This window comes from Brachybacterium halotolerans subsp. kimchii, from assembly GCF_020792675.1.
Taxonomy (GTDB): domain Bacteria; phylum Actinomycetota; class Actinomycetes; order Actinomycetales; family Dermabacteraceae; genus Brachybacterium; species Brachybacterium halotolerans.
Window position 1 is genome coordinate 2888601 of the sequence record NZ_CP086254.1, and the last position, 113270, is coordinate 3001870.

Sequence of the window (113270 nt, forward strand, 5' to 3'; positions counted from 1 at the left end):
GGCGGCGGCGGGGCCGACGAGGACCGCCCCCTCGTCCTCGCCGTGATGACCGGCGGATGGGACGAGGCGGAGGCCGACGAGCGGATCCTCGCGCTCACCCGGGAGCTGCTGCCCGCGGATCTGGTGCGCTGAGCTCAGCCCTTCGCGAGCTCCACGCGCCGCGCCCCGGCGTACTCGCCGTCGGTGTCGTACTCGGTCAGCGAGACGACCTCGACGCTGCGGGCCGCGTTCGGCGCCTGCATGATCTGGTCGTCGCCCACGTAGAGGGCGACGTGGCGGATCGACTCGGCGCCCGGCTCGGTCGCGAAGAACACGAGGTCGCCGCGCTGGAGGTCCTCGCGCTCGACGCTCTGCAGTCCCGACTCGTGCATCTGGTCGCCGGCGTCGCGCTCGAGGGTGATGCCGTGGTGGTGGAACAGGGTGTACGTGTACCCGGAGCAGTCGTAGCCGTATGCGCTCACGCCGGCCCAGAGGTAGCGCAGGCCCAGGAAGCGCTCGCCGGTCGCGATGATGTCCTCGACCGTGGGACGCGGCGGCTTCTCGCCGTGCGCGCGGACCGCGGCGTCCTCGATGCTCAGCTGCATGGTGCCCGCGTCCGGGACGGCGACCTCGATGCTGTCCTCGTTCTGGCCGGTGACCGGGAGGATCGTGTCGAAGGAGACCGGCAGGCGCGCGCCCTCGCCGCGGCTCGGCGAGGTGAGGGTGCTGGTGAGCGCCGTGACGGTCGCGGTCGAGGCGCAGCGCGCGAGGCGCGCGAAGCGCTCGTCGACGGTGAGGTGGTCGACCGGGACCCAGCCCGGGTAGCCGCGATCGTCGCGCGGGGTACCCTGGGCGGTGACGACGATGTGCGCCCACTCGCCGTCGATCTCGTCGACGATGACCTCGCTGCCCAGCACGGCCTGCGACTCGAGCTTCCCGGTGAGCCACTTGCGGGTCTCCTCGTCGGGCATCTTCGCGTTCCACGCGTCGAGGTCCACGGGCGTGGAGACGGCCCCGTCGTCGATGCCGTCGCGGTTCGTGCGCGGATCCACCCAGAGCGTGGTCGCGGTGACCTTCACGTGCGCGGTCTCGCCGGCCTTCGGTGCCCTGCCCCCGCTTCCGCTGCTGCCATGGCTGTGCCCGTGGCCGCCGTGGCCTCCGTGCCCGCCTCGATGCGCGGGAGCGGCGGAGGCGGAGGCTGCGCCGGCGAGGCCTGCGAGGCCGGCGGCTCCGGTGGCGGCGAGCCTCAGCCCGGCGCGCCGGGTGACCTGCGGGGACTGCGGTGCGTCCTGACCGTCGGCGGGATCGTGCGGTGAGGTGCTGCGATGGGCGGACATGGTGTCCTCCTTCGAGGGGACGGGATCGGGCATGCCGGGGACCTGCGGGGCGCGCGACGCGGCGTGCGGTCGCTGCGGGGTCGACGTCACCTACCACCTCCTGCGTCATCAGCGTCCTGCATCGGGTCGAGCATCGCAAGGCCGAGCCCGGGGCCGCCGATCAGCTCGAGCTCTGCGCCGCGCTGGCGGTAGCCGCCCGACGGCGCCCCGGAGGTGAACCAGGCCGGGGGATCGAGGTCGATGAGGGCGATCGCCGGATGCGCGAAGGCCAGGTGGGCCGCGGCGGTGATCGAGATCCGCGGCTCCATCATCGAGCCCACCATGCAGGCGATGCCCGCCTCGAGGGCCACGTCGGCCACGGCGAGCGCCTCGCGCAGGCCTCCCGTCTTGGCGAGCTTGATGTTCAGCAGGTCGGCAGCTCCCGCCTCGACGATGCGCCGGGCGTCCTGGGCGTTCCACACGGCCTCGTCGGCCATCACCGGGGTCGCCACCTCGGCGCGCACCCGGGCGAGGCCCTCGAGGTCCGCCGCCGGCACGGGCTGCTCGACCAGCTCGATCGGCAGACCGTCCCGCTCGAAGCCATTGATGATGCTGATGGCCTCGCGGGCCTCCCAGCCCTGGTTCGCGTCCAGGCGCAGGCTCGCCCCGGGGGCGGCCTCGAGCACCGCGGCGAGCCGCCAGCGGTCCTCGTCGATGTCCCGTCCCAGTTTGATCTTCAGGATCTGCTCGCCCGAGGCGACCGCGTCGCGCGCATGGCCGGCCATCACCTCGGGGTCCTCGAGGGAGATCGTCATGTCGTTGGTCAGCGTCCCGCAGCGGGTGCCTCCCAGCAGCTCGACCAGCGGCACCCGCGCGGCCCGCGCGGCGGCGTCGTGCAGGGCCACGTCCAGGGCGGCCTTCGCGCTCGTGCTCCCCGGGACCGCCTCGCCGATCCGCCGCCCGAGGTCGCCCAGCGGTCCCCGGGCGCCCTCGAGCGCGCCGCGCAGCGGAACCGCCAGGCAGGCGGCGATCGACTCGGCCGATTCGCCCGTGACGGCGACGGTCTCGGCCGAGGACCCCTGGCCCACGGTGCCGTCTGCCAGCTCGACCTCCGCGACCACGTAGTGCACGGCCTCGGTGCGCCGCGCCGCGGTCACGAAGGGCCGCTTGAGCGGCGCGACGTGGCGGTGGTGGCGCACCGCGACGACGTGCACGTCCGGATCCAGCAGGCTCTGCGGGGTCATCGATCCCCCTCCTCTCGCGGTGACGGTCACAGCGCGTGCATGACCTGGGCGCCGATCAGGCCCACGAACGTGCCCATGAACGAGCCGATCAGGGCGAACAGCACGCCCACGGGGACCAGCTGACGGTTGAAGGCGCTCGCGACCACGGGCGCGGAGGCGATGCCGCCGATGTTCGCGGTCGAGGCGACGGCCAGGGAGAACAGCTCGACCTTCGCGACCTTCGCGTAGAGCACCATGATCGCGGCGTGGATCGCGACCACGAGGATGCCCATCACGATGTAGATCGGCGCCTGCGTGATGGCGGAGAAGTCCGAGCCCGAGGCGATCTGGCCGATCACCACGAACAGCATCAGCGTGGCGACCTCGCTCGAACCGGCCGTCGACCCCAGCGGGGTCAGCGCGACGGCGAGCCCCAGCAGGGACACGATGAGGATCGACCAGGTGGTGCCGTTGACGACCGCGCCCCACTCGGGCAGCAGGCCGCCGATCCAGATCGAGAGGGTCGAGACGAGGATCGAGCCGAACACGACGATCGCGAGCGAGGACACCGTCACCGGCTTCTCCTCCTCCTCGAAGGCGCCCTCATGGGCGTCGAGGTAGGAGGTGTCGGCCTTGGTCCAGCGGTTGAAGCGGGGCGAGACCGCGACCGAGGCGAACATCAGCATCAGCCACAGCGAGTACATGAGCGTGTCGGTGATCAGGGCGTAGCCGAAGATGTTCTCGGGCGCCTTGAGGATGTCCTGGACGGCCACCATGTTCGCGCTGCCGCCGGTCCAGCTGGCCAGGAGCGCGCCGAACACCTTCCACGCCTCGGGGTGCACCGCGGCCTGGAAGACGACGTACACCAGCACCATGCCGAAGCACAGCGAGGCCGAGGCGACGAACATCGTCAGCAGCAGCTTCGGGCCCAGGCGGATGATCTTGCGCAGGTCGCAGCCGAACAGGAACAGGAAGATCATCGCCGGCAGCAGGACGTCCTTGACCTGGGCGATGGGAGCGCGGGTCGCGTCGTCCTGGCCGAAGACGCCGAGCGTGTTCAGCAGCGCGCACAGCAGGTACATCAGCACCATGCCGGGCACGTACTTGAACAGCTTCCAGCCGGTGGTCTTCTCCAGGACGATCAGCACGCACGACAGTCCCAAGAGGACGCCGAGCATCAGCAGGCCGTCGGTGATCATGGGGTGCTCCTCGGGGAAGGTGTGGGGGTCGGGAAACAAAAAAGTCGGAAGCACCATCGCGCCGCGCCTGGTGACAGGTGCGAGCGAGGTGCTTCCGACGGGGTCCGGTTCGGTGAGGTCCCGGGCGGACGGAGACGGTATGGAGTTATCCGGCGGTGCCCGCCGCGAGGTCGCGGTACTTCGCTGCGGCGTTGCGCACGGAGGCGGCGATCGCCTTCTGCGAAGACCCGTGGTACCTCTCGGAGATGGACTCCACCAGGGCGTCCTCGTCGAGGATCGAGCGTCCCACCAGCAGTTCTCTCACGAACTCGACCGTGAGGGTGAGGGTGGCGGTGCAGTCCGCCTCTCGGATGACGTGCGTCTCAGTATCGACGACGAGGCCGATGAAGAAAAGTCCCCACTGCGTCGTGATCGGATTGTTGCTCGGCGACTTCGCCTCACCGGTCAGGAAGATCGTCGTCATGGTGCGAGGGTAGCGGGGCCGCTCACAGCGGCAGCCGCACGTACGTGGTCTCGAGGTACTCCGCGATGCCCTCGTGGGAGCCCTCGCGGCCCAGGCCCGACTCCTTGACGCCGCCGAAGGGGGCGGCGGCGTCGGAGGCGACGCCCAGGTTCACCGCGACCATGCCCGACTCGATGCGGCCCGCGACGTCGGTGACCTCGGCGAGGTCCGCGCCGACGGCGTAGCTCATGAGACCGAACTCCGTGTCGTTCGCGGCGCGCACCATGTCCTCGACGTCGTCCATGACGATCACGGGCGCGACCGGGCCGAAGATCTCCTCGCGGTTCACGCGGGCATCGGCCGGGACGTCGCCGAGCACGGTGGGCAGGTAGAAGAAGCCCTCTTCGCAGCCCTCGGGCAGTTCGTCGGCGCGCGGCCGACGCCCGCCCGTGAGGACCTTCGCGCCGCGCTCGACGGCGTCGGCCACGAGCTCCTCGATCTTGTCCAGGGCCTTGGGCTCGATCATCGGGCCCATCGTGGTGCCCTCGTCGATCCCAGCGCCGACCTGCAGCTCCTCGGTCTTCTCCACGAGGCGCCGCGTGAACTCCTCGGCGACGGACGAGTGCACGTAGAAGCGGTTCGCGGCCGTGCACGCCTCGCCGTTGTTGCGGAACTTCGCGGGCATCGCGGCGTCGATCGCCGTGTCCATGTCGGCCGAGGGGAGCACCAGGAACGGGGCATTGCCGCCGAGCTCCATCGAGGTGCGCAGCACGTGCTCGGAGGCCTGCGCGAGCAGGGAGCGGCCCACCGAGGTGGAGCCCGTGAACGAGACCTTGCGCAGGCGCCCGTCGGCCATCAGCGTCGAGGACAGTCCGGAGGAGTCCGAGGTGACGACGACGTTCACGACGCCCGCGGGGACGCCCGCGTCGGCGAGGATCTGCGCGAAGGCGAGAGAGGTCAGGGGCGTCATCTGTGCGGGCTTGAGCACGACCGTGCAGCCGGCGGCGAGGGCCGGCGCGATCTTGCGTGTGCCCATCGACAGCGGGAAGTTCCACGGGGTGATCGCGAGAACGGGCCCGACGGGCCGCGAGGTGGTGAGGATCGCCTGCTCGGCGGCGGGCGCCTGCCGGAAGCGACCGGGCAGGCGCACGGCCTCCTCGCTGAACCAGCGCAGGAACTCGGCGCCGTAGGTGACCTCGCCGTACGACTCGTCCAGGGGCTTGCCCATCTCGAGGGTCATCAGCGCCGCGAGGTCGTCGGCCCGCTCGTGGCACAGCTCGTAGGCGCGGCGCAGGATCTCCGAGCGCTCGCGGGGGAGCGTCGCGGCCCAGTCGGCCTGGGCGGCGACGGCGGCGTCGAGGGCCTTCTCGCCGATGCTCGCGGCGTCGGCGTCGACGACCTGGGTGAGGACGCGCCCGGTCGCCGGGTCCTGGACGTCGAGGTCGGGGGTGCCGCCCAGGAATCGGCCGCCGATGAAGGAGCTGCGGGGGGTGCGCTCCAGCAGGTCGGCGACCTGGGAGGGGGAGAGACGGGGCTTCGTGGTCATGGTGCGCTCCTTCGGGTCGGGGTCACGGGCGGGGCCGACGGCGCGGCCGGTCCCTCCATCCTGCGCCTTCCGGGGCGGGACGGGGGAACCGGCCGCGAGGGATCAGAACAGGATGACCTGGCGGACGGCCTCGCCGTCGGCCAGCTGGTCCATCGCCTCGTTGATCTCCTCGAGGCGGATGGTGCGGCTGATCAGCTCCTCGACCGGCAGCTTCCCCTCGAGGTAGAGCCGGGCGTACTCGGGCACGTCGCGCCGGGGCACGGCCGAGCCCAGGTAGGAGCCGATGATCGACTGGGCCTGCGCGGTGAGCGGCAGCGGGGCGATCGTGACCTGCGCTGTCGGCGCGGGGAGGCCCACGGTGACCATGGTGCCGCCGAAGCCGATCGCGCTCACCGCGGTCTCGAAGGCCTTCGGATGGCCGGCCGCCTCGACCACGCGGTCGGCGGTGATCTTCTGCTCGGCGACCTCCTGCGGGGTGAACGTGCGGTGGGCGCCGAGCTCCTTCGCCCGCTCGAGCTTCGCGGGCAGGGTGTCCACGGCGATCACCTCCTTCACGTCCTGCGCGAGGGCGGTGATCAGGGCCGCCATGCCCACGCCGCCCAGGCCCACGATCATGATCGAGTCCTCGGGGCCCGGCTGCGCGGCGTTCAGGACGGCCCCGCCGCCCGTGAGCACGGCGCAGCCCAGCACGGCGGCGACCTCGGGCGGGACCTCGTCGGGGACGACGACGGCGCTCGCCTGGTCCACGACGGCGCGGGTCGCGAAGCCGCTCACCCCCAGGTGGTGGTGCACGTGCTCGCCGTCGCGGGTGAGATGGGTCGAGCCGTGCAGCAGCACGCCGTCGTTGTTGGTCCTCGACCCGACCGAGCAGGGGAGGCGGCCGTCGGTGCGGCATTCGCGGCACTCCCCGCAGCGGGGGAGGAAGCTCATCACCACGCGGTCGCCCACGCGGATGTCCTCCACCTCGGCGCCCACGGCCTCGACGCGGCCGGCGGCCTCGTGCCCCAGCAGCATGGGGACCGGTCGCGGCCGGTTGCCGTCGACCACGGAGAGGTCGCTGTGGCACACGCCCGCGGCCTCCATGCGCACGAGGATCTCGGTCGAGCCGGGCTCGGTGAGCTCGAGCTCGCTGATGGTGATCGGCCGCGAGTCGGCATAGGGGCGCTCGCGCCCCATCTCCTCGAGGACTGCTCCGCGGATCTTCATGCGGTCGCCTCCTTCGTCGTCCCGAACGTCGCCTGCGCGACCTTCCTGGCGAGCGGGTCGCCTGCCCGGAGTGGTCGGCCCTCGAAGGCGCCCTCGTGGGCGAGGATCGGCCGACGGTCGCCGGCGAGCTCGGGGTGCTTCTCCTCGAGCTTCTCGCGGCGGCTCATCTCCCTGTGCCAGCCGCGCACCACGTCGGGGTGGCCCTGCTGGATGCCGCGCCAGGTGGTCGGCATCTCCTCGCGCGAGCGGCCCGTGTCGGCCGTGCCGAGCTGGCGCACGGAGGCCGGGACGCGGGCGGTCTCCGCCCCGCACCGGCATCGCGGGTTGTCGTCGAACATCGAGGCCAGGCCCGCTTCGAAGCGGTGTCCCTCGGAGCACTTGAGGTCGTAGAGGATCATCGTCGGCCCCCTCAGCTGTAGAAGCCGTCGGGCGCGAGGGTGAGGCCCTTGCGCTGCTCGGCGTCGTGCCCGAAGATCATCTCCGCGCCGGTCTGCTCCTGGATCTTCCGCAGCTTCTCGACGGACTCGAGCCAGCCCACGCTGTCCCAGACGATGCCGGCGCCGATCGCGGGCGGGCCCCAGCTCGCGCCGAGGTACACCGCGTCGGACGTGAAGATCTTCGTGCCGTCCTCCGGCAGGTCCACGCGCAGGCTCATGGTGCCCCAGGTGTGTCCGGGGGTGGAGATGACGCTGACGCCCGGGACGATCTCGGAGTCGCCGTGGACGGCCTCGAGCGGCAGGCCCGAGAAGTCGGAGACCAGGTGGGCGCCGGCGAACTCGCCGTTGATCGTCTTCACGCCCTCGATCTCGTCGGCCTGGGCGAGGATGCGGGTCTTCCCGTTCTCGAACATCTTCGCGTTCGCGGCGTGGTCGAAGTGCAGGTGGGAGAGGACCAGGATGTCGATGTCCTCCGGGGTCAGCTCGAGGTCCGCGAGCGCGGTGTCGAGGTAGCCGGGGCCGGCGGGGTCCTCCTGGACGGGGAAGAAGTCCTGGAACCCGGTGGGCTCCCAGCGCTTCTCCCAATCGCGCGGCACGCCCGCGTCCCACAGGATCCGCCCCTCTGGCGTCTCGATGAGGACGGCGTGCGTGGGGCACTCGCCCCAGGCGGCGGGCTTGTCCTTGTGGTGGCGGTCGGTGATCGTGTTCCCGGCCTGCAGCAGCAGCCAGGTGTGGTCGCACTCCATCACCCCGGTCGACAGGATGTGCAACTTCATTGGCGAATCGGTCGCAGTCATCGATGACTCCTCACGGTCGGTGCCTCTCCGGGCGACGATGCCCGGCGGCGGCGCGTTCGCCGTCCACGTTATGGCCCGTGCCACACCGCGCCTATGGTGTGCGGTGACACGGATCGGACCGATCGATGGAGGATCGCCCATGGGGACGCTGGAGTCTCTGCTGCGCGCGGTGATGGCCGAGGAGGACCCGGCCCGGCTCGAGGGCGCGATCGCGGCGGCGCGCGACTCGCTGGATGAGGCCGACGCCCGAACCCTGCGCGCCCTCCGGCAGCGCCTCGCCCAGGGCGCGCGGCGCGAGGAGCTTCTGCGCACCGTCTCCTCGATCGCCGTGGACGTCACCACGCGGCGCGACGTGGTGGGCGTGCTCCACGAGATCGTGCGCCGCACCCGCCTGCTCACCGGCGCCGACATGGCCTACATCGCCCTGAACACGGCGGACACGACCTTCATCCGCGAGTCCGACGGCGTGCGCACCGAGGAGTACCGCACCCTGCGCATGCCCATCGGCTACGGGGTGCTCGGGCGCGCCGCGACCGGCCGCGCGATCGTCACCACCGCCGACTACCTCGAGGACGCGGCGCTGACCCACATCGAGGAGATCGACGACATCGTGCGCGGCGAGGGCGTGCGCTCGATCCTCGCGGTGCCCATGACCCTGCGCGAGCAGGTGCACGGCGCCCTGCTGATCGCCGACCGCACGAGCCGCGAGTACCCGCCCGAGACCGTCGACATCGTGGACACGCTGTCCCGCCATGCGAGCGTCGCCCTCGACAACGCGCTGCGCTTCGAGGAGGTCACCGGGGCGCTCGCGAGCCTCAGTGCCCGCCAGGGTGAGGACGAGGAGCGCATGGTCGAGCTCCACGAGATCCTCGACCTCGACGCGGGGCTGCTCGAGGCGCTGCTGGAGGGCGGCGACCTCGACCTGTTCGCCCGCCGCGCGGGCGAGCTGCTCGGCGCCGACCTCGCGCTGCTCGATGCGGGCGGCGTGCCGATGGTCGAGACCGATCCGGCCGCGCACCTCGCCGTGGGCCTCGACGCGGAGGCGCTGCGCGCAGCCCGCGGGACCGGGGTGCCGGCGGTCTCCGGCGGTGCCACGCTGGCCTGCGCGAGCAGCGGGAGCGAGCACCTGGGTACGCTCGTCGTCGGCCGGGCCCTCGCCCCGCGGCTGCTCCCGCGCGTGCAGAGGGTCGCGGTGTTCTTCGGGATCCTGCTCCTGCTGGGCCGCGCGCAGCGGGACGACCGGCGCCGCCGCGACCGGGCCGTGATCGACGCCCTGGTGCGCGGCGGACGCGAGGTCGACACCGTGCGCGGGGATGCGCGGGTGCGGGCGGTGCGCCCCGGCGCGGGCGTGCGGATGGTCGCGATCGACGCCTTCGACGCCGACGTCGGGCACCTCGCCGATCGTCTGCGCGAGGGCGTGGGGCGCGACGGCGCGGTGGTCGCGCTGCACGGGGACCACCTGTGCGTGCTCGTGCCCGATGCCGCCTCGGCCGCGCTGGCCGCCCTGCTCGACGTGGGCGCGAGCGGCGTGAACGCCGGCTGGTCGAGCCCCGTGGAGTCTGCGGACCGGATCCCCACGGCGCACCGCTCGGCGGAGCTCGCCCTGCGCTCCCTCGCGGTGCTCGGGGTGCGCGGCAGATCGGCCGACGGTGAGAGGATCGGCATGGTCGGGCTGATGGCCGAGGCGATCCACCGGGACCCCACGCTGCCCTCGCCTCTCGCGGTGATCCGGCCGCTCGAGGACTACGACCGCGAGCACGGCACCGAGCTCACCCGCAGTGCCTGGGCCTTCGCCGAGGCCGGGAGCCATGTCCCGCGCACCGCGCAGATGCTGCACGTGCACCCCAACACGGTCCGCCAGCGCCTCGAGCGGATCGCAGCGCTGCTCGGGGAGGACTGGCGGGCGCCCGCGCGGTTCCTCGATCTCCACTTCGCGCTGCGCATGTGGTCGCTGGGGCGTGAGGAGGGGTGAGCCTCCAGGGTGTGTGCCTTAAGTTCTAAGAGCCGTGAGAACTTCAAAGGCTCGTTGGGTTAGTTCAATCGGACACGTGATCGCGCAGCGGTCCAGTACCTTGTTCAGGGAACCCGTCCGCAGTGTCTTCTTCGACGGGAACGAATTCAAGGAGTGGGAATCCGGTCTCTTTGCCTCGGCCGCCTGCGTCCTGGCTCGCAAGTTGTTCGTCAAGCGTCCGAGGACCGGGGTTGCGGACCCAACGAAATTGGACGAGATGGTGCTCAACGCTTCAGTGTTCAAGGGCAGCGAGGTGAGGATCCGGGCCCCTTTGGGTCCCTCACCTGCGCACAGGCCGTCGGCCAACGCGAAGCTCACGCAAGCGGCATACTCGCAACGTCACCTTGTGTCCAGGGGTGCCGGCTAGACCCGTAATTTGATAGACTGGCATTAGACGAGCGCTTGAATTCAACGAGGAGTCCTAATGGGTGAGACCCTTTTTCCGCGGTACCGTGCGCAGAAGGAATCGCGTGTCGCAGCGAACAACGCGATGATGGCACTCCTTGCTGGATCACGACTGGCGTCCCATACCCTTCAGCTGACAGAGGGGTCGAAAGTGGAGCTCGGCCAGATATTTCCTGCAGTGGAGCATATTGGCCGTTTTAATTTAAAGACGGACTCTGCGCGAACTATTCTTCAGTCGGCGGATGCGCACATTGCTTCAGTGGCTGTACCCTATGCGCTTGCAGTGCACGAAGCGTTCGTTCTGGACCTGATAGAGTTCGTGAACTCAGAGACGGGGAGTGCAACCCGGCCTCCGAAGGCCTGGGAAATGCACGAAGTCTTTTTTCATAGGTGTAACTCGGAACTCCCCGAGAAGGAGCTTCAGGTGTTCCATGTTGTTCGAGAACTTCGGAACACCATCATCCATTCGCAGGGCGTAGATAAGCGAGGGGCTCTCAGGAGAGCGGTAGCGGCCGCCGAGCAAGAGGCGAGGGCTGAGTGGGAGCGCCTGAATGGCGGGGTTAATTTGGAAAATTTGGTAGATTCGAGAGGGGTCGCCCAACTGGAGGCGACCCACATCTTTACTGCGTTTGCGGTATCTAAGGCTCTCGCGCGTAGCATGAATGAGGCGATAACGCAAGCAATACCAAGAGAAAATTGGGCAAGAATTGCCGTACTGGACTTCTCTGAGGCTACCACCAAAATCAAGAACTCGGCTGGCTGGAGACGTGCCGCCGTCGGGTATTCAAAGAAATTCTATGAGCCTGTCCGTCTCTCCGAGAATAATGTAGAGCAAGCCGCGCGCCAATGCGGGCTATGGTCTATTCACGAGTGGCGGTGAGTTGAAAAAAAGGGGCTCTGTCCTGTTGAGCTACACCGGCGATGCCGGGCCGGGACTCGAACCCGGGTCTCCAACTTTTCCGCGAAGGCGCTGGTCGTGATCCAGCTGCGCCCGAGGCGACCTCCCTGAAGCGAGTTCATCGTAGCATAAGGCGGCATGTCTGGGGCTTACCGTCCCGGCGGGCGAGGCCACGCTGCCCTGCTGGCCCTGCGTCTTCACGCCGTAGTCGGATTTGAGCGCCAGATGATACTCGCATCCGTCGATGCAGTGTCTTCCCGGCATGCTTGCGCGATTAGACCCCCACCCGCTCCAGGTCGGCACCCCGCGCTGCGAAGTAGGCGTCGGCCTGTTCGCGGTCCCAGCCGTGGGACTGGCGCAGGCCCTCGGCGAGCATGTCGAGGTAGGCGGGGGCGGGCTGGGTCGCGGGCAGGTCGCCGATCGACTCCGGCGCGGTGAAGGTGAGCATCGGGACGCCCTCGCGCTCGCCGAGCACCACGAGGGTCTCGTAGCGTCCGGGGCCGACGGCCACGCGCGTGCCCGCGCTCGCGGCGGCGCCCGGGCCGCCGCCGATGCCCAGGTCCTCGCGCACGAGGCGCTCGACGGGGTCGTCCTCCTGCACCGGGCGGTGCATCTCCTGGGCGGCGACGTCCGCGAACTGGGGGATCGTCAGCAGGAAGGCGCGAGCCGGCGTCGGCCCCTCGGCGTCGTGGTCGTAGAAGCCCATCCCGCCGCTCCACACGCGCGACTCCCCGGCGAAGTGCAGGCGGCCCGGCAGCATCACGCCCGCGTCCTCGCGCGGCGGCGTGCGATCGCGGGCCCCGGTGTATCCGATCAGCGCGCCCGGCGGGCGTCCGCCCTGGATGTAGCAGGCGAGGCGCTCGGCGTTCATGTTCGAGCCGTAGCTGACGTACCAGACGAGATCGGATTCCATGGTGCGTCCATCCTGCGCACGGGTCGCCCGTCGATGCCAGGGCGCCGCGCCGGATCCGAGACGGCCCTCACGCGCCGCGCGCGGCGCTCGCCGCGTCCCTGGCGGGCCGCCCTGCGTCCGCTCAGCTGCTGCGGCGCAGGCTCCGGTTCCCCGTCGACGGGGCCAGGAAGATCGCGACGGCGACCACCGCGGCGGGCAGCAGCAGCGCCCCACGCAGACCCACGTGGTCGCCCACGAAGCCCAGCACGGGCGGGCCGACGAGGAACGCCATGTAGCCGACGATCGAGGCCAGTGCGACGCGCTGGGCGGGCTGCGGTCCGGAGTCGCCCGCCGCCGAGAGCGCGACGGGGAAGCCGAGCGAGGCGCCGAGGCCCCAGAGGATCACGGCTGCGCCCGCCACGATCTGGTTGTCCACCAGCGAGACCAGGACCAGACCGGCCGTCGCGCAGGCGGCGCTCGCCGCGAGCACGGGCGCGCGGCCCAGGCGGTCGATGATCGGTCCGCCGGCGAAGCGGCCCGCCGTCATCGAGGCCGCGAAGACCGCGTAGACGGCGCTGCCGAGCGCCGCGTCGAAGCCGTGCCCGTCGACCATGACCAGCGGCAGCCAGTCGTTCGCGGTGCCCTCGGCCAGGGCCATCGCGAGCACGATCGCGCCGATCAGCAGCAGACGCGAGTCCTTCCAGACCGGCGGACCGGTGCGGTGGCCGCGCGCGGCGCGCTCCGCGGCGCTCACCTGGCCCGTGGCGGCGGGCAGCAGGCGGATCGCCCAGATCAGCAGGGCGGCGCCGACCACCCCGATCGCGAGCAGATGGGGGACCACCGGCAGGTGCACGGCGTTGGCGAGGATCCCCGCGCACGCCCCCACCACGGTGCCCAGGCTGAAGCAGCCGTGCAGAGTGGGCAGGAAGGTGCGGCCGGACTCGCGCTCGACCTCGGCGCCCTCGATGTTCATCCCCACCTCGCCGCCGCCCGTCCCGGCGCCGAACAGGGCGAGACCGAAGGTCACCACGAACGCCTGCTGCGTGGCCGCGCCCAGAGCGATCGTGGGCATCGCGAGCACCAGCAGCGCGGAGGCGACGAGCACGACCCGTCGGGCCCCGAAGCGCATCACCGCAGGCCCCGAGGTGAGGATCCCGAGCATCGAGCCGACGGACAGCCCGAACAGGACCAGGCCCATCTGTGCCGTGGAGGCGCCCAGCAGGTCGCGGATCGCGGGGGTGCGCGTCACCCACGCGGAGATGCTGATGCCGGGCAGGAAGAACAGGGCGCAGAGCGCGAGGCGGCGCAGGGCCAGGGAAGCGGGTGCGCCGGGCACGGGCGTCTCCAGATCACGTAGACGTACGGTCGTACGCAAGTGTAGGGGCGGCGCGGGGGCGGGTGCGCAGGTGGTCCGCGCAGCAGGACGCCGCCAGCCCGCACGCAGCAGGACGCCCCCGTCACCCGCGCTGTGCGCGGGCGGCGGGGGCGTCCCGTCGGCCGATGGAACGGCGATGGTAAGGGGTCAGTCGACGCCTGCGATGTCGCGCGGCTCCTCGGCTCCGGGCTCGTTCTCGCTGACGATCATGCGGATCGGCTCGAGCTTCGCCCAGACGGCGAAGAGGAGGCCGACGACCACCATGACCAGGCCGGCCCACAGGTTGGCGTTGACGCCGCCGGTCTTGGCGGCCTCGGTGTCGGTGTAGTCGAAGAGCCCCACCAGCAGCAGGATCACGCCGAACAGTGCGACCAGCAGACCGATGAAGTTGCGGATGTCGAAGGCACCGGCGGTCTCGACCTTGGCGCCCGCGGAATCGGGGACAGCGACGGGGCCGCCCTCGAGGTTCTCGTTGTCGTTCATGACTTCTCTCCTCCGTCCCGGCTCACGCGAAGACGATGTTCAGGATGATGACCAGCGCCAGGCCGATCCCGGCCATCGGGACCGGACGACGGAAGAAGGGCAGGCCCTTCTCATCGGGGTCCACGAGATCGGTCTTGGGGGTCTCGGAGTAGACGAGGCCCTTGAGCTCGTGCACGGGCTTGGGGCGCGTGAACTGCGTGACGACCACCGAGACGATGATGTCCACGACGAACGCGGTGGCCGCGCTCAGGAACGCAAGTCCCTGGCCCGGCAGGACGAACACCTCGCCGAAGGTCGACAGGCTCCACAGGATGACGGCGGCGACCGTGCCCGAGGCCAGGCCCGACCAACCGGCGGCCGGCGTCATCCGCTTCCAGAACATGCCCAGGATGAACGTCGCGAACAGCGGCGCGTTGAAGAACCCGAACAGGGTCTGCAGGTAGTCCATGAGGTTCGAGAACTGCCCGGCGATGAGCGCCGTGAAGATCGCGATCACGCAGGCCACGGCGGTGGCGATGCGGCCCACGAGGATGTAGTGCTTGTCCGGGGCGTCCTTCTTGACGTACTGCTGGTAGAGGTCGTAGCTGACCACCGTGTTGAAGGCCGAGATGTTCGCGGCCATGCCGGCCATGAACGCGGCCAGCAGGCCCGCGATCGCCACTCCCAGCAGGCCGTTGGGCATCACGTCGCGCATCAGCAGCAGAAGGGCGTCGTTGTAGGAGACGCCCGTGGCGGCCGCCCCGGCGGCATCGCCCCCGAAGTCGAGCTTCTTGAACTCGGTCATGTCCGAGACCAGCACTCCGGCGATCATGCCGGGGATGATCACGATGAAGGGGATGAACATCTTGGGGAAGGCGCCGATGATCGGCGTCATCCGGGCGGCGGTGATGGACTTGCTGGCCATCGCGCGCTGGACCTCGACGAAGTTCGTCGTCCAGTAGCCGAAGGAGAGCACGAAGCCCAGGCCGAACACGATGCCGACCACCGAGAGGATCGGGCTGTTGAAGCCCGAGAGCTGCTCGCCCGGCCAGGAGTGGAGCTGCTCGGCGCCGAGCATGCCGTCGCCGGCGACCTTCTCCTTCAGGCCGCTCCAGCCGCCCACGCGGTGCAGGCCGATCAGCGTCAGCGGCAGCAGCGCCGCGACGATCACGAAGAACTGCAGCACCTCGTTGTAGATGGCCGCGGAGAGCCCGCCCACCGAGATGTAGAAGAGCACGAAGGCGGCCGCGACGATGAGGCCCACCCACTGGGGCCAGCCCAGCAGGCGGTTCACGATCGTGGCCAGCAGGTACAGGTTCACGCCCGCGATCAGCAGCTGCGCGGCGGCGAAGCTGATGGAGTTCACCAGGTGCGCGGCGGTGCCGAAGCGCATGCGCATGAACTCGGGGACGCTGCGCACCTTCGAGCCGTAGTAGAAGGGCATCATCACGACGCCCAGGAACAGCATCGCGGGGATCGCGCCCACCCAGAAGTAGTGCATCGTGGGCATGCCGTACTGGGCGCCCGTGGCGGACATGCCCATGATCTCGACGGCGCCGAGGTTCGCCGAGATGAACGCGAGGCCGGTCACCCAGGCGGGCAGGGAGCGGCCGGACAGGAAGAACTCGATGGAGTTGGAGACGCCGCGTTTGGCGAACCAGCCCACACCGAGCACGAAGACGAAGTAGAGCGCGATGATCGCGTAATCGATCCACTGCGCATCCAACCGGATGTCGACCATGACAGGGCCTCGGAGTCCAGGGGAAGGGGCGCCGTCGCGAGCGCGCTCGAGGCGCCCGGAGGAGCAGCGGGGGATTGGCCGCCGGGCGGTCACGCTACCACCGCGGGAGGAGCCTCCGGCGGCGACATCCTGCAATCACCGGACGACCAGCGGGTCCGCGTGGTATGTGAGTCGCGCGCCACATCACCAGTCGCATCTCCCGCCGCATCTCCCGCCCCGTCGTGGGCACGCGCGGCGGGGCCCGGCGGGGACGCGGCGACGGTGCGGCGGGGCCGACGGCGGTAGCCTGTCGTCGGCCGTTCTCCCCGGCGGCCGGTCGACGACGACCCAGGAGGTCTTCCCCATGTCCCCCTCGTCCCCTGAACCCTCCTCGGGCGCGGCCGCTGCGACGGCCGACGCCCCTCCCGCAGCCCTTCCCGAGCAGACCGTGCGCGCCGAGCAGCGCTGGACCCCCGCGAAGATCGTGCTGTGGGTCGCCATCTCGCTCGTGGGCGCCCTCGGCTGGGTGATGCTCGCCCTCGCGCGCGGCGAGACCATCAACGCGATCTGGTTCGTGTTCGCCGCCGTCGCGACCTACCTCGTCGCCTACCGCTTCTACGCGAAGTTCATCCAGAACCGCCTGGTGAAGCCCGACGACACCCGCGCCACTCCGGCGGAGGCCGAGTACGACGGCAAGGACTACGTCCCCACCGACCGCCGCATCCTCTTCGGCCACCACTTCGCCGCGATCGCCGGCGCCGGCCCGCTCGTCGGCCCCGTCCTCGCCGCGCAGATGGGCTACCTGCCTGGCACCATCTGGATCATCGTGGGCGTGGTCCTCGCGGGCGCCGTCCAGGACTTCCTGGTGCTCGTGATCTCGACCCGCCGCCACGGCCGCTCGCTCGGCCAGATGGCCCGCGACGAGCTCGGCGTCGTCGGCGGCGTGGCCGCGTTCATCGCGACCCTGACCATCATGCTGATCATCGTCGCGATCCTCGCGATGGTCGTCGTGAACTCCCTCGGGGAGAGCGCCTGGGGCGTCTACAGCGTGGGCCTCACCATCCCGATCGCGATCTTCATGGGGCTCTACCTGCGCTTCCTGCGCCCCGGCAAGGTCTTCGAGGTCTCCGTGATCGGCGTGGCCCTGCTGCTGTTCGCGATCATCTCCGGGCGCTGGGTCGCCGAGACCGGCTGGGGCGACGCCCTCTTCCACCTGGACCGTCCCGTGCTCGCGGCGCTCATCATCGTCTACGGCTTCATCGCCGCCGTGCTGCCCGTGTGGGTGCTGCTCGCCCCGCGCGACTACCTCTCGACCTTCATGAAGATCGGCACGATCGTCATGCTGGCCGTCGCGATCATCGTGGTGCGCCCCAGCATCTCGACCCCCGCGGTCTCCGAGTTCGCCTCCCGCACCGACGGGCCCGTGTTCACCGGCGGCCTGTTCCCGTTCCTCTTCGTCACCATCGCCTGCGGCGCCCTCTCCGGGTTCCACGCGATGATCTCCTCGGGCACCACTCCGAAGCTCGTGGAGAAGGAGCGCCAGATGCGCATGATCGGCTACGGCGGCATGCTCATGGAGTCCTTCGTGGCGATCATGGCGCTGGTCGCGGCCGTCTCCATCGACCGCGGCATCTACTTCGCGATGAACTCCTCGGCCGCCGCGACCGGCGGCACCATCGAGGGCGCCGCGCAGTTCGTGAACTCCCTCGGGCTCACGGGCGTGGACCTCGACCCGGCGACGCTCGCGCGGACCGCCAAGGACGTCGGCGAGGAGTCGATCGTCTCGCGCACCGGCGGCGCGCCCACGCTCGCCGTGGGCCTGGCCGGGATCATGCACAAGCTCGTGGGCGGCCCCGCGATGATGGCGTTCTGGTACCACTTCGCGATCATGTTCGAGGCGCTGTTCATCCTCACCAGCGTCGACGCCGGCACCCGCGTCGCCCGCTTCATGCTGGCCGACGCCCTGGGCGGCTGGAAGCCCCGCTTCCGCGACCACTCGTGGCGCGTGGGCGCGTGGATCACCACCGCGGTGATGGTCGCCGGCTGGGGATCGATCCTCATGATGGGCGTGCTCGACCCGCTGGGCGGCATCAACACCCTGTTCCCGCTCTTCGGCATCGCCAACCAGCTGCTGGCCGCGGTCGCCCTCGCGATCTGCCTGGTCGTGTTCGCCCGCAAGGGCCGCACCTGGTCGCTGCTGATCATCTTCGTGCCGCTCGCCTTCACCGCGGTCGTCACCATCACCGGCTCGTTCCAGAAGATCTTCTCCTCCGACCCCGGCGTGGGCTACTGGGCGAACCACTTCGCCTACCGCGACGCCCTCGCCGCGGGCAAGACCGAGCTGGGCCTCGCGAAGACCCCCGAGGACATGCACGCGGTCGTCTTCAACACCGCCGTGCAGGGCTCGCTCTCGATCCTTTTCGTGGTCTGCACGATCATCGTCATCGTGGTCTCGCTCTGGCGCACCTGGCAGGCGCTCCACGGGAGGAACCTCCTGGACACCGAGGCGCCGCGCGTCGAGTCCGCCTACTTCGCGCCGGCGGGCATGGTGCCCACGCCCGGCGAGAAGGAGCTCGAGGGCCGCTGGCAGGACTACCTGCGCGAGCACCCCGAGAAGGACCTCGCCGGGACGGTCGGGCACTGATGAGCACGCGCTCGAATCCGGCGGGCAGTCTCGTCGGCGCCCTGCGGGGGGTGCGGCGCTTCGCGCGCGGCGTGCTGGGGTCCGATGCCTACGACCGCTACCTGCACCACCACCGGATCACCGGCTGCGCGCATGCGCCGCTGAGCGAGAACGAGTTCTGGCGGCGGAAGTACCGGGAGCAGGGCGAGAACCCTTCGGCCGGCTGCTGCTGAAGCGCCGGTCCGACAGCTCGAGTCCGCGCCGGTCTGCGGACCGTTCGCGCGTGTGAATGGTCCGCAGACCCGCGCAGATCCCCGCCCCGCCGGGGTCGCTCCCGGCTCACTCCCCGCGCACGAACCCCCCGAGGTGGTCAGCGAGGGCCACGCGGCTGGGCTCGTGGACGTACATCATGTGGCCGGCCTCGTAGTACTCGATGCGGATCCGCTCGCGGTAGTCGTCGGTGGGGATCGGCAGGTGCGCGAGCACGTGCTCGCTCGCGTGGAACGGGGTCGCCGCGTCGTGGTAGCCGTGGGCGACGAACACCCTCGTGGACGGCACCTTCCGCAGGACCCTGGCGAGGTCGGAGGCGACCTCCACGCTGCGGTTCTCGAACTCCTTGAAGCTCCAGGGATGCACCTTGGGGGAGAAGATCTCGTAGACCACGTCGGAGGTGAAACCGAGCTCGGCGGTCAGGTACTGGTTGATCGCCGCGGTGTACGCGGGGCCCAGCTGGTCGGTCGAGGGGTCGGTCTCCATGGTTCCCGCGTTGAGGTTGCCGGCGGGGGCGCTGAAGCGTCCGTCGATGCGGCCGACGATCCGGCCCTCCTCCCGCAGCACCTCCGCGAGGTACGCCATGTGCTCCACGCGCAGATCCGCCCGCTCCACCCAGTCGGGGCCGACGCCGATGAGCGCCGCGATCTGCTCGGCGGCCTCGCGCTTCTCCTCGGGGTCCAGGCGGTGGCCCTGGGCGAGGAGCTGCGGGTACTCGGTCTCGGCGAAGGCCTCCGCCTCGTCCACGACCTCGAGCAGCGAGCGGCCTGGATGCTTGCCGTGCGCGTGGGCGATCGCCGCGTAGGTGGGGAGGTAGTGCAGGTACGGGGCGTCGTTGCCGGCGGGGAAGTCCTCGGCGAACACGATCGTGGAGAAGTCCAGGACCGGGGAGAGCAGGGCGATGCCTGCGGGGGCGACGTTGAAGCGATCCACGAGGCGGCCCGCGACCGCGCTCGCCCGGGTGGTGCCGTAGGACTCGCCGGCGAGGTGCACCGGGGAGAGCCAGCGCTCGTTGCGCGTCAGCCAGTCCATGATGAAGTCCGCCACGAGGTCGCGGTCGGCCGTGATCCCGTGGTGGCGGTCGGGCTTCGCGCCGGGCGCGGGCCGCGAGTAGCCGGTCGACATCGCATCGACGACCACCAGGTCGGCGTCCTTCAGGATCGTCTCGTGGTTGTCGAGGAGGCCGAACGGCGGAGGGGTGAGGGCGCCGGCGTCACCGGAGTCGACGCGCCGCGGGCCCAGCAGGCCCAGGTGCAGCCACACGGTCGAGGAGCCGGGGCCGCCGTTGAAGGCGAACACCACCGGACGCTGGTCGCCGCGGCCGGTGGCGACGTAGCTGACGGCGAACAGCTCCGCGTAGGCGGTGCCGCGCGCGTAGGCCTCGCCCTCGGGCTCCTCGGTGAGCACGTGGGTGCCGGCGGTCGCCGTATAGGTGAGGGAGGAGCCGTCGGGCAGCTCGAGCAGATGGGCGGTGGTCTCCAGGCGGTCCTCGGGCTTCGGGGCGCTGCCGCCGCCCTCGCCGAGCGCGCCGGCCGCGGCCCCTGCGGCAGCGGCCTCGGTCGCGGTGGTGTTCGAGGGGCTGTGGGACTCGGTCATGGAGATCCTCCGCTGCGTCGTGGGTGGCCTCCGTCGATCGTACGGAGGGCAGCGGCCCCTGTGCACGGCCGTTCCCCGAGCTGTGTCGACCTGAGGCGGGCGCAGGGATGTGGTGACCACCGGAGGCCGGGAGGGCGTCCGGACTCGTCGCTCCGCGCGCTCAGCGCCCGTAGCGTCCGGCGAAGCGCTCGATCGCCTCTGCGGTGATGGGGCTGAACACGCCCACGAGGTTCTGGTCAGGGTCACGGAGGAAGAACACCCTGTTGCCCCACGGCATCAGTGCCGGCGCGGCGACGAACTCCATGCCCAGTGCGGCCAGACGGGCGTACTCGGCGTCGACGTCGTCGACGAGGAACTCGAGGATCGTCGACCTGTTGGCGCCCGCCTCGGCAGACCCCGGTGCGAAGAGCGGCACCGTGGCGGTGCTGCCGAGCGCGACGGTCGCGGTCGGGGTGAGGATCTCCGCGAAGACCGGCGCGGGACGCACCGCGGTCGCGCCGGTGAGCTGCTCGTAGAAGTCGACCATCGCGTCGAGGTCGTCGGTGATGATGCGGATCGAGACCAAGGAGGTGGCGTGGGAAGTCGTCATGGTCGCGACCCTAGAACGGATAGAGGGCGGAATCTGTCCGGTAATCGTGAGTACGTGTGCGCGTCCGGCCCGACTGCTCGTGTGCTGGCCCTCGTGGAGGGGGGATCCAGCCGGTCAGGTCCTCGCCATCCGGCTGGGCATGGTTGAGCAGACGGTGCGTCGCTGCGTTGCGCAGCCCATCCTCGACGCGCTGTTCCACTACCGTGCGATCGAGCCCAGCACTTGTGCGCTGCGCGTGGTCGGATGGGTGTGGGCCCGAGCGGATAGTAGGGCGGTGCGCTCGCGGACCTGTCGCTCGACTCTCCGTTCAGAGCACGTCAAGCGCGCCCGCCACGGGCACGGCGCTCGCCGCGGCCCACGCCTGCGGGCGGCACGAGGCCGGATAGGGGAGAGGCGCGGAGACCTCGTCGGCGCTCTGCCCGCCGAACAGCTCGGGGAGGCGCTGGTCGAAGGAATCCGCGGCCCGCAGCAGGCCGCGAGCGAGGACGCGCGCTTCGTCCTCGAAGCCGGCGCGGAGCATGCCGCGCAGGATGTATCCGGTGTCGTGCGTCCACACGCTGCCGCCGTGGTAGCGCAGCGGTCCGTACCCGCCGTTGTCGGTGGAGAGGGTGCGGATGCCGAAGCCCGAGAACAGGGGCGGGTCCATGAGGCGGTCCACGACCAGGCGCTCCTGGTCCGCGTCCAGCAGGCCGGTCGCCAGCAGGTGCCCCATGTTCGAGGCGACGCCGTCGACCGGGCGCTCGGCGCCGTCGAGGGCGAGCGCGGGGTACCGGCCGCGCGCGTCCTCGCACCAGAAGCGCGCGTGGAACGCCTCGCGCAGGCGGGTCGCGAAGGTGCGCAGGCAATCGGGGAGATGCGCGGACGACGGTCCCGTCGAGCCGCCGCGCTCGAGCAGGTCGGCGGCGTGCCGAGCGGCGGCATAGGCGTAGCCCTGGACCTCGGCGAGGGCGATCGCGCCGCTCGCGAGGGAGCCGTCCGCGCGGCGGATCGAGTCGTCGGAGTCCTTCCAGCCCTGGTTCGCCAGACCGTGCCCGCTCTCGTAGATGTACTCCAGCAGACCGTCGCCGTCGGCATCGGCGTGCTCGAGGAGCCAGCGGGCGGCGGCCTCGAGGTGCGGGAGCAGATCGGTGAGCACCGTGGCGTCGAGGCCCGCGTCGAGCGCGTCGTGCAGGAGCTCGATCCACAGGGGCGTCGCGTCGATCGTGCCGAAGTAGACCGGCGGCAGATGGCTCTCAGCCATCTCCATGCCCTGCGCGCGGACCTCGTGGAGGATCTTGCCGGGCTGCTCGGCCGTGTCGGTGACGATGCGGGTGCCCTGCATGCTCGCGAGCGTGCGCAGGGTGCCCTCCGCGAGCGTGGTGTCGACGGGCAGGGCGAGCGAGGCGGCGATCAGCGAGTCGCGGCCGAAGAGCGTGAAGAACCACGGGGCGCCGGCTGCGGCGAAGCTGCGCGCCGGATCTCCCGGCACCTGCAGGCGCAGCGCGTCGAGGTCCGCGAGGGAGCGGGCCAGGAGGTCGCGGGCGGCCCGACGCTCGGGGTCCGCGTCCGGCGCGGCGGTGAGCGCGACGCTTCGGGGCTCGGCGGCCTCGAACGGGACGTCCGGGTCGGTGAGCGCGAGCTCCCAGTCCGCCTCGGCGGTGCCGCGCGCCGGTGCTTCGAGGACACATCGCCAGGTGACGACGGGTCCGTCGACGTCCGGGACGAGCGTGCCAGTGCCGGTGCTCGCGTGGAGCACCGCCTCGCCCCGCTCACCGATCCGCCACCGCGCCGCACCGTCCCGGATGCGGGCCACGGGGCGGGCGGGGGCCTGCGCGAGCATCAGGCGCGGGTCCTTGACCTGCGACATCGTCGCGCTGTCGGTGACGAGCCCGAGGCGCAGGGACAGGGTGCGCGGGCGGTCGTCGTCGTTGCGCAGGCGCAGCGTCTCGCGGATGCCGCGGCCGGACGCTGTGCGCGTGCGCTCGAGGACCACGAGCGGGTCGCCCGGCAGATCGGGTGCGGTGACGACCCAGCGGAACACGACCTCGTGTGCGCTGCGCATCTCGGCGGGAAGGGGCGAGAGAGTGGGGTGCCCCTCGTCCTCGTCCTCGTTCTCGGCCCGTTCCTCGACCTCGCAGGTCAGGTCGGAGACGACGCGGGCATCGCCGAGATATATGCCCTGCGCACCGGCGCCCGTGATCGTGCCGTCGGGCGCCGACCAGGCCTGCAGCGGAGCGCGCAGCACCACGGCGAGGTCGTGGAGGAAGGGCTGGTGGTTCTCGACCTGCCGCGGCGCGGACGGGCTCGGGGAGGACGCGTGCGTGCTCACCGCCTCATGCTTGCACGCACGGTCTTCGTGCGCTCGGCGAATGCACGCCCGCGGTCAGCCCAGCGCCTGCTGCCAGAACGCGGCCTCCATGCGGGTGGCCGTGCGGAAGATCCGCTCGAGCCGCGCCCGCCGGCGGGCGGGAAGGTCGCCGCCGGCGAGCTCGTCGAGCCGCTCGGCGGCCGCGGCGGCGCTCGCCTGGAACTCCTGCCCCGCGTACTCGGCGATCCACTCGCCGTAGGGATGCTCGGCGTCCTCGGCGAGGCGCGGCGCGAGCGCGGTCCCGATCTCCGCATAGCCGATCGCGCAGGGGGCGAGGGCGACCTGCAGGTCCAGGGCGTCCCCGGCCATGCCGGTGTCCAGGACGAAGCGCGTGTAGGCGACGGTGCCGGGCTTCTCGTCGGCCGTCTCGAGCACCTCGCGGTCGATGCCCCACGACGCCGTGAGCCGCACGTGCAGAGCGGTCTCGGTGACGATCGCGGTCAGGGAGTCCGCGGCGGAGCGGATGCCCTGGAGGCTGTCGGCCTTGTACGCGGCCAGGGCGTTGGCCCGCGCGAATTGGAGGAGGAACAGGTAGTCCTGGACCAGGTAGTCCTGGAAGGCGGCCAGGGGGAGCGTGCCCTCGCCCAGCCGCTGCACGAAGGAGTGATGGACATAGGCGTCCCAGTCCTCGACGGCGGCGGCCTTGAGCTGGTCGAACAGGACGGAGGTGCTCATGCCGTCGCCTCCTCGCCGTCGGACTCGAAGGCCGAGTCGAAGAAGTCGTTCTCGAGCTCGACGGTGCGCGCGAAGAAGGCGCGCACGCGCTCGGGGTCCTCGATCTCGGCGGCGTCGAGCTCGGCGCGCAGGAAGTCCACGAGGTCGCGGAAACCGGGACCGTCGTGCAGGGAGATCCACTCGGCGTGGACGAAGCTCTCGGGCAGAGGAGCGGGCGCCCGGCTCGCCCAGTCCAGGTAGAGCCATTCGGTGACCAGCAGGACCGCGAGGATCGCGGCGTGGTCGCGGGTCTCCGCTGCCTCGCGGAACACGTCGAGGAAGCCGTCGGTGGCCGCGGTGTTCGGGATCCGTGCGCGCTCCTCCTCGCTCACCCCGAGCGCGTCGAGCGCCCGCAGGAAGTACGTGTTCTCGTCGCCGGCGACCTCCCCGGCGAAGCGCGCGAAGCGCAGGCGGGCGGCGGGGGTGCGGGCGGTCGCCAGTGCGGCACCGATCAGCTGCAGGAAGGCATCGAGGAAGCGATGGTCCTGCACGAGGTAGCGGGCCATCACCTCGTCCGGGACGGACCCTGCGCGCAGCTCGCGCACGAAGCGGTGGCCGACGGCGCGCTCCCACGCCTGGGCGTGCTGGCGGCGCAGGGACGCCGTGAAGGCGGCGCCCTCGGTGGACGGACGTGGGGCAGGTGTCATGGCGGCAATCCCTCCGCGAGTACGAGCTCGATCAGGTTCAGCGGGTGTGTTCTCAGCCCTGGTCAGGGCACCCCGTGCACTGGCGAGCGTAGCGCCGCCGCGTGCATCGGACGAGGTCGTCCCGCGCCGTGGGAGCGGCGGGCCCTGTGGACGGGCCCCGCGGTCTACGCTTCGCAGCATGCTCGGACTCCTGCGCAGGCGCGCCGGTGCGCTCGCGATCGGGGCGCTGGTCCTGGCCGCCGTGCTGTGCGTCCTCGGCGGCGGGCTGCCTTCGCAGGATCTCGCGGCGCTGATGGCGCGGGTAGCGCCCGTGCTCGGATTCGTCCTCGCGATCGCGGTGCTCGCCGAGCTCGCGCGCGAGGCGGGACTTCTGGACGTGATCGCCCACGGCCTCACCGTCCTCGCGCGTGGGCGCACCGCCGTGCTGTGGTGCGCCGTGTGCGCGCTCGCCGTGGTGTGCACGGCCTTCTTCTCCCTGGACACGACGGCACTGATCATGACCCCGGTGGTCGTGCTCACGGCCCGGCGCGTCGACGTGCCCGCGGTGCCCTTCGCCCTGGCCACGGTATGGCTCGCGAACACGGCGTCACTGCTGCTGCCGGTCTCGAACCTCACGAATCTGCTGGCCAGGGATGCCCTGGGCGGAGGCACCGCGGCGTTCCTCGCCCGCAGCGCCGTGCCCACCCTGGTCGCGATCGTGGGGTCGGTGGCCCTGCTGGCGATCCTCCATCGCCGGGACCTGCGGGGGCGCTTCCGGACCTCGCCCGCCCCGCAGATCCGTGACCGCGTGCTGCTGAGGGTGAGCGGGTGCGTGGTCGTGGTGCTACTGCCCCTTCTCGTGGTGGTCCCGGCGGTGTGGATCCCGGCGGGCGCCGCCGCGCTCGTGCTGCTGCTCGCCTTCCTCGTGCGGCGCCGCGAGGCGATCGGAGTGCACCTGGTGCCCTGGCGTCCGCTCGCGATCGCCCTCGCCCTCTTCGTGCTGGTTGAGACCACGCACGTGCAGGGTGCGACGTCGTTCGTACTGCGTGCGGCCGACGGCGGCGCGGGGCCGATGGGGCTCCTGCGCACGGCCGGCGCCTCGGCGCTCGCGGCGAACGAGCTCGACAACCTCCCCGCGTTCCTCCTCCTCGAGCGCGCGGCGGCGGACGACCCCGCCTCCACCATGGCCCTGCTGATCGGTGTGGACGTGGGGCCCCTGATCACCCCGTGGGCGTCGTTGGCCACGCTCCTGTGGCATCAGCGGATGCGGGCGATGGGCGTGCGGATCCCCTGGGTGCGCTTCATGGCGCTGGGCGCGGTCGCGGTGGTGATCACGGTGCCCCTGGCGACGCTCGCGCTGGCCGTCCTGGAGTGAGCGGGCGGGACGTCAGACGGTCCCGGGGGCCGACAGCAGGCGCTCGGGGATCCGGTCGCGACCGACGACCTGGGACACGAGGTCGCGGTCGATCCGGCTGCCGCGACGGACGATGGTGAGCGTGCCCCGGACCTCGAGGATCACCAGCTCCACCTCGTCGAGGGCGAGCACGCCGCTCACGCGCAGACGATCCAGCAGCATGCCGCGCGTCAGCCTGCTGCGACGCAGGCCGGCCGCGATCGGCTCCCCGTCGACCATGACGACGACGGGACGCGTGCGCCGCAGGAGCAGGGGGACGCGGCGGAACCTGCCCGTGACGTACTCGAGGACCACCAGGGTGCTCAGCACGACGACCGCGCCGAGCATCGTCGGGGATTCGCCGAGGGTCGCGCGCGCGGTGATGCCGCCGACGACGGCGAGGACCACGAAGCTGCCGGCGCTGGGCCGGGCCATCAGGCGCGGGCCGATCACCTGCATGAGCAGGGAGAAGAAGCCGTACAGCACGATGGTCGAGGCGACGACGCCGAGGACTGCGCTGCCGCTGATCCCGACGTAGTCGCGCCAGATGAGGTCCCAGTCGATCATGGGGCCATTGTCGTTCCTCGGGACCCGCGCCTCACGACTCGGGACTCACGCCTCGCGCGCGGCGAGCGGGATCCGTCCGCCCGCGAGCACCATCTCCACCTGCCGCGGCGAGAGCCGATGGTGCACGGGGACCTCCCGGTCCCCGATCCGTGCGGTGAGGTCCGTGCCGGCCTCGAGCGCCGCGTGGATGCCGTCGATCTCGACGAGATCGCCCGTGGAGATCCTGTCGTGGTCCTCCGGGTCGTCGAACTCGAGGGCGAGGATCCCGAAGTTCGCGAGGTTCTGCCAGTGGATGCGGGCGAAGGACACCGCGATGACCGCCTTCAGCCCCAGGTAGCGGGGAGCGATCACGGCGTGCTCGCGCGAGGAGCCCTGCCCGTAGTTCTTCCCGGCGACCACCACGTGGCCTCCCGCGTCCTTCGTCTCCGCCGCGTGCGCGGGGTAGTCCGGGTCGATGCGGGTGAAGGTGAACTCGGAGATCTTCGGGATGTTCGAGCGGAAGGGCAGCACGCGCGAGCCGGCGGGCATGATCTCGTCGGTCGAGACGTCGTCCCCCATCACCAGCACCACCGGCGCCCGCAGATCGTCGTCGATCGGCGAGAACTCGGGGAGGGAGGAGATGTTCGGCCCCTTCACGAGCTCGACCTCGCGGGCCTCCTCGAGCGGCAGCGGCGGCTGCAGCATGTCCTCGATGCGCGTGAAGACCTCGGGGAGCTGCGGATGCGGGGCCGGGATCCCGAGTGCGTCCGTGAGCGTGCGCGGATCGGTGATCCGTCCGGTCAGCGCCGCCGCGGCCGCGGTCTCGGGCGAGCACAGCCACACCGAGTCCTCCTCGGTGCCCGAGCGGCCCGGGAAGTTGCGGGGCATGGTGCGCAGGGAGTTGCGTCCGCTCGCGGGGGCCTGGCCCATCCCGATGCAGCCCAGGCACCCGGACTGATGGATGCGCGCCCCGGAGTCCACCAGATCGGTGAGCCAGCCGCCGGCGATCAGGTCCGCGAGGACCTCCCGGGAGGTCGGGTTCACGTCGACCGAGACGGCCTCGTGGGCCTGGCGGCCGCGCAGGGTCTCGGCGAACGCGGCGAAGTCCCGCAGTCCGGGGTTCGCCGAGGAGCCGACGACCACCTGGAACACGTCCTCGTCCTCGACCTCGGCGACGGGGCGCACGTTGCCGGGGGAGGAGGGCGCGGCGATCAGCGGCTCGAGGGCGCTCAGGTCGATGTGCTCGGTGACGTCGTACTCCGCGCCCTCGTCGGCCTCGAGGCGCGTGAACTCGTCACTGCGGCCGACGGCCCGCAGATAGTCGCGGACCGCGTCGTCGGCGGGGAAGACGGTCGCGGTCGCGCCGAGCTCGGCGCCCATGTTCGCGATCACGTGCCGGTCCATCGCGGTCAGCTGCGCGAGACCCTCGCCGTGGTACTCGATGATGCGGCCGACGCCGCCGCTGACGCCGTGGCGGCGCAGCATCTCGAGCACCACGTCCTTGGCGCTCACCCAGTCCGGCAGCTCGCCGGTGAGCTCGACGCCCCAGACCTCGGGCATGGCGACGTAGAGCGGCTGGCCGGCCATCGCCATCGCGATCTCCAGGCCGCCCACGCCGATCGCGAGCATGCCGAGCGCGCCCGCGGCGCAGGTGTGCGAGTCCGAGCCGATCAGCGTCGCGCCCGGGCGGCCGAAGTGGGCCTGGTGCACGGGGTGGGAGACCCCGTTGCCCGCCTTGGAGAACCAGAGGCCGAAGCGCCGCGCGGCCGAGAGCAGGAACAGGTGGTCGTCGGGGTTCTTCTCGTCCGTCTGCAGCAGGTTGTGGTCCACGTACTGCACGGAGAGCTCGGTGCGGATCCGGTCCAGATCCATGGCCTCGAGCTCGAGCATGACCATGGTGCCGGTCGCGTCCTGGGTGAGCGTCTGGTCGACCCGCAGGCCGATCTCGCTGCCGGGGACCATGTCGCCCTCGACGAGATGGGACGCGATGAGCTGGTGTGCGACGGTCTGCGCTCGGGTGATGTCCACGATGCTGTCCTCCAGAGATCGTGGTCCGCCGTCGGCCCGACGGCGGACCTCTTTCGAGAGTAGGCCACGTGGCGCGCGGGCAGGGGCGGGCGACGAGCACGAGGTGGCGATCGGGTGAACTCGGCGTGCACTTATGTGCGAGCCACGCGCACAACAGAGCGCCGTTGCTACGGTGACGACGGTCACTGCGAGACTGCTGATGTCGCGGCGCGCAGTCGTGCACGAACGATGGAGCTCCACGGAGAGGAACCACTCTGAGATGAGCCTCGAAGCCCCCGCCCTCCCCGCTGATCGCGCCCCAGGATCGGCGGCATCCGGGCTCGGCCCGCTCCCGCCGCAGCGACTGGCCGCCCGCCGCCGGCGCAGACGCCGCGGCTACGCGCTGTTCGCGCTGTTCGCCTTCCCGAACCTCGCGCTGATCGCGGTCTTCGCCTACTGGCCGATCATCGCGAACCTCTATCTCAGCCTCACCGACTGGGACTTCATCTCGCCCCAGCCGCTGTTCATCGGGCTGACGAACTACACGTCGATGCTCGCCTCGCCCTCGTTCCACAAGGTGCTGTGGGTCTCCGTGGTGTGGGTCGTGGTGGTCGTGGGGATCAGCCTGCTGCTCGGTGTGCTGCTGGCCGCGCTGTTCTCCAAGAAGCTGCGCGGCACCCCGGTCGTCACCGGTGTGGTGTTCGCGCCGCACGTGGTCTCCGGAGCGGCGATCGCGGTGGTGTGGCTGTTCATCTTCGACCCCAACTACGGGCTCGCCCGGGTCGTCTTCGACCTCTTCGGCGCCCAGTCGCCCAGTTGGACCACCGATGCCCACTGGGCGCTGCCCGCCCTGCTCATCGTCTCGATCTGGAAGGGCGTCGGCTTCGTCTCGATCGTGTACCTGGCAGGGATCCAAGGGCTCCCCTCGGACGTGCTCGAGGCCGCGAAGCTCGACGGCGCGAGCGCCTTCCAGACCTTCACGCGGGTGATCCTGCCGCTGCTCTCGCCCACGACGTTCTTCCTGGTCATCACCCAGACCATCGGGGCATTCCAGGCCTTCGACCTGATCGCGGTGATGACCAGCGGCGGGCCGGCGTCCTCGACCACCACCCTGAGCTGGTTCATCTACGAGCAGGCGTTCCTGCGCTCGAACGTCGGCCTCTCCGCGGCTGCGGGGACCGTCATGTTCGTGCTGCTGATGATCATCACGGCCTTCCAGTTCCGGTTCGTCGAGAGGAAGGTGCACTACTGATGGCGACCTCCATGTCCTCCCGGACATCGTCCGGGGATCTCGACCCGTCCGCCGCGCAGGATCCGTCGGCCCCGGGCCCCGTCGACCGGAAGGGGGCACTGCGCCGAGGCCGTGGGTCCCTCCGTCGCAACTGGTGGGGCTACCTGCTGCTGATCGCCGTCGGCCTGGTCTTCCTGATCCCGCTGTACATGCTGCTGACCACGTCCTTCAAGGCGAACAGCGACATCTACACCTGGCCGATGAAATGGCTGCCCCGCAGCCTCACGTTCGACAACCTGCGCGAGGCCTGGCGCATCGCCCCCTTCGGGGCCTTCATCAAGAACTCGCTGATCGTGACGGTGGTCGGGGCCGTGCTGAAGGTGGTGCTCGCGGTCTTCGCGGCCTACGCCTTCGCCTTCCTCCCGTTCCCCGGCAAGAAGTGGCTGTTCGTGGTGATGCTCGGCGCCCTCATGGTCCCCGGGCACGTGACCCTGCTGGTCAACTACCTGACCATGGGCAACCTGCACCTGATCAACACCTACGCGGGTCTGATCCTCCCCGGGGTGGCCTCGGCCTTCGGCACCTTCCTGCTGCGCCAGCACTTCATGTCGCTGCCGGACGAGGTGTTCGAGGCGGCGGAGGTCGACGGCTGCGGCCATCTGCGCCGGCTGATCTCCTTCGTGCTGCCGATGTCCGTGCCCGCCGTCGCCACCGTCGCGCTGGTCGCCGTGATCGACGAGTGGAACAACTTCGTGTGGCCGCTGATCATCACGAACTCGGTGAACATGCGCACCCTGCCGATCGGCCTGATGTACCTGAAGTCGAACGACGGCGTGACCAACTGGGGCGTGCTCATGTCCGGGACCCTCATCGTCGTCCTGCCGATGCTCCTGGTGTTCCTGTGCGCGCAGCGCTACATCGTCACCGGCCTCACCGGTGCCGCCGCCGGCAACGGGCGCTGAGCCGGAACCGATCGTCGAAGGAGAGACATGCCGATCCATCCTGCGGGCCGCGCCCCTCGCCGCGCCCCTCGCCTATGCGCCCCGTCCCGTCGGACCCTGCTGGGCGCCGGCCTGCTGGGCGGGGCGATCCCGCTCCTCTCGGGCTGCTTCGGCCTCGGGGACACCGACGGCCTCGTGCTCGAGCAGCCGGCGGGCGACGTCCCCGCGAAGTACCGCGACCGCCAGCGCGTCGTCATCTGGAGCGCCTACACGGCGCACAACGCCGAGGTGATCCAGGCGAACCTCGATGCCTTCCACGAAGCACAGGACGACATCTTCGCGGAGGTCCAGATCTTCGACAGCTACGACGGCGTCGAGTCGAAGCTCGCTGCGAGCATGCAGGCGCGCCAGGTCCCCGACATCGCCGTGTTCAGCGACGTGGTCTGGAACCGCTTCTACCTGGCCGAGGCGCTCGAGCCCCTGGGCGGCTACTTCGACGAGGGCTTCGGCACCGACAGCTTCGACGAGCGCTTCCTGAAGGAGGGCACGGTCAAGGACGAGATCTGGTGGCTGCCCTTCGGCCGCTCGACCCCGCTGTTCTACTACAACCGGGAGATCTTCGAGGCCGCCGGCCTGCCCGATCGCGCCCCCGAGACCTTCAGCGAGTACCGCGACTGGGGGAAGGAGGTCGGCGAGGTCGAGTACAAGGGCAAGAAGGTCCCGATGCGCGCCTACGTCGGCGGGGACGACTGGTACTTCCAGGGATCCATCTGGGCCTTCGGCGGCGCCTACTCCGACGGGCTCGACATGCGCCTGACCACCGACGCCTCGATCGCCGCGCTCGAGTACGACCGCGCCTTCATCCATGACGACGGCTCCGGGTACCTGGCAGCGGACGCGACGGGCGACTTCTCCTCCGGAGCCTGTGCCACCGCGATGCAGTCCACCGGATCCCTGTCCGGCATCAAGGAGGCGGCGACGTTCGACTTCGGGTGCGGATTCCTCCCCCGTGAGAAGGACGCGGGAGTGCCGACGGGCGGCGGAGGTCTGTCGATCCTCCGCTACGCCTCGGCCGAGCGGAAGCAGGCCGCCTGGGAGGTCATCAAGTTCCTCAGCACCGGGCAGCGCACGATCGACTGGACCCTGGGCAGCGGGTACGTGCCCTGCACGAAGGATGCGATCGAGTCCGACGAGGTCGCGAAGCTCGCCGCGCAGGATCCGCGGTACAAGGTGGCCCTCGACCAGCTGGAGATCTCCCGCGAGCCCGACATCGTGCGCCGCTACGTGCCCGAGGCCCTGGTCGAGGCCAAGAACGCCATCCAGTCGGTCTACTCGGCCGGCGAGAGCGCCGAGAAGGTGCTGACGCGGATGGAGGAGGAGCTCGAGCCCGCGATCGACAGGGTTCGGGAGAAGTTCGAACGGAGAGTAGGGACGGATACATGACCGGCATGCTGATCGTGGGCCATCGCGGCGCGATGGCCCACGCCCCCGAGAACAGCCTGGAGTCCTACGCGCTCGCGGAGAAGGCGGGGGTCGACGAGATCGAGCTCGACGTCCGCCTGAGCGCGGACGAGCAGCTGTTCCTGCTGCACGACGCGACGCTCGATCGGACGGCGGGCGCGGACTCCGCGCGGGGGCTGGGGCCCGCCGGCGAGCTGACCATGGCGCAGCTGCAGGCGGCGGTGCTCGACTCCGGGCGCGGGGTCGTCTCCCTCGCGGAGATGTACGACGCCACGAGCACCGGCATCCAGCTGGAGATCAAGGCGCCGGAGACAGTGCCCCACCTCGCGCAGTTCTTCGCCGAGCATCGGGCCGACGCCGAGCGCACCGTGCTCATGAGCTTCCAGGAGGATGCCCTGCGCGAGGCGGCACGGCTGATGCCGCAGGTGCGCCGAGGGGTGATCCGCAAGGACCTCGCGACGGCGGACGGCTTCCCCGGCGGCTGGCAGGGACTGGTCGAGCACACCCGCGCCCAGCGGCTCGCCGTCGGCCTCGAGGGGCTCACCGAGGAGGCCGTCGCGCAGATCCGCGACCAGGGGCTCGAGCTGCACGTGTGGCCGATGCGCTCGCTGGAGAACATGCGGGATGCGGTGCGGCTGCAGGCCGACGGCACCACCTCGGACGATCCCGCGCTGGCGGTGCAGTGGCTGCGCGAGGTGCAGGACGAGCAGGCGTCGGCGGACGGCCCGGCGACGGCGGACCGGGATCAGACGGCAGGCGGGCAGGAGCCGGCGACACGGGCACCAGGCGCGTGAGCGGCTCTCCGCCGGAGCGCCCGGCCGCGTCGGCCTCCACGATGCCGCTGGACCAGCAGATCCTGCACGTGTACGTCGCCCTGCAGAACCTCGCGCAGGGCCGGACGGTCAACGAGATCGCCGAGGAGATCGGGAAGTCGCGGTTCGTGACCGCCCGCATGGTCCGGCGCGCACGGGACCTGGGCCTGGTCGAGGTCCGCGCGGCGGTCGCCGACCCGATCGACGTCGCCCTCTCGGCGCGGCTCGCCCAGCGCTACGGCCTCCGCTCCGCGCTGGTCGTCGCCACGCACTCGGACCGGGACCCCGAGGCGCGGGAGGCGATCGCCGCGGTCGCCGCGCGCTTCATCCGGGAGACGGTCCAGGAGGACGACGTGCTGGGGTTCGCCCCCGGGCGCACGCTCGTGCACGCCTCGCAGCAGGTGGAGGAGCTCCCCAGCGCCGACGTGGTCCAGCTGACGGGCGTCGGCTGGCCGCGGCTCGGGGACGGCGTCGAGGTGATCTCCAACATCGGCCGCGCGACCGGCGGGGCGACCTACCCCCTGTACGTCCCGATCCTCATCGAGCCCGAGGAGGTCGCGATCCTGCGGCACCCGATGATCCAGCAGGTGCAGCGGCGCTTCGCCCACGTGCAGAAGGCGTTCCTGACCATCGGCGGCTGGCCCGATTCCTCGCTGCTGGCGAGGATCCTCGAGGAGAAGGGGGAGCGGGCGCGGTTCGAGGAGCGCGGGGTCGTCGCCGAGATCGGCACCAGCCTGCTCGACATCGACGGAGCCAGCGTGGACGGCCTCGGGGAGCGGTTCACCGGCATCCCCGAGGACCAGCTGCGGCAGGTGCCGCTGCGCGTCGCCGTCGGCGGGGGAGAGGGCAAGCACCGTGCGGTGCTCGCGACCCTCCGATCGGGCCTCGCCCATGTCGTGATCACCGACGTGCGCGCCGCCGAGCTCGCCCTGGAGGCCGCGGAGCGCTGAGCCGCCTGAAGCCGATCCCGCCGGGAGGCGCTCCACCGGCATCTCCACCCTGTTCTCCACCCGCGGGCGGTTCGCCCGGGACGCGCCGTGGCGAAGGATCGACTCATCGGCCCGCAGAGGCCGGCCACCCGACCCTCGGAGGAGATCATGAACGCCACCGCCATCCCCTGGAACGCCCTGCTCGAGGCCCTGATCGTGCTCGCCGCGCTGGGCCTCATCCTGTACCGGCAGCTGCAGTGGCGGGAGGTCGCCAGGATGCAGCGCATCGGCGGGATCCTGAGCGCGGTCGGCGCGCTGCTGGTGCTCCAGCAGCTGCGGCAGGCCCCGATCGACCCGATCACTCTCGGGTACCTCGTGCTGACGGCCGCCTTCGCCGTCGGCGCCGGGCTCGTGATGGGCCTGGTCAGCACCGTGCGCCCCGGCGCTGACGGAGCGCTCGAGATGCGCGGCGGCTGGTGGGGGCTCGCCCTCTGGGTCGCCTACATCGCGGTGCGCGTGGGGATGTCCTTCGCCGTGGTCGCCCTCTCCGGGGCCCAGAACTCCCGGACCACGGGCATGATCCTGCTGTCGGTCGGACTCGCCCGGCTGGTCAGTGCGGCCGTGGCGACCCGGCGTCCCCGCGCCGCCGGTGACCTCCCGGCCCTGCATGCAGCGACCAGGTCATAGGATCGCGCGAGTGATCTCGACGCCGCACGGAGACCGGCCGACGGGCGCTGCTGCGCCGTCGGCCGGTCCTGCGGTGCCGGGCCGGGAGCCTCGCATCGACGGGCTCACGCTCGTGCTCGCTCTCGCGCTCGCCGTCTTCTTCCTGCTCACCGCATGGGACGTCGAGACCCCGGTGCTGCGCATCGCAGCATTCGGGGTGGTCGTGCTGTGGACAGTCGAGATGGTGCTGGGCGCCCTCACCGACCAGTACCGGCAGGCGGGGCCGCGCGCGCTGCGCGCCGGTACTGTCGCCCTCTCGATCTCGCAGATCGCGGCGTGCGCGCTCACCTTCACGACAGGCAGCGCCCTGCTGCCCGTCGCGATCGCGGGGATCGTGCGCCTGGTGCGCCGGCCCGAACGGTCCACGGCGGTGATGGCCGCGGTCCTCGCGGCCGACGCGCTCGCCCTCGTCGGCTCCGCGCTGATGACCGGCGCCAAGCCCGAGCTGCTGATCATCTTCCTGCTGGTGTGCGGGGGAGCGGCGCTCATCGGCCGCTTCCGCGCGCAGCGCCTCCGCGCGGCGGACAGGGAGCGCGCCCTGCTCCAGGAGCAGCTCGCCGTCCAGCGCGAGCGCGCCGAGAACTCGGCCCTCGTGGAGCGGGCCCGCATCGCCCGCGACCTGCACGACGTGCTCGCGCACTCCCTCGGCGCCCTCACCCTCCAGCTCGACGCCGCCGTGGCCCTCGCCGAGGCCGGCCGCTTCGATGAGCTCGAGGCGCGGCTGCGCAGGGCGCGCGGACTCGCGGCCGACGGCCTCGCCGAGTCCCGCGACGCCGTCTCCGCGCTCCGTGAGACGCCGCGCGAGGTGATCGCAGGGATCGAGGACGCCGCCGCCGCGCACCGCGAGAGCGGGGGAGAGGTGCAGCTGGGCGGGCTGCTCGCGCCCGAGCCCACCGACGCCGGAACGGCCGTCGGCGCGGGAACACCGGACGACGCGGGAACACCGGTCGGCGGCGGGACAGCGAGAGGTGCTGGGACCGCGGTGGCCTCGGAGCGTCGAGCGGGCCTCGATGCCCTGCGCTCGCTCGAACCGTCCCGCGCCGATGCGCTCGTGCGGGCTGCGCAGGAGATGCTCACGAACGCGCGGCGTCACGCCCCCGGTCGGTCGGCCGCCCTCGATCTCTCGACCGAGGGCGGCGAGGCGGTGCTGCGCTGCAGGGTGCAGGCAGCAGAGGGAGACGTCGGCGAGGGAGCGGGCTCGGCCGACCTGATCGGCCGGGGGCCGCGACCGGGCAGCCCGGGCGGCGGCTATGGGCTGGTGGGCATGCGCGAGCGCTGCGAGGCCGTGGGCGGTGCGGCCAGCGCCCGTCTGCGGGCCGGCGGCGTTTTCGAGACCGTCGCGAGCGTCCCGCTCGCCGCGGTGGTGCCGGACGACGAGGAGAAGAGCCCATGAGCATCAGCATCCTGGTGGCCGACGACCAGGCCCTCGTGCGCGACGGCATCGTCACCGTGCTCTCGCTCGCGGACGACATCGACGTGATCGGCGAGGCGGAGGACGGCGAGCGTGCGGTCGCGCTCGCCGAGGAGCTCGCGCCCGACGTGGTCCTCATGGACCTGCGCATGCCCGGGATGGGCGGCGCGGAGGCCACCGCCGCGCTCGCACGCAGCGCCCCCGGCGTGCGCGTCCTGGTGCTCACCACCTTCGCGGACGACGCGAGCATCGACGCCGCGCTGCGCGCCGGAGCCGCCGGCTATCTGACCAAGGACGCCGGCCGCGAGGAGATGGTCGCCGCGATCCGTGCGGCAGCCGGAGGCGGCACCCCGCTGGACGCCCGGATCGCCGGCCGCGTGGTCGCGGGGCTCCCCGAGGCGCGGCCGTCGAGCGTGCGCGAGCGCTTCCCCGATCTGACCGCACGCGAGGCGGAGGTGCTCGAGCTGATGGCCGACGGAGCCACGAACCCCGAGATCGCCGAACGCCTGTTCCTCGGCGTCTCGACCGTGAAGTCCCACATCAACGCGATCTTCGCGAAGCTCGGGGTGTCCGAGAGGCGGGAGGCCGTGGCGGTGGTGAAGGGGAGGGGCTGAAGCCCTCACATCGACGATGCGAGGCGGCGCAGCGTCGCCTCGTCGACCGCCGTGTTCGCGCTCTCGAGCGCGAGGATCGCGGATCCGCGCAGCGGATCCAGTCGTGCCGGGACGAGTGCTGGAACCTGCGCCCCGGGCAGCCGGGTCAGGGAGCATCGCAGGAGCTCGAGGAACGAGGGGTCCGTCGCCAGCGAGCCCGCGCAGGTGAGCGGGACCGTGTCCCCATCGATGCTCGGCATCAGCAGGCCGACGCCCAGCGCTGTGCGGTCGCACAGCCGGGTTGCGGCGCTGCGCGCGAGGGGCGAGGAGCCGATCATCCCGGTGATGACGGGGGCGAGGTCCCCGAAGCGCCGCTTCGCCTCGTTGGGTGCGGTGGAGCTGAGGGCGAGCACCGTGTCCCGGAGCTCGGAGCGATCGGCGACGCCGAAGTGCTCGTGGACGCGGGCCGGGAGCGGATCGGCGTCGTCGGCGTCCCCGATGAGGATCCTCTGGACGACGTCATGGACCAGATGGCGGGCGGCTCCCGCGTAGTGCTGGAACTGCCCGCTCTCCGTCTCCGTGCCGTCGTGCGCGATGGTCCTGGCCCTGGTTCGAGGACTCCCTGTTGATGCCCGCGATGCCGGCGACGAGCGCGCGGGGTGCTCGGGGGTCCCTACCGGCGTCGGCCGCCGCGGCGTGGATCGTGGCGTGGATGTTCTCCTGCGCGTCGTCGTTGTGGTGGGGTCCTCCGCCGCGCCCCACGGCCAGTCCCAGCAGATCCCCGGAGACGTCGAACAGCCCCACGCGCGTGTGGGTCCCGCCGGCGTCGATGCCGATCACGAACGGTGTCTCCCGGGGGTGCATCCTCGGGAACGTAGCACGATGCCGCACCGGGATCGACGGAGAACACCTGGTGCGGCATCGGAGGACCTGCCGGGCCCCGGGTGAGGCCCGCGGTCTTCTGCGAACGGGCAGCCTGCGAGGAGGTGCCGGTGGCGATCACGCGGGGTGCGCGTCGGCGGGACGGGTTGCCCTGACGATGGCTTCGGCCGCTGCGACCAGGTTCGCGGAGCCGCGCCCGAAGCTGCACAGCCGTGCCCCCGGGTCGGGGAGGCCGGTGGAGACGAGCGTCAGATCGGGCCTCCGACGGCGGATCTCCTCGGCGAGGGGCTGCTGCCAGGGGTTCACGAGGGGGTCCTGGACGGCGAGCACGAGGCTGCGGTTTGCGGCGAGCTCGAGAGCGCTCCCGATGTCCAGATCCTCGGTCGTGGTGCTGAGGCCGTCGGCCCCGTCGCAGCGCTCGCGCACCAGGGTCGCGAGGTCCCAGCCGTCCCACTCGAGCGCCGGCTTCGGACGCCGGTAGAGGTCGATGACCACGGGCCGGGTGAGGGCCGGCAGCGCGTCGGTCGCGACCACCGCTCGGCGCGCAGCATCCGCTCCTGCGTCCTTCCACCTCGCATCGGCCGGCGGGAGAGAGGTGTCGTCGCGACGCTCGCGCACCTGCCGTGCCGCCCGGTGCATCCCCCGGATGCGGGCCGACGACGCCTCGAGCCGGCGGACATCCAGTTCGCCGTCGGCGACGGCCCGCTCGAGCCGATCGAGCACCTGCTCGTGGAGATCGGGATCGGGTTCTGCGATGCACAGCTGATCCACGCCCGCGGCGAGGGCCAGTGCCGCGCCGTCGACCACCCCGACCCGCTTCGCGATCGCCGCCATCTCCAGGGCGTCGCTGATGATCACTCCCGTGAAGCCGAGCTCGGTGCGGGCGATGTCGGTGACCAGGCGCCGGCTGAGCGTGGTCGGCGTGTCATCGAGGGCGGGGAACCGGACGTGGCTGGTCATGGTCTGGGCGACGCCCGCGTCGACCGCGGCGCGGAACGGCGCGAGATCCACCCGCTCGATCTGCGCCCAGCCCCGCCGGTCGACGGCGTCGCCGAGGTGGGAGTCGACCGCGGTCGCGCCGTGGCCCGGGAAGTGCTTCGCGCAGGCCGCGACGCCGAGGGCCTGGGTCCCCTCTATCCAGGCGACGGCGTGGCGGGAGACCAGCGCCGGGTCCTCCCCGAAGGACCGCGTGCGGATGATGGGGTTGTCCGGATCGCTCTGGACGTCGACCACCGGCGAGTAGCTGGCGTCGATGCCGAGTCCCGCCAGGTGCGCGGCGAGCTCCTGGGCGCACGCCCGCGTGACGTGCACGTCGTCCACGACCCCGAGCGCCGCGGCACCCGGGGACTCCGGGCAGTCGGCACGGGTGAGGTGGCTGATGCGCCCTCCCTCCTGGTCCACGCCGACCACGAGATCGCCCTGGTGGTCGCGCAGTGTGGCCAGGGTGCGGCGGAGCTGCGCCGCCGTGCGCACGTTGCGACTGTGGAGGATGACGCCGCCCAGGCCCTGGTCGAGCAGCCGCGCGAGCTCGGGAGTGGGTTCGGGGGAGTCCCATCCGATGACGAGCAGAGAGGCGAGGAGCGCGCGGAGGGAAGGATCGCGGGTCATCCGGTGAAGTCTCCCTCGCGCTCGTTGAGCCGCGCATAGTGCGCGAGCTTGTCCTCGTCGACGTCCACTCCCAGACCGGGGCCGTCGGGCACGCGCAGGCACCCGTCCTCGAAGGGCAGCGGGTCGATGATGTCGTCGTCGTGCAGGTAGTACATCGAGTCGATCGCGCCCGCGAGCACCGGGGTGCTTGCGGCGATGGCGAGGTGGGCGGCTGTCGCGATGCCCATCTCCCCGCCGCTGTGCAGGTTCATGCCCAGGCCGAAGGCCTCGCAGTGGGCGGCGAGATGCTTGGTGATCGCCATGCCGCCCCACTTGTAGACGTCCCCGTGGATCACCTGCACCGCATCCAGCCGCACGGCGGGGGCGAGATCCTCCCATCGCACCACGCACATGTTCGTGCACAGCGGGATCCGCACGGCGCGCGCCACCTGCGCCATCTGCTCGAGCCCTTGGCAGGGGTCCTCGAGGTACTCGAGCCCGAGCGGCTCCAGCGCGCGACCGGCGCGGACGGACTCGGGGACGCTCCAGGCGGCGTTCGGATCCACGCGAAGCTCCACGTCGGGGAGCCGCTCACGCAGGGCCTCCATGATCGCGACGTCGGCCCGGGCATCGGTGCTCCCCTTGAGCTTCACAGCCGTGAAGCTGTTCTCCGCGACGATCTGCTCGGTCGCGTCCGCCAGCGAGCAGGGATAATCGCGGGCGTCGCCGTCGGACCGGGTGATCAGGGCCGTGAGCGGGACCTGCTCGCGGACCCGGCCGCCGAGCAGATCCACCACGCACATCCCGGCGGCCTTGCCGATGGCGTCCCAGCAGGCGACGTCGATCGCGGCCAGGGCCGCGTAGCCGAGGTACCCGTGGAAGAACGGCAGCATGCGGTGGCGCGCGTGGAAGGCCTCGAGCTCCCGCGGGTCGGTGCCGATCACGTCGTCGGCCAGCTGGCGGACGAGGCGCGCGACGGGCGCGCCCCACATGGTCTCGCCCCATCCGACGACCCCGTCGTCGGTGCGCAGGCGCACGATGGTGCGGGTCTCGCCGCGCTTGGTCTCGAACGACGAGGTGAATCCCTGCTTCATCGGGAGGTTCACGACGTGGACTTCGAGGTCGACGATCTTCATCGGGCTGCTCCTTCGGGAGTGGAGGGGGTCGGGGCATCGGAGGGGAGGTCCAGGTCCAGGAGGGCGTCCACGCACTCGGTGAGCCGTGCTGCGGCCTCCGCGAGGGCCGCCGCACCCTCGGCGGCGTCCGCGAGGCCGGGGTCGTCCGTGATGCCTCCCGTGCGCGGCCACTCGCCGTGCCTCTCGACGTGGAGGCCGCGGACCATGCGGCGATCGAAGAGCGGAAGCTCCCGGGGACCGTCCATGGGCGGGCGGACGAGCGAGGGATGCGCGGTCTCCATGAGGGAGGTCTCGAAGGAGCCCGCGTGGCCCGGCGCCCCGGGGCGGGGCTCGAGCAGCTCCCAGTAGCTGCAGCAGGCCGCGAGGATCTCGTGCTCCAGAGCTGCGATCTTGACGGCCTGGCTCATCATCTCGATGTTCCCGCCGTGCCCGTTGACCACGAGGATCCGCCGGAACCCGGCGGCCACCAGGGAGTCGAGGAGAGCCCCGAGCACGTCCAGGAGGGTCCTCGGAGGGAGGCTGAGCGCGACCGCGAACTGGTGGTGGCCGCTGAAGCCGTAGGGGAGGGGCGGGCACAGCGCCGTGTCCGCCCGATCTGCCAGCGCCCTCTCGACGACCTCCGCGACCAGGAGGGAGTCGGTGCCCAGGGGGAGGTGGTCCCCGTGCTGCTCGAGGGAGCCGATGGGGAGCACCGCGACGCCGTGCGCAGCGAGATCTGCGACCTGCTTCCTCGTCATCTCGGCCAGATGCGGCATGGGATCTCCTTCTGTGGGGTGGTGGTCGCGCTCGCGGACGTGCGTCCGCGGGCTCGGGGCGTGCGTCCGCCGGCTCGCGGGCGCGCATCGGGTGCTGCCGGCCTCGCTACTGTGGCGGGATGACCGCTCGCGTGCTGCCCTTCGAACCCCCTGCATCGCGCGAGGGTGCCTTCCTGGCTCTCGAGCTGCTGCCCGGGCGCGTGCAGGGCGCTCTCATCGATGCCACGGGCAGGTTCCGCACTCGCCGGGAACTCGCCTTCGACCCCTCGGCCGGGCGCGAGCAGATCCTCGCGCACGTGGACCGGGTGGCGCTGGGGCTCGCCCGCGGCGGCGCGCTGAGCGGCTGCGTCATCTCGGCCGGGGGAGTCCTGGACACCGTGGGCGGGCGGATGCTGCAGGTCGTGGACATGCCGTCCCTCGAGGGATGCGAGATCGGTTCGCGGCTGCGGGAGCTCGTCGGGGCGCCCACGCTGCTCGAGCATCGCGCGCGCCTCCAGGTGCACGGCGATCACTACTTCGGCGCCGGTCAGGGGGAGGAGACCTTCGCCTCCGTCGCCACCGGCTCCACCCTGGGCGTCGGCATCCTCTATCGAGGCACGATCCTCGCGCCCGACGGCGGACGCAGCGGGGCCCACATGACCGTCGCCCGCGGGCAGCTGACCTGCAGCTGCGGGAAGCAGGGCTGCTGGCGCACCATCGCCACGACGGCCTGGCTCGAGGCGCGCGGCCAGGAGCTGGGCATCCTGGCGACCGGTCTCGCCGACTGGGAGCGGTGCGCGGCGGAGGACCCGCGCGCGGCGGCGGTCGTCGGCGAGTACGCGGACAACATCGCGGTGGGCCTCGCCAACATCCAGCAGCTGTGCACGCCGGGCCTGTTCGTGCTCCATGGCGAGGCGGCGCAGGCGTCCGAGGGATTCCGCGCCCGCATCCTCGCGACTCTGCGCGATCTCTCCCGCACGGGCGGGGAGACCCAGCCCCGCCTGCGGACGAACGTGACCCCGGAGGATGATGCGACTCTGCTGGGCGGCGTCGCGTACCTGCTGCACCGCGGGATCGTGCCCGCGCCCTGACCGGGGCGGATCGGTGCGCGCGCACGTCATGCCGAGTCCCCGTCCGCGGCCCCGTCCCCGTCCGCGGGCCCGGGCACGGGCGCCGCTGCGCGGCCGGCATCGTCCGCCGGACCCGACGCCGCGCCCGAGCGGGCGAGGAGCTTCGGGTTCGCCCGACGCGGGTCCGGGTGTGCGACCGAGTCCAGGAGCCGCCGGGTGACCTCGGACGAGGGCGAGGCCAGCACCTCGCGGCAGGGGCCGACCTCCTCCAGGCGTCCTGCCGCCATCACGGCGATCCGGTCGGCGATCCCGGAGACCACAGCCAGGTCATGGGTGACGAAGAGCAGGGCCACGCCGGTGCGCTCCTGCAGCTCGGCCAGCAGGTTCAGGATCTTCGCCTGCACGGAGACGTCGAGGGCGCTCGTCGGCTCGTCCAGCACCAGCAGGCGCGGCTCGAGGGCGAGGGCGCGGGCGATCGCGATCCGCTGCCGCTGGCCGCCGGAGCACTCGTGCGGGTACCTCTCGCCGATCGCCGGCTCGAGGTCCACACTCTCCAGGAGCTCGCCGACCCGGCGTCGGATCCCTGCCGGCCCGAGGGCGGCGCGCCGATGCGTGTGCAGCGGCTCGGCGATCACGTCACGGATGCGCAGGCGCGGGTTCATGCTCGCGTACGGGTCCTGGAACACCATCTGCACCAGCAGCGCGCGCTCGGCGGATGCCTGCCGACGATGGCGGGTCAGGTCCCTGCCGTCGGTGAGGATGCGTCCGGCGTCGGGATCGGTGAGGCCCACGACGATGCGGGACAGCGTGGTCTTGCCCGAGCCGGACTCACCGACCAGGGCGAGCGTCTCGCCCGGGAGGATGTCGAGGTCCACGTCCCGCAGCACGGTGTTCTCCCGGCGCCGCTGGCGGTAGGTCTTCGAGATGCCGCGCATGCTCACGACGGGCGCGTCCTCTGGTGCGCGGGCGGTGCTCTGCCGGTTCATGCGGACGCTCCTGTCTGCAGGCGGGGTGTGGCCTCGAGCAGGGAGCGCGTGTAGTCATCGCGGGGCTGCTCGAAGACCTGCAGGGCGTCGCCCTGCTCGACCAGCCGTCCCTCGTGCATCACCGCGACCCGGTCGGCGATGGAGGCGACGACGCCCAGGTCGTGCGTGATCAGCAGGATCCCCATCCCGGTCTCCTCCTGGACGGTGCGGAACAGCGACAGGATCTCCGCCTGGGTGGTGACGTCCAGCGCCGTCGTGGGCTCATCGGCGATCAGGAGCCGCGGACGGCTCATCAGCGCCATCGCGAGCATCGCGCGCTGCCGCAGCCCGCCGGAGAGCTGGTGGGGGAACTGCCGTGCGCGCAGCTCCGGGTCCGGCACCCGTGCCTGCTCGAGGGCCTCGAGCGCGCGATGTCGGCGCTGCGCGCGGGATCCCGTGCGGTGGATCGCCATGACCTCCATGAGCTGGCTGCCGATCGTGCGCATCGGGTTGAGCGTGGTCATCGGGTCCTGGAAGACCATCGAGATGTCGCGCCCGCGCACCGCGCGCAGCTCCTGCGGCGTCAGACGCAGCAGGTCGCGGTCGTCGAGCAGGATGCGCCCGCGCGGGTAGACGGCGGGCGGCTCCGGGTTCAGCCGCAGCACCGACAGCGCGGTGCTGGACTTCCCCGAGCCCGACTCGCCGACGAGCGCGAGGGTGCGACCCTCGTGGACGGTGAGGTCGATGCCCCGGACCGCGGCGACGTGCTCGCGGCGGGAGGCGAAGGAGATGTGGAGGTCCTCGATCGTGAGCAGTGCGTTCATGAGGTGTACGTCCTCGGATCCCACCGGTCGCGCACGGCGTCCCCGGCGACGTTGATGGACAGCACGGTCAGGAGCAGGGCGGTGCCGGGCAGGACGGCGAGCCACCAGGCGGTGCCCATGTAGAGCTGGCCGTCCGAGAGCATCGATCCCCAGGTCGCGATGCTGGAGGGGACGCCGAGGCCCAGGAAGCTCAGGGCGGCCTCGGCGAGGATGACCGTCCCCACCTGCAGCGTCAGGATCGTCATCAGGGGTCCGGTGACATTGGGCAGCATGTGGCGCGCCATGATCCTGTGCCCCGGCACGCCCATGACCTTCGCGGCCTCGACGAACTCGCGGGTGCGCAGGGAGATCACCTCGGAGCGCAGCACCCGGGCGTAGGAGACCCAGCCGGTGATGCCGAGCACCATGATCACGTTCCACAGGCCGGGGCCCACGAAGCCGATCACCGCGAGCGCGAGAAGCAGCGTGGGGAAGGCGAGCTGGACGTCCGTGAGGCGCATGAGCACCCGGTCCGTCCACCCGCCCGTGTAGCCGGCGACGATGCCGATCACGGATCCGATCACGCCGGACAGGAGCGCCGCAGTGATGCCGACGAGGACGGACACGCGGCTGCCGACGACGAGCCGGGCGAGGACGTCCCGTCCGAGCTGGTCGGTGCCCAGCAGGTGCCCCGCCGTTCCGGGCGGGGCCAGGCGCTGCAGCAGGTTCTGCTCGTCGGGGTCGCCCACCAGGAGCGGGCCGATGAGCGCGAGGAGGACGACGAGGGCGAGGAACCCGGTGGACAGCACAAGGGTGATGTCCGCGCGCCCGCGCCGGGCGACACCTTTCGCGCCGGAGGCGGGCCCGGTGGGCCCCGCGGGGTCCGTCGCGGTCAGGGGGATCTGCGTGGAGCTCATGCGTCACTCCGGACTCGGGGGTCGATGATGGCGTAGGACAGGTCGACCAGCAGGTTCACGAGGATGAAGGTCGCGGCGAACAGCACGACGGTGCCCTGGACGAGAGGGAAGTCCCGGGCGCTGATGGCGTCGATCGTGAGCCGGCCGATGCCGGGCCAGTTGAAGATCTGCTCGGTGAGGATCGCCCCGCCTAGCAGGGAGCCGAGCTCGAGCCCGAGCACGGTGATGACGGGCATGGACGCGTTGCGGAGCGAATGGCCCATCAGCACCCGGGCCTCGCTCGCGCCCTTGGCGCGCGCGGTTCGCACATGGTCCTGCCCCATCACCTCGATCAGCGAGGAGCGCAGCAGGCGCGAGACCACGGCGACGGAGAAGATCGCGAGGGTCGTGGCGGGGAGGATCAGGTGGGCGGGCGTCCCGTAGCCGGCGGCGGGAAGCACCCGCAGGGTGACGCCGAACAGCAGGACCAGCAGGATCCCCACCCAGAACGCGGGGGTGGACTGTCCGACCAGCACCCCGCTCATGACGACCCTGTCCAGCGCGGTGCCGCGGCGCATGGCGCCGATGCTGCCGGCGAGGAACGAGACGACCACGGTGATCAGCAGAGCGGTGGCGGCGAGCAGGGCCGTGGCCGGGATCCGCTCGATGATCAACGAGGTCACGGGCTCCTTGTAGACCAGCGAGTCGCCGAGGTCGAGATGGACGAGACCACCCAGGAAGTCCAGGTACTGCAGGGGCAGCGGGCGATCGAGCCCGAGGGTCTGCTTCATCTGCGCGACCTGATCGGCGCTCGCATCGTCGGGCAGGAGCAGCGCCACCGGATCGCCGGAGGCGCGCGAGAGCACGAACACGACCGTGACGGCCGCCCAGAGCACCAGGAGGGAGGAGAGCAGGCGGGTGACGGCGGCGCGCAGGAGCCGGGTCCGGCCGCGGCTCATCGGGCGGTCTCCATCGCGAGCGTCCCGTTCACATTGGGAGTCCACTCGATGCGCTTGTTCGAGGCGAAGTTCTGATCCGCCTGGTACAGGAACAGGAAGGGCGCTTCGTCGTGCAGCCATTCCTGCATGCGGCGGAACGTCTTCAGGCGTGCATCCGGGTCGATGGTCTGCTCGAGCGCGTCGATCATCTCGTCGGCCTCCGGCGACCGGATCCTGCTGCGTTTGCGATCCGAGCGGATGTACGACTGCATGGTGGCCTCTCCGTCGAGCGTCCAGCCCGTGCTTCCGGTGAGATACATGGATCCGAGCGAGGAGGGATCGTCCGAGGCGAGCCGTTCGGCGAAGGTGCCGGGCTCGAGGATCTCGAGCTCGAGCGTCACGCCGACGTCCTCGAGCATTCCGGCGAGTGCCTGACTGACGAGCTGGTCCTTGTTCGAGGCGGTGAAGCTCAGTGTGAGGCCGTCGGCATGGCCGGCGTCCGCGAGCAGCCTCCTGGCCTCGTCGGGGTCCCTCTTCGGTGGCTTCACGTCCGGGTCGTAGCCGAACGCCTCCCGCGGCACGATCGTGGCGGCCTCTCGCCCTGAGTCGTTGAGCACCGCGCTGATGAGCAGCGGAACGTCCACGGCGTGGTTCAGGGCGCGTCGAACGCGGGCGTCCTTCAGGACCTCGTGCTCGGTGTCGAGCACGACGAAGTACATGCGGATCCCCGGGTGCGTGGTGAGGGAGACGTCCTTGTAGCCCTCGAGCTGGAGGGCCGCCTCGGGATCGAGGGCGGAGACCAGGTCGACGGCGTCGCTCTGGATGCCCGCGAGCGCGGAGGCCGGGTTGGGCATCGCGGTGAAGTGGAGCTCGCCGAACGCGGGCCTGCCGTTCCAGTGGTCCGCGTAGGCGGCGAGGCGGAGCAGCTGGGCCTTGCGCCAGGAGACGAAGCGGAACGGGCCCGTGCCGATCGGGTGCGCGGCGAATCCCTTCGCACCCACGTCGGCGAAGTGGTCCGCGGGCAGCATCACGCCCCCGAAGAGCGAGACCTTCTCGGGAATGACGGGGTCCGGCTCGGCCATCACGATGTCGACGGTGTGGTCGTCGATGATCTCGACGTGGTCCACGGAGCGCAGCTCGACGATCGTGGAGCCGGTGTCCGGGTCGATGAGCCGCTCGATCGAGAACTTCACGCTGCGGGCGTCGAAGGGCTCGCCGTTGTGGAAGGTGACGCCCTTGCGGAGGCGGAACCTCCAGTGGTGCTCGTCCGTGGCCTCCCAGTGGGTGGCCAGCCGAGGGACCAGCTCGTTCTTCGTGTCGCGCATGGTGAGCGTGTCGAAGATGTTGATGAGCACGTTCATGCCGTCCAGGCCGCTCTCCAGGTGGGGGTCGAGTCCCGTGGGCTCGCTCGGCTGGGCGATCCGCAGGGCGCCGGTTCCCTCCGAATCCGCTGCGGAACCGCATCCTGCCGTGAGCCCGACGGCGCCCAGCAGCGAACCGGCCGCACCGAGGCGCAGCGCGGTGCGCCGGGTGGTCATGGGTGGGGCGGTCATGCTCATGGCTCGCAGATCCCTCCTCGATGAGGAATGCCATTCAACGGTGCAGTTGTTCCACTCAGTGGTACGAATGTCGATTACCATAGTTGTCATGGGTCAAGAGGTCAACGAAGCGGCGCGGTCCGTCGCGGACAAGGTGACGGCGCTCCTGCGCGCCGTGGGCGCCGCCGAAGAACCGATGAGTCTCGCTGCGCTGACGGCCGCGAGCGGCACGAGCAAGTCGACGTGCCGACGGCTGCTGCTGGACCTGAGCACCCAGGGATACGTGCGTTCTCCGCGGCGCGGCATGTACGCGGCGGGCCCGCGACTGCAGGGCCTCGCGGCCGCCGTGGTGCGCGGCGACCGGATGGGAGGCGTGATCCGGGAATCGCTCGGCGCTCTCGCCCGCGCCACTGGACACGTCGCGCTGCGCGTCAGCGTCATCGACGAACGGGCCGTGGTCCTGGATCTCGAGAATCCCCAGAACATCCCGCTCGGCGTCCAGGTGGGGGAGGAGCTCCCTGCACATCGGATCTGGGCCGACGGTGGCGGAGGGCGGCAGCAGGCCGATCCGGTGGACGAGTACCCTTCCCGCTCCCTGTGGATGCTCAGCGCCCCCATCGACGACCAGGGACAGGAGCGGCTCGCGCTCGTGGGGCTCGCCTTCATGCGCCCGCAGAGCACGAGCGCCTCCGACCTCCTGACCGCGCACGCGAGGACACTGCGGGACATCGGATCGCGGGCTCGCGATGCCGGCTGACACCGCCGAGGAGCTGGAGTCCCTCCTCGACAGCGCTCGCTCCGAGGGGCAGTTCAGCGCCGCCTCATGGGCGGTCGGATCGTCGACGAGGACGCTCGGCAGCGGCGTGCTCGGCACGCCGAGTGAGAGCGACGAGGTCGGGATCGGCCCGCGCACCCTCTTCGACCTCGCGTCGGTGACCAAGCCGATCGTGGGACTCACCCTGCTGCGGCTCGTGGGCCGCGGTCTCGTCGCCCTGGATACGACCGTGGGCGAGGTGCTCCTGGACTGGCCGGACGGGCCGATGGCGCACGCCGATCTCCGATCGCTTCTCACGCATGCTTCAGGAGCACCGGGACCGACCCCTCTGTTCCGCGAGCACGGTGACCGGGAGTCCCTGCTGCACGCCCTCGCGCGTCTGGAGTTCACGGCCCCGGGACAGTGGTGCTATTCCTCGATGGGTTTCATCGCCCTGGGACTCGTGGCGGAGCGAGTGGGCGGAGCGGGACTGGACGATCTGGTGCATCGCGAGATCACGGGGCCGCTCGGAATGCGTGACACCCGCTACGGCCCGGTGGATCGGGGCGACGCCGTCGCCACCGAAGCCTGCCCATGGCGCGGACGGCTCGTGCGCGGGACGGTGCACGACGAGAATGCAGAGGTGCTGGGCGGCGTCGCCGGCCACGCCGGCCTGTTCGGCACGGCCGAGGACCTGGGGAGACTCGGCGCGGCCCTGCTGCGGGGGAGTCTGCTCGAGCCCGCGCTGCAGGACGCGATGACCGGGCGGAGGGACGGTCGCCCTCTGGGGTGGTGGCCGCGCGAGCGCTGCAGCTTCCTCGATGGCACGTTCGACGAGAGCGCGTACGGCCACACCGGCTTCACGGGCACCAGCCTGGTGATCGACCCGAGCCGGGACCGCTGGTTCTGTCTGCTGACCAATCGCGTGCACCCGACGCGCGAGCCCCGTGGCTTCGAGCGTGTGCGCGCCGACTTCCACGCGGTGGCCTCGCGCGGGGCCTGGGGGATCGAGGGTTCGCCCGCTTCAGATCGGTGAATCGCCGCGCGCCATCGCTGCCCTCCAGTCATGCGAGACAGTGCCACGACGCGTATCAGGCCACTTGCCACCAGGGCGTCCTGTCGGCCACTTCGTACGATCCCCACCTGAGACCACCGCCGCGCGTCGGAGACCGGAGAATGGCACGGACCCGAACGCGCCCGGACGGGCCGACGGGACCCTGTCGGCCGAGGGGTCGACGACGGACCATCGACGACGGACCGACGACGACGAAGCGGAGCGCACCATGACCCATCGGACCGACCACCCCCGCAGTATCATTCTGGACTGCGACCCCGGCCACGACGACGCCGTCGCGATCATGCTCGCGCTCGGCTCCCCGGCGATCGAACTGCTGGGCGTCACGACCGTCGGCGGCAACCAGACGGTCGACAAGATCACGCGCAACGCCCAGAGCGTGCTCGAGGTGTGCCGGCGCCAGGACGTGCCCGTGCACCGGGGGAGCGCCCGGCCCCTGCTGCGCGAGGTGCACGTCGCCGGGGACATCCACGGCGAGAGCGGCCTGGACGGCGTGGAGCTGCCCGAGCCCACGGTGCCCGTCGCCGCGCAGCGCGCTGTCGAGTTCATCGTGCAGACCGTGATGGAGTCCGAGCCCGGGGAGATCACCCTCGTCTGCACCGGTCCGCTCACCAACCTCGCGCTCGCCGTGCGCCTCGAGCCCGCGATCATCGACCGCGTCCGCGAGGTCGTGATCATGGGCGGCGGCTATCACGAAGGCAACGTGACGCCGGTGGCCGAGTTCAACATCTGGGCCGATCCGGAGGCCGCGGCGATCGTGGTCGACGCCGGCTGGGAGCTCACCATGGTGGGGCTCGACCTCACGCATCAGGCCCTCGCCACCGCCGACGTCGAGCAGCGGATCGCGGAGATCGGCACCGACCTCGCCGCGTTCTTCCTGGGGCTGATGGCGTTCTTCCGCCGCGCCTACCAGGAGAACCAGGGCTTCGACGACCCGCCCGTGCACGACGCCTGCACGATCGCGTACCTCATCGACCCCGCCGTGGTGCAGACGCGCCGCGCTCCGCTGCACGTCGAGACCCGCGGGGACCTCACCCGCGGCATGACCGTCGCCGACCTGCGGCCCGGCGCGGACCTCGCGGGATGCCGCACACAGGTCGCGACCGCGCTCGACGCGGACGGATTCTGGCGGCTCGTGGTCGACGCCGTGCGCTCGCTGGGGTGAGGTGCTGGGGACGTCGGCGCTCGTCGGGGGAGTCTGCGCAGGCACAGCCGACGCACAGCGCGGCCATGCGGGAGGGCTAAGGGGGCTCCGTAGCGTCGCCGCCATGTCTTCACACCGCTCCAGCACCTCGACGTCTCCTCTCACCACGTCCCTCACCCGGCCCACCCGGCGCGGCCTGCTCGCCGCCGGCGGGATCGGCGGCATCGCGCTCCTCGCCGCCGGCTGCAAGGGCTCGTCGTCCTCCACCGCGGCCGCGACGCTCGACGGCGACTCCGTCAGCGGCGCCGTGGACGGCGACTTCTGGGACGAGAAGAGCATCCACACGCTGTCCGTCGTCTTCGACGAGGACGACTACGACGGGATGATCGAGGCCTACGTCTCGAGCCAGGAGAAGAACTGGATCGAGGCAGACGTCGAGATCGACGGCAAGGTCTTCACGAAGGCCGGCATGAAGCTCAAGGGCAACTCCAGCCTGCGCAGCCTCGCGGGCGGGCAGGGGCAGGGCGGCGGGCCCGGCGGAGCCGCCGCGTCCGACGGAGGCGGCGACACCGCCACCTCCGATACCGACACCGACACGTCTGCCGAGGCCTCCGACGGAGGCGGGGACGCCGCCGGAGGCGCGCCCGGCGGCGACGAGGGCGACGGCAGCATCTCGAAGGACGATCCCACCGGGCTGCCCTGGATGATCCGTCTGGACAAGTACACGGACGGCCAGAGCTACAGCGGCCGCAGCCGCTTCGTGGTGCGCGGCAACAACACGGAGACCTCGATGAACGAGGCGGTCGCACTGGACGTGCTCGCGCTCGCCGAGGTCCCCGCCGAGAAGTACGCCTTCACGCGGTTCAGCGCCAACGGGGCCGACGCGCAGCTGCGCCTCGTGCTCGACGTCCCGGAAGACGACCAGTGGAACGTCGACGCCTTCGACGGCACCGGCGCGACCCTCAAGGCCGACTCCGAGGGCGATTACTCCTACCGCGGGGACACGGCCGACGACTACGAGGACGCCTTCGACGCGAAGTTCGTGGCCGACGACCTCGACGAGGACGACGTGTTCGCCGCGCTCGGCAGCTTCCTCACGTTCGTCAACGACTCCGAGGACGATGAGTTTGCCTCCGGCCTGGACGACAGGTTGGACGTCGACGGCTTCGCGACCTACCTCGCGGTCCAGGAGCTCGTGCAGAACACCGACGACATCGACGGCCCGGGCAACAACTCGTACCTCCACTACGACCCCTCGTCGAAGAAGTGGTCGGTGGTCGCTTGGGACCAGAACCTCTCCTTCGGCGGCATGGGCATGGGCGGCGGAGGCGGCGCCCCCGGCGGGGCCGATGCGACCGGGGACAGCGCCGCGGCCAGCGACGGAGGCGGGGACGACGCCAGCGACAGCGACGACGCGGCCGGCGGCCAGAAGCCCGACCAGGGCGAGATGCCTCAGGGCGGGGGCCAGGGCAGCGGCGCAGGAGGCGGTGGCATGGGCGGGAACATCCTCTCCGAGCGATTCATGGACGACGACACCTTCTCCGACCTCTACGAGTCGACGCTCGCGTCGGTGCGCAAGGCCGTCTATACCTCCGGCGACGCGACCGCGCGGGTGAAGACGCTGTCCTCCTTGCTGAAGAAGGACGCGAGCGACCTGGTCAGCAGCGACGACATCACGTCGGACGCGAAGACGATCACCGACGTGATCGACGGCTGAGAGGTCGCTACGCTCGAGTCTCCACCCACGGAAGGACGCGAAGATGCTCACCGGAATCGACCCCCTGCTCAGCGGCGACCTGCTGCGCCTGCTCGACCACATGGGCCACGACGACACCCTGCTGGTCGCCGACGCGCACTACCCCTCGTACCGCTCGGGGGCGCCGGTCATCGACCTGCCCGTGACCTCGCCCGAGGCCGTGCGCGCGATCCGCACCGTGCTGCCCCTGGACCTCTACGCGGGTCCGTCGGCCACGCTCATGAACCCCGAGCCGGGCACCGGCGAGGAGGTCCAGAGGCAGCTCAAGGAGGCGATCGCCTCGCCGAGCGAGGATCGCTTCGAGTGGATCGACCGCTTCGCCTTCTACGAGCGCGCCCAGTCGATGTTCGCGGTGATCCGCACGGCCGAGGTCCGCAAGTACGGCTGCATCATGATCCGCAAGGGCGTCGTCGGCGACGAGGAGTCGCGCGGGGCGTAAGGGACGGGAAGCGGTCACGTCGTGGCCGGGCTTGTCCACAGCCAAGCAGTACTAGAACTAGTAGACGCGCGTACTATGCTGGCATGAGCGATGTGACCCGCACCGAACTGAATCAGCAGACCGCCCGGGTGCTCGCACGTGTCCAGGCCGGTGAGTCCGTGACCGTGACGGACCGGGGGCGGCCGATCGCCCACATCACGCCTGCGCCGGCGGACCGCCGCGCACGCCGGATCGCCAGCGGTGCTCTGCGCCCTGCGAAGACTGGTGGGGTGCCGACCATCAGCACCCCGATCACGCAGTGGAGCACGGAGCAGATGGTCGAGGACATGAGGGGCGACCGGTCGTGATCTACCTCGACACATCCGCCGCCTTCAAGCTGCTGAGCCGCGAACCAGGAGTCGCGGACGTCGAGCAGCTCTTCGCCTCGGGAGAGCTGCTCGTGGCGTCGCGCCTGCTGGAGCTCGAACTGCATGCGACCGTCGACCGCCGCGGCGGGGCTCACGCGGATGTCGATGCGATCGTCGATCGAGTGGAGATCGACGCCGTCGACGACGAGGTGATGGAGCATGCGCTGTCGCTGCGGTCAGGTCTGCGGGCCATGGATGCTCTGCATCTGTCGACCGCGCTCCTCTACGGGGACAAGCTGGAGGGGTTCGCGACCTTCGATCGCGAGCTGGCCAGCGCCGCGCAGGGATTCGGGCTGGAGATCCTGCCTGCGCGAGCGTGAACCGGGGCCCGTCCCACACATGGGCGAGCCGGCTGCCCCTCACTCTCCCCAGGCCCTCACCGCCACCACATGCGCTGCGGGCGCGCCGTTCGTCTCCTCGACGACCATGCGCAGCGACCTGGTCGTGACAGGACTCCGGAGGGGAAGCACCCGGTGGCGACGGCGGTTGTCGTCGAGTCGCGCGATCTCCTCCCAGACGCCCTCGCGGAGCACCTCCAGTCGAGCCGCGCGCACCAGGGTGGGCATGATCTCGGCCTCGGTGCGGTGGTGGTGAAGGTTGATGAGGTCCTCGTTGACATCGTCGTCGAGCAGCAGGTCGACGGACGCGATGGTCTGCGGCTCCTCCCATGCGAGCGTCAGCACAGGCTGCGGGTCCTCGGCGAGCGGCGCCGAGACCCACATGTTCGGACCGCCGTAGGGCCGCGAGAAACCGCCGACGGCACGGCATGGGGCGAAGGCCTGCGTGGGTGCGGTCGACCGGAAGCAGATGCCGGTTCCGTGGAGGGTCTCCTTCCACTCGCGCCACTGCGCCGAGTACCTCTCCTCGGGCGGCACCTCGCGGTGCAGCATCGTGACGGTCCCGGGCTCGGCGTGATCGCCGCGGTGCACGCTGAGCGACGGGTCGGCGCGGAGGACGACGAAGGCGTTGCCGGGGGAATCCGGCGTCCAGTCGACCTGCGCCCGTACCCAGCTGCGCCCGGGACGGACGGGGACGCGCACGCTGCGCCGGCACTCGCGGGGGAGATAGTTCTGCGGCTTGCTCGTGCTGTGCACCTCGAGGACCAGCTCGGTGTCCTGCTCGGCGTCGACGAGGATCTCCAGCTCGCCCAGACCAGGGTCGGCCGGGAGGACGAGCCCCAGGTCATGGTCCAGGGGCAGGCGGCCCGTGCTCCGTGTCGAGCCGAGCGTCCGCTTGCTCGAACTGGCGGAGGCACGGGCTCGCAGGGCGAGGTTCGACGGGTCCTCGTCCTGGACGCCGAGGACCGACGCGTCGGCCCGCACCAGTGCGCGTCGCAGCTCGGTGAGGTGGTCGGCGGCCAGATCGCGGGGAGCGACGCCGAGCCGTCCGGCGAGGGAGGCGGCGATCCCCGCCGCCTCACCGAGGATGGCGCACGTGGCCATCACGCGCGTCGTGCCGAAGGCGACATGGCTCGCGCTGATGTCGCGCCCCGCCATCCACAGGTTCGTGACGTTGCGGGAGAACAGCGAGCGAAGGGGGATGTGGTAGTTCCCGTCGGGATGCCAATGCCGTGATCCGCGTTCGCCGGCGTAGACGCCGCCCACGGGATGCAGGTCGATCGACCAGCCGCCGAAGGCCACCCGATCCTCGAACTCGGTCTGGCCCAGCACGTCGTGCTGGGTGAGCACGTGGTCGCCCACGAAGCGTCGGTACTCGCGCTTGCCCGGCACCGCGCCGATCCACTCGAGGGAGAGGTTCTCGGCATCGAAGCGGCCGGAGTTCTTGATGTGGTCCCAGATCCCGTAGCAGACGGCCTGCAGCTCGTCGCGGATCCGCTCGTTGTCGCGCACGATATCGAGGTCCCCGCCCCATTCGATCCACCAGTACGCGCAGCCGTTCATGTCCTGGCGGATGACGCGGTTCTCGGGGATGGAGGTGTTCTCGATGTCGACCGCGAAGGACGGGGAGACGAACTTTTGCGGATGGCCGACGTCCTTCGTGTAGAAGAGGATCGTCGAGCCGAGCATGTCGTCCCCGGGATGCTCCGGTGCCCAGGACTCGCCGTACGTCCCGTGGTCCTCGCTGCCGCGCATGGATTCGGCCCCTGCGAGGTGGCCGACGAGCCCGTCGCCGCTGCAGTCGATGAACGTGGGTGCGGTGAAGCGGATCCTTCGCTCGGACCCGCTCATCCACCCGGTGACCGACCGGATGGTGCGGCGGTCGACCGGTCCGTTGGCTTCGACCTCCGTGACATCGGTGTTCAGGAAGAGGGAGATGTTCGGCTCCGCGCGCACCGACTCGAGCAGCAGGAGGTCCCAGTAGTAGGGGTTTCCGTCGGGATTGCGGTACTGGTTCTCCACGAACAGCTCGCCCATGATGCCGGTCTCGCGGGCGAACATGTGGATGCCGTGGGCGGTCGCGCCGCACACCCAGACCCTGACCTCGCTCGAGGAGTTCCCGCCCAGCACGGGCCGGTTCTGCACGAGGGCGACGCGGCTGCCCTGCCGGGCGGCGCCGACGGCGGCGCAGATGCCCGCGAGGCCTCCGCCCACGACGACGATGTCCGCCGTGATGCTCTCGCTGGGGTTCTCGGGGATCGCAGAGGTCTCGGGACGGGCCGCGGGCGTGTCGGTGCTGTCGCCGCTCATGGTCGTGTCCGTGCTCATCGGGCTGTCATCCTCTCGGAGGTGCGGGGGCCGTGGGAGTCCTGGGGAACTGGGGATCGTCAGGGGCGGCGAAGGTGCCGTCGTCGATGAAGCGCATGCTTGGGTCGGACGAGCGGATCTGCGCGACGAGCACCCACAGCAGGCTGGTGGCGAGGATGTCGCTCGCACGCCCCGCGTAGTACTGGGTCCAGACGGAGCCGTTGCGGATACCCGTGTACAGAGGGATGTCCGATGCCTCGGCGAAGGGTGAGTCGGGATCGCCGTGCAGGGCGATCGTGCAGGCCCCGGCGGTCTTCGCCCGTCGCAGGAAGTCGACGGTCGCCGCGTCGGTGCCGGAACGGCCCAGGACGATCACCGCGTCGCGGTCGGTGAGCGTGTTGGCGACGGCCCGCAGGGTGTTGCCGCCCGCCTCGTGGAACCAGGCCGCGATGCCGATGCGCAGCAGCCGCATCTGCAGCTCCCGCAGGGCGATCGCATCGCCCCACTCGGCGTGGAGGTGTACGTGCTCGGCGCGGGCGACCGTCGTGGCGGCACGTCGGAAGGGTCGCACGTCGATCGCGTCGGCGGCGTCGCGCAGGGACCGCGCGGCGGTGCCGGCGAGGATGTCCAGGACGTCGTCGGGGGAGTCGGACGGACTGATCGCCGAGCCGATGTCGCGCTCCCAGCCGGACTGCGTCGTGCGGCCGTTGTCCAGGGCGATCGCGGAGCGGAAGGCGGGGAACCCCGAGTAGCCGAGCCGCGTCGCCAGGCGGGAGACGGTCGCGGCGGACGCCTTCGATCGCGCGGCGATCTGCGTGATCGAGTCGCCGCCCGCGCGCAGAGGATCCTCCAGGATCACGTCGGCGATGCGGCGGGCGGTCGGGTTCAGCTGCTCGGCGATGTCGCGCAGTCGCTGGAGGGCTGAGGCGGACGGGTTCGGATCGTCGGGCGAGGACGTCGTTTCGGTGTTCACGGGTGCTCGATCGTCGTAGGGGAGGGGGCGGATCGTCTCGGGGGCGGGGGGACTGCGAAGCCGCCGCTCGGGGCGTGCTACTTCAGGGCGCTCTCGGTCATGGCGCGGATGAAGCGGCGCTGGAAGATCAGGAAGACCAGGAGGATCGGGATGATCGAGATGACGGCGGCCGCCATCGAGAGCCCGGGCGCCATCGCGCCCGTCTCGTCGACGAAGTTCGTCAGCCCCAGGGGGAGGGTGAAGCGCGCGGGATCGGAGATGAACACCAGCGGGGTCTCGTAGTCGTTCCACGACCAGACGAAGGTGAGGATCGCGAGCGCGCTGATCATGGGGATCGCGTTGGGGAGGTAGATCCGGAAGAAGATCTGGAACTCGCCCGCACCGTCCAGGCGCGCGGCCTCGGCGAACTCGTCGGGCTGGGAGATGAAGTACTGGCGCATGAGGAACGTGCCCAGCACCGTGAACATGCCCGGCAGGATCAGCGCCCAGAGAGTGTCGTAGAGCCCGAGCTGCTGGAAGTAGACGAAGCGCGGCACCAGGAGAAGCTGCGCGGGGATCAGGGAGGTCGCGAGATAGGCGATGAAGACCTTGGTGCGACCGGGGAAGCGCAGCTTGGCGAAGGAGTAGCCGGCCAGGGTCGCGGTCGCGAGCTCGCCCAGCACGCGCAGCACCGCAACGATCACCGAGTTCAGGAAGGCGGGCAGGATCGAGGCCTCGCCGAAGAGGACCTCGCGGTAGTTCTCCCAGCGGGGCTGGTCGGGGACCCACTGCATCGGGATCAGGAAGGCCTCCGAGTCCGGCTTGAGCGAGGTGGAGATCATCCATGCGAAGGGGAGCAGGAAGAGCAGGGCGAGGATCCACAGGGGGATGCCCCAGGCGAGCCGTCGGATGCGACGGCGCCGACGGTGCTGTGCTCCGCGGGCCTCGAACGTCGCCTGCGGGGGCGTCGGGCCGGCGGATGCGATGCCCGGGCTGCGTGCCGTGTCAGTCATGGAGGGCCCTCCCTCGCTGCGCGCGCCACATGATGAGCATGATGGCGAAGATGCCGATGAAGGTCACCAGCCCGACTGCCGAGGCGTAGCCGAAGCGGTAGAACTGGAAGCTCGTCTGGTACATGTAGAACGACAGCGTGGTGGTCGAGTCGCCGGGGCCGCCGTTGGTGATCAGGGCGATCATCCCGAAGGTCTGCGAGATGCCGACGAAGAGCGTGACCAGGAGGAAGATCGTGGTCGGCAGCAGCGCGGGCAGGGTGATGGTGCGGAAGGCGCGCCACCGTCCCGCGCCGTCGATCTGCGCGGCCTCGTAGAGCTGGGCGGGAGCGTCCTGGAGAGCCGAGAGGTAGATGAGGTTGGCGTAGCCGGCCTGCGCCCAGACGGTGACGAGGATCAGGGCGGGCAGCGCCCAGCGCGACGAGGCGAACCACTGGGGGAGATGCTCGAGGCCGAACATCCCCAGGAACTGGTTCATCACCCCGGCGGAGGGGTCCAGCAGCATCTGCCAGGTCATCCCGATCGCCACGATGTTCACGATGTAGGGGACGAAGAATGCCGCGCGCAGGAGTCCCCGCGCCGGGACGTCCCGGTTCAGGGCGAGCGCGAGGGCGAGCCCGACGACGAGGGTCAGGGGCACGGCGACGCCTGCGTAGACGATCGTGAGGACCATCGCGTGCCAGAAGGACGGATCCTTGAGGACGGCGAGGAAGTTCCCGAGGCCCACGAACCTGATGCCGCCGAAGCCCGAGACCAGGTCCCATTCGGTGAAGGACAGGAGGATCACCGAGATCAGCGGGATGAAGGTGAAGGCCAGCACCCCGAGCAGGTTCGGTGCGATGAAGAGCCAGCCCACGTGGGGCCTGGGGTCGGACGGGGCGCGGCCCGGCCGGTGCTCCCGACGACGGGCCGGCGCGGGCGCGTCGTCGAGCCCCGTCGTCGGGGCGAGGGCGGTGCTCTGCGTCTGCACGTCAGTCCTCCTCGTACCGGTCGATGAGGGCCTGCGCGTTCTCGTCGATGGTGTCGATCGCCTTCTGCGGGCTCCGTTCGAGCAGCCAGCACACGTCCCTCTGCTGCTCGTACTTCTGCGTGATCTCGCTGTAGGCGGTGAGGTCGGTGTCCATGTGCAGGCGGGGCCGGGCATCGAAGAGCGCGTGCTTGAAGGACTCGAGGTCGAAGTACTTCTCCGCGCCCTCGCCCATGATCCCGGAGAGGATGTCGTCCTCGTCGACGTCGCTGATGATCGACATGTAACCGGCCTTGAGCAGGTCCGGGGCGCCCTCGAGCTGCCAGAACCTGCAGAACTCCCAGGCCATCTCCTGCTTCTCGCTCTTGGCGTTGATCTGGATGAACGCCCCGTACTCGCCGGTGTTCCAGTCGTTCCCGTCGACGGTGGGCATCGGCGCGGCGGAGACCGTGAAGTCGTGGGGGTACGCCTCCTGGTCGCTGAGGAAGCGCAGGGAGTAGGGCGCGGTCATCCAGGAGATGAAGTCCTCGGCGATGAAGTTGTTCTGCTGGTAGGCCTCGACGTGGCGGGCCAGGGCCTGCGACCACGGGTAGAGGGTGCCGCTGCGGATCAGGTCCGAGGAGAGCTCGAGGTGGCGCAGGAACGCCGGGTTCTGGAAGTTCGAGTCGCCGCTGTCGGTGAATCGGTAGTTCGGGCCGAGTTCGATGCGGGCGAGGTCCGGGAGCGTGTAGGAGCCGTGGTGACCCGTGCTCGCGAGCCGGTCGAGCACGTCGAGGTACTCCTCGAGCTCCCAGGACGAGGGGAGGTCGACCCCGGCCTTCGTGCGCAGATCGTCGTTGAACAGGATCATGTTCGGGATCCGCGTGGTCGCCAGTGCGGATATCCGGTCGCCGTCGATCAGCGCCATCGGCTCCTCGGTGTCCAGGAAGCCGGAGAGCTCCGGGGTCTCGCGGACCCGCGTCCCCAGATCGGCGGCGAGCTCCGGGCCGGAGCGCATGGCGAGGTTCTCGATGCCGTAGGTGAAGAAGACATCGATGTCGACGTCGCCCTGCAGAGCGGTGTTCACCTTGAGGTTGCCGCGATCGTCGTTGACGTACCGGGTGTAGACGACGGGGATGTCCGGGTGCTTCTTCTGGAAGCGGTCGACGACCTGCTGCGGGCCGCTCTCACCGGGGACGCCGCCCCAGACCTGCAGGGTGTGCGGATCCTTCGAGGAGCTTGCGCTGCAGCCGGCGAGGGCCGTTGTGGCGGCAGCGGCTCCGAGGCCGCCGAACTGCCTGCGGCTGAGGCGCGGGGATGGACGTGTGTGCATGGGGGACCTTCCGACGCGACGGTGCGCAGAGATGGCCTCTAGGGCATGCACAAGATTTGCGCACTCGCGCTCTCAGGTCAAGGGTGGGCGCAAATTTTATGCGCCCCGAAAGGGGGTCCCGCCTCCTCGCCCCTCCCGGTTCTCGCCCCCAGGTCTCACCCGTCCGAGCGCGAGAACCGGTTCGTCATCAGGTTCGACGCCGTGAACAGCACCGAGCTCAGCAGCTGATCGGTCTCCGAGCGGATCTGCTCGGCGACCGTGGTGTTGGCCTCCGTGAGCAGGGCGGGGATCGACCCCTCCGGGGCGCTCGGCGCGCCCGCGGCGACCTGCTCGTCGGCCGCATGCACGGCAGCGTGGCCGAGCGCGAGGGTCTTCAGCTGGTAGCGCTCGATCGTGGGGATGATCTGCGCGTAGTGGGCGTCCGCCAGAGCGGCGATGAGGCGCGAGGACCAGTAGAAGCTGTCCGTGCTCACCTCAGCCGTGGTCGTGCCGAGGTACGCGGGTGCCTCGTCGACGTTCGTGAACATCGGGATGAGGGTGTTGAACGGGTTCGAGGCGAAGGAGATCCACTGCAGCGCGCGGGACGCCTCGGGCAGGTCGGGGCGGATCTGCAGGATCGCGAGCGCGTTGTGCCGGTTGATGCCGATGGGGCGGAAGGCGCGGCGCTCGGCGTCGGTGCCGCGCGGGGAGTAGGGGTCGAAGACGGTGCCCTGGTAGTGGGAGCTGAGCACGTCCTTGACGTCCTCGATCGTCAGCTTCCGCTCGGGCCGGCGGCTCCACGGGAGATCGTCCGAGTCCGGGCGGTGCGGGGCGTCCGGAGCGTCCCAGTCCTCGCTCGTGGGGTTCAGCGTGCGCTGCATGTACCAGGCGCGGGGCGTGTTGTACACGTGGTCGTGGTCGGTGTGTGAGCCGAGGGCCTCGCGCGGGTTGAAGGTGCTGCCGGTCGCGTCGGCCCCCGTCGGACCCGCGCCGGAGAAGCCCGTCGAGCCGGAGCGGCGCAGGGTGAGGTCCAGATGATGCGTCTCGAGGAACGCGCGCAGGTCCGGGCTCGCGAGATGGTCGCGGCCCGCGCCCTCGGCATCCTCGAGGTCGAAGGAGTCGATGCCCAGCTGATTGGGCATGGTCACGTAGTGGTCCTCGGGCACGCGCCGCGCGATCCAGTGGTGGCCGCCCACCGTCTCGAGCCACCAGATGTCCTGCGCGTCGGAGAACGCGATGCCGTTCATCTCGTAGGTGCCGTGCTCGGTGAGCAGGGCCCCCAGCCGCTCGACGCCCTCGCGGGCCGAGCGGATGTACGGCAGCACCAGCGTCACGAAGTCCTCCTCGCCGAAGCCGCCCGGCTGCTCGGGCCGGTGGCCGGGCTCTCCCTCGGCGCCGACGGCGGGGACGAGCTCCACGAGCGGGTCCGCGCCCAGCACCCGGGGGTTGGAGGTGAGGGTCTCGGTCGCGCTCATCGCGACGTTCGCCGCGTTGATCCCCGCGCAGCCCCAGATGCCCTCGTCGGGCAGGGCGTTGGGGACGGACGTGTACCGCAGCGGATCGTCGGGCAGGTCGATGGTCCGACGGCTGAGGACGCTCGTGTACGTGCGCGGCTGATCCTCCGGGCGCACCACGACCACGCGCTTGGGATCGAAGGACCCGTTCGAGGAATCCTCGGTGCGGGCGACGATCGGCGAGCCGTCGGCGCTGGCCTTCCGGCCGACGAGGAGCGTGGTGCAGGGCATGGGGCCTCCTGGGGGATCGTGCGGCATGCGGCGACCGCGCGGAGCGGTGGGGCCGTCTCTGCATGCCACGGTAGTCCGGCCCGGCTCAGAACACCGCGATCGGATTCACCGCGAGCCCCGTCGTGCCGAGGATCCGCGGCGGGGCGAGGACCAGCATGAAGCTCCAGCGCTGGAGGTCGGCGCAGGTGCGGGCGAGGTCGTCGAGCCGGGCGACGTCCACGAGCGGCATGCCCAGGCGCCCGAGCGCGACCTGGTGCATCGGCATGGGGAGGGTCGGCGGGTGGGCATCCCCGATGTCGCCCACGTAGACCGCGGCGCCGTGCGCGTCCAGCCATGCGACGGCGCTCAGATCGAGCCCCGGCGCGGGCGCGGTCATCGACGCGCTCAGGTCCCAGTTCCCGCGCACCACGATCGCGTCGCCCGCATGGACCTCGGCGCCCTGCCGCTCGAGCGCGGCGTCGAGATCGCCGCCGCCGATCCGGTCCTCGGCGGTGAGCGGTGTGCCCTCCGGTGCCAGGTCGAGCAGGACGCCGCGGGTGATGATCCCGCGGGTGAACGGGTCGGCCGAGCCGTGGCGCACGCCCCCGGGGGTGACGGCGTCGGCGAGCGGCACGCCCGGGTAGATGCAACCGTCCACGGGGATGTGGGCGAGGGCGTCGAGGTGCGTCAGGCCCACGTTGTGCGTGTTGACCAGCAGCGAGTCGGTGGTCGCGACGGGTGTGAAGCCGTTGAAGTTCACCGTCTGCATGACGGGCGCGGGGCTCGTCGACGGCGTGCCGAAGGGCGAGAGCCCCGTGGTCAGCGGCGCCGGTGAGGTGGGGCGCGCGAGGCTCACCGAGGTGCCGTCGCGCACCTCCGCGGCGGCGCGGGCTCGTGCCGCGTCGTCGATGAGGTTCAGGGTGCCGAGCTGGTCGTCCTCACCCCATCGGCCCCAGTTGGAGGGCAGGTCGTCGTGGGCGGAGGCGGCGTTCGGGCTCATCGGCGTCCTCCTGCCCTCACGTGCTCGAGTGCCGTCTGCAGCGCCTCGTCGCCGACGCCGCGAGCGCTGAGGTAGCCGTCGGGGCGCACGAGGATCCACTCGTCGTCGCCGAGGGCCAGGGTGTCCCTGACCAGCGCATCGGCGTCTGGGATGCGGTGCGCAGCGCCGCGTGCGGAGGGAACTGTGGCGCCGTGGGGTGCACCGGGATCAGCGGGGCCGTCCGCTGCGGATCCGTCGCGGCCGACGAGCGTCACCGTCTCGAGCCAGTCGGGAAGCCCCGCGGCATCGGCGGCGCCTCGCGCGTCCTCGCGGACGACGAGGTGCCAGGCCGGGGTGCGCAGCGCCGCGCGCAGCATCGTCCAGCCGGGCGACTGCGCCTGGTGGGCCCAGACCTGCGTGATGCGCTCCCCGGGGCGCGGGCCCGTCGGACCGTCGGGCGCGTGGGTCGGGACGGACTCGCCCGACGCGAGGGTCAGTGCGCCGCCGGAGTAGTCGATCGCGAGGCCGGACATGCCGCGGATCAGGCCGCGCTCGAACTGCTCGTGCCTGCGCTCCGCGTCGACCGTCGCCTCCGCCGTCGCGCTCGTCGGGTCGTCGACCATGACGGTCGCCATCACGCTGCTCGTCGAGGCGAGCAGCGCCTGGCCCACCGGCACCCGCTCCGCGTCGTAGGTGTCGAGCAGGGCGGCATCCGCCTGGCCGTGCAGCACCATGGCGAGCTTCCAGGCGAGGTTGTAGGCCTCCTGGACGCCGGTGTTCAGCCCCTGTCCGGAAGCGGGGGAGTGCACGTGGGCTGCATCGCCCGAGACGAAGCAGCGGCCCACGTGCATCGCGGGCACCGCGCGCTGCTGGATCGTGAAGCGGGAGACCCAGCTGGGCGGCTCGACGTCCGTCTCGCGGTCGAGCGCCTGTGTGAGCTTGCTGCTGAACTGCCGGGCGATCTGCGCAGGGTCCGACGGATCGCCCTCGCCGGTCGTGTCGAGCAGTCGCCACTCCCCGGCCTCCGTGAACGGGAAGAGCATGAGGGCGCCGCCCTCGGGGAACATCCAGTGCACGCCGTCGCGGGCGACGTCGGTGTGCACGATCGCGTCGGCGATCAGCCAGGTGTGGGCGGACTCGCCGGTCAGCGGCAGATCGAGTGCCTTGCGGACGGTTGAATGTCCGCCGTCGCAGCCCCACAGGTACCGGGCGCGGACGGTCTCGGTCGTGGCCGACGCGGTGCTCTGCGGGATGCTCTCCGCGGTGCTCCCCGCGTCGGTCCCGGAGGCGGGATCTGGCTGGCGGCCGAGCACGGCGGTGACGCCGTCGGCGTCCTGCTCGAAGGACTCGAGGGTCGTGCCCCACTCGATCTCGACACCGAGCATCGCGGCCGCGGCACGCAGCGAGCGCTCGATGATCACCTGGTCGACGTTGAGCATGAAGGGGAAGCGCGTGGCGAGGTCACCGAAGTCGAAGTCCAGACGGTTGATGCCCTCCGCCTCGTGGCGGACGAAGGCGTTGACGCGCGTGCCGTGAGGAGCGATCTCGCCGAGGATCCCGATCTGGTCGTAGACCTCCAGACTGCGTGCGTGCGCCCCGAGGGCCCGGCTCGTCGTGGCCGGTCCGCGCGCGGCATCCACGAGCCGCACGGACACTCCCGAGCGCGCCAGGTTCACCGCCGCCATGGGGCCGACGGGCCCGGCGCCCGCCACGAGGACATCGACATCGTGATCAGTCATGTGACTTCCTGCCTCCTCCAGTGTTAGCTATGCTGACACTGGCAGTGTTCCACCAGGAGGACGAGAGGGCAATGCACAGCGAGACGCAGCAGACATCCGCAACGGGCGGCGACGCGCTCCCACTGCTCGCTCTCCTGCAGCACGGCCTGCGCGTGCTGACCGACGAGTTCGTGCAGCGCATGGCGGCCGCCGGCATCGACCCCATCACCCCTGCGCACGCGATCGTACTCATGCACCTGGGGCAGGAGTCCCCGCTGACCGTCGCCGAGCTCGCGCGGCGGGCCGACGTCACCCGCCAGACCATGCACCGCGCGGTCATGCAGCTGGTCGACGAGGGGATCCTGACCAGCGCGCCGGGAACGGGCTTTCCTCGCAGCACGCTGATCGGGCTGACGGCGGCGGGTGAGCAGCGCCGCGATCTCGCGCGCGGCATCCTCGATGAGCTCGATCGCGAGCTCGCGGAGGAGGTCGGCCAGGGCGTCGTCGAGGAGTTGCGCGGAGCGCTGGGGCGGGCGTGGGGGAGAGTCGCTTCCGGCGAGTGATCACGCGGCCCCGTCGGTCGCCGACGGGACGTGGGCGGACCTCTCTGCCGTGGGTGGCAGAGGGGTCGCGTATACGCCGGTCGGCGACACGGCACTGCGGCGCCGCCGCACTCCCGAGACGCCGCACTCCCGAGCCGCCGCACTACGAGCCGCCGCACTGCCGTGCGAGGCCTACGCGGCCCCGGTCTCGATCAGCAGCACCCCGCCGATGATGAGGGCGACACCCAGCCCCATCAGCCAGGTGAACGGCTCCTTGAAGACAACGCGTCCCAGCAGCGCGGTGAGGGCGACGCCGGCGGCCACCCAGATGCCGTAGGCGGCGCCGAGCGGAATGCCGTGGGAGAGGGCGAGCGAGAGCAGGGTGAAGGCGGAGACGTAGCCGAGCGCGACGCCCGCGTACCAGGGGCGTCGATCGACGGCCAGACGCAGTGACATCGTCCCGAAGACCTCGGAGACGATCGCGCCCACGAGCAGCATCCAGGCCATCAGCGCTCCCCATCCTGCGTGGTATTGCCGATCGCCCCGTCGAGCTGACCGCCGGGGACGCCTGACTCGAGGCCGACGCCGGACTCGGGGCCGACGCCGGACGCGGGCTGAGCCGGCGAGCCCAGCTCCACGCACAGCACCCCCGCGATGACCAGGACGATGCCGATGATCATCGGCGCCGTGAGCGGCTCACCGAAGAGGACCAAGGACATCATCGCGGTCAGCGCGACGCCGGAGGCGCCCCAGACCCCGTAGGCGACGCCGAGCGGCATGCCCTCGCGCAGCACGAGGGCGAGGGCGATGAACGCCCCCAGGTATCCGATCAGGACCACGGCGTAGAGGGCGGGCTGCTCGAGAGCGCCCTTGAGGGACAGCGACGCCGTGACCTCCGTGCCGATCGCGAGGAGCAGGAACATCCAGCCGCGCGAGGTCGCGCCCGAGGTGACGTCCGAGGCCGCATCCGAGGTCGCATCCGAGGTCGCGCCCGAGGTCGCGCTCTCCTCGGCCATCACTCGCGGGCCCCCTCGTCCACGAGCTCCATGGCCAGGGCGAACAGCTCCTCGCGCTCGTCGTCCCGCACCGTGGGGATGTCGAGCGAGGCGTTGAACCAGGCGCCGTCGGCCAGGAGTCGGGCGGCCCGCAGCGCCGCGCGGCTGCGCGGGCTCCCCTCGAGCTCGAAGCCGAACCACGGGTCGAGCCTGCGCGACCACTGCTCGCACAGCATGTCCCGCAGCTGCGCATCGGCGATGAGCGCGAGGTCGCTGTGCGCGAACTCCCCGCGCAGGGCGTGGGACACGTAGGCGCGGAGGCGGTCGGCAGGATCGTCGACGTCGGCGCCCTCCTGCTCCAGGCGCTCCTGGAGGTCCGCCTCCCAGAGATCCACGATGCGATCGACGACGGCGACGAGCAGCTTCTGCTTGGTGCCCACGTGATGGACGACCCCCGGTTTGGTCAGCCCGGTCTCGCGGGCCACGGCGTCGAGGGTGAGCGGCTCGTGCTGCGCGAGCACGGCGATCGCGGCGTCCAGGACCTCGGATCTCGTCGGCATCCGAGCAGACTACCTACCATCCGTATGGTCGGTCCACATCGCGGCCCGTCGAACGTCACCGAGATCCTGGCGACTCCGCCGCCGGAGGGAACGTCTCGCGACCATGGCGGCATCAGGCGGACGCGCAGGAGACCGGCATCGCGCGAGGTCTTGACTCTGTTCCGACCACACGGTCTCGGATGGCGTCACTCGACAAGGAGGACGCATGACTGCCACCGAGAAATACGCCGCCGAGGACCAGCGGGCGATGATGTCGACGATCACCGGGTTCTGGGTCAGCCAGCTCACCGCCACGCTGGCCCATCTCGAGATCGCCGAGCACCTGCACGACGGTCCGAAGACCGCCGCCCGGATCGCCGAGCTCGCGGGGAGCGACCCCCACGCCACCTTCCGGCTGCTCCGCGCCGCCGTGGATCCCGGGCTCGTCAGCCACGAACCCGAGACCGACTGCTTTGCCAGCACCTCGCTGCTGGACCGTCTGCGCGCCTCCGCGCCGGACTCCCTGCGGAACGTCGCACTGGTCTGGAACGCACCGCTGCACTGGCAGGCCTGGGGCCGCTTCACCGAGTGCGTGCGCACCGGCGAGAACCAGGTGAGCTCCGCCGTCGGCCGATCGACCTTCGACTTCCTCGCCGAGAACCCCGTGGAGGCGGACCAGTTCAGCCGCGCGATGGCCGAGCTGTCCACGCCGACCATCCGCGAGGCCGTGGTCGCGATCGAGGCGGGGCCGGGCACCACGATCGTCGACGTCGGCGGCGCCACCGGGGCGTTCGTCCTGGGCATGCTGGCCGAGCACCCGGGGACCGAGGGCCTCGTCCTCGACCTCCCGCACGTGACCGCCGCCGCGGAGCGGGAGATCGCGGCGCGCGGGATGCAGGAGCGATGCCGGGCAGTTCCCGGCGACTTCTTCGAGGCGGTCCCCGAGGCCGACCTGTTCCTGGTGAAGTTCGTCCTCCACGACTGGGGCGACGACGCCTGCATCCGGGTTCTCCGGCAGTGCCGGCAGGCCATGAGGCCCGGCGCCCGCGTGGTCGTGGTCGACATGGTCACGGGCACGCCCGACGATCCGGGCACAGCCGCGCTGATGGACCTCAACATGCTGGCGATCGCTCCGGGCGCGCGCGAGCACGATCTCGCCGACTTCGACCGCTTCTTCGCCGCCGCCGGCCTGGTCCGCACGGCCACGACCGAGCTGTCGCCCCCGTACTGCGTGCTGGAGGCCGAAGCGGTGTGATGGCACCCGCGGGTCGGGCCCCACCCTCATTCGGGGCCTGCCCGGTGCCCTCTTCCTGGGCGTGCCGAGCGCGCGCCGGATCGTGACCCATTCGAGACCGTCCAGGTGACGCACGCACTACCCGCTGAGCAGCAGACTCGCCGACACTGAGCCTGAGGGGACCACCCCGCATCGACGACGCTGCGGGAGCACCGATGCCGGTGCTGCGGCGACCTCTTCCTCTCCTCGGCTCTTCTCCTCGAAGGACTCTGATGGCTCCTCGTCTCGGCGCGGTCACCGACAAGTTCACCGGCACCAAGAAGGTGGGCGTCATCTCCGCGCTCTCCTGCTGCGGCTGCGGCGGCCTCGCATTCCTCCTGCTCATGACGCTCGGCGTTATCGGGGTGTTCGTCGCGCCGACGACGCCCACCACCCCGGGCGACGACCCCACGGTGGTCGCCCAGTCCGCCGACCGCGAGGCCCAGGCGTCGCAGGAGGCCGCGCCGTCGGCCTCTGAGTCGGCGACCCCGACCGAGACGCCGAGCGCGAGCACGACGCCCGATGCGTCGACGGCGGCGAACACCACGACCGCGCAGTCGACGTCCCCCAGCGCGTCGGCGACCCCCGACGCCTCCACGGCGCTCGGCATGCTGGAGACGCTCGAGGTGAAGGGGCGCGCCCCCAAGACCGGCTACGACCGGGACCTGTTCGGCTGGCGCGACGACGTCGACCACAACGGCTGCGACACCCGCAACGACGTGCTGCGCCGGGACCTGTCCGACGTGGTGCTCAAGCACGGCACCGACGGCTGCGTGGTGCTCTCCGGGACGCTCAGCCCCTCGCCCTACAGCGGTGACGACGTCGCCTTCGACCAGCAGGACGACAACTCCCTGGACATCGACCACCTGGTCGCGCTCTCCGACGCCTGGCAGACGGGCGCCTCGGGCTGGGACGAGGAGACCCGCCACGCGTTCGCCAACGATCCGCTGAACCTGGTGGCCGTCGAGAGCGGCCTGAACAGGAAGAAGGGAGACGGCGACGCCGCCACCTGGTTGCCTCCCCGGAAGGCGTACCGCTGCGAGTACGTCGCCCGGCAGATCGCCGTGAAGGCGGAGTACGACCTGTGGGTCAAGCCCGCCGAAAAGGACGCGATGCGCGCGGTGCTCGAGGGGTGCGAGGACACGCCGGCGTTCGCCGGGGCCGTCGCCACCCCCGACCGCTGGGAGGGCGACAACGCCCGGGAGGCACCGGCGCCGACGAAGAAGCCCGCGACGTCCTCGAAGAGCTCCGGCTCCTCGTCGAAGGAGTCGTCGAGCTCGAAGAAGCCCTCGTCCTCGAAGAAGTCGTCGTCGAAGAAGCCTTCGTCCTCGACGTCGTCGAAGTCCTCGTCGGGCTCGTCGAAGACGTCCTCGAGCTCGTCGGGCTCGGGGAGCACGTATTACAAGAACTGCGACGCGGTGCGGGCCGCCGGCAAGGATCCGATCTATGCGGGCGAGCCGGGCTACTCGCGGAAGCTGGATCGCGACGGCGACGGCGTCGGCTGCGAATGAGGAAGGGCGCGGGACCACTCGGTGGTCCCGCGCCCTCGCCCTGCGGTGCAGGGCCCTGCGCCGGTGGGATCCTGCACGGCAAGATCCTGCGCCGTGACGACGCCGGCGTCAGCGCACCTGGTCCACCAGGTGGTCGCCGTGCATGTTCGTCGAGGTCTTCACGCCGATGGTCATCTGCGCGTCGGTCTCGGTGTTCGCGTACGTGACGTAGACGTGCCCCGCGGCGCCCTCGGCGTCCAGGCGCTTCCAGTGCTTGGCGGCGGTGGCGTGGTCGACGAGGTCGGCGCGCGCGCTGCTGGTCGTGTCGCGCTGCAGGTCGATGTCGTCGCCGGCGCCGAACTCCCGAACCGTGCGGTCCGCGTAGGCGACGGGGCTGGTGGTGCTCTGCTCGCTCTGGGTGGTCTCCGAGCCCTGGGTGGGGTCGGCGGTGGTCGGCGCGGCGAGCGCGGCGGGGGCGCTGAGCGCTCCGGCGAGGCCGACGGTGGCGACGATGGCGAGCTTCCGAGTGCGGGTCATGCTGGATCAGACCTTCCTTCGCGGTGGCGAGATGCCCCGGGGAGGGAAGAGTCAGGATGTCCGACCCCGTGCATCATGCACTGTCGTTGACCCACTCTTTGCCTACGTTTGACTTGTTGTCAAGCGCCGGGCACGGCACGTGGACGCCCGCGCGGATGCTGCGCAGATGCTCGCGCGGATGCTAGAGCGCGTCGGCCGCCGTACTCGACGCGCGGCGATGCACCCCGTACGAGATCCCCACGATCCCGAGCCCCAGCACGGCGAGCAGCATGCCCGTCCACGCAGGGGCGAGCAGGCCCCAGCCGGCGGCGAGTACCGCGGCCCCGAGCGCCGCGCCGAGGGAGTTGCCGATGTTCAGCGCCGAGTGGTGCAGGGAGGCCGCGAGCGAGGGCGCATCGGGCGAGGCGTCGAGCAGGAACAGCTGCAGGGACGGGCCCATGAGCTGGGACGTCACCGCGATCACGAAGAGCATGATCATGCCCGCGACGGCCCAGTGCGCGACGAGCGCGAACACCGCGAAGCTCGCCGCCATGCCCACCAGGCCCAGGAGGATCGTGCCGTAGATCGAGCGGTCGGTGAGGCGCCCGGCGACGATGTTGCCCACGGTCATGCCGACGCCGAAGACGAACAGCGCCACGGGCACGGCGCGCTCGGGGAGCCCCAGCACGCCGGGCACGATCTCACCGATGTAGCTGTAGACGGCGAACATGCCGCCGAAGCCGATCGCGCCGATGCCCAGGCCCAGCCACACCTGCGCGCGCCGCAGCGCCCGCAGCTCGCCGAGCATCGAACCGGTCGTGCCGGACCCCTCGGGCTCGGGCACGAGGCGCCAGATCGCGAGCGTGCTCGCGAGCGCCAGGACCACGACGATCCAGTAGGCGGCGCGCCAGCCGACGCTCTGGCCGAGCGCCGTCGAGGCGGGCACCCCGAGCATGGTCGCGATCGTCAGGCCCAGCATGACCTTGGAGACCGAGCGGGCGCGCCGGCCGGGAGGGGAGAGACGGGAGGCGACGAGCGCGGCGACGCCGAAGAAGGCGCCGTGGGGGAGTCCGGCGATGAAGCGCGCGACCGCGAGGATCGAGAACGTCGGGGCGATCGCAGAGATCAGGTTCCCCGCGCCGATCAGCGCGATGAGCAGCACGAGCAGCCGGGCGCGCGGCATCCTCGCGGCGGCGATCGTCACCACGGGCGCGCCGATCACCACGCCCAGCGCGTACAGAGTGATGAGCATGCCGGCCTGCGGGACGCTCACCTCGACCGAGCGCGCGATCTGCGGCAGCAGTCCCATCGAGGCGAACTCGGTGGTGCCGATCGCGAAGGCTCCGAGGGCCATCGCGAGGATGACCAGGCGCAGACGCTCGGGCGCGAGCGGGGCGGGTGACAGGGTTCCGGTCGGCGGGTTCTGGGGCGACGGGGTCTGGCTCGACGGGGAGGGCGGGGTCACGGCATCTCCAGCGGAACGGGGCGGATCATCGCTGCCGACGCTGGGAGCGGTGGGGACCGATCGATCGTATAGGCCCGCGGCCGGACGCGTCAGGCCGCGGTCAGCGGACGCGACCAGGCGACCTCCCGCTCCAGCTGGCCCGTCTCCCGGAAGAGCCGCACCTGATGGGTCTCCGCGAGGGCCGCGGCGAGGTCCTCGCAGCGCGCGGGGGCGAACCCCAGGCCCTGCCAGAACGGTCCCGACCGGCGGCTGAACAGCCAGGCGGTCCGCGCGCCCTCCTGCGCCGCGCGCTCCAGGGCGAAGCGCGCGAGCGCGGTGCCGCGGCCGCGCGAGCGGTGCGTGGGGCTCACGGCGACGCTGCGGATGAGCGCGTGGCGGCCGTCGGCGCTGATCTCGAAGCCCGTGCTCGCGACGATCGCGCCGTCCTCATCGCGCTGAGTCCACAGCCGGACCGTCGGCGCATCCAGGCCGCTCAGGGTCAGATCGACCTCGCGCAGGAACGTGGTGAGCGCCGGCGCGTCGGCCGCGGTGCGGGGGTGAAGATCCATCCGAGCGAGTACATCAGGGGACGCGGGGGACGCCTGCGCCTGTCCAGCCGTCGACACGGTCAGCGCCCCGTCTGCCGCACCGCCACATGCACGACGGGCTCGTCCTCCTGCCCGACCACGACGACGAACGCCGCCGACCCCTCGACGCCCTCGGCGATGCGGTCGCCCTTCTTCTGCGTGCCATCCCCCAGGCGCTCGGTCGCCGCAGCCATGTCGTCCTTGAAGGCGCGGGACTCGATGCCGTCGGGGAAGTTGTCCGCCACCCATGCGTCGATCACGTCGGCGGGGCCGGAGAAGGTGACGACCCTGCTCCACGCCTCGTCGCCCTTCAGTGGAGCGTCGGCCACGGAGGCCTCCAGATCCGGGGCGCTGAGGCCCGCAGCGTCGAGCACGGTCTCGGCATCCATCTCGGTCTCCTCGGGGTCGGAGTTCCCGCAGGCGGCCAGCAGCATCGTGCCGACCGCGAGGGGGAGCAGGGGGAGAAGAGCTCGTCGTCTCACGTCACGGACCCTTCCGAGTGCTGGGCGGAGGATGACCCGACCAGGTCGTGCTCCCGGGCGAGGCGGCTGCGCATCCGACGCCGAGCTGAACGCGCGGAGCGGTTGGGTGTCCGCTCCCGAGAATCCCGACATCGTCCCCTCGCAGCGCCGCTTCCTGATCTGCCCGTGCCGACGTCAACCTACGGCTCCCGACACCGCCGGTCCATGGGGACTTCTGCCCATCCACAGGTGCTCTCGGCCCCGTCCGTCGGCACGGATCCATGGGATCCTTGCCCTACTGTCCCCTCCCCAGAAGGAACTCCCATGGGAAGCACATTCCTCGGCATCGGGATCGCAGGCTTCATCGCCGTGGTCGTCGTCGCCCTCCTCGTCATCGCGGTGATCGCGTTCTTCCTGGTCCGCGGATGGATCAAGGTCGCGCGGGCCGACGAGGCGCTGGTCATCTCCGGCAAGAGCCAGAAGAACGAGGACGGCTCCACGTCCGCGACCACGGTGGTCGTCAACGGCAAGGCGATCGTCAACCCGATCACCCAGCGCCACGAGGTCATCTCGCTGCGCCAGCGCCAGGTGAACATGCGCGCGGAGGCGCAGTCCTCGGACAACGTCACCCTCGCCGTCGAGGCCGTGGCGCTCGTGAAGATCGGCTCGGACCGCGAGCTGGTGCGCCGGGCGGCCGAGCGCTTCGCCTCCCAGGACGAGGCCATCGAGTCCTTCACCCAGGACCAGCTCGAGGGCGTGCTGCGCGGCGTGATCGCCCAGCAGTCGGTCATCTCGCTCATGCGTGACCGCAAGGTCTTCTCCGAGCAGATCGCCGAGACCGTGATCCCCGAGCTGCGCGAGCAGGGCCTGATCCTCGACTCCTTCCAGATCCGCGGGATCACCGACGGCGTCGGCTACATCCAGTCTCTCGGCGCCCCGGAGATCGAGGACAAGCGCCAGGCGGCCGAGATCAGCCAGACCAACGCCGAGCGCGCCGTCGCCAAGGAGCGCATCCGCAACGAGGAGCAGAACCTCGTCGAGCAGCAGGCGCTGGACACGAACAAGGCGAATGCGCAGGCCGAGGTCGGCCGCGCGCAGGCGCAGGCCGAGCAGGCCCAGGCCCTGGCGGGGGAGAAGTCCCGCCAGGAGGTCCTCCAGCAGCAGGCGGAGAACAAGCAGGCGCAGCTGGACGCCGACGTCAAGCGCGTCGCGGACGCCGAGCTCTACCGCAGGCAGAAGGACGCGGAGGCCGCCGCGTTCGAGCAGCGCCGCCAGGCCGAGGCCCGCGCCGAGGTCGCCGAGGCCGACGCCCGCGCCGTGAAGCTGCGCGCCGAGGCCGACGCCGAGTCCCAGCGACTGGCCGGTGAGGCCCGCGCCGACGCCATGCGCGCCGAGGCCGAGGCGCTGCGCGAGAACCAGGAGGCGCTGCTCGCCCAGCGCGTCGTCGACCAGCTGCCCACCCTCATGGAGACCTTCGCGAAGGGCTACGCGCAGATCGGCGAGATCACCGTGGTCAGCTCCGGCGGCAACGACGGCGACGTCGCCGGCAAGCAGTTCTCCGGCGAGTCCGCCGGGGCCCTGCGCGGCGTCTTCGACACGGTCGAGGCGACGCTGGGCCTCAGCATCCCCGACCTCATCCAGGGCCGCGTGGCCGGCGAGGCCCAAGGCCGCGCCCAGGGCGCGGCGCTCGGGGAGGCCCTGCGAGGGCAGGGCGCGAGCGGGACGGGCGGATCGCACCGTGCCGGTGGGGCCGGTGAGGCCGGCGGGGCCGGTGCGGCCGGTGGGGCCGCGGGGAACGGCGGGAGCAGCGAGCCGCGGCCGACGGGCGACATGGGAGTGCAGACCGTGGACGAGGCTCCGACCTCGGCGCGCCCGGAGCAGAATGGGGCGGGCACCGACTGATCGGTCCGCCGGGCGCCGCGTTGCTGCGGGCCCGGCGACACCGTCGTTCCATCCGCCATCGCCCGGCGACGCCGCCGGGGCAGAAACCGCCGAGGCAGACACCGCCGCCCCAGCCCGAGAGGACGCACCCGTGGAACTCATCTCCGTCGCCGGCCATCCGGAGCCGGTCCCCGCATCGGCCGCCGCCGAGCGGATGCTGCGCGACCGCCTCGAGACGGCCCGCGAGTCCCGCGGTCAGCAGGCGGCCGACGGGCTCGAGGTGCTGGTCGGCGAGAGGATCGGCGTGCTGCTCGGGGGAGGGATGCCCAGCATCGACGTCGCCACCATGCGCGCGATCGTCGACCACGTGGAGCTGCCGTCCGAGGACGAGGACGAGCCCACCGGGATCAAGGGCGCCTTCCAGGGGTTCAAGGACAAGCTCGCGCAACGGGGAGGGCCCGCGCGATGAGCGGGCTCGGGAACGGGGCGGCGGACGCCTCGAGGAACGGACAGGCCCAGTACGGCTCGCAGCCCACGGCGCCGGACGGTTCGCAGTACGCGTCGGGCGTGCCCGGACCGGAGGACCCGGAGATGCAGGAGCGCGCGCGGCGCGCCTCGCGCACCAGCCCCTACAGCATCTGGGACCTGTTCCTGGTGCCCTGGTCCGCGATCGCCTGGGTGGGCCGCGGGATCTGGTGGCTGATCAAACTGCCGTTCCGGGTGCTGAGCATCTTCGACTGACGAGGCGGAGCGTGGGGTCAGACCTTCGACTGCTTGCTGCGCGTGCCGATCACCCCCGCCACCAGTGAGACCGTGACAGCCGCGACGATGAGCCTCGCGGCGATCAACGGGACGACCACTCGGCGAAGAACGGTCGTACCCGAGGCGCAGAACCGGGCCACGCCCCGCCGGAAGCCCGTCCGCCCCGACCAGTCGCGCGACGTCGGCCGATTGCTCGGTGCCTCCGCCCACGGTGTCCGAGGCAGCTGCGATGCGCTCGACCAGGTGCGGGCACATGGACCGGCCGGAGGGGTGGCCCTCGTGGATCCGGAGGCGCACGATGGACACATGGCCGATCCGAAGAAGACCCTGACCGCATCGGAGATCAGCGAGGCCGCCCCGGAGGGGTGGACGCTCGACGGCGAGCAGCTCACCGCCCGCTTCGCCACGGGCGACTTCGCCACCGGTCTCGCCCTCGTCGACCGCATCGGCGCGTCGGCGGAGGAGGCGAACCACCACCCGGACATCGTGCTGACGTATCCGGAGGTCACGGTGACGCTGTCCAGCCACGACGTCGGCGGCATCACCTCGCGGGACATCGACCTCGCACGGGTGACCAGCGGGCACGCGGAGGCGTTGGGCGTCGCGGTGGGCGAGGGGTGACGCAGGTCGCTCCTGTCACGTCGATCGTCAGGCTCGGGACGGACGCAGGGGGCGTCGACCGCTGCGGAGACGGCGGATAGAAAGCGGAGAGCACGAGTCTCGGGAGACACAGAGCCCGCCATCTGCAGAGCAGGAGATCCGCGCGAATCGGCGGAGGTTCAGAGACCGCTCGCCAGTTGCGCCCATGTCTCCTCGAGCCCGCGCGCGATTCGGCGGTCGCGAGCCGAGGACTCGCGCAGCCACGCGAGAGTCGTCGGCCCCATGGCGAGGATCTGCGAGTAGTTCAGGGCCAACGGGTTCATGCCGAACAGCACGCCGGTCTTGAGCAGTGTGCCCGACGTTGCGAGGGAGTGGCCCATCAGCAGCATGGAGCGCAGTTTGAGCGTCTCGCGCTTGCGCTGGGCCGGGTCGATCCCTCGGGCGAAGCCGTCGAGCAGCCAGTAGGCGTGGATGATCAACTCGACAGTGCCGGGGACGACGCCCATCGAGAAGCAGTGCCGCAGGTCGTAGCCGTGCGTGTACATGAACCTCGCGACGTCGGTCCAGGGCACCTTCACCCCGGACGGGCCGAGCGCGAAAGGCGACGCGACGGTGCCGAGCTGAAGCAGGGAGAACAGGGGAGCGGGCAATCCCGCGGGGGTGTACACGTCCGAGAGCAGATGCCGGATCTGCATCAGGAGCGCAGAGATGAGATCGACCGGGTCGCTGCCGGTGGCCACCTGCACGACTGTCCCCGCCTTGTCGACGTACGTGCCCGAGCCGTGCATGATGTCCGCGACGCCGCAGAGGAAACCGAGCAGGGGGTCATGCCCGAAGCTCTGCAGTCGGTGCGTCGCAGGCCGCATCCCGTCCACCAGCCCGCCGGTGGCGGCGTTCGTCGCCGCGTCGTACGGGACCTTCGCCGTGGCTTCGAACCGGCGCAGGAACCGTGCATGGATCGACGCGGCCCGTTGCTTGTCCTGGAGCCAGCCGGTGAGCGGTGAGCCCGATCGGCTCCGGCCCAGAAAGCGGGTATCGCGTGGGATCCGCACGAGCACGATGTCCAGGAGCGTGGCGATCGCGCCCGCGGCGAGGACGACGCCCCAGTCGCTGCTGCGCCAGGAGACGTCCCCGTGCTCGCGGGAGAAGGTTTCCAGGGAGGAAGCGATCCGGGAGTCCGGGAGGACCTGCTGCAGAGGGTCTCGGGTGAGGTCGATGCCGAGACGTTCGAGGTGCGCTTCGGCCCGTCGGGAGAGCTGCTCGACATCCGTCTCGCGGATCGTCTCCGGCACCGGGTAGCGCGGGGCGGACGGTTCGGTGGGATCGGGGCCGGTGGGCAGGTCTGCTCGTCGCTCGCCCTGCACCTGGATCCCGAGGGCCGCGAGCCGTGCGCGCACGGCATCCATCTCGGAGGACGTCTCGCGCAGGGAGCGCGCCACGCTCTCCTCCCGGAGAAGGACGTCCTCGAGATCGACGTCGATCTGATCGAACAGTCCGCGCAGCCGGCCGAGCGTCACGTCCTGGTAGGCGACCGCAGTGGACGCGCCGGCGAGGGGACGGGGTGTCATGCGCCGGCCGCCTGCTCCTCGACGGCCGTCTTGCTGGCCTGGAGGTCCGCGAGCGCCATCTGGAAGGCCTCGAGGTCGCTGCGGAGATCGGCCAGGCTCTGCTCGTTGGCCGTGGTGCGCGCGAGCTGCTGCTCCATCCGACGGGCGAGGACGCCGATGTCGTCGGTGAGGTCGGCGATCGCTCGCTGGTGCTGACCGATCACCTGCTGCATGAGATGTTCGCGCCGAGTGTCGCGGCTGCGCTCGTTCGTGCCGAGCACGTACCGGGTGCCCTGGTGGACGAGCACGCCGAGGATCACGACGGTGCCGATCCCGGTCATCATCGAACTCAGACCCAGGACGCCGCCGAACCCGAGTGCTGCCAGGCCCGACGTGATCCCAGCTGCGCCGAGTCCGGTCACGCTGCCGGCGAGAGAGATGGCCGCGATCGGCGTGCCGAAGGCGGCGGCCTTCGCGGCGATGTCCTTCGTCGCCGTCTCGAACTGGCTGGTGGTGATGCGCCCGGCCAGGAACTCGGATTCCTTCTCGACGAGACGCTCGATGGACGCCACCAGGTGCGGCCCCCGCTCATCGAAGATCCTCGAGGCGACCTCGTCGATCATCGCGCGCTCGGTGTCGCTGACGGCTCCGTCGGAGAGCGCAAGACGCACCATCTGGTGGACGACAGCAGTGGCGACGGCCTCTCGATGCCCGTCGGCGATGTCGTCGAGGAAGGCTCCGGGGGCGTGCCCGGCGTCGAGGACGTCGTCGCGAGGCGGGGTGCCGACGGGCGAGTGCTGGGCAGCGGCGATGAGCCCGCGAAGCTCGGTCCGTGCCTCGGGCGCCAGATCCATCGTGGTGAGCAGCAGGTACAGCGCAGAGATCTCACTGGGGTGCAGCGCGCCGTCGGCCCGCGCGAGGGCCACGAGTTCCCGACAGAGGCTCAGCTTCACCTCGGCAGACAGCTCCGACGGCGTGATCTCCGCTCGACGTGCGCGATCGCGGGAGAGCGGAAGCCTCTTCAATGCGTCGGAGGCGGTGGATTGGGCGGTGCCGGCCGCGGTCTTCACGTGAGCACTCGTCGTGCTGGCCGCCTCGACCAGCCGTGAGCGCGCTGCGCGGGTGGTCGTCGCGAGGCGTGACTGCGCGGCCGCACCCGCGTCGGCGGCACGTCGTCGCGTCTTCTCCGCGGACCGGATCGCCGTGGGCGGCGTCTTCTCGATGTCGTTCATGGCTCCCCTTGTTCCCCTGGGGAAAGGATAGTGAGGGAGGGGGACAGAGCTGGAGCGAGGCCGGTGCCCACACTCGTGCCGTTTCGGTACGTCGAGTCTTCAGTGCCGACTCGTCACCGAGCACCGTGTACAGCTCGTCGCCCAGTGATGCTCAGTTCCGGTTCAGCCCGAAGCTGCGCGACATGAGAGCGTCCTTGAAGTGCGCCTCCGAGAGGTCGACATCCGACTTCGGAGTGTCTGGACCGAAGACACGAAGGATGCTGAACTGGAACGATGCGGCGCGTTCGATATCTCCTGCCAGCAGCTCTCGAAGCCCGATGTTGTCCCCATGGCATGTCTGGGCGTACCGGCGCCACCTACCGAGAATCCGTTCGGTGCCGTCCGCCTTGCCGACGTAGTGCTTGCCCGTCAACCGGTCGGTGATGAGGTATATCCCCTGCACAGCGCTGAGTGCGTGCTGCCATTCTCGGTATCGAGAGCTTTCAACCATCTCCTGCAGTTCACTGAAGGTAATGATCACGCGGTCGAATCCGGGGAATGGCACGGGAGCAGGATCGGAAATTTCCACGACTGGGAAGTGTGCCGCCGTAGCTCCCTTCTTGGCCCAGTTGATGGTGTCACCCGACCACGTCACCACGAGGCGCTGTCGCAGCGTGTTGAGCAGGTCAGAAGGGCGGAGATCGAAGTAGCGATGCTCCTTCGTCGCCTCGGCGGAAACGGGCCCATGATTCTCGTAGGCGGTGAGGAAACGTGAGCGACGGCGTCCATCCGCTATGAACACCAGCCACAACGGAGGCGGCGTCATGCCGACCTTGTTTCTAGGCTGTTGACGGCGGGTATAGGCGAGGACCTTGTCCGGCGTCAGATCGTCGGTGCCTGATAGCCCGCTTGGAGTGAAGGTGTGGCGGACGGCGAGCACGTCGTCCACCTGCGTGCTGGCGGCGGCCAGGATGGTGCCCAAAGTGAGGTGGCCGGTTCGATCTGTTCCTGTCATGTGCTGTGTGAACTCCTGAACGCGTCCGGTGAGGATGTGACGGGGGCGATATGCAAGCGTGGGAGCAGGTCTGAAGCGTAAGGCACGGTCGCCTCGAAAGGGGAATTGCCCGTCATGGCGCGAATACCGCGAGGCGCTCGTCTCCGAGATTGGGGCGCTGACTCGGCTTTTCCTGCCCCAGGGGCTCCGAGTGTCGCACTGAAACCGACTGATGTGGTCCGCGGGCACAGCGCCTGCAACTGACCTCGGCCGGCACTTAGTGGTCAGAGTTCGCCTGCCGCTCGGGTTAGTCCGCACGCTCCGTCAGACTCCCCGCAGGCAGCCAATCCGCCCCGAGCAGCTGGGCGACGTCGGCCAGCTGCTCGGTATCGCCGCCCACGGTGTCCGACGCCGCGGCGTTGCGCTCCACCATCACCTTGCTGACCTGCTCCTCGACGGTGTCCTGCGCATAGGCGATGTGCCAGGGGGAGACCTGGTGGTCGCGGTGGGTGCGGCCGGTGACCTGCCGGCCGGCGATGCCCGAGAAGCGGGCCTGGTGGAAGACGCCGACGCGCGGCTCCGTGCTGGCCTGCCGACCATCGGGCAGGGACTCTCCGGCGTGGAGGCTGATCGAGGCGACCGAGGTGAACACGCAGACCTTCGCCTCGCCCCTCTGGAACCGCAGGCGCTCGGCCTCGACGTCGAACCGATCCCGTCCGAAGATCGTCGCGACCTCCAGGCCCGCATCCTGCAGACGCTCGGTGATCGGGTCTGCCGCGGTGCCCACGAACTCGACGGAGCATGCCACCTGCCGCTCCGCCTCGACCTGCTGGGCGATCCAGGCGACCGTGGAGTCGACGCGGATCAGGCCGGCCTTCTGGCGGAACCTCAGCAGGGCCGCGCGGCCCTTCGCGGTGTTGCGTCCGCGCCGGGCGAGGTCCATCTCGCGGCAGAACTCGCCCCATTCGGCCTCGTACGCGGAGCGCTCGGCCTGCGTGAGCGCCACCGGCATTCCCGAGATCGGCACAGGTCCCCAGGGCGCGGCGCGGTGCAGCATGGCGGGCGGCTGCGCGTCCTCGAGCCAGGTGCGCACCCGCGCAAGATCCTCGGCTCGGCGTGCAGGGTCCGTCGTCCAGGTGGCGCCGTAGCGCCCGCGCTCCAGGGCGATCCCGTGGCGTTCGAGCGCATCGGCGAAGGACGCGTCGGTCTTCGACGCCGAGGTCCACTCCTTCATCGGCTCGTCGTGCACCTGCGCGTAGGCAGGAGCGAGATAGGGCAGCTCGAGCGGCGTGTGGCCGGGCGTCGCGGTCGTCGCGATGACGAACGGCGCCGCATCGTGTGACTTCGTGTGCCCCGAGATCTTCGCCCAGAGCTTCCAGCGCTTGGTGGTGGTGCGGCGCAGGGCGTGCGCCTCGTCGGCGATGATCACGTCCCAGTCGTAGTCGGCGACCTTCTCGAGGCGGTCCCAGGTGATGACGACCCACTCGAGGCCGCTGTCGCCGAGGGCGGTGATGGTGCGGCACCAGTGGCCGATCGTGATCGCCGCCGGGCGGTCCGCTACCACGAGCACGCGCTGAGCGTCGCGCAGGGATCCCACCGCGCTCGCGCCGAGCACCGCGGAGATCGTCTTGCCGACGCCCGGCTCGTCGGCCAGCAGGAACTGCCGGCCGCCTGCCGCGGCGCGCTCGGCGATCGCGTCGGCCGCTTCGTACTGGTTCTGCCGGGGTTCGAAGTCCTCGGCGGGTTCGGGGATCGGCGCGGGGGAGTCGGGGTTGAGGGTGTTCTCGAGGAATCGGCCCAGGGTGTGCGGGCCGGGTGCGTAGGGCGCCAGGTGCGCAGGGAGGGTTCGGCCGACGTGCAGGTGCATCCGGACTGCGGGATGCCAGGACGCGCCCTCGACCTGGGTGCCGTAGGGGACGTCGAGGACCCAGGGGCGCTCGCCGGGGCCGACGAAGGGGAGTTCGCGCGGTGTGCTCCGCGAGCTCTTCCGACGCGAAGAGCTGCCGCCCCTGCGTGAGGTGCCACTGCGTCGACGGGTGCTGGATCGACGGGAAATGGCCACCGTGCGAGGGTACCGGGCCATGCGGATGAACTCAGCGAGCGCAGCGCCGGGTGGCCGGTCGCACGGGAGGATCGACGACGTCAGCGTGCCCCGCCCGCTAACGCCTCCACCACGGTCTGTGCGAGGAGCACCGCACCGTCTCGGACCGCCTGGTCCGCCGCGGGTGTGGCGGCGGCGTCCGCGAACTCGGGCTGATGGTTCACGGCGGGCAGGGAGTCGATGCCGAGGTACGGATGGATCGCCCGCACGTGCTGGGACACGTTGCCCATGTCCGTCGACGCTGTCGCCATGCCGCGCGGTCCGTCCTCCGCAAGGTCCATGTCCCGCCCCTGCGCGGCGGCGAGACGAGTGAAGATCTCGGCGAGTCCGAGGTCGTTCCGGAACTCGGCATAGCGGGGGCTGGTCTCCCGCAGCTCCCAGGAGCATCCAGTCGCGAGCGCCCCGGCCTCGAAACAGCGCCGGACGCGCTCGAAGGCGACGTCCAGCTCCTCGAGGGTGTCCGCGCGCACGTACCAGGAGCCTCGGGCGCTGCCGGGGATGGCATTCGGGGCGGTGCCCGCCTCCTGGACGACCCCATGGACGCGGAGGGAATCGGGAAGCTGCTGGCGCAGCAGGCCGATGGCGACCTGGGCGACCGTGAACGCATCGGCGGCGTTCACGCCGAGGTGAGGGTAGGCGCCCGCGTGCGAGGCCGTCCCCCGGTACTCGACGTCGAAATGGGCGACGGCGCGAGGCCTGGCGAGGACGGCGTCCGCCGGTCCCGGGTGGATCATCAGGGCTGCCTCGAGGCCGTCGAAGCACCCGGCCTCGAGCATCGGGATCTTGCCGCCCCCGCCCTCCTCCGCCGGGGTGCCGATGACCCGGATCCGCAGGTCCAGATCGCGTGCCACGGACTGCAGGGCGTGGGCCGCGCCGAGCGCGGCGGCGGCGATGACGTTGTGGCCGCAGGCATGGCCGAGCCCCGGCAGGGCGTCGTACTCGGCGACCAGGCCGATGGTCCTCGATCCTGTGCCGTGCTCGGCGGTGAAGGCTGTGGGCAGGCCTGCCGCACCCCGCGTGACCTCGAACCCCCAGGACTCCAGGCGGCCGGTCAGCAGCTCGGCGGAGGCGTGCTCATCCCAGGCGGTCTCCGGGTGGGCATGGAGCGCGTGGCTGATCTCCAGGAGTGACTCGCGCATGCGGTCCACATCCGCCTCGACCGAGCGCAGAAGCGCAGGTGGAGCGCCGGGCGCGGACGCCGCGTCCGCTGCGGGCGGGTTCGTCCCCGACTTCATTCGTCTCCCGGGACGCCGTAGGACGGGGCCGCCGTGGGATCGAGGGCGCGCACACGGTAGTCCGCCTTCTGGGGCATCCACAGCTCGAGCAGCCGGCCGATCTCCGCCAGTGGGTCATCCGCGTCGTCGACGCGCAGGTCCGTGGTCCGCCAGGGCACGTCCTCGACGACTGCGAGGCCGGCGGAGCGGATCGAACCCGCCTCGCCCCCGGCGTCCACCGCGGCGCGGAAGGCGGCCAGCAGGCGGTGCTCGAGGGCCTCGCCGACGCTGGCCTCGAACGCCTCGACCATTGCGGGGATCACGGACTCGTCGGCGAGCAGGTTCCCGGCGGCGACGCACTGGTCGCCCAGGGCGCTCGCGCGAGTGCCGAGCGCGTGCGGGCCGGAGTGCTCGGCGGTGCGACCTGAGGCGTCGACCACGGTGAGCTGCCGATAGTCGGCATGCGGCTCCGTCGCGAGGACGGCGTCGAGGCCGGCGCCTGCGGGAGCGCCCGCCTCGAGCTGGTCGAGGACGGCGCTGCCGAGCGCCGGATTGGTGACGTTCTGGGAGGCCACGGCTCCGACTCCTGAGCGCAGGTGCAGGCAACGGGAGGCGACGGCGGGGCTCGAAGAGCTCACCACCATGCCCAGTGCTCCGGTGCGGGCGTCGCGGGCGACGATCGAGAAGGTCACCGGGCTGCCTCCTCGTGACCGTCGGCCGGGTCGCTGATCACCGCGGTGGCGTCGATCTCGACGAGCCATTCGGGGCGGGCAAGAGCGTCCACCACGAGACCGGTGGACACGGGGTGCACCCCCTTCAGCCAGCGGCCCATCACGCGGTACACGGTCTCCCGGAAGCGGATGTCGGTGAGGTACACGGTCACCTTCACGACGTCGGCGAGGCGGCTGCCCGACTCCCGCAGCAGCATGTCGATGTTGGCCATGGCCTTCTCCGCCTGGGCCTCGACGTCGCCGATGCCCACGGACTCGCGGGTGTCGAGGTCCTGCCCGATCTGGCCGCGCAGGTAGACGACGCCGCCGGCGACGACGGCCTGGCACAGGTCGTTGTCGAGGTTCTGCTCGGGGTAGGTGTCCTTCGTGTTGAAGGGGCGGATGCGCGTGTGCGTGGTCATCGGGTGATCTCCTCCAGAAGATGCTGAGCGGGGTCGGACGAGGCCGACGAGGGCGACGGGGCCGACGGGGTCGGCTCGGGCGACGAGGGCGATTCTGTCTGGGCGGACGCGGAAGACGTCGTCGGCGATCCGGCTGATCCGGCCGGCCCGGCCGAGGGGGCGTGCGCGGCCGGCGCGTACTGCGCGTACTGGCGCCGGGTGGCGATGTGGTCGGCGACGTGCATCGCGTCGTGCCAGGTGCCCCAGATGAAGCTGGACCCGCGGCGCGACAGCCACGGCAGCCCCAGGAAGTAGATGCCTGCTTCCGTGGAGACTCCGCGCAGATGAGCGGGGCGGCCGGTGGTGTCGAAGGCGTCGACCCGCAGCCACGTGAAGTCCTGCGCGTATCCGGTCGCCCAGATGATCGAGGTGATGCCGGCCTCGCGCGGATCGACGGAGCGCACGGGGTCGGTGACGCATGCGGGCAGGGGACCCAGGCGGTGCGCCTCTGGCTCCTCAGGAAGGTCCAGCCCGTTCGCCTCGACGTAGGCGTCGGCCTCCTCCAGGAGCTCCAGGAGGTTGGCGTCACCCGCGGTGATATTGCGATGGAGGTCGTCGGCGAAGCGGATCGTGCCGTCCTGCGAGGCCTCGGTGCGTCCCACCAGGGTGATGCCCGCGGCGGCGAGCGCCCGGAAGTCGACGGTGTGACCGCCGCGGGCGCCGCTGACGGCGATCGTGACGTGGTCGGAGTCCGGTGCGGTGGCGTCCCACTTGCCCAGCACGCCGAGCCACCAGACGAAGTCGCGGTCGCGGTAGCTGCGCGGCGGCCTGTCGTGCGGGCCGACGGACAGGTGCACCTGGCGGCCGCTCGCACGGAGCTCCTCGGCAATCTGAGCACCCGAGGAGCCGGCGCCGACCACGAGCACTCCGCCCTCGGGAAGCTGCTCCGGGTTGCGGTACGCCGCGGAGTGGATCTGGTGCGGCACCAGGTCCTCACCGATGATCCGCGGCGCGACGGGGACCTGGAACGGGCCGGTCGCCGCGATCACGTTGCCGGCTGCGATGGTGCCATGGCTGGTCTCGACGAGGAAGCCCGGGGCGCTCTCCCGCCGCGTCACGGAGCGCACCTCGACGCCGGTGCGGACCGGCGCGTCGAAACTCCGCGCGAAGGCGCCGAAGTAGTCGGCCATCTGGTCCTTGGTGGCGAACTCGTCGGGTCCGACGCCGGGGATCTCCATGTCGGGGAAGCGGTCGTGCCAGGCGGGGCCGTTGGCGACCAGGGAGTCCCAGCGGCCGTGGCGCCAGCGATCGGCGATGTCCGCCTTCTCCAGGACGATGTGGGGGATGCCCAGGCGGGTGAGATGGGCGCTCGCGGCGATGCCGGACTGTCCGGCGCCGACGATCACGACCTCCGTGGATTCGGTGGTGTCGCTGGAATCCACGGAACCCGTGGCCGTGGTGGAGGGGATGGGCATGAAGTCGGCCTCCTCAGGGAGATTGCGGTGCGGTGCGGTGAGGTGCGGAGAGGTGCGGTGAGGTGCGCTGCGGACGCTCGTCGTCGGACTCAGACGAGCGGGGCCGCGGGCGGAGGAGTCGGGAGTGCTTCGCTGCCCGGGACGGCGGACGGCGCGTCGGCCGGTGCGTCGGCCGCCCCGGCACGGGCGGGGCCCAGGTCCTCGTCCTTCATCAGGTCGATGCCGCGGGACTCGCGGATGGTGGCGACGGTGATGATGCCGACCACGCCCACGGCGGCGAGGAAGAACCCGGGCATCATCGTGCTGCCAGTGGCGTCGATCAGCCAGGTGAGCAGGTACGGGGCGGTGCCGGCGAACAGCGCAGCGGTCAGGGCGTAGGCGATCGACAGGCCCGTCTGCCGGGTGCGGGTCGGGAACAGCTCGACGACGGTCACCGCGTGGGTGCCCAGGATGATCGCGAGGATCAGGGCCAGTCCCATGGTGGAGACGAGCGCGGCCCAGGTGGTTCCCACCTGCATCAGGGCGAACAGCGGCACGGAGAGGACGGTGAGCGCGATCGCGGCGGTGAAGAGCACCGGGCGTCGGCCCACCCGATCCGAGGCGGCACCGGCGAGCGGCACGACGACGAGCGCGAGGGCTGAGCCGAGGGTCGACAGCAGTGCGGCGCGGCCGGCGTCGAAACCGAGGTTCACCTCCTGGTACGTCAGCAGATAGACCAGCACCACGTAGAACGTCACGTTCATGAAGATCTCCATGCCGCAGGTCTTGAGGAACTCGCGCCAGTTGGAGCGGAACACCTCGCGCACAGGGGAGGAGGAGACGGTCTCGAGCTCCTGCAGGGTGCGGAACTCCGGGGTGTCCTCGATACGGCGCCGGATGTAGAACCCGATGAGGCCCAGCGGGACGGTGATCAGGAACGGGATGCGCCAGGCCCAGCCGGTGATCTGCGCGCTGCTGAACACCGTCTCGAGGATCAGCACGCAGAAGGAGGCGAGCAGGAAGCCCAGCAGGCTGCCGAACTCCAGCCAGCTGCAGCCGAACCCGCGGCGCTTCGCGGGGGAGAACTCGCCCAGGAAGGCGGCGGCGCTGCCGAACTCGCCGCCGGCGGCGAGGCCCTGGACCACGCGGGTGATGATGAGAAGGATCGGCGCCAGGATGCCGATGGTCGCGTAGCCCGGGAGGACGCCGAGCACGAGCGTGGACAGGGCCATCGAGAGGATCACGACGGTGAGCGTGGTGGTGCGGCCCAGCCGGTCGCCGAGTCGGCCGAAGATGATCGCCCCGACGGGACGGACCAGGAACGAGATCGCAAAGACACCGAACGTGGCGAGAAGGCCCGCGGTGCGGCTCGCCTCGGGGAAGAAGACGGCGGAGATCGTGGTCGCCATGTAGGCGTAGACCGCCCAGTCGAACCAGTGGACGAGCACGCCGATCGATCCAGCGACGGTGCTGGTGCGCATGGAGCGAGGGTCGACCTGAACGCTGCGCGGGTCCGGGACGGCAGTGGCGGTCATGGTGATTCCCCTTCCTCGGGGGTGATGGGTCCGACCAGAATCGGGGCCGCCGAGGAATCTCGCAAATAGCCGAAAGCGGGGAAGTTCTTCTGTTCTTCAGATGCTGCGAGCCGATCGGCGCCGTGATCGAAACGTGACCGTCCGTCTCATGAATCGTCGTGACGCGGCCCGGACTGCTGCCGGCGCGTGGGGGACGAGAAGATGTCGCACCTGGTCAGAGCTGCTCTGCGTCCTCTGGTGCGGCGTCCGCTCCGCCGATGACGGCGCGGCAGGTGTCTGCGAAAGCGCGCGCTCGGCGCGTGGGCAGAGTGCCGTCGTCATTCCACGCGAGCACGATGTCGAGAGAACGTGTCGGCTCCAGAATGGGAATGTGGTACAGGCTCCCGCCGGCATATGTGGATTCGATTTTCGGCTGCTGGTTCAGGAGGGTGAACCCATGTCCCATCGCGACCATCGCCCGCACCGCCTCGTAGCTCTCGAACCGGTAGCGCACCGTTGGCTGGAGGCCGTGATCGGTGAACGTGCGCAGGAAGTAGTCCCGGCTGAGCGGCAGATCCAGCAGCACCAGCGGCTCCTTCGCGAGCTCGGCGAGACTCACCGACTCGCGGCGCGCGAGCGGGTGATGCTGGGCGACCGCGGCGTAGAGGGGCACCTGTGCGAGTTGCTCCCGGCGGACCGTGGCATCCAGCCCGAGGTCGTAGGTCAGGGCGACCTCGACTCGGTGGGCGGTGAGGGCGGGCGCCACCTCGTCGGCGGTCAGTTCCGTGACGTCGACATGGAGCTGCGGGGCCCGCTCGCCCAGATCGCGTACGAGCGTGGGGAGGAAGAACGGGGCGAGAGTGCGGAAGCACCCCACGCTCACCCGGCCCGTGAGCGACTCGGAGTGCACGGAGGCCACGGCGTCGTCGAGCTCCGCGAGGATCTGTCGCGTCCGCTGCAGGAAGTCCTCGCCCGCGGCGGTCAGCTGGAGCCCCCGGGCCCGCTGCCGGATCATGAGCTGGACGCCCAGCTGGCTCTCCAGGTGCGTGATCGCCGTGGAGATCGCGGACTGCGCGATGAACAGCTCATCCGCCGCGGCGGTCATGCTCCCGTGCTCAGCGGCTGCTAAGAAGTAGGTCAGTTGGGTGAGGGAGACGTCCCGTCGGCTCGTGGGCATGCGATCTCCTGGTGCGAACGAGGTGTAAGCAGCGAATCGCGCATCCGCGTGCAGGGGCAAACTGCGCGTTGTCGGTACCTGATCTGCTGAAGCAGGTCGCTGTTCACTGCGGCGCGACGTCGCTGGAACCCACATCAAGCCGTAGCTGCCGGTGGAGAAGCGCGGAGACGTCCCCCGAGACCTCGTGCGGGGAGGCCCCTCGCTCGAAGACGACGGCCGGCCCTGGAGCTGCGGCACCGACGGCCTGCCCGCCGATCGTCGCGCGCTCGTCGTCGACGCGCAGCCAGGTGCCCTCGCGCAGTCCCAGCACCGCGGCATCGTTCTCCTCGAGGAACTCGGTGAGGCGCTGCTCCCGCGTCTCGCCGCGATGGGTGCTGTGGGGATCGGCATCGATGAAGTGCGGATTGAGCTGGAAGGGCACCAGACCCAGTGCATCGAACGATGACGGCTGCACGATCGGCATGTCGTTCGTGGTGCGGATCGTGCCGCCCGCGATGTTGGTGCCGGCGCTCGCCCCCATGTAGGGCATGCCTGAACGGACACGCTCGCGCAGAGGGGCGACCAGGGCGAGCCGTTCCAAGGTCGAGAGGAGGCGGAACGTGTTCCCGCCGCCGACGAAGACCGCCCGCGCCTGCTCCACCGCTCCGATCGGGTCTGTGGAGGTGTGGAGTCCCGTGACCTCGACGCCGTGCGGTGCGAGCGCATCGATCACCCGCTGCGTGTATGCGTCATGGTCTGCGAGAGCGAAGGGCACGAAGGTCAGCGGGGCTTCGTCGAGGAACTCCAAGACCTCGTCAGTCGCGTGTGCGAGGTAGTCGGAGTCATTGTTGGTCGAGTTGGACAGCAGAAGCAGGTGCACTGTCATCTCCTGGAGAGTGGGGGCGGAAACGTGGACGCGAAGTTCAGGACCGGCTGCGCGCTGCGGCGCTGCGGTTGGCGAGCAGATTGCCGAGGCGCTGCGCGGCGTCGAGGAGCAGTGGGACCTGGGCGGTCAGGTCGTCCTCGTAGGTGAACACCTTCGGCTCGATCACGGAGATTGAGCCGACAGGCGTGGCGCCCACTCGCACCGGCGCAGCGATGGCACGGGTGGTCTGGTCGAACTCGCCTTCCGAGTACGCCCAGCCCTGCCGATAGGTGTCGTCGAGCAGTCGCTCCAGCGCGGCGTCGTCGACCTCGGTGAGCTCGGTGTACCGGGCGAAAGGGCGTCCGGAGAGCATGTTGCGCCGCACCAGTGGGTCGAGGAAGGCGAAATAGGCCCGGGAGGTCGCGCCGGCGTGGGCCGGGTAGAGGTCGCCGACCAGGGGGTGCGAGCGCACGGGGCCGGAGTCGCCGTCGACCGCTGCCACGCACCGCACGTGGTAGCCGTCGGGCACGGTAAAGGATGCTGTGCGGCCCGTCGACTCGGCGAGGCGCGCGAGCACGGTCTCCGCGAGACGGGCGAGTCCGCCTCCGCGTTCCCAAAGCGCGGCCATGTGCCACATCGCCGGGCCCAGGCTGTAGCGCCGGGAGTACGGGTCGGAGATGAGAAAGCCACGGGCGGCGAGCGCTGCGAGCAGGCGCTGGCTGGTCGATCGGTTGAACCCGAACTCCTCTGCGAGTTCGAGGACGCCCCAGTCCCGACGGGTCTCGTCGAACGAGAGAAGGATCTGGAGGGCCCGGTCGACGGTCTGCAGCGGGCCGCGCGCATCGATCGCCTCGTCCATACGCCGGTGCCTCCGTCGCCTTCGAATTGTGGGTGAAGTCTGGGGTCCAGTGTGCTCGGCTTTCAGTCCGTGCGCCGCTGTGTCCATATTGCAAACTCGTAACCCAGATAACGGGAACGTGTTGCTCGGCGACTCTCGAACCGCCACGGTGGTGCGATCGCCCTAAGAGGTGGCGATCACAGCAGACCGTGGGAGGCCCCGTGTCCTCATCCTCAGCCGCACCCGTGTCCGAACGGGAAGCAGCGCAGCACCCTCGCGCCTTCGAGCCCGTCACAGCACTGATCACCCTTGTGGTCTCACTGCTGGGGGCCGCGATCGGAATCCACATGATCACCACGCTCGGTGTCGCACCGAACACGAGCGTGATCGGCGCGGTCATCGCGATGCTCATCGGGAGGGTCGGCTTCGCCGGACTGCACCGGATGCGGGACGTGAACCGGCAGAACCTCGTTCAGTCCTCGATATCTGGAGCCACGTTCGCGGCAGCGAACTCACTCCTCACACCCATCGCGATCCCGTACCTCTTCGGGAGGCCGGAGCTCGTGTGGCCCATGCTGCTCGGTGCGAGCCTCGGCCTCGCGATCGACGTGTACGTGCTCTACCGCGCCTATGGCTCCCGATTCCTCCCTGCCTCTGCCGCCTGGCCTCCCGGCGTGGCCGCCGCGGAGACCATCAAGGCAGGCGATCAAGGCGGCAAGCAGGCCGTCGTGCTTATCGGCGGCGGGGTGGTGGGATTCGTGGCCTCGCTGCTGGGACTGCCGATGTCCGCCGCCGGCATCGCGATGATCGGCAACATGTGGGCGCTGCTGATGTTCGCGGCGGGCCTGCTGATCGCGCAGTACGCCCCGGGCCTGCTCGACGTGGACCTGGGAGCCCTGTACGTCCCGCACGGCGTGATGGTCGGAGCCGGGGTCGTGGCGCTCGTCCAGATCGTCCTCATCATGGCCGGCAAGCAGACCGCGCGTCAGGCCGCCCGAGCGCGAGAGCTCGAGGAAGCGGCCCAGGAGGACCCGGCGCTCGCGCCCACCGTCACCGACGCGATGCTGCGCAGAGCGCTCACCTCGGGGTTCGGACTCTTTTTCCTGGGTGCCGTGCTGCTCGCCCTGGTCGGCGGTATGTGGACCCAGCTGCCGTGGTGGGGGCTCCTCGGATTCGCGCTCTTCGCCGCCTTCGCCGCGATCGTCCACGAGCTCATCGTCGGACTCGCCGCGATGCATGCCGGGTGGTTCCCCGCATTCGCCGTCACCCTGATCTTCCTGATCCTGGGCCTCCTGCTCCACTTCCCTGCGGTCCCTCTCGCCCTGCTGATCGGGTACTGCGCCTCCACGGGACCGGCGTTCGCCGACATGGGCTACGACTTCAAGGCCGGATGGATACTGCGTAGGAGCCACCGTCCGTACACCGCCTTCGAGCTCGAGGGGCGCCGGGAGCAGCTCAAGGCATCCATCCTCGGCTTCGTGATGGCGATTGGGCTCGTGGCGCTCGTGTGGCCGAGCCTCTTCGCCGATGGGAACGTGCCGCCGACCTCCCAGGTGTACGCCGACACCATTTCGGCCGGGCTGTCGGATCCGTCGGTCCTGATCAATCTGCTCATCTGGGCGATCCCGGGCGCGATCGTGCAGATCATCGGCGGGCCCGGGCGCCAGATGGGCATCCTGCTGGCGACCGGCTTGCTGGTCGCCACGCCGAATGCGGGCTGGCTCGTACTTATCGCCCTTCTGGGCCGTGTGGTCTGGCAGCGCTGGCGCGGAGCCACAGGGGAGCAGGAGGTCGCGCTCGTCGGCGCGGGCCTCATCGCCGGGGACTCCGTGCACTCCGTCGGCACCATGATCTGGAAGCACTGAGCACAGGAGCTGAGCACCCCATGACCAGCACGTCCACACGCCCGGAGTCCGTGGGATCCGGTGTCCGGATCGGCGTCGTCACCATCGGGCAGACGCCTCGCACGGATCTCACGCCCGAGCTCGCACGGCACCTGCCAGGAGCCGAGATCGTCGAACGCGGAGTTCTCGACGGACTCTCCGCCGCGCAGATCCACGAGCTGGCCCCACAGGCGGGAGAGCACGTGCTCACCACGCGACTGCGCGACGGAGGGTCGGCCGTCATCGGGGAGGGGTCGGTCATGGACAGGCTCCCCGCGGTGATCCGGGAGCTGGAGGCCGACGTCGACGCCGTCCTGCTCGCCTGCACGGGGCCGTTCCCGAACATCGACCATCGACGGCCCCTGTTCGTCCCGGACCGGATCATCGCCCACGCGATCGGCGCGGCGGCGACCGCGGGAGAGCCGGTAGGGATCATCGCGCCGCTTCCGGAGCAGGTCGAGGACACGACCCGCAAGTTCGACGCCGTCCTGCGCGGGAGCTCCGCTGTGCACGTGACCGCCTGCTCCCCGTACACGGGGACGACGAGCGAGCTGCGGCGGGCAGGCCGCGCGCTCGCCGAGGACGGGGCCCGGCTGCTGGCGATGGACTGCTTCGGGTACACCGCGGACATGCGACGGATCGTGGCCGAGGAGACCGGGCTGCCGGTGATCGTCGCCCGTTCCATCGCCGCCCGGCTCGCCGCCGAGGCGCTCGGTCTCGAGGGGACGGCCGTCTCATGAGGCTCGGTATCATCCGCGTGCTCACCACGCAGGACAGCACCCTGCTGAACAGCCACGGCCAGGTCATCGCCGAGGAGTTCGGCGTCGACACGGTCTCCCGCTGCATCCCCGACCAGCCCCGCGGCGTCCACTCGCCGACGACCTTCGAGCAGGCGGCTCCGAAGGTCGCCAAGCTCGCCAGCGCCATGTCCGCGCACGACGACGTCGACGCGATCCTGCTCAGCTGCGCCGCGGACCCGGGCCTCGAGTCGGCGCGCGCCGCATCGCGCGTGCCGGTGGTGGGAGCGGGGTCGAGCGCGGCATGCGAGGCGATGGGGCTCGGGGAGCGCGTCGGCGTCCTGGACCTCACGGCGCGCACGCCACTCGCCGTCACCGCGCGCCTCGGGGACCGCCTGCTCACGGCGACCGTCCCCGACGGCGTCACGGAGTCGCGCGACCTCCTCACCGACGTCGGCCGGCGGGCGGCGCGCAGCGGCGCCGCGGACCTGGTCGCGCAGGGTGCGGATGTCGTGCTCCTCGCCTGCACCGGCATGACCACCATCGGCCTGCGTCATCACCTGGAGGGTGACCTCGAGGTCCCGGTGGTCGACGCCGTTCTCGCCGGTGCCCGCGCTGCCATCGCCGCTGCCGCGGAGACGGCATCCACTCCTTGATCCCCACCACCGCGTTCCACCATCGACAGGAGAGTTCCACCATGTCCTTCAGCCACCTGATCGCCGCCTACGATCTGCTCGACGATCCCGCGGTGCGCGGGGATAGCGTCGCCGCGCACCTGCGAGGCATCTCGCCGCACGCGCAGGTCGAGGTCGAGGCCGTCACGGAGGAGGCGGGGACCACCGACTTCCTGCGCGTCGTGATCCCGGGGACCGAGGGGAAGCGATCCGGCGGATCCGCGCCGACGCTCGGCATCCTGGGCCGGCTCGGCGGCCTCGGGGCGCGTCCCGAGCAGATCGGCTTCGTCAGCGACGGCGATGGCGCGCTCTCCGCGGTGACCATCGCCGCCAAGCTCCTCGCCATGGCGGAGCGCGGGGAGCGCCTGCCCGGCGACGTCATCGTCGCCACCCACATCGACCCGGACGCCCCCACCCAGCCGCACGATCCCGTCCCCTTCATGGGATCCGTCGTCGAGCAGGAGGTCAGCAATACCCATGAGGTGAGCGCCGAGATGGACGCCATCCTCTCGATCGACACGACCAAGGGGAACCGGGTCCTGAACCACAAGGGCATCGCGATCACGCCGACGATCGCCGACGGCTGGATCCTCCGGGTCTCCGAGTCCCTGCTGGACATCGTCAACCGCACCACCGGCCGCCTGCCCGCCGTCATGCCGATCACCATGCAGGACATCACGCCGTACGGGAACGACGTCTACCACGTGAACTCGATCGTGCAGCCGTGCACGGCGACGGAAGCGCCGGTGGTGGGCGTCGCGATCGTCACCGAGTCCGCGGTGCCCGGCTCCGCCACCGGCGCCACGGACCTGCACGACGTCGATCAGGCGGTGCGCTTCGCCATCGAGACCGCGAAGGACTTCGGTCGCGGAATCGCGACGTTCCACGCACCGGAGGAGCTCGAGAGGCTGCAGGCGCTGTACGGCAGCATGAGCGCCCTGCGCACGCAGGGTCGCTGAGCTAGGGCGTCCTTCCCGCGCTCGCTGCTCACACCTGCCACTCGAGCACGCTCACCGAGTGCGCCGGCGCCGTGAACCTCCCGCCGTCCAACTCCACCGACCGCTCCCGCAGGGCGACGGTGTCCGGCACCTCGATCGTGTTCACCGCGAACAGGTCCTCGACCCCGTCGCCGATGCTGTGCACCGTGACGGGCCCGGTCACGAGCTCGCCCTCGACGCTCAGCACCGCCTCGATGTCCTGGTCGGCCGAGCGGTTGATGACCGCGAGATAGCGGCGCGACCCGTCGGCTGACGCGGTGGCGCTGACATCCAGCAGCGCGACGGAGGTGAGCACGTCGACGCACTGCGCCTCGCCGCCCCAGCCCTGCTCGTGGCGCACGGGCAGGGTCACGGCGGGGCCGGACACCGCAGCCCGCAGCGGACGGGTCCCGAAGTGGTTCAGGTACAGGTCCCACACGTGGAAGGTCGCGGACCTGACCAGGCCGCCCTCGCGCACCGCGAGCAGGGCATTGGCGTTCACGAGGTTGACGGTGTTCGCCATGGCCACAGGCACGCGGTTGTCAGCGGTGCGGTGGATCGCGTGGAAGACGCCCGCGTAGAAGAGGGCGTCGGCGAGCGTCCTAGGGGAGTACCGGTTCACCTTCCAGCCGATCTCGCCCGCCTCGCCCGGGGCGTCGGCCGGACCGGAGGTGTCCCGGGGCGCGATGCCGCCGTCGGCCCCCGGCTGGGGCCCGGGCCAGCTGCGCGGCTCGTAGTGGCGCATGTTCCACTCGTCGAAGGCGATCTGCAGGGGGCTGGTGATGCCGTGCCTGTCCGCCGCGGCGGCGACCTTTTGCGAGAAGCCCTGGAACACCTGCTCCATGTGGACCGCCTGGGCGACGATCGCGTCGAACTCCTCGCGGCTCGGGTCGACGAGGTGGAAGCCGGCGCCGTAGGCGTGCACGGAGAACCAGTCGGTGAGCTCGCCGGGATCGCCCCGGCCGGCCAGACCCTCGACGTGGAGATCGCGAAGCTGGTGCGTCGCAAGCTCCGGATCCTCGGCTCTTTCGGCGCCCCCGCTTCGACCACGATGCCCGAGGTGATCCGCCGGGCCGCCGAGGGCGCCATCGACCTCGAACGGCTGATCACCGATCGCTTCGCATTCGAGGAGACCGCCGAGGCGTACCGGAAGCTGAACGAGCGCGAGATCCGTGGGCGGGAAGTCGTGATGGTGGAGCCGGAGCTGGGGTGAAACTGACCGGCGCCGTCGGAATCTATGTCTGCTGGTCGTGTGCAGCTACGGCATTCACGCCGCGATGAGCCGTGACCTTCGCGTGGGCCGGTTCCACCGCGCTCCACCGCGCGCGGATGCCGTTGCACACCGAAGCGCTGCCCGGGGTGTCCACCGAGACGAATTGTCCCCGACTCCCCTTACTCTGGTCCCAGCACCGGGCACCTGCACGGGCACGATGACGGGGAGCGGCGCTCATGCCAGAGGACGAGACGCACGAGCGGGGCACCGACGTCGCGGTCCATCTGCGCGACCACCTCGACCCCGCAGACGATACGACGGCCGCGCTGGCGGACCTCTCCGAGCATGAGCGCTCCGACGCGGACTCGGACGCGGACGCGGAGTCGTTCGCGCGCGACTTCCTCGTCCGCGTGCTGAGGCTGCGGATGGTGCGGATCGATCGCGAGCACTTCCTGCGCTCCGAGCTGCACCGTCGCGGGATCGGCGCAGCGACCATCGACGCAGCGATCGACGCGAACCCGGCTGCGGCCGGCATCTCCCTCGAGATGCTCGACCGGATCGCCGCGGACGCGGTCGCGTTCGAGACGCGCAAGTCGACGGCGATGTCCTTCGCGGCGGGCATCCCCGGCGGATTCGCGATGATCGGCACCGTGCCGGGGGACCTCACCCAGTTCTACGTCCACGCGTTCCGCATCATGCAGAAGGTCGCGTATGTGTACGGGTGGAGATCCTTCCTCGAGGACACCGATGAGGTCGACGACGAGACCCTGGGGAAGCTCTCGGCCTTCCTCGGCGTGATGATGGGAGTCAACGGCGCAGCGACGTCGGTGACGAGGTTCGCGACCGCTGTGGCCGCTCCCGCTGTGCAGCGCCAGATCGCCGGTGCCGCGCTCACCAAGACCGGCTGGTACACCCCGATGAAGCAGGTGCTCAGGGTCGTGGGCGTGAAGCTCACCAAGGACAGTCTGGCGAAGACCGTCTCGAAGGCGGTGCCGGTGGTGGGCGGCGTCGTCTCCGGCGGACTCACCTATGCGATGCTGCGCGTGCAGGCAGGGAGGCTGATCCGGCACCTGCGGGAGCTGCCGCCTCCGCACGTGGATGCTGAGGAGTATCTCCGTCAGCTCCACGACTCCGACGAGAAGAGCACCGCGGCCGGGGCGACGGGGCGGATCGGGGCGAGGGTCTCACGGCGACGGGGCGACAAGGGAGCCGACGAGTCAGCCCTCGCGTGAAAGGCACGAGCACATCGCGCATGCCCCCTGGCAACCGGGACAAGGGCCTCGGATTTCTCCCCGCGTTCGCCCGCCCACGGTGCACCATGGACTCCATGCCCTCCACCTTCGCCTGGCTCGCCGTCGACGCCGAGCAGCGGCGCAGGATGATGGAAGCCGTGGACCAGTTTCGCGACGAGACGACGATCGACGACCTGGGCGTCGGCGCGATCCGGGACGCCTTCTCAGACACGCTGTTCCCCGGCACCTCCACGCTGAACACCCGGCTGCGGTATGTCCTGTTCATCCCGTGGCTGATGCGGGAGGCCTCGAAGCGCCCGACGGTCGGCGAGATGGCGGAGAGGTATCACGATCTCGAGCGGGAGTTCATCAGCGCCCTCGAGCGCGGGACGAGCGACGACGAGCCTGGGATCATCGGCCGCCGTGCGGGGAAGACCCTCCAGCGGGTCCCGTCGGTGGTCTACGGAGGGATGCTCGCGCAGTGGGGGATCCTCGAACGCGGCCTCACCTCACGCGAGTTCTTCACACGGGTCGAGGCGGCCCGGCGTCTGGACGCGGAGGCGCCCCGCACGGAGGACGGCGGGCTCGGCACGGAGCGGATCCCCGACGGGCTCGATCCAGCACTCCCCGCACCGCCCGATCACCTGCTGAGGAGCGCCGATTTCCGCCTCCTCCCGGGTGAGGTCGAATACCTCCGGGAGGCGATCACCCGCACCAACCCCGGAACGCTCATCGCCCGCCTCGTGCAGGAACGACCGGCCGGATGGACCGACGCCCAGAGTGCGCCATCCGCCCCTTGGGCGCCGGAGATCCTCGACCTCCTCAGCCCCCGGACCGACGGGGAGCTGCGCACCCTGCTCGACCTCGCCGAGCGCTTCAGCCTGCACGTCCACGGCGCGAACCTGCTCTACAACCTGCGGATCGCGGAGGAGACCGCCTCGGATCCGGAGCGCTTCCGAGACGACCGCGTCGCCCACTTCCGTGAGCTCCTCGAGTCGTGGGCGGACGAGACCGCGGCCTCTCGCCCCTTCGACTCTGAAGATCTCCTGGCCCTCGGGCAGCTGATGGCGGCCCGGCGTCGCAACTTCACCGACCGGACCAGGACGTTCCTCGAGAGCTGGTGCGAGCAGACCCGCACGCCTCACGCCGTCGCGGACTCCACCACCGCGCGCCATCTGATCACCCAGCGCGAGCGCCTGGTCAAACAGGGACGCGCCCGGCTGCGGCCTGGGAACCTCAAGGCCCTGAATGCCTGGAGCGGCGCGTCCGGCGCCGGACGGAACCTCTTCCGCTGGCCGAACGTCGTCACGCTCCTCCAGGACCTCTACGACGCCGAGGAGAGCGCCTGATGCTTGAGCCCGACACCAGCGTCCTGCTGACCGACGCGCTGCGGCCGCCGCCGGGGCACGAGGTCGACGTGGCCGTCACGACCACTTTCTCGCTGAACCTCACCTCGATGCTGATCGCACCGATGACCTTCGCGTTCGCGGAGATGGACGACTCCGGCGGCATCGACGACCGCGACCCCGCGCAGCTGCTCGACGCCGTCCAGCGCTTCATGGGCCGCACTACCGTGTTCTGCCAGGCTGCTGGGATCCAGGTCCCCGCCTCGCACAGTCGCATCCACACCTTCCTCGAGGGCTCGCTCTACGAGGTCGAACCCCCGGCCGAGAACGCCTTGTTCCATCCGAAGCTCTGGGCGATCCGCTATCGCCGCCCGCACGACGGGACGCTCTTCCACCGCGTCGTCGTCGGCAGCCGCAACCTCACCCTCGACAGCTCCTGGGATACCGCCCTCGTGCTCGACGAGAGTCCTGACGGCACGATCGACGCCGCCCCCGCCGGCGCCGCAGTCGAGGCAGTGACGGGTATGTCCCTGGACCCCCTTGCTGAGGACCGTCGCGACGCGATCCTCGATCTCGCGCGGACGCTGCGGGACGTGCGACTCGAGGCACCGGAGCCCTTCACCGGAGGAACGCTCCTCCCGCTCGGCCTCGATGGCGACCCCGTCCCGTGGCCGTTCCCGGAGCGGCCACGGAAGGTCCTCGCGATCAGCCCGTTCCTCGCCGCGGACACCCTCGCGCGGCTCCGTGCCGGCGCGGAGGAGACTACGCTGCTCACCCGTGCCGCCGCCGCGGATCAGCTCGGCAGGTGCGCCCTGCGGGACTGGGACGTCAATGTCCTAGACTCCGCCGTCGACGGGGGAGCGGAGGGAAGCGTCGTGGGGGAGGACGCCACCGACGAGGACGGAAGCCCGGCTCCGTCCACGCTCCTCGACCTCACCGGACTGCACGCCAAGACGGTCGTCGTCGACCGCGACGACGGGCAGTCGGAGGTCATCACCGGCAGCGCCAATCTCACCGGGCAGGCGTGGAGCAGGAACGTGGAGCTCGATGCCGTCCTCGTCGGCCCTACCCGGCTCTGCGGCGTCGACGCCGTGCTCGGCGAGGGCGGCAAGGCCATGGGCCTGCGCACCATCATGGAGCCCTACACGCCGGCACCGGACGCGATCGAAGACCCTTCCCTCGACACCGGGTACCTGCTCGAAGAGTTCCACCGCACTCTCGGCCGGTCCGTGCCGAGACCGCGACTGGACCTCGTCCGCACCAGCGACGACGCCGTCTCCGCGCGGCTCACGATCGTGCTCCCGGTCGACTGCCCGGGCGACACGGTCATCTGGCCGCTCACCGCACCGAGACTCCGCCGTTCGCTCGCCGAGGAGACCTCCTGGGAGCTCTCCCTGGACGAGATCACCCCGTTCCTCGCCGTGGAGACGACGCACGGCGACGGCCCCGCCCGAGCGACGAGGCGCTGCCTCCTCAAGGTCCAGCTCGTCGGCGACGTCATCGACCGCGAACAGCGGGCGCTCGCCGCGATGCTGAACAGCCGCGATCGCGCGTTGCGCTACCTCGCGCTTCTCCTGGGCCTCGACGAGCCCGCCACCGCTCATGCCCAGGAGCTCACGCTCGACACGCTGACCAGCGAGATCGACGGCATCGCCGTGCCAGACCACCGTCGGCCATCGCCCCCGGTCGTGCTGTTCGAGCCGCTGGTGCGCGCGGCCGGGAACGACATCGACCGGATCCTCTCGGTGCGGAAGCAGGTCGAAGCCGTCCTCGAGCTGCCGAAGGCCGACGAACTGATCCCGCCGGAGTTCCTCCAGCTGTGGGACACGGTGCTGAGATTCTCGCTGTCGAGGAGGCACCCATGAGCCCGAAAGCTTCCGCCGAGCCGACCGCTGTGGACGTCGACGCCCTCCTCAACGGCCTCAAGCCCTTCCAACGCGCCACTGTCGACCACGCGTTCCGGCGGCTCTGGACCGACGGGGACTCCGTCAGCCGCTTCCTCGTCGCCGACGAGGTAGGACTCGGCAAGACCCTCATCGCCAAGGGCGTCGCAGCCCGCGCGATCGCGCACCTGCGCGAGACCACCGATCGCACGGTGACGATCGTGTACATCTGCTCCAACAGCCAGATCGCCGGCCAGAACCTGGACCGCCTGCGCGAGCTCACCGGCGGTGAGGCGCAGCGCAACGCCGACCGCATCACGATGCTCCCGCAGACGATGGGCTCCGCCCCGCCCGGCGGCGTCGACCTCATCGCCTTCACCCCCGGCACCTCCCTGCGGCTCGGCGACGCAACAGGCCGAGTCGGCGAACGCGTGCTGCTGCACTGGATGCTCAGCCACAGCATCGACCGGCTCTGGCTGACGCAGCCCCGGATCGTCGACTACTTCCGCGACGCCGTCGGATTCCGGAGATTCGCCGACAGGCTGGAGTGGGACTGGAGCCGGCCTGCACTCGATGCCGGCCTCGTCGACGAGTTCACCCGCACCCTCCGCACCGATGCCGGCCCCTTCGGCGGCACGCTCCTCAGCGACCTCTTCGACGAGCTCGATCAGTGGCTCGGCAGCGAGGAGGTGACGCGCGAGATGTGGTGGCGGCGCCGCCGCATGATCGGCGCGCTGCGCATGGTCATGGCCCAGACCGCTGTGACCCGCCTCGCCCCGGACCTCGTGATCCTCGACGAGTTCCAGCGCTTCAAGGATCTGTTCCCCGGCGCCCCTAGCACGGGGGACGAGCACTACTCGGATGCGCAGCAGCTCGCGCAGAAGATCATCGATCATCGCTCGGCGAAGTCGCTCGTGCTCTCCGCCACCCCGTACAAGATGTTCACCCTGCCCGACGAGCTCGACGCCGAGGACCACCACCAGGACTTCCACGACACCATCGCCTTCCTCGCCGGCCCCGACCGCGCAGACCGCGTGCGGGAGCATCTCGCCCAGGTGCGCGAGGGCATGCTCCAGGGCACCGACGAGGGCACGCGCCGCGCCGAGGAGGCGACGGCCCGGGCCCAGGCGGAGCTCCAGCGAGTCATGTCCCGCACCGAACGGCTCGGCTCCACCGCGGTGGCCGACGGGATGCTGCGCGAGATGGAGATGCCCTCCCTCGAGGTGCGTCCCCGGGACCTCGAGGTCTGGACCGCCGCCGACGCGATCGGGCGCCATGCCCACGGCATGGACATGTTCGAGTTCTGGCGCTCGAGCCCGTACCCGGTGAACCTCATGGACCCGTCGGCCTATGTCGCCCAGCGTCGCACCCTCGAAGCCGCCCGCGGCGATGACAGCGGCGACATGGCGCATCTTCTGCACACGCACCGACGCGGGCTGCTCTTCTGGGACGACATCCGCCATTACCGCGAGATCGATCCCGGCAACCCCAAGCTCCGCGCGATGATCGACGCCGCGATGGACCGTGGGGTCTGGAAGCTCGCCTGGCTCCCGCCCTCCCTCCCGTATGTGTCGCCGGGCGGACCCTTCGCCTCCGAGGACGCGCGGAGCTTCACCAAACGCCTCGTGTTCTCCGCCTGGAGCGTGGTCCCGAAGGCGATCTCCGCCCTGTTCAGCTACGAGACCGACCGTCGGCTCAGTTGCTTCGCACCCCGCCATGGGACGGGCGCGTCAGCGCTGTACGACGATCCGCGCACGTCAGGGCTGCTGCGCTTCACCGTTGTCGACGGCAAGCTCCAGAACCTTCCCCACCTTGCACTGCTTCAGCCGTCCGTCGCCCTTGCGCAGCTCGGCGACCCCCTCGCCATCGCCCGCGCGACCGGGGAGGAGCTCCCGCTGGCTCCCGACCGCCTCCTGCAGGCCGTCACCCAGCGGATCCAGGAGCGCCTGGATGCGCTGGACCTCCCCGTGCGGGAGGGGAAGGGGCAGACCGCCGGGTGGTACGGCGTCGCGCCATACCTCCTCGACCGTGCCCTCGGACTCGAGGACCTGGCCCTCCGCGGCGCCGTCGACGGGGCGACCGACGGCGACGAGGCCGGCTCCCGCTACGGAGACCACGTCGCCTTCGCCCTCGACCCGGACTGGGACGTGCTCGGTGCCCCACCCGAGGACCTCGCCTCAGTTCTCGCGCAGGTCGCCATTGCCGGGCCCGGTGTGTGCGCGCTGCGCGCCGTCGGTCGCGCGACCGGGGGAGAGGTCTCCTACGCCGACATGCCCGTGCGCCGCGCAGCCCTCGAGATCGCCGAGGGCCTGCGCTCACTTTTCAACCGGCCCGAGACGATGGCCGCCGTCCGCGCCTCCACCGACGCAGGCAGCGAGGACACGGACGGCTATTGGCAGCTGGTGCTGCGCTACTGCCTCGACGGCAACCTCCAGTCGATGCTCGACGAGTACGTCCACACCCTCGTCGACTCCCTCGGACTGCGCCACGACGAACCGGCCGAGCGCGCCGCGACCCTCGCCGAGCGGATCCGCGCGACCACCGGCACCCGCAGCGCCGCGAACGAGATCCACGAGCTCTCCTCCGACGGGGAGAAGGTCGACGTGAGCACGCACAAGCTCAACTCCCACATCGCCGCCCGTTTCGGCCGCGCCCTGAGCTCCGAGGCGGCCGAGAACCGCGAGGCCTCGGTGCGCGACAGCTTCAACTCCCCGTTCTGGCCCTTCGTGCTCGCCAGCACCTCCGTAGGCCAGGAGGGGCTGGACTTCCACACCTACAGCCACGCCATAGTGCACTGGAACCTGCCCGGCAACCCCGTGGACCTCGAGCAGCGCGAAGGCCGTGTGCACCGGTACAAGGGGCACGCCATCCGGCGCAACATCGCCCATTCGCATGCCGGGGCAGCGCTCGCGCCGGGCTATGACGACCCCTGGGCTGCGATGTTCGACGCCGCCGTTGCAGCTGAGCCCGAGGACAGCGACGGTCTCAGCCCGTTCTGGCTCTGCGACGGCCCGGCGAAGATCGAGCGCTACGTGCCCGCCATGCCCCTCAGCCGCGAGTCACGGCAGTACCTGCGGCTGCAGCGGACGCTGGGGGCGTATCGCTCCGTGATGGGCCAGCCGCGGCAGGAGGACCTGATCAAGCTGATGGGCGAGGACGTCGACTGGCCGAGGATCGACCTGAGGCCGCCGCGATGAAGGCGGCATGCAGCACTAAAACCAGGTGCCACTCGGTAAAGTGCAACGAGCCGCATCAGTCAGAGGAGCACCCATGCCCGCCCCCACCTGGGACCAATACATGATCCCCTCGCTGCAAGTGCTTGTGGACGGCCAGTTGCAGCGCAGTCGAGAGATCGTCGCCAGAGCCGCAGATCTGCTGCAGCTGAGCGAGAACGACCGGGCGGTCCTCATCCCCTCTGGCCAGGAGCAGTGGAAGAACCGCGGCAACTGGGCGCTGTCCTACCTGGCACGTGCGGGCGCGGTCGAGCGTCCCTCACGAGGCCGCTACGTGATCACCGAGGTGGGCAGAGAACTGCTCGAGACCCACCCTGACGGTATGACGGAGAAGGATCTCCCCAGCGTCCCGGGGTACGACTCGCCGAGACTCGCTCAGAAGCCCACTGCGGCGGCACCGGCCACGCCGGCCCCCGGGGTTGAGGAGCGCACCGAGCTGGATCCCGATGAACAGATAGAGAACGGCATCGCGAGGATCCATGCCGACGTCGCCGATCAGCTGCTCACCCGCATCCAAGCGCAGGGTCCGGAGTTCTTCGAGAAGGCCGTCCTTGATCTGCTCATGGCGATGGGGTACGGGGGTGCCGAGGGCTCCGCCACCCGTACGCAGCTGTCGCGGGATGGTGGGATCGACGGGATCATCGACCAGGACGCCTTAGGCCTCTCCCGCATCTACGTCCAGGCCAAGCGCTATGCAAGCGACAACACCGTGGGCCGGCCTGCGATCCAGGAGTTCGTGGGCGCGCTCGCCGACAACGCCGCGAATCAGGGAGTTTTCCTTACGACCAGCCGATTCAGCGCCGACGCGCAGAAGTATGCGGACCAGGTGCAGGCACGGGTCGTTCTCGTGGACGGGGCAAAACTCGCCCGACTGATGATCCGCTGCGGTGTGGGCGTGCAGATTCGTCGTACAGTGCAGATCGTTGACGTCGACGAGAACTTCTTCGAGTAGTGAATGCCCTTCGAATCAGATCCACTCTAGGCACGCCGCGACTTAGGGTTGATGGTGCCACTATCGGTGCCGTCGGGGCCAAGCTACGATCCGGGTTGGCGAGGGTTGAATCGAGTGAGATCGGCCTCCGAGGATTTCGAGAAAGATGCGATGGGATGCGACGAAGGCGCAGGACTAGCAGGCGGCGGCCAGAGACATAAATTTAACAGTGTGCTCGTCCGCGGGGTCGCCGAGGATCTGATCATGCCGGCGCGGGTGGATGCGAACATGGCCGCGTCCCAGACCTCGGTCGAGATCTTCTATCACCGGACCTACCTCGGCCACCTCGGCGAGTGGATGAACCATGGGCTCACAAGAGCCTGATCCCTCCCGCCTCAAGAGCGCACCGATGACTGCCTTCTTGACGTGTGTCCCGTGTTTCTTCGACACCTTGACACTCCTGAGTGTCCATTTTACTCTGAAGGGGTCATCGGCTCTAGGTTTTCGCCATGATCGCTCAGCTCGCTTGTGGAACAAGTTCGAGACCTCTGGGCATGCGGGAGTTTTTTTGTCGCTTGGACGACGCTTGTTGGGTCCCGTAGCGCCAATTGCTGTTTGTGATTGCTTTGCGTCCATATTTCTAATGGAGGGGTCTTGTGGGTGGGAGAGATGTCGGTTGGGTTGCGCGCTTGGCGAATGATCGCCAGCGAATGAGTGACGTTCCTCGGGGGCTCGTCTTTGACTCGGTGCACAAGAGCGCGAGATTTAAGGCTAGCGCTGCGGTGGCACCTGTAGTCCTTGTCGAGTTCTTGGTCGCAGCGGCGTCGGGCATGGCGGTCGTCGAGGAGCCTGGATTTTCCTCGGGTGGATGGTTCCCTGCGGTGTGGGCGTGGGTTTTCTTGATCGTGCTCCACCGTCAACTCTTGCTCCTTAGGCTCCCGCCCGGGCAGGTGATGGTGACGGCTGATTATCGAGACGCTCTCGCCAAGCGTTCGACTTACGCTTTGGTGCTAGTTCTCGGTGTCGCAATGGTGGCAATCTTCTCGATATTCATCGGTTGGCCAATCCCTCTAAGTGGCGTCGCGACAATCTTGGGCATTGGTGGATTTGTGGATCTCATGGGGAGGGATGCCGCAAAGTTCGACAGTGCAGCGCTTTATGCGGCACGGCGACGGGTCTCCTCTCTTGCGTCGATGGATCGCGAGTCCAGGGAGGTTTATCAGCGTACGCCAGGGCGTTTCGGCATTCCGCACGTCAACGGAATTTTTGGACCTGCCTTGGGGGGCATGCTCTCGAGCGGCTTCGGGGCAATAATGTTCGTGGCGGGCAAATACGCTCCACGGGTGCCGGCGAGCCAGGTGGAACCATTGACATTCTATAATGTGATTACAATCGTGCTTGCGGCAGCTTCAGTGGTTCTCTTGCTTGCATCTTGGGTGTCGCCGAGGTTCGAAATTTGGCTCACCCGTTCGATGGACGCCCTGTCGAACGCAATTGCGTCGCGGGCAAGAAGGGTGATCGGATGTCTTGCAGTGGTGCCCTCCCGTTTGCGGGCGGCATTGTGTGGGCGGCCAGCTAAGTCGCCTTCTGGGGGTCGGCAGCCGGAGAGTCTGGAGTAGTTGGTGGCGTCGAAGCGGCACTCCCGGTCGGCGGTGGTCTAGCTGTTGCGGGTCATGACGTTGTATTCAGCGGGGTAGGGATGAAGGAACGGGTCCCTGACCGGCACGATGGCCGCTGCTGAAGTCATTCATCTGCTGGGGGAGACCCGTTCTGTGACCCACCGTAAATGAGTTCTAGCTGGTGGCTAAGCGCGAAACTTGTCGCGCGCACCCCGAGCGTGTGTTCGTCGCTGTACGATCACTTCTAGTGAATCGTGCGCAGAACTCTCGATTGAAGTCATCGCAATGAGAGTGGCGCGCCCTGCCCTTTTACGGACTCGTAAATATCGCCCTCAAGGTTCTCGAGCTCACGCTCAACCCGACGGGCAAGTTGAGGATCGGGCACTTTCAGTCCGAGCTCCACATTGTTGTTCTCGGCGCTCCACGAAAAGTTTGCGCTAGTCACGACCAGTACGCGGTGGTCTATGACGAAGTACTTCGCATGGTTGCGAAGTGCCCGCCCATCGACGTACCGGGTGCGGAAGACCGTGGCGGGTGCCAATTGCTGGGCGATGTCGATTGCTGTGGGGCCACCGCCACCTTTGGTGGCCTCCCGGTCGATATAGATGCGCAGATCGAGCCGTCTACGTGAAGCGCGACGAAGTGCCTTCCACATCCCCGATGTGGTCTGAAAGTTGTAGGTGGAGCAGACGATGGATTCCGCGGCATCGTCGACGAGTCCGACGAGTGATGTGGTGAGGCCGCCGGACCGTGAGCGGAGCCCCGGCGTGGTCCACAGGAGCTCGTTCGTCCTGTCCACCGAACGGGCGCCGACGATCCCGTTCAGGACCTGTTCCAGCCCCGCGGGATCCTGCAACATGTCCGCCTGTCGGAGCAACGCCTTGAGGTCTGCCCGTGCGCCGGGGCTGAGCGCCATCAACGCACCGAGCACGGATTCTCCCTGCTGGAGAGACCCGATGATGATGCGCGCGTCTGCAGTGCGGATCTGACGTCCGAGGGTGCCGATCGGATTGTCCAACGCTCAATCACCAATCGCGGTCGAAGAACCCGTACCCGGAGAACCCGGGAAGGTCGACGAGGAAGCGGCGATCCAGGAACCTGTTGGCGCGCTCGCATGACGTCTCCGAGGCCATGGCACAGGTGTGGCAGGCTGCGCCGTGTAGGAAGTCCTCCGGATCTTGAGGGGTGCGGTGCGCACAGACCGGGTCCGAGGAGCATCGCTGGGCCTTGCGAAGCGCAGTGCTGAACGTCCGGCCGAGTTCGCGCCGCGTCGACTGTTGTACGAGCCCTCCGAGGGTCCCATCGCTGTCGCTGGCCGTCGTGATGAGGAGGATTCCAGCTGCGGGTGGACGCTCGTCTTCCTCTGGCCAGGCATAGATCCGTTCAGAGATGCTGGCCGCGGAGTAGCCCGAGGCCATGGCCATCTCACGGATCAGAATATGCGAGAGCGTGTGCAGCAACCAGTATCGGGGCGGCTCGAAGCGCTTCAGGTGGTCTTCGGCCTTGGCGGTGTCGGAGAGCCGGGCGAGGTAGTTGCGCTCATGCGCAGCGATATGTGCCTTGAAAATATCGCTGTCATAGATTTTGCGCTCCCATTTGTTGATCTGTTCCTCGTCGAACTGGATGAACATGCCCTCGCCCCGGTCCTCCGTAGCGACCGTCCAAGATGGTCTACGAGACCGCGTCAGCGGGGCGAGACGGTGCTCTAGCCCCTCGGCTCGCTCCATGTCGTCGATCCGGGTGAACCCGACGAGGGCATTCACCTTGCGGAGCTTGTCCACGGTGTGGACCTGCGTGATCCCCAGTTCCTTCAGTCTCTCGTCCACGCCTCCCGCCGGTCGTGAGAGCACCAGCCCGCTCTGCGTGTCAGGGACGCGGGGCTTGTCCAGTGGTCGGGCGAGGTAGTGCCACTCGGGCTCGAGCAGGCTGATGGGATCGAAGCTCTCCAGCGCCTGCCGGTGCTGATCGGGATCCTCTTCGTCGGCATCGACGGCTGCGATCGCGGCCTCGAGGGCATCGTTCGAAAGATCGGCCAGGCCCGAGTCGGAGAGTTCGAGTTCTTCACGGATCTTCGCAAGGTCCCCCTTGTACGCGGCGAATCTCCGCTCTCCGATCGTCTCGAGGATCTGGAATCCATTGCTTCGAGGCGTGGGGGCCTCCGCCCCGGGCATGACGATGATCGACTGCGTCGCGGGGAACCACAGGTTCGAGGCCCCGAGCAGCATGAGACGAGCTTCAGCGTCACAGCCGTTCGGGTCGAACCGCGCCAGATGCGGGTGTCGTCCCCGGCAACGGGGGAGCTTCGTTCTGCCGGTCTCGCCCTGTGCTTCATTCATCGGACGGGAGGCACCGCAGCTCTGGCAGTGGATCGTTGCAGTCGAGCCTTTGCCGACGTTCCGCTCCGTCATTGTGAGAAGGGGGGTTTCCGCATCTGCGCAATGACCGCCCTTGTGAACCCACCACTCGTAGGGGAACTCGTCCAGGTGCCCGTTCGGGCAGGCCAGCAGGTAACGTGCCGGCACGACGTCGGCCGCACGTGTGGTGCGACTCGTTCGGCTACTCCGTCTGTTCCCATGACCGGGGCACCCCTCGTGCATGAACCTCGCCAGGTCCGGGCGGAAGGGATTGGTGTTCCTGTAGGTGAAGTGCACGATGGGGGCGAGCTTGTCGCAGCCGGTGCAGCGCATCCACTGCGGGAACACGCGGCACGGCACACCGAGGTCACTGCCCGACGTGTCGCCCCACGAGGTCTTCGGCGCCCAGGGGAACGGACGCAGCTCACGGACCGAGTCACCCATGAAGTAGTTCTGGATGGCGCGCAGCAGCCTCGGCGCGTGGATCGTCTCCGGTTCGCCTTCGCGGACCTTCCAGACGCGGTTCCAGTCGTCGAAGCCACTGGGCATGACAGTGAAGCGGGGGAGGTCCATCGCCGCTCCAGGGCCGTAGCTGTACAGGAGTGATGACGGGCGTGCCGATCCGACTCGTGCGTAGTTCTTCGACTTCCAGCGCTCGGCGTCACCCAGAGGGTCCAGGCCGCTCTCGCCCTGCGCGTCGAGGTCAGTCATCGTTCTCCCCCTTCTCGGCGCTGGCTGTCCAGGCCGGAGCGTTTCCCACCTCGGGGGAAAGCAGGCGTTCCTTCACCGGCGAGACCAGGATGTTGATCTCGGGCTGCACCTCACGCATCGAGTTGGCCACGGGGAACGGCAACCCCTCGATGTCGCTCGAGACGGCGATGTCCTCGAGCGAACGGATGAGAGGAACCTTGTCCCCCTTTTTCCCTGTCCGCTCGTACACGAGGTGCCGTTGCGAGGCGACGGAATTGCTGCGGTATGCGCGCCACCTATCCAGTTGATTCGTGAGCCGGGAACGCACCTCCTCTCCGATGTCGACGGCGCCGTCGGAATCGTGCGGCGCATCCGAGGTCGAGGCGAGGTCGGCACGCGCGACGAGTCGCTCGATGAGTTCCTCAACGCGGTCTTCCCGAGTGCGGATGCGGTCTGCACCCACCTCGGGGGAGAGCCCGTTCTCGACCTGCGCGTCCATCACGCGCACCGCCGCGAGGAGCACACCGGCCAGGGTTCGGTCGAGGGCGGTCGTGGAGAAGGGAGTCACCGAGAGTGGTTCCACCTGGGAGTAGAACGTCTCGTGGTAGTGGCGGAACTGCTCGAAGTGGGCGAGGTCCCGCGGCCGCGCCCAATTGCCGAGGGTCACCACGAGTCCAGGGCGCGACGAGTCGCGGCCGACGCGGGACGTCGCTTGGATGTATTCCGCAGTGTTCTTGGGCTGTCCGACCATGAGCATGAGTCCCAGACGCGTCACGTCGACGCCGACCTGCAGCATCGAGGTGGCGAGCACGACGTCGATGGGCCGATCCCCTTCGCGCTGCTGCGGCTTCCGTCCCTCGCGGGCGTCGCGGGACCGTTCTCGGAATGCTGCGGAGGTGTCGAATCCGTGGTCGAACTCCGTTCCCATCTGGTCCAGAGTCGCGTTGATCTCGCTGCTTCCTGCGCGAGACGTCAGCTCGGCGACGTTCAATGCTCCGGCTGTTCCCCAGCGCAAGGGGAAGAACTTCCCTGGCCGCCGCTTCTTCAACGCCGTCTGGATGTCATCCGCCACGTATCGGGCCATGCCGGCGAGCTCTCGTGTGGCGTTGAAGTAGCCGACCATCGTCAGATACGGGTCCGTGCTGACTGGAGATCCAGCGTCCGGGGCGATGGCCTTGTCGAGCAGGAGCTGCCCGGAGGAGAGCAGCGCAGTGGAGACCGCGATCTCCGCCGCAGTGAGGCGCACGCCGGTCGTGGAGACGCCGATGTACCGTCGCCCGGGTGTCTCCCTCGTGACCGGCAGCTCGCTCGAGAAGTAGGTGTCGGCTACATCGAGGACCTGGGGCGGGAAGATCGCCGTACGGCGTCCATAGAGGTTCCGGATCTGCACCTCGGCCCGCCGCACTGTCGCCGACGATGCGACGACGAGCGGACGGACCTGCCGTCCTTGCTCATCGGTCCAGGTGCTCATGACGTCGATGGCGATCTCGAACGCACCGACGACGGTGCCGAGCGCTCCGGTGATCAGGTGGAGCTCATCCTGGATGATCAGATCCGGTGGGCGTAGGCGCCGAGCCGGACGCTTGCCCTCAGCAGGCCGCTCCTTGCCTGCCCCCGTGAACTCCTTCCGGTGCTTGCTGTTCGAGGAGATGGTGCACGACGTCGAATCATCATGGACGAAGCCGTGACGATCACACCTGTACTGCGGGTACCCGAACAGAGAGGAAGCCTCGCCCTCTCTGACCAATCGTGCGAACTTGTCCACCGTGGCGATGACGAAGACCGGCACCAGTCGGTAGATCTCCTCGTCGACGGTGAGGACTGGCAGTCCCTCGTCGACCATCCCACCGACGGAGAATGGGCACTGGCCGGTACGATCCGCGCAGCGCACGTAGACGCGGCGCAGCGTGTCGTCCCCCTTGACGTTCTTGGAGCCGATCTCGGTGCCGCACCACGGGCAGCGTTCGAACTGGAGGATCGTAAAGCCGTACTTCTTGCCTTCAGCGGCGTTGTTGAGCTGCTCGCGCGCCTCTTCATAGCGCTTCGGGGAAACAGCGGTGCCGACCCAAAGTCCGATGCGGAAGGGCTCGGTCCCCCAGATCTCTGGCTTGTCGCGCCGTTCCAGCTCTGCGGCGCAGACCATCGCCGTGGCGCGCTGGAACTGTTGTGCGGTGAGCAGGCGGAGGGTGTAGCGCATGAGGACGGAGACGCCGGTCAGACCATCGATCGGCCCCTCGGACGTGTCGAGCACACCCTGGCGCCGTCGGATCGCGAACGTGAACGCCGCCAGCCCAAGATAAGCCTCAGTCTTGCCGCCGCCGGTGGGGAAGAACAGCAGCTCGGCCTGGGCTAGGTCCCCGGATCTGCGCTTGTGCTCTGGCTGGACGAGCTCGGGAATCTGCAAGAGGATGAAGGCGATCTGGAACACGCGCCACGAGTGAGCACGCGGTCCCCTGCCCTCGACGTCTTTCCTGGCATCCCGTGGAGACCGGTCCGCTTCCGCGGACCGCAGTTCGACCACTTGGCTTTGCAGGCGCTGCTCCGCCATCACATGGTTCATGAAGGCGAAGCACCTCAGGGCCTCCTCATCCTGGGTCAGGAACTCCACGCCTTCCCGCAAGCGCCTGGCGGCGATCCGGGCGGTGGATGTGGCCGTCTCTGCGGTCTCCCGGAGGTGAGGAGGAAGGGACGCGCTCTCCGCCTCTTGTGCTGACAGCCAGTCCTCGTAGCCGTCGACGATCGGGAGCAAAGCTTCCTTCAATCGGACAGCGTCCTGCGGTGTAGAGAGCTCTTCGAGCACCGTCATGTCCAGCTGCGCACCCTTGACGTCGCGCGCCTGGGTCTGCGGGGTCTCGGAGACCGGCAGCCAGGTGGTGCGCACATGGGTTGCGCGGCGTTGGCCGTCTTGGACGGTCCAGTCCGCGGAGCACGTGCGACCGATGGCGAATTCGAGTCGGTTACGGTACTGCAGCTCGAGCCGGGCCTCCTCCTCATCCCCGACGAGAGTGTCCTCGACGAGGATGTCGCGGACAGGGAGGAAGACTGCCTCGCCTCCTGCATCCACGTCGAGTTGGGTCTGATAGAGCCAGGCGTCTACGGGAATCTTGCGGGGGGTCTCACGGTCGTTGCAAAGCGAGACTTCGACGATCCTCATCGCGCTCTGGACGAAGGCGTCGACGCGCAGCATGATGCGCTCCTCGAGAAGGAGCTCTGCGGTTTTGCCCGGTGTGAGGGCTGTGAGATCGATGCTCCGGGACTGTGCGTGCTGGCTGCGGCGGTACTTCCGCCGCGGAGGTTCTCCGGGCTTCGGCGGGCTGTTCGGGTCCTCCGGTGCCGTCTCGGGCCGATACGTGCCCCAAGCCGCGTGAACGGTGACTGCGGCCTGATCAAGGGGGACCTGGAATCGCAGCCCCATGGACGCCGGAATCATGAGCCCACGACGGAGGGGGACGTCCTCGGCACCTTCGTCCTCGTTGCCAGCCGTGTCCTCGTCCACCGTTCCGACAGGCACGCCGCGGCCCAGCCGTGCTTCCAAGGCTGGAATGATCTCCTCGTCGGCGTCATCGTCGACGCCCTGGGTCACTGGCTTGGTCGAGGCGGGGTCAGCGAGTTTCGCGGGGGCGATGCGACCCACCAAGTAGAGGGCATCGGGCTGGGCGTCGAGCAGCTCGTTGTCGCCGTGGGCAGGGCCGAGCAAATCACGCTGGAGCAGGTCGGTGAGGTTCTCACGATCTGTCCAGGAGGTCCCGTCCGGAGCCTCGCTCAGTTCGAGCAGATGTTCCGGGGACTGCCGGTCAGGTCCTTGGTTGGTAGTGCTCATGGCTGCTCTGTCCCTTCCGCTTCCACGTCCTCAAGGTCGTCCCCTGCGCCAGCAGGCACGGTATTGGACCCCTCCGACGTTCGAGACTCTTGTGCCGCGCGCCGGTGGTTCTCCTCGAGAAGTCGGTCGAGGATCTCGACGCGAGCCTCAGGGCTGACGGTCCATCGCTGCATCTGCCGGTAGGTGTGGAATCCGTGGCCCAGGTCGACGTCGTCCCAGCCGTAGGCTTCCATGACTGTGTTGTCGAGATCCACGTGGATCTGTCGCATGCGTGCGACGTCCGGATCGTCCTCGTCGTGCACGTCTGGATTGTTCACGAGGTTGTAGAGCTTGGTAAGGCCGAGGTCTCGGCGCAGCATGATCTCGCGGCGCTCCTCGTCGAGCGTGCGCCCGATTTTGTCCAACGCATCCGTACCGTGCGCTCGAGGGAAAGTCTCAAAGACGTCTGATGGTGTGTATCTGGGATCATTGCGCAGTCCGGATCCGAAACGTATTGCCCACAACTGATGGAGACTCGAAGACAGTAGGGCCTGATCCGAAAACGATGCGGTTGCGAAGACGCCGAGCGCGTGACTAAATACCTGCCCTGTTGAAACCCGCGCGGGCATCACGGTCTTGCTGACAAGAGCGATAGCCAGAACTTCGTCAAGTCTGTCGATCGCCTTTCGGAGAGCGGGGCGCCGATTCCAGAATATCCACCAAGGAGCAGAGGATACAGGTTCCGCCTTCGAGGCCCGTTCGGGCTTTACTTGCTCCGTCAGTCGTTCGAACGGAGCCGAATACTTTGCAGCCTCCTGGGCGGTCAGGTCGTTGAAGTCGATCACCCAGCGTGATGCATCTGCCGCGGGCCGCGAGTTGAGATCCTCTCCATTGAGATATGGGAAGAGCACCTCCGAGTTCTTGGGCATTTCATCGGTCCACACTCGAGCCTCGTCCTTTTCGACCACGAACCCCATGCCGAGCACATAGCAACCAATGAAAGCTAAGTGACGATTTTCGAAGAGCCGAATGGGCGCTCCCACAGCTCTCCCCGCCGGCTCGAGAAGCGTTGAGATCTTCGGAACTGCACTGCCATCAGCATCGCGTGGTACGTGGGGAGAAACCTGGCCCCGTGTGCCCCATACGGCAGCGTACTCGAGGTTAGCGCTCTTCGAAGGCCAGTGTCGGGACCGAATTGCTCGCGTAATTGTAAACCCGGACTCTTCCATTCGATCGAGGCCCACTTCGCGGGTGTCTCCCTGTGCTACAGAGTTAGTTGCAATGAGTCCAAGAGTTCCGTTCGGGCCAAGGAGAGCCATGGCGCGCAAGAAAAAGTAAGCCACGAGATCCGCTGACCCGCGTTGACTGTTAGCCACGACGTCCACCAGCCAATCCCTGACATTGCTCCCCATTGCACCCGAAAGCTTCCGTCCGCCAAGAAATGGTGGATTTCCGATGATTGCGTCAAACC

101 protein-coding genes and 1 riboswitch (2 of these 102 cut by a window edge) are annotated in these 113270 nt (G+C 70.1%); of the genes, 40 read left to right on the plus strand and 61 right to left on the minus strand.

Annotated elements, in window-relative coordinates; all coding sequences use genetic code 11:
- Window positions 1-132 carry the 3' portion of a serine hydrolase gene (locus tag Bra3105_RS12975; RefSeq protein WP_228357135.1) on the plus strand. The gene continues 672 nt to the left of window position 1, outside the view, so only the last 132 of its 804 coding nucleotides appear in the window; the start codon falls outside the window, past its left edge; its stop codon occupies window positions 130-132.
- Window positions 133-134: 2 nt separating this feature from the next.
- Here Bra3105_RS12975 and Bra3105_RS12980 read toward each other — a convergent pair whose 3' ends face one another.
- The 8 genes from Bra3105_RS12980 to Bra3105_RS13015 form a co-directional block, all read right to left on the minus strand.
- Window positions 135-1406 (minus strand): C40 family peptidase, encoded by a 1272-nt coding sequence (locus Bra3105_RS12980; protein ID WP_228357136.1) that lies wholly within the window; start codon window positions 1404-1406, stop codon window positions 135-137.
- Window positions 1403-2539 (minus strand): dipeptide epimerase, encoded by a 1137-nt coding sequence (locus tag Bra3105_RS12985; protein WP_228357137.1) that lies wholly within the window; start codon window positions 2537-2539, stop codon window positions 1403-1405. Before Bra3105_RS12985 ends, Bra3105_RS12980 begins: the two co-directional genes overlap by 4 nt.
- Before the next feature lie 26 nt (window positions 2540-2565).
- A complete protein-coding gene (locus tag Bra3105_RS12990) occupies window positions 2566-3717 on the minus strand; it encodes a DUF819 family protein (protein WP_228357138.1) in 1152 nt (383 codons plus the stop codon).
- A gap of 145 nt (window positions 3718-3862) precedes the next feature.
- Window positions 3863-4180: a DUF3870 domain-containing protein gene (locus Bra3105_RS12995; protein WP_200502264.1), complete on the minus strand. Its 318-nt coding sequence runs from the start codon at window positions 4178-4180 to the stop codon at window positions 3863-3865.
- Window positions 4181-4202: 22 nt separating this feature from the next.
- Window positions 4203-5705 (minus strand): NAD-dependent succinate-semialdehyde dehydrogenase, encoded by a 1503-nt coding sequence (locus tag Bra3105_RS13000; RefSeq protein WP_228357139.1) that lies wholly within the window; start codon window positions 5703-5705, stop codon window positions 4203-4205.
- Between the two features lie 102 nt (window positions 5706-5807).
- Entirely contained in the window at window positions 5808-6911 is a 1104-nt protein-coding gene (locus tag Bra3105_RS13005; RefSeq protein ID WP_228357140.1) for an alcohol dehydrogenase catalytic domain-containing protein, read from the minus strand.
- On the minus strand, window positions 6908-7309 hold the full coding sequence (locus Bra3105_RS13010; RefSeq protein WP_228357141.1) for a zinc ribbon domain-containing protein: 402 nt from the start codon (window positions 7307-7309) through the stop codon (window positions 6908-6910). Before Bra3105_RS13010 ends, Bra3105_RS13005 begins: the two co-directional genes overlap by 4 nt.
- A gap of 11 nt (window positions 7310-7320) precedes the next feature.
- Window positions 7321-8124, minus strand: a complete 804-nt coding sequence (locus Bra3105_RS13015; protein WP_228357142.1) for an N-acyl homoserine lactonase family protein — start codon at window positions 8122-8124, stop codon at window positions 7321-7323.
- Between the two features lie 160 nt (window positions 8125-8284).
- Here Bra3105_RS13015 and Bra3105_RS13020 point away from each other — a divergent pair, with 160 nt between their 5' ends.
- Window positions 8285-10117 carry a helix-turn-helix domain-containing protein gene (locus tag Bra3105_RS13020; protein WP_228357143.1) on the plus strand — a complete coding sequence of 611 codons (1833 nt, stop codon included), beginning with the start codon at window positions 8285-8287 and terminating at the stop codon, window positions 10115-10117.
- A 463-nt stretch (window positions 10118-10580) separates the two neighbouring features.
- On the plus strand, window positions 10581-11441 hold the full coding sequence (locus tag Bra3105_RS13025) for a hypothetical protein (protein ID WP_228357144.1): 861 nt from the start codon (window positions 10581-10583) through the stop codon (window positions 11439-11441).
- A 292-nt stretch (window positions 11442-11733) separates the two neighbouring features.
- On the opposite strand, the gene Bra3105_RS13030 is transcribed toward Bra3105_RS13025, so the two are convergent.
- From Bra3105_RS13030 to Bra3105_RS13045, 4 genes are all read right to left on the minus strand, one after another.
- Window positions 11734-12372, minus strand: a complete 639-nt coding sequence (locus tag Bra3105_RS13030; RefSeq protein WP_228357145.1) for a histone deacetylase — start codon at window positions 12370-12372, stop codon at window positions 11734-11736.
- Between the two features lie 121 nt (window positions 12373-12493).
- A complete protein-coding gene (locus Bra3105_RS13035) occupies window positions 12494-13687 on the minus strand; it encodes an MFS transporter (RefSeq protein WP_228357146.1) in 1194 nt (397 codons plus the stop codon).
- Window positions 13688-13873: 186 nt separating this feature from the next.
- On the minus strand, window positions 13874-14209 hold the full coding sequence (locus Bra3105_RS13040) for a hypothetical protein (RefSeq protein WP_228357147.1): 336 nt from the start codon (window positions 14207-14209) through the stop codon (window positions 13874-13876).
- Between the two features lie 22 nt (window positions 14210-14231).
- Entirely contained in the window at window positions 14232-15929 is a 1698-nt protein-coding gene (locus tag Bra3105_RS13045; protein WP_228357148.1) for a sodium:solute symporter family protein, read from the minus strand.
- Between the two features lie 343 nt (window positions 15930-16272).
- Here Bra3105_RS13045 and Bra3105_RS13050 point away from each other — a divergent pair, with 343 nt between their 5' ends.
- Window positions 16273-18552, plus strand: a complete 2280-nt coding sequence (locus Bra3105_RS13050) for a carbon starvation CstA family protein (RefSeq protein ID WP_228357149.1) — start codon at window positions 16273-16275, stop codon at window positions 18550-18552.
- Window positions 18552-18764, plus strand: coding sequence for a YbdD/YjiX family protein (locus Bra3105_RS13055; RefSeq protein WP_228357150.1), 213 nt, complete (start codon window positions 18552-18554; stop codon window positions 18762-18764). Before Bra3105_RS13050 ends, Bra3105_RS13055 begins: the two co-directional genes overlap by 1 nt.
- Before the next feature lie 106 nt (window positions 18765-18870).
- Here Bra3105_RS13055 and Bra3105_RS13060 read toward each other — a convergent pair whose 3' ends face one another.
- From Bra3105_RS13060 to Bra3105_RS13080, 5 genes are all read right to left on the minus strand, one after another.
- Window positions 18871-20397, minus strand: coding sequence for a S10 family peptidase (locus tag Bra3105_RS13060; protein ID WP_228357151.1), 1527 nt, complete (start codon window positions 20395-20397; stop codon window positions 18871-18873).
- Between the two features lie 160 nt (window positions 20398-20557).
- Window positions 20558-20986: a VOC family protein gene (locus Bra3105_RS13065; RefSeq protein WP_228357152.1), complete on the minus strand. Its 429-nt coding sequence runs from the start codon at window positions 20984-20986 to the stop codon at window positions 20558-20560.
- Window positions 20987-21293: 307 nt separating this feature from the next.
- Entirely contained in the window at window positions 21294-23294 is a 2001-nt protein-coding gene (locus tag Bra3105_RS13070; protein ID WP_228357153.1) for an MGH1-like glycoside hydrolase domain-containing protein, read from the minus strand.
- A gap of 54 nt (window positions 23295-23348) precedes the next feature.
- Window positions 23349-24008 carry a thiaminase II gene (gene tenA / locus Bra3105_RS13075; RefSeq protein ID WP_228357154.1) on the minus strand — a complete coding sequence of 220 codons (660 nt, stop codon included), beginning with the start codon at window positions 24006-24008 and terminating at the stop codon, window positions 23349-23351.
- On the minus strand, window positions 24005-24694 hold the full coding sequence (locus Bra3105_RS13080) for a TenA family protein (protein ID WP_228357155.1): 690 nt from the start codon (window positions 24692-24694) through the stop codon (window positions 24005-24007). The genes tenA and Bra3105_RS13080 overlap by 4 nt, the downstream gene beginning before the upstream one ends.
- A riboswitch (TPP riboswitch) is annotated at window positions 24685-24779 on the minus strand. (Overlaps the previous gene by 10 nt.)
- Window positions 24780-24872: 93 nt before the next feature.
- Here Bra3105_RS13080 and Bra3105_RS13085 point away from each other — a divergent pair.
- Window positions 24873-26048, plus strand: a complete 1176-nt coding sequence (locus Bra3105_RS13085) for an SLC13 family permease (RefSeq protein WP_228357156.1) — start codon at window positions 24873-24875, stop codon at window positions 26046-26048.
- Between the two features lie 12 nt (window positions 26049-26060).
- On the opposite strand, the gene Bra3105_RS13090 is transcribed toward Bra3105_RS13085, so the two are convergent.
- Together Bra3105_RS13090 and Bra3105_RS13095 are read right to left on the minus strand one after the other, a co-directional pair.
- Window positions 26061-26633, minus strand: a complete 573-nt coding sequence (locus tag Bra3105_RS13090) for a YetF domain-containing protein (protein ID WP_228357157.1) — start codon at window positions 26631-26633, stop codon at window positions 26061-26063.
- Between the two features lie 45 nt (window positions 26634-26678).
- On the minus strand, window positions 26679-28640 hold the full coding sequence (locus Bra3105_RS13095) for an aconitate hydratase (RefSeq protein WP_228357158.1): 1962 nt from the start codon (window positions 28638-28640) through the stop codon (window positions 26679-26681).
- Window positions 28641-28899: 259 nt separating this feature from the next.
- Between Bra3105_RS13095 and Bra3105_RS13100 the strand changes: the two genes are divergently transcribed.
- From Bra3105_RS13100 to Bra3105_RS13135, 8 genes are all read left to right on the plus strand, one after another.
- Window positions 28900-29871, plus strand: coding sequence for a carbohydrate ABC transporter permease (locus tag Bra3105_RS13100; RefSeq protein ID WP_228357159.1), 972 nt, complete (start codon window positions 28900-28902; stop codon window positions 29869-29871).
- Entirely contained in the window at window positions 29871-30812 is a 942-nt protein-coding gene (locus Bra3105_RS13105) for a carbohydrate ABC transporter permease (RefSeq protein WP_228357160.1), read from the plus strand. Before Bra3105_RS13100 ends, Bra3105_RS13105 begins: the two co-directional genes overlap by 1 nt.
- Window positions 30813-30839: 27 nt before the next feature.
- Entirely contained in the window at window positions 30840-32234 is a 1395-nt protein-coding gene (locus Bra3105_RS13110) for an ABC transporter substrate-binding protein (RefSeq protein ID WP_228357161.1), read from the plus strand.
- The gene (locus Bra3105_RS13115; RefSeq protein WP_228357162.1) at window positions 32231-33046 is read left to right on the plus strand and encodes a glycerophosphodiester phosphodiesterase; all 816 of its coding nucleotides are present in this window, start codon (window positions 32231-32233) and stop codon (window positions 33044-33046) included. The genes Bra3105_RS13110 and Bra3105_RS13115 overlap by 4 nt, the downstream gene beginning before the upstream one ends.
- Entirely contained in the window at window positions 33043-34014 is a 972-nt protein-coding gene (locus Bra3105_RS13120; RefSeq protein ID WP_228357163.1) for a sugar-binding transcriptional regulator, read from the plus strand. Before Bra3105_RS13115 ends, Bra3105_RS13120 begins: the two co-directional genes overlap by 4 nt.
- 147 nt (window positions 34015-34161) lie before the next feature.
- A complete protein-coding gene (locus Bra3105_RS13125; RefSeq protein ID WP_228357164.1) occupies window positions 34162-34680 on the plus strand; it encodes a hypothetical protein in 519 nt (172 codons plus the stop codon).
- 10 nt (window positions 34681-34690) lie between these two features.
- Window positions 34691-36112 (plus strand): sensor histidine kinase, encoded by a 1422-nt coding sequence (locus Bra3105_RS13130; RefSeq protein WP_228357165.1) that lies wholly within the window; start codon window positions 34691-34693, stop codon window positions 36110-36112.
- Window positions 36109-36744 (plus strand): response regulator transcription factor, encoded by a 636-nt coding sequence (locus tag Bra3105_RS13135; protein ID WP_228357166.1) that lies wholly within the window; start codon window positions 36109-36111, stop codon window positions 36742-36744. Before Bra3105_RS13130 ends, Bra3105_RS13135 begins: the two co-directional genes overlap by 4 nt.
- 5 nt (window positions 36745-36749) lie before the next feature.
- Here Bra3105_RS13135 and Bra3105_RS13140 read toward each other — a convergent pair whose 3' ends face one another.
- From Bra3105_RS13140 to Bra3105_RS13160, 5 genes are all read right to left on the minus strand, one after another.
- Complete coding sequence (locus Bra3105_RS13140; protein WP_228357167.1) at window positions 36750-37136, minus strand: hypothetical protein; 387 nt, start codon at window positions 37134-37136, stop codon at window positions 36750-36752.
- A gap of 106 nt (window positions 37137-37242) precedes the next feature.
- Complete coding sequence (locus tag Bra3105_RS13145; protein ID WP_228357168.1) at window positions 37243-37587, minus strand: hypothetical protein; 345 nt, start codon at window positions 37585-37587, stop codon at window positions 37243-37245.
- A 135-nt stretch (window positions 37588-37722) separates the two neighbouring features.
- Window positions 37723-39213: a beta-N-acetylhexosaminidase gene (gene nagZ, locus Bra3105_RS13150; RefSeq protein ID WP_228357169.1), complete on the minus strand. Its 1491-nt coding sequence runs from the start codon at window positions 39211-39213 to the stop codon at window positions 37723-37725.
- Window positions 39210-40328 carry a mandelate racemase/muconate lactonizing enzyme family protein gene (locus tag Bra3105_RS13155; protein WP_228357170.1) on the minus strand — a complete coding sequence of 373 codons (1119 nt, stop codon included), beginning with the start codon at window positions 40326-40328 and terminating at the stop codon, window positions 39210-39212. The genes nagZ and Bra3105_RS13155 overlap by 4 nt, the downstream gene beginning before the upstream one ends.
- A complete protein-coding gene (locus tag Bra3105_RS13160; protein WP_228357171.1) occupies window positions 40325-41083 on the minus strand; it encodes a creatininase family protein in 759 nt (252 codons plus the stop codon). The genes Bra3105_RS13155 and Bra3105_RS13160 overlap by 4 nt, the downstream gene beginning before the upstream one ends.
- Before the next feature lie 119 nt (window positions 41084-41202).
- Between Bra3105_RS13160 and Bra3105_RS13165 the strand changes: the two genes are divergently transcribed.
- Window positions 41203-42153, plus strand: a complete 951-nt coding sequence (locus Bra3105_RS13165) for an ROK family protein (protein ID WP_228357172.1) — start codon at window positions 41203-41205, stop codon at window positions 42151-42153.
- A 26-nt stretch (window positions 42154-42179) separates the two neighbouring features.
- On the opposite strand, the gene Bra3105_RS13170 is transcribed toward Bra3105_RS13165, so the two are convergent.
- The 5 genes from Bra3105_RS13170 to Bra3105_RS13190 are packed head-to-tail and all read right to left on the minus strand — an operon-like array spanning window position 42180 to window position 47293.
- Window positions 42180-43118, minus strand: coding sequence for an ABC transporter ATP-binding protein (locus tag Bra3105_RS13170; protein ID WP_228357173.1), 939 nt, complete (start codon window positions 43116-43118; stop codon window positions 42180-42182).
- The gene (locus Bra3105_RS13175; RefSeq protein ID WP_228357174.1) at window positions 43115-43921 is read right to left on the minus strand and encodes an ATP-binding cassette domain-containing protein; all 807 of its coding nucleotides are present in this window, start codon (window positions 43919-43921) and stop codon (window positions 43115-43117) included. The genes Bra3105_RS13170 and Bra3105_RS13175 overlap by 4 nt, the downstream gene beginning before the upstream one ends.
- Window positions 43918-44817 (minus strand): ABC transporter permease, encoded by a 900-nt coding sequence (locus Bra3105_RS13180; protein ID WP_228357175.1) that lies wholly within the window; start codon window positions 44815-44817, stop codon window positions 43918-43920. Before Bra3105_RS13180 ends, Bra3105_RS13175 begins: the two co-directional genes overlap by 4 nt.
- Window positions 44814-45755: an ABC transporter permease gene (locus Bra3105_RS13185; RefSeq protein ID WP_228357176.1), complete on the minus strand. Its 942-nt coding sequence runs from the start codon at window positions 45753-45755 to the stop codon at window positions 44814-44816. The genes Bra3105_RS13180 and Bra3105_RS13185 overlap by 4 nt, the downstream gene beginning before the upstream one ends.
- Window positions 45752-47293: an ABC transporter substrate-binding protein gene (locus Bra3105_RS13190; RefSeq protein ID WP_228357177.1), complete on the minus strand. Its 1542-nt coding sequence runs from the start codon at window positions 47291-47293 to the stop codon at window positions 45752-45754. Before Bra3105_RS13190 ends, Bra3105_RS13185 begins: the two co-directional genes overlap by 4 nt.
- Before the next feature lie 88 nt (window positions 47294-47381).
- On the opposite strand from Bra3105_RS13190, the gene Bra3105_RS13195 reads away from it, so the two are divergent.
- From Bra3105_RS13195 to Bra3105_RS13225, 7 genes are all read left to right on the plus strand, one after another.
- Entirely contained in the window at window positions 47382-48029 is a 648-nt protein-coding gene (locus Bra3105_RS13195; protein ID WP_228357178.1) for a helix-turn-helix domain-containing protein, read from the plus strand.
- Window positions 48019-49062 (plus strand): serine hydrolase domain-containing protein, encoded by a 1044-nt coding sequence (locus Bra3105_RS13200; protein ID WP_228357179.1) that lies wholly within the window; start codon window positions 48019-48021, stop codon window positions 49060-49062. Before Bra3105_RS13195 ends, Bra3105_RS13200 begins: the two co-directional genes overlap by 11 nt.
- Window positions 49063-49309: 247 nt before the next feature.
- Window positions 49310-50266, plus strand: a complete 957-nt coding sequence (uriH, locus tag Bra3105_RS13205) for a uridine-preferring nucleoside hydrolase UriH (protein WP_228357180.1) — start codon at window positions 49310-49312, stop codon at window positions 50264-50266.
- A 103-nt stretch (window positions 50267-50369) separates the two neighbouring features.
- Entirely contained in the window at window positions 50370-51962 is a 1593-nt protein-coding gene (locus Bra3105_RS13210) for a CotH kinase family protein (protein WP_228357181.1), read from the plus strand.
- Between the two features lie 43 nt (window positions 51963-52005).
- Entirely contained in the window at window positions 52006-52440 is a 435-nt protein-coding gene (locus tag Bra3105_RS13215; protein WP_228357182.1) for an RbsD/FucU family protein, read from the plus strand.
- Window positions 52441-52523: 83 nt separating this feature from the next.
- A complete protein-coding gene (locus Bra3105_RS13220; protein WP_228357183.1) occupies window positions 52524-52787 on the plus strand; it encodes a type II toxin-antitoxin system Phd/YefM family antitoxin in 264 nt (87 codons plus the stop codon).
- Window positions 52784-53167, plus strand: a complete 384-nt coding sequence (locus Bra3105_RS13225; protein WP_228357184.1) for a type II toxin-antitoxin system VapC family toxin — start codon at window positions 52784-52786, stop codon at window positions 53165-53167. The genes Bra3105_RS13220 and Bra3105_RS13225 overlap by 4 nt, the downstream gene beginning before the upstream one ends.
- Before the next feature lie 39 nt (window positions 53168-53206).
- Here Bra3105_RS13225 and Bra3105_RS13230 read toward each other — a convergent pair whose 3' ends face one another.
- The 8 genes from Bra3105_RS13230 to Bra3105_RS13265 all read right to left on the minus strand — a co-directional run bounded on the left by Bra3105_RS13230 (window position 53207) and on the right by Bra3105_RS13265 (window position 64154).
- A complete protein-coding gene (locus Bra3105_RS13230; RefSeq protein ID WP_228357185.1) occupies window positions 53207-55513 on the minus strand; it encodes an FAD-dependent oxidoreductase in 2307 nt (768 codons plus the stop codon).
- Between the two features lie 7 nt (window positions 55514-55520).
- On the minus strand, window positions 55521-56465 hold the full coding sequence (locus Bra3105_RS13235; protein WP_228357186.1) for a MurR/RpiR family transcriptional regulator: 945 nt from the start codon (window positions 56463-56465) through the stop codon (window positions 55521-55523).
- 77 nt (window positions 56466-56542) lie between these two features.
- A complete protein-coding gene (locus tag Bra3105_RS13240; RefSeq protein WP_228357187.1) occupies window positions 56543-57457 on the minus strand; it encodes a carbohydrate ABC transporter permease in 915 nt (304 codons plus the stop codon).
- Window positions 57450-58424 (minus strand): carbohydrate ABC transporter permease, encoded by a 975-nt coding sequence (locus Bra3105_RS13245; protein ID WP_228357188.1) that lies wholly within the window; start codon window positions 58422-58424, stop codon window positions 57450-57452. The genes Bra3105_RS13240 and Bra3105_RS13245 overlap by 8 nt, the downstream gene beginning before the upstream one ends.
- 1 nt (window position 58425) lies before the next feature.
- Complete coding sequence (locus Bra3105_RS13250) at window positions 58426-59733, minus strand: ABC transporter substrate-binding protein (protein ID WP_228357189.1); 1308 nt, start codon at window positions 59731-59733, stop codon at window positions 58426-58428.
- A 155-nt stretch (window positions 59734-59888) separates the two neighbouring features.
- A complete protein-coding gene (locus Bra3105_RS13255) occupies window positions 59889-61457 on the minus strand; it encodes a C69 family dipeptidase (protein WP_228357190.1) in 1569 nt (522 codons plus the stop codon).
- 85 nt (window positions 61458-61542) lie between these two features.
- On the minus strand, window positions 61543-62436 hold the full coding sequence (locus Bra3105_RS13260) for a cyclase family protein (RefSeq protein ID WP_228357191.1): 894 nt from the start codon (window positions 62434-62436) through the stop codon (window positions 61543-61545).
- The gene (locus Bra3105_RS13265; protein ID WP_228357192.1) at window positions 62433-64154 is read right to left on the minus strand and encodes an FAD-dependent monooxygenase; all 1722 of its coding nucleotides are present in this window, start codon (window positions 64152-64154) and stop codon (window positions 62433-62435) included. The genes Bra3105_RS13260 and Bra3105_RS13265 overlap by 4 nt, the downstream gene beginning before the upstream one ends.
- A gap of 29 nt (window positions 64155-64183) precedes the next feature.
- Here Bra3105_RS13265 and Bra3105_RS13270 point away from each other — a divergent pair, with 29 nt between their 5' ends.
- Window positions 64184-64696, plus strand: coding sequence for a MarR family winged helix-turn-helix transcriptional regulator (locus Bra3105_RS13270; RefSeq protein ID WP_228357193.1), 513 nt, complete (start codon window positions 64184-64186; stop codon window positions 64694-64696).
- Window positions 64697-64867: 171 nt separating this feature from the next.
- Here Bra3105_RS13270 and Bra3105_RS13275 read toward each other — a convergent pair whose 3' ends face one another.
- From Bra3105_RS13275 to Bra3105_RS13285, 3 genes are read right to left on the minus strand one after another with little or no spacing between them, the layout of a single operon-like run.
- Window positions 64868-65182, minus strand: a complete 315-nt coding sequence (locus Bra3105_RS13275; RefSeq protein ID WP_228357194.1) for a DMT family transporter — start codon at window positions 65180-65182, stop codon at window positions 64868-64870.
- The gene (locus tag Bra3105_RS13280) at window positions 65182-65691 is read right to left on the minus strand and encodes a DMT family transporter (protein ID WP_323188823.1); all 510 of its coding nucleotides are present in this window, start codon (window positions 65689-65691) and stop codon (window positions 65182-65184) included. Before Bra3105_RS13280 ends, Bra3105_RS13275 begins: the two co-directional genes overlap by 1 nt.
- A complete protein-coding gene (locus Bra3105_RS13285) occupies window positions 65691-66230 on the minus strand; it encodes a TetR/AcrR family transcriptional regulator (RefSeq protein WP_200502212.1) in 540 nt (179 codons plus the stop codon). Before Bra3105_RS13285 ends, Bra3105_RS13280 begins: the two co-directional genes overlap by 1 nt.
- Before the next feature lie 205 nt (window positions 66231-66435).
- Here Bra3105_RS13285 and Bra3105_RS13290 point away from each other — a divergent pair, with 205 nt between their 5' ends.
- On the plus strand, window positions 66436-67464 hold the full coding sequence (locus tag Bra3105_RS13290) for an acetylserotonin O-methyltransferase (protein WP_228357195.1): 1029 nt from the start codon (window positions 66436-66438) through the stop codon (window positions 67462-67464).
- 251 nt (window positions 67465-67715) lie between these two features.
- On the plus strand, window positions 67716-68993 hold the full coding sequence (locus tag Bra3105_RS13295) for a GmrSD restriction endonuclease domain-containing protein (protein WP_228357196.1): 1278 nt from the start codon (window positions 67716-67718) through the stop codon (window positions 68991-68993).
- Between the two features lie 108 nt (window positions 68994-69101).
- On the opposite strand, the gene Bra3105_RS13300 is transcribed toward Bra3105_RS13295, so the two are convergent.
- From Bra3105_RS13300 to Bra3105_RS13315, 4 genes are all read right to left on the minus strand, one after another.
- A complete protein-coding gene (locus Bra3105_RS13300) occupies window positions 69102-69509 on the minus strand; it encodes a hypothetical protein (RefSeq protein WP_228357197.1) in 408 nt (135 codons plus the stop codon).
- A 181-nt stretch (window positions 69510-69690) separates the two neighbouring features.
- On the minus strand, window positions 69691-70953 hold the full coding sequence (locus Bra3105_RS13305; protein WP_228357198.1) for an MFS transporter: 1263 nt from the start codon (window positions 70951-70953) through the stop codon (window positions 69691-69693).
- A gap of 89 nt (window positions 70954-71042) precedes the next feature.
- Window positions 71043-71501, minus strand: a complete 459-nt coding sequence (locus Bra3105_RS13310; RefSeq protein ID WP_228357199.1) for a GNAT family N-acetyltransferase — start codon at window positions 71499-71501, stop codon at window positions 71043-71045.
- Between the two features lie 59 nt (window positions 71502-71560).
- Window positions 71561-72001, minus strand: a complete 441-nt coding sequence (locus tag Bra3105_RS13315) for a hypothetical protein (RefSeq protein WP_228357200.1) — start codon at window positions 71999-72001, stop codon at window positions 71561-71563.
- A 303-nt stretch (window positions 72002-72304) separates the two neighbouring features.
- Here Bra3105_RS13315 and Bra3105_RS13320 point away from each other — a divergent pair, with 303 nt between their 5' ends.
- From Bra3105_RS13320 to Bra3105_RS13335, 4 genes are all read left to right on the plus strand, one after another.
- Entirely contained in the window at window positions 72305-73882 is a 1578-nt protein-coding gene (locus Bra3105_RS13320; RefSeq protein ID WP_228357201.1) for an SPFH domain-containing protein, read from the plus strand.
- Between the two features lie 130 nt (window positions 73883-74012).
- Window positions 74013-74330, plus strand: a complete 318-nt coding sequence (locus Bra3105_RS13325; RefSeq protein WP_228357202.1) for a hypothetical protein — start codon at window positions 74013-74015, stop codon at window positions 74328-74330.
- Complete coding sequence (locus tag Bra3105_RS13330) at window positions 74327-74602, plus strand: hypothetical protein (protein ID WP_228357203.1); 276 nt, start codon at window positions 74327-74329, stop codon at window positions 74600-74602. The genes Bra3105_RS13325 and Bra3105_RS13330 overlap by 4 nt, the downstream gene beginning before the upstream one ends.
- Window positions 74603-74929: 327 nt before the next feature.
- Window positions 74930-75244, plus strand: coding sequence for a 4a-hydroxytetrahydrobiopterin dehydratase (locus Bra3105_RS13335; RefSeq protein WP_228357204.1), 315 nt, complete (start codon window positions 74930-74932; stop codon window positions 75242-75244).
- A 158-nt stretch (window positions 75245-75402) separates the two neighbouring features.
- Here Bra3105_RS13335 and Bra3105_RS13340 read toward each other — a convergent pair whose 3' ends face one another.
- The 12 genes from Bra3105_RS13340 to Bra3105_RS13395 all read right to left on the minus strand — a co-directional run bounded on the left by Bra3105_RS13340 (window position 75403) and on the right by Bra3105_RS13395 (window position 89249).
- Window positions 75403-76791 (minus strand): hypothetical protein, encoded by a 1389-nt coding sequence (locus tag Bra3105_RS13340; protein ID WP_228357205.1) that lies wholly within the window; start codon window positions 76789-76791, stop codon window positions 75403-75405.
- A complete protein-coding gene (locus Bra3105_RS13345; RefSeq protein ID WP_228357206.1) occupies window positions 76788-78002 on the minus strand; it encodes a TerB family tellurite resistance protein in 1215 nt (404 codons plus the stop codon). Before Bra3105_RS13345 ends, Bra3105_RS13340 begins: the two co-directional genes overlap by 4 nt.
- 151 nt (window positions 78003-78153) lie before the next feature.
- Entirely contained in the window at window positions 78154-78996 is an 843-nt protein-coding gene (locus tag Bra3105_RS13350; RefSeq protein ID WP_228357207.1) for a GIY-YIG nuclease family protein, read from the minus strand.
- A gap of 286 nt (window positions 78997-79282) precedes the next feature.
- Complete coding sequence (locus Bra3105_RS13355; protein ID WP_228357208.1) at window positions 79283-81037, minus strand: DEAD/DEAH box helicase; 1755 nt, start codon at window positions 81035-81037, stop codon at window positions 79283-79285.
- A gap of 80 nt (window positions 81038-81117) precedes the next feature.
- Complete coding sequence (locus tag Bra3105_RS13360; RefSeq protein WP_228357209.1) at window positions 81118-82215, minus strand: M20 family metallopeptidase; 1098 nt, start codon at window positions 82213-82215, stop codon at window positions 81118-81120.
- Window positions 82216-82307: 92 nt separating this feature from the next.
- Entirely contained in the window at window positions 82308-82982 is a 675-nt protein-coding gene (locus tag Bra3105_RS13365; RefSeq protein WP_228357210.1) for a DUF1028 domain-containing protein, read from the minus strand.
- Window positions 82979-83422, minus strand: coding sequence for a RidA family protein (locus Bra3105_RS13370; RefSeq protein ID WP_228357211.1), 444 nt, complete (start codon window positions 83420-83422; stop codon window positions 82979-82981). Before Bra3105_RS13370 ends, Bra3105_RS13365 begins: the two co-directional genes overlap by 4 nt.
- On the minus strand, window positions 83419-84876 hold the full coding sequence (locus Bra3105_RS13375) for a flavin-containing monooxygenase (RefSeq protein ID WP_228357212.1): 1458 nt from the start codon (window positions 84874-84876) through the stop codon (window positions 83419-83421). The genes Bra3105_RS13370 and Bra3105_RS13375 overlap by 4 nt, the downstream gene beginning before the upstream one ends.
- 89 nt (window positions 84877-84965) lie before the next feature.
- Complete coding sequence (locus tag Bra3105_RS13380; protein WP_228357213.1) at window positions 84966-86336, minus strand: MFS transporter; 1371 nt, start codon at window positions 86334-86336, stop codon at window positions 84966-84968.
- Window positions 86337-86604: 268 nt separating this feature from the next.
- On the minus strand, window positions 86605-87546 hold the full coding sequence (locus Bra3105_RS13385; RefSeq protein WP_228357214.1) for a LysR family transcriptional regulator: 942 nt from the start codon (window positions 87544-87546) through the stop codon (window positions 86605-86607).
- Window positions 87547-87649: 103 nt separating this feature from the next.
- The gene (pepE, locus tag Bra3105_RS13390) at window positions 87650-88411 is read right to left on the minus strand and encodes a dipeptidase PepE (RefSeq protein WP_228357215.1); all 762 of its coding nucleotides are present in this window, start codon (window positions 88409-88411) and stop codon (window positions 87650-87652) included.
- Between the two features lie 37 nt (window positions 88412-88448).
- The gene (locus Bra3105_RS13395; protein WP_228357216.1) at window positions 88449-89249 is read right to left on the minus strand and encodes an IclR family transcriptional regulator; all 801 of its coding nucleotides are present in this window, start codon (window positions 89247-89249) and stop codon (window positions 88449-88451) included.
- A gap of 224 nt (window positions 89250-89473) precedes the next feature.
- Between Bra3105_RS13395 and Bra3105_RS13400 the strand changes: the two genes are divergently transcribed.
- From Bra3105_RS13400 to Bra3105_RS13415, 4 genes are read left to right on the plus strand one after another with little or no spacing between them, the layout of a single operon-like run.
- The gene (locus Bra3105_RS13400) at window positions 89474-91093 is read left to right on the plus strand and encodes an OPT/YSL family transporter (RefSeq protein WP_228357217.1); all 1620 of its coding nucleotides are present in this window, start codon (window positions 89474-89476) and stop codon (window positions 91091-91093) included.
- 20 nt (window positions 91094-91113) lie between these two features.
- Window positions 91114-91851 carry an AroM family protein gene (locus Bra3105_RS13405; protein ID WP_228357218.1) on the plus strand — a complete coding sequence of 246 codons (738 nt, stop codon included), beginning with the start codon at window positions 91114-91116 and terminating at the stop codon, window positions 91849-91851.
- Window positions 91848-92504, plus strand: coding sequence for an aspartate/glutamate racemase family protein (locus tag Bra3105_RS13410; RefSeq protein ID WP_228357219.1), 657 nt, complete (start codon window positions 91848-91850; stop codon window positions 92502-92504). The genes Bra3105_RS13405 and Bra3105_RS13410 overlap by 4 nt, the downstream gene beginning before the upstream one ends.
- A 41-nt stretch (window positions 92505-92545) precedes the next feature.
- On the plus strand, window positions 92546-93481 hold the full coding sequence (locus Bra3105_RS13415) for a DUF1177 domain-containing protein (RefSeq protein WP_228357220.1): 936 nt from the start codon (window positions 92546-92548) through the stop codon (window positions 93479-93481).
- 28 nt (window positions 93482-93509) lie between these two features.
- Here the strand turns inward: Bra3105_RS13415 and Bra3105_RS13420 are convergent, their stop codons facing one another.
- Window positions 93510-94424 carry an alpha-L-arabinofuranosidase C-terminal domain-containing protein gene (locus tag Bra3105_RS13420; RefSeq protein WP_228357221.1) on the minus strand — a complete coding sequence of 305 codons (915 nt, stop codon included), beginning with the start codon at window positions 94422-94424 and terminating at the stop codon, window positions 93510-93512.
- A gap of 54 nt (window positions 94425-94478) precedes the next feature.
- Here Bra3105_RS13420 and Bra3105_RS13425 point away from each other — a divergent pair, with 54 nt between their 5' ends.
- The 7 genes from Bra3105_RS13425 to Bra3105_RS13455 all read left to right on the plus strand — a co-directional run bounded on the left by Bra3105_RS13425 (window position 94479) and on the right by Bra3105_RS13455 (window position 103721).
- A complete protein-coding gene (locus Bra3105_RS13425; RefSeq protein ID WP_228357222.1) occupies window positions 94479-94712 on the plus strand; it encodes a hypothetical protein in 234 nt (77 codons plus the stop codon).
- A gap of 236 nt (window positions 94713-94948) precedes the next feature.
- The gene (locus tag Bra3105_RS13430; RefSeq protein WP_228357223.1) at window positions 94949-95944 is read left to right on the plus strand and encodes a hypothetical protein; all 996 of its coding nucleotides are present in this window, start codon (window positions 94949-94951) and stop codon (window positions 95942-95944) included.
- Between the two features lie 95 nt (window positions 95945-96039).
- Window positions 96040-97293, plus strand: coding sequence for a DUF6361 family protein (locus tag Bra3105_RS13435; protein WP_228357224.1), 1254 nt, complete (start codon window positions 96040-96042; stop codon window positions 97291-97293).
- A complete protein-coding gene (locus tag Bra3105_RS13440) occupies window positions 97293-99155 on the plus strand; it encodes a phospholipase D family protein (RefSeq protein WP_228357225.1) in 1863 nt (620 codons plus the stop codon). Before Bra3105_RS13435 ends, Bra3105_RS13440 begins: the two co-directional genes overlap by 1 nt.
- Window positions 99152-102370, plus strand: coding sequence for a helicase-related protein (locus tag Bra3105_RS13445; protein ID WP_228357226.1), 3219 nt, complete (start codon window positions 99152-99154; stop codon window positions 102368-102370). Before Bra3105_RS13440 ends, Bra3105_RS13445 begins: the two co-directional genes overlap by 4 nt.
- A gap of 73 nt (window positions 102371-102443) precedes the next feature.
- A complete protein-coding gene (locus Bra3105_RS13450) occupies window positions 102444-103358 on the plus strand; it encodes a restriction endonuclease (RefSeq protein ID WP_228357227.1) in 915 nt (304 codons plus the stop codon).
- A gap of 150 nt (window positions 103359-103508) precedes the next feature.
- The gene (locus tag Bra3105_RS13455) at window positions 103509-103721 is read left to right on the plus strand and encodes a hypothetical protein (RefSeq protein ID WP_228357228.1); all 213 of its coding nucleotides are present in this window, start codon (window positions 103509-103511) and stop codon (window positions 103719-103721) included.
- Between the two features lie 1512 nt (window positions 103722-105233).
- Here Bra3105_RS13455 and drmC read toward each other — a convergent pair.
- The 4 genes in view from drmC to Bra3105_RS13475 are tightly spaced (at most 7 nt apart) and all read right to left on the minus strand, a layout consistent with a single transcriptional unit that may run on beyond the window.
- On the minus strand, window positions 105234-105974 hold the full coding sequence (gene drmC / locus Bra3105_RS13460) for a DISARM system phospholipase D-like protein DrmC (RefSeq protein WP_228357229.1): 741 nt from the start codon (window positions 105972-105974) through the stop codon (window positions 105234-105236).
- Between the two features lie 7 nt (window positions 105975-105981).
- Window positions 105982-108021 carry a DUF1998 domain-containing protein gene (gene drmB, locus Bra3105_RS13465; protein ID WP_228357230.1) on the minus strand — a complete coding sequence of 680 codons (2040 nt, stop codon included), beginning with the start codon at window positions 108019-108021 and terminating at the stop codon, window positions 105982-105984.
- A complete protein-coding gene (gene drmA / locus Bra3105_RS13470; protein ID WP_228357231.1) occupies window positions 108014-111820 on the minus strand; it encodes a DISARM system helicase DrmA in 3807 nt (1268 codons plus the stop codon). Before drmA ends, drmB begins: the two co-directional genes overlap by 8 nt.
- A protein-coding gene (locus Bra3105_RS13475) for an Eco57I restriction-modification methylase domain-containing protein (protein ID WP_228357232.1) crosses the window boundary here: on the minus strand, window positions 111817-113270 show its end. Its footprint extends 2677 nt past the window's final position; only the last 1454 of its 4131 coding nucleotides appear in the window; its start codon lies beyond the right edge, outside the window; the stop codon is at window positions 111817-111819. The genes drmA and Bra3105_RS13475 overlap by 4 nt, the downstream gene beginning before the upstream one ends.

What these genes read in the sequence shown, in the direction of transcription:
- Bra3105_RS12985 (WP_228357137.1), bottom strand. Translation starts at nt 2,539, where the DNA reads ATGACCCCGCAGAGCCTGCTGGATCCGGACGTGCACGTCGTCGCGGTG.
- Bra3105_RS12990 (WP_228357138.1), bottom strand. Translation starts at nt 3,717, where the DNA reads ATGATCACCGACGGCCTGCTGATGCTCGGCGTCCTCTTGGGACTGTCG.
- Bra3105_RS12995 (WP_200502264.1), bottom strand. Translation starts at nt 4,180, where the DNA reads ATGACGACGATCTTCCTGACCGGTGAGGCGAAGTCGCCGAGCAACAAT.
- Bra3105_RS13000 (WP_228357139.1), bottom strand. Translation starts at nt 5,705, where the DNA reads ATGACCACGAAGCCCCGTCTCTCCCCCTCCCAGGTCGCCGACCTGCTG.
- Bra3105_RS13005 (WP_228357140.1), bottom strand. Translation starts at nt 6,911, where the DNA reads ATGAAGATCCGCGGAGCAGTCCTCGAGGAGATGGGGCGCGAGCGCCCC.
- Bra3105_RS13010 (WP_228357141.1), bottom strand. Translation starts at nt 7,309, where the DNA reads ATGATCCTCTACGACCTCAAGTGCTCCGAGGGACACCGCTTCGAAGCG.
- Bra3105_RS13015 (WP_228357142.1), bottom strand. Translation starts at nt 8,124, where the DNA reads ATGAAGTTGCACATCCTGTCGACCGGGGTGATGGAGTGCGACCACACC.
- Bra3105_RS13020 (WP_228357143.1), top strand. Translation starts at nt 8,285, where the DNA reads ATGGGGACGCTGGAGTCTCTGCTGCGCGCGGTGATGGCCGAGGAGGAC.
- Bra3105_RS13025 (WP_228357144.1), top strand. Translation starts at nt 10,581, where the DNA reads ATGGGTGAGACCCTTTTTCCGCGGTACCGTGCGCAGAAGGAATCGCGT.
- Bra3105_RS13030 (WP_228357145.1), bottom strand. Translation starts at nt 12,372, where the DNA reads ATGGAATCCGATCTCGTCTGGTACGTCAGCTACGGCTCGAACATGAAC.
- Bra3105_RS13040 (WP_228357147.1), bottom strand. Translation starts at nt 14,209, where the DNA reads ATGAACGACAACGAGAACCTCGAGGGCGGCCCCGTCGCTGTCCCCGAT.
- Bra3105_RS13045 (WP_228357148.1), bottom strand. Translation starts at nt 15,929, where the DNA reads ATGGTCGACATCCGGTTGGATGCGCAGTGGATCGATTACGCGATCATC.
- Bra3105_RS13050 (WP_228357149.1), top strand. Translation starts at nt 16,273, where the DNA reads ATGTCCCCCTCGTCCCCTGAACCCTCCTCGGGCGCGGCCGCTGCGACG.
- Bra3105_RS13055 (WP_228357150.1), top strand. Translation starts at nt 18,552, where the DNA reads ATGAGCACGCGCTCGAATCCGGCGGGCAGTCTCGTCGGCGCCCTGCGG.
- Bra3105_RS13060 (WP_228357151.1), bottom strand. Translation starts at nt 20,397, where the DNA reads ATGACCGAGTCCCACAGCCCCTCGAACACCACCGCGACCGAGGCCGCT.
- Bra3105_RS13065 (WP_228357152.1), bottom strand. Translation starts at nt 20,986, where the DNA reads ATGACGACTTCCCACGCCACCTCCTTGGTCTCGATCCGCATCATCACC.
- tenA (WP_228357154.1), bottom strand. Translation starts at nt 24,008, where the DNA reads ATGAGCACCTCCGTCCTGTTCGACCAGCTCAAGGCCGCCGCCGTCGAG.
- Bra3105_RS13080 (WP_228357155.1), bottom strand. Translation starts at nt 24,694, where the DNA reads ATGACACCTGCCCCACGTCCGTCCACCGAGGGCGCCGCCTTCACGGCG.
- Bra3105_RS13085 (WP_228357156.1), top strand. Translation starts at nt 24,873, where the DNA reads ATGCTCGGACTCCTGCGCAGGCGCGCCGGTGCGCTCGCGATCGGGGCG.
- Bra3105_RS13090 (WP_228357157.1), bottom strand. Translation starts at nt 26,633, where the DNA reads ATGATCGACTGGGACCTCATCTGGCGCGACTACGTCGGGATCAGCGGC.
- Bra3105_RS13100 (WP_228357159.1), top strand. Translation starts at nt 28,900, where the DNA reads ATGAGCCTCGAAGCCCCCGCCCTCCCCGCTGATCGCGCCCCAGGATCG.
- Bra3105_RS13105 (WP_228357160.1), top strand. Translation starts at nt 29,871, where the DNA reads ATGGCGACCTCCATGTCCTCCCGGACATCGTCCGGGGATCTCGACCCG.
- Bra3105_RS13110 (WP_228357161.1), top strand. Translation starts at nt 30,840, where the DNA reads ATGCCGATCCATCCTGCGGGCCGCGCCCCTCGCCGCGCCCCTCGCCTA.
- Bra3105_RS13115 (WP_228357162.1), top strand. Translation starts at nt 32,231, where the DNA reads ATGACCGGCATGCTGATCGTGGGCCATCGCGGCGCGATGGCCCACGCC.
- Bra3105_RS13125 (WP_228357164.1), top strand. Translation starts at nt 34,162, where the DNA reads ATGAACGCCACCGCCATCCCCTGGAACGCCCTGCTCGAGGCCCTGATC.
- Bra3105_RS13135 (WP_228357166.1), top strand. Translation starts at nt 36,109, where the DNA reads ATGAGCATCAGCATCCTGGTGGCCGACGACCAGGCCCTCGTGCGCGAC.
- Bra3105_RS13145 (WP_228357168.1), bottom strand. Translation starts at nt 37,587, where the DNA reads ATGCACCCCCGGGAGACACCGTTCGTGATCGGCATCGACGCCGGCGGG.
- nagZ (WP_228357169.1), bottom strand. Translation starts at nt 39,213, where the DNA reads ATGACCCGCGATCCTTCCCTCCGCGCGCTCCTCGCCTCTCTGCTCGTC.
- Bra3105_RS13155 (WP_228357170.1), bottom strand. Translation starts at nt 40,328, where the DNA reads ATGAAGATCGTCGACCTCGAAGTCCACGTCGTGAACCTCCCGATGAAG.
- Bra3105_RS13160 (WP_228357171.1), bottom strand. Translation starts at nt 41,083, where the DNA reads ATGCCGCATCTGGCCGAGATGACGAGGAAGCAGGTCGCAGATCTCGCT.
- Bra3105_RS13165 (WP_228357172.1), top strand. Translation starts at nt 41,203, where the DNA reads ATGACCGCTCGCGTGCTGCCCTTCGAACCCCCTGCATCGCGCGAGGGT.
- Bra3105_RS13170 (WP_228357173.1), bottom strand. Translation starts at nt 43,118, where the DNA reads ATGAACCGGCAGAGCACCGCCCGCGCACCAGAGGACGCGCCCGTCGTG.
- Bra3105_RS13175 (WP_228357174.1), bottom strand. Translation starts at nt 43,921, where the DNA reads ATGAACGCACTGCTCACGATCGAGGACCTCCACATCTCCTTCGCCTCC.
- Bra3105_RS13180 (WP_228357175.1), bottom strand. Translation starts at nt 44,817, where the DNA reads ATGAGCTCCACGCAGATCCCCCTGACCGCGACGGACCCCGCGGGGCCC.
- Bra3105_RS13185 (WP_228357176.1), bottom strand. Translation starts at nt 45,755, where the DNA reads ATGAGCCGCGGCCGGACCCGGCTCCTGCGCGCCGCCGTCACCCGCCTG.
- Bra3105_RS13190 (WP_228357177.1), bottom strand. Translation starts at nt 47,293, where the DNA reads ATGAGCATGACCGCCCCACCCATGACCACCCGGCGCACCGCGCTGCGC.
- Bra3105_RS13195 (WP_228357178.1), top strand. Translation starts at nt 47,382, where the DNA reads ATGGGTCAAGAGGTCAACGAAGCGGCGCGGTCCGTCGCGGACAAGGTG.
- Bra3105_RS13200 (WP_228357179.1), top strand. Translation starts at nt 48,019, where the DNA reads ATGCCGGCTGACACCGCCGAGGAGCTGGAGTCCCTCCTCGACAGCGCT.
- uriH (WP_228357180.1), top strand. Translation starts at nt 49,310, where the DNA reads ATGACCCATCGGACCGACCACCCCCGCAGTATCATTCTGGACTGCGAC.
- Bra3105_RS13210 (WP_228357181.1), top strand. Translation starts at nt 50,370, where the DNA reads ATGTCTTCACACCGCTCCAGCACCTCGACGTCTCCTCTCACCACGTCC.
- Bra3105_RS13215 (WP_228357182.1), top strand. Translation starts at nt 52,006, where the DNA reads ATGCTCACCGGAATCGACCCCCTGCTCAGCGGCGACCTGCTGCGCCTG.
- Bra3105_RS13220 (WP_228357183.1), top strand. Translation starts at nt 52,524, where the DNA reads ATGAGCGATGTGACCCGCACCGAACTGAATCAGCAGACCGCCCGGGTG.
- Bra3105_RS13230 (WP_228357185.1), bottom strand. Translation starts at nt 55,513, where the DNA reads ATGAGCACGGACACGACCATGAGCGGCGACAGCACCGACACGCCCGCG.
- Bra3105_RS13240 (WP_228357187.1), bottom strand. Translation starts at nt 57,457, where the DNA reads ATGACTGACACGGCACGCAGCCCGGGCATCGCATCCGCCGGCCCGACG.
- Bra3105_RS13250 (WP_228357189.1), bottom strand. Translation starts at nt 59,733, where the DNA reads ATGCACACACGTCCATCCCCGCGCCTCAGCCGCAGGCAGTTCGGCGGC.
- Bra3105_RS13255 (WP_228357190.1), bottom strand. Translation starts at nt 61,457, where the DNA reads ATGCCCTGCACCACGCTCCTCGTCGGCCGGAAGGCCAGCGCCGACGGC.
- Bra3105_RS13260 (WP_228357191.1), bottom strand. Translation starts at nt 62,436, where the DNA reads ATGAGCCCGAACGCCGCCTCCGCCCACGACGACCTGCCCTCCAACTGG.
- Bra3105_RS13265 (WP_228357192.1), bottom strand. Translation starts at nt 64,154, where the DNA reads ATGACTGATCACGATGTCGATGTCCTCGTGGCGGGCGCCGGGCCCGTC.
- Bra3105_RS13270 (WP_228357193.1), top strand. Translation starts at nt 64,184, where the DNA reads ATGCTGACACTGGCAGTGTTCCACCAGGAGGACGAGAGGGCAATGCAC.
- Bra3105_RS13275 (WP_228357194.1), bottom strand. Translation starts at nt 65,182, where the DNA reads ATGGCCTGGATGCTGCTCGTGGGCGCGATCGTCTCCGAGGTCTTCGGG.
- Bra3105_RS13280 (WP_323188823.1), bottom strand. Translation starts at nt 65,691, where the DNA reads ATGGCCGAGGAGAGCGCGACCTCGGGCGCGACCTCGGATGCGACCTCG.
- Bra3105_RS13285 (WP_200502212.1), bottom strand. Translation starts at nt 66,230, where the DNA reads ATGCCGACGAGATCCGAGGTCCTGGACGCCGCGATCGCCGTGCTCGCG.
- Bra3105_RS13290 (WP_228357195.1), top strand. Translation starts at nt 66,436, where the DNA reads ATGACTGCCACCGAGAAATACGCCGCCGAGGACCAGCGGGCGATGATG.
- Bra3105_RS13295 (WP_228357196.1), top strand. Translation starts at nt 67,716, where the DNA reads ATGGCTCCTCGTCTCGGCGCGGTCACCGACAAGTTCACCGGCACCAAG.
- Bra3105_RS13300 (WP_228357197.1), bottom strand. Translation starts at nt 69,509, where the DNA reads ATGACCCGCACTCGGAAGCTCGCCATCGTCGCCACCGTCGGCCTCGCC.
- Bra3105_RS13310 (WP_228357199.1), bottom strand. Translation starts at nt 71,501, where the DNA reads ATGGATCTTCACCCCCGCACCGCGGCCGACGCGCCGGCGCTCACCACG.
- Bra3105_RS13320 (WP_228357201.1), top strand. Translation starts at nt 72,305, where the DNA reads ATGGGAAGCACATTCCTCGGCATCGGGATCGCAGGCTTCATCGCCGTG.
- Bra3105_RS13330 (WP_228357203.1), top strand. Translation starts at nt 74,327, where the DNA reads ATGAGCGGGCTCGGGAACGGGGCGGCGGACGCCTCGAGGAACGGACAG.
- Bra3105_RS13335 (WP_228357204.1), top strand. Translation starts at nt 74,930, where the DNA reads ATGGCCGATCCGAAGAAGACCCTGACCGCATCGGAGATCAGCGAGGCC.
- Bra3105_RS13340 (WP_228357205.1), bottom strand. Translation starts at nt 76,791, where the DNA reads ATGACACCCCGTCCCCTCGCCGGCGCGTCCACTGCGGTCGCCTACCAG.
- Bra3105_RS13345 (WP_228357206.1), bottom strand. Translation starts at nt 78,002, where the DNA reads ATGAACGACATCGAGAAGACGCCGCCCACGGCGATCCGGTCCGCGGAG.
- Bra3105_RS13350 (WP_228357207.1), bottom strand. Translation starts at nt 78,996, where the DNA reads ATGACAGGAACAGATCGAACCGGCCACCTCACTTTGGGCACCATCCTG.
- Bra3105_RS13360 (WP_228357209.1), bottom strand. Translation starts at nt 82,215, where the DNA reads ATGCGCGAGTCACTCCTGGAGATCAGCCACGCGCTCCATGCCCACCCG.
- Bra3105_RS13370 (WP_228357211.1), bottom strand. Translation starts at nt 83,422, where the DNA reads ATGACCACGCACACGCGCATCCGCCCCTTCAACACGAAGGACACCTAC.
- Bra3105_RS13375 (WP_228357212.1), bottom strand. Translation starts at nt 84,876, where the DNA reads ATGCCCATCCCCTCCACCACGGCCACGGGTTCCGTGGATTCCAGCGAC.
- Bra3105_RS13380 (WP_228357213.1), bottom strand. Translation starts at nt 86,336, where the DNA reads ATGCGCACCAGCACCGTCGCTGGATCGATCGGCGTGCTCGTCCACTGG.
- Bra3105_RS13385 (WP_228357214.1), bottom strand. Translation starts at nt 87,546, where the DNA reads ATGCCCACGAGCCGACGGGACGTCTCCCTCACCCAACTGACCTACTTC.
- pepE (WP_228357215.1), bottom strand. Translation starts at nt 88,411, where the DNA reads ATGACAGTGCACCTGCTTCTGCTGTCCAACTCGACCAACAATGACTCC.
- Bra3105_RS13395 (WP_228357216.1), bottom strand. Translation starts at nt 89,249, where the DNA reads ATGGACGAGGCGATCGATGCGCGCGGCCCGCTGCAGACCGTCGACCGG.
- Bra3105_RS13405 (WP_228357218.1), top strand. Translation starts at nt 91,114, where the DNA reads ATGACCAGCACGTCCACACGCCCGGAGTCCGTGGGATCCGGTGTCCGG.
- Bra3105_RS13410 (WP_228357219.1), top strand. Translation starts at nt 91,848, where the DNA reads ATGAGGCTCGGTATCATCCGCGTGCTCACCACGCAGGACAGCACCCTG.
- Bra3105_RS13415 (WP_228357220.1), top strand. Translation starts at nt 92,546, where the DNA reads ATGTCCTTCAGCCACCTGATCGCCGCCTACGATCTGCTCGACGATCCC.
- Bra3105_RS13430 (WP_228357223.1), top strand. Translation starts at nt 94,949, where the DNA reads ATGCCAGAGGACGAGACGCACGAGCGGGGCACCGACGTCGCGGTCCAT.
- Bra3105_RS13435 (WP_228357224.1), top strand. Translation starts at nt 96,040, where the DNA reads ATGCCCTCCACCTTCGCCTGGCTCGCCGTCGACGCCGAGCAGCGGCGC.
- Bra3105_RS13440 (WP_228357225.1), top strand. Translation starts at nt 97,293, where the DNA reads ATGCTTGAGCCCGACACCAGCGTCCTGCTGACCGACGCGCTGCGGCCG.
- Bra3105_RS13445 (WP_228357226.1), top strand. Translation starts at nt 99,152, where the DNA reads ATGAGCCCGAAAGCTTCCGCCGAGCCGACCGCTGTGGACGTCGACGCC.
- Bra3105_RS13450 (WP_228357227.1), top strand. Translation starts at nt 102,444, where the DNA reads ATGCCCGCCCCCACCTGGGACCAATACATGATCCCCTCGCTGCAAGTG.
- Bra3105_RS13455 (WP_228357228.1), top strand. Translation starts at nt 103,509, where the DNA reads ATGGGATGCGACGAAGGCGCAGGACTAGCAGGCGGCGGCCAGAGACAT.
- drmB (WP_228357230.1), bottom strand. Translation starts at nt 108,021, where the DNA reads ATGACTGACCTCGACGCGCAGGGCGAGAGCGGCCTGGACCCTCTGGGT.
- drmA (WP_228357231.1), bottom strand. Translation starts at nt 111,820, where the DNA reads ATGAGCACTACCAACCAAGGACCTGACCGGCAGTCCCCGGAACATCTG.